The 111,516-nt window shown below is 62.3% G+C and carries 111 protein-coding genes, 3 tRNA genes and 1 other RNA gene (1 of these 115 cut by a window edge); 65 read left to right on the top strand and 50 right to left on the bottom strand.

The annotated features are described in order from the left end of the window. Positions 1-628: 628 nt before the first annotated feature. Both B9A12_RS00530 and B9A12_RS00535 read left to right on the top strand, forming a co-directional pair. Positions 629-1,894: an L-lactate MFS transporter gene (locus tag B9A12_RS00530; RefSeq protein ID WP_084055594.1), complete on the top strand. Its 1,266-nt coding sequence runs from the start codon at positions 629-631 to the stop codon at positions 1,892-1,894. Between the two features lie 116 nt (positions 1,895-2,010). Beyond that, positions 2,011-3,339, top strand: a complete 1,329-nt coding sequence (locus B9A12_RS00535; protein ID WP_139796420.1) for a serine/threonine-protein kinase — start codon at positions 2,011-2,013, stop codon at positions 3,337-3,339. A 15-nt stretch (positions 3,340-3,354) separates the two neighbouring features. Here B9A12_RS00535 and B9A12_RS00540 read toward each other — a convergent pair whose 3' ends face one another. Genes B9A12_RS00540 through B9A12_RS00550 form a run of 3 tightly spaced genes read right to left on the bottom strand, consistent with a single transcriptional unit; the run spans position 3,355 to position 7,472 of the window. Continuing rightward, on the bottom strand, positions 3,355-3,939 hold the full coding sequence (locus tag B9A12_RS00540) for a GNAT family N-acetyltransferase (RefSeq protein WP_084055596.1): 585 nt from the start codon (positions 3,937-3,939) through the stop codon (positions 3,355-3,357). A 58-nt stretch (positions 3,940-3,997) separates the two neighbouring features. Next, positions 3,998-4,747: a metallophosphoesterase family protein gene (locus B9A12_RS00545; RefSeq protein WP_084055597.1), complete on the bottom strand. Its 750-nt coding sequence runs from the start codon at positions 4,745-4,747 to the stop codon at positions 3,998-4,000. 10 nt (positions 4,748-4,757) lie between these two features. Beyond that, positions 4,758-7,472, bottom strand: coding sequence for a DEAD/DEAH box helicase (locus tag B9A12_RS00550; RefSeq protein ID WP_170920240.1), 2,715 nt, complete (start codon positions 7,470-7,472; stop codon positions 4,758-4,760). Positions 7,473-7,637: 165 nt separating this feature from the next. Between B9A12_RS00550 and B9A12_RS00555 the strand changes: the two genes are divergently transcribed. Then, the gene (locus B9A12_RS00555; protein ID WP_170920241.1) at positions 7,638-8,090 is read left to right on the top strand and encodes an acyl-CoA thioesterase; all 453 of its coding nucleotides are present in this window, start codon (positions 7,638-7,640) and stop codon (positions 8,088-8,090) included. 110 nt (positions 8,091-8,200) lie between these two features. Here B9A12_RS00555 and B9A12_RS00560 read toward each other — a convergent pair whose 3' ends face one another. After that, on the bottom strand, positions 8,201-8,950 hold the full coding sequence (locus B9A12_RS00560) for a hypothetical protein (RefSeq protein WP_084055600.1): 750 nt from the start codon (positions 8,948-8,950) through the stop codon (positions 8,201-8,203). Between the two features lie 223 nt (positions 8,951-9,173). Between B9A12_RS00560 and B9A12_RS00565 the strand changes: the two genes are divergently transcribed. The 4 genes from B9A12_RS00565 (at position 9,174) to B9A12_RS16830 (ending at position 13,621) form a co-directional block, all read left to right on the top strand. Then, complete coding sequence (locus tag B9A12_RS00565) at positions 9,174-10,667, top strand: DEAD/DEAH box helicase (protein ID WP_212636775.1); 1,494 nt, start codon at positions 9,174-9,176, stop codon at positions 10,665-10,667. A 381-nt stretch (positions 10,668-11,048) separates the two neighbouring features. Continuing rightward, positions 11,049-12,017: a carbohydrate kinase family protein gene (locus B9A12_RS00570; protein WP_084055601.1), complete on the top strand. Its 969-nt coding sequence runs from the start codon at positions 11,049-11,051 to the stop codon at positions 12,015-12,017. Positions 12,018-12,705: 688 nt separating this feature from the next. Next, on the top strand, positions 12,706-13,161 hold the full coding sequence (locus B9A12_RS00575) for an RpnC/YadD family protein (RefSeq protein ID WP_084055602.1): 456 nt from the start codon (positions 12,706-12,708) through the stop codon (positions 13,159-13,161). A gap of 145 nt (positions 13,162-13,306) precedes the next feature. Continuing rightward, positions 13,307-13,621: a hypothetical protein gene (locus tag B9A12_RS16830; RefSeq protein ID WP_170920242.1), complete on the top strand. Its 315-nt coding sequence runs from the start codon at positions 13,307-13,309 to the stop codon at positions 13,619-13,621. A 734-nt stretch (positions 13,622-14,355) separates the two neighbouring features. On the opposite strand, the gene uvrB is transcribed toward B9A12_RS16830, so the two are convergent. Then, positions 14,356-16,359 carry an excinuclease ABC subunit UvrB gene (gene uvrB / locus B9A12_RS00585; protein ID WP_084055603.1) on the bottom strand — a complete coding sequence of 668 codons (2,004 nt, stop codon included), beginning with the start codon at positions 16,357-16,359 and terminating at the stop codon, positions 14,356-14,358. A gap of 353 nt (positions 16,360-16,712) precedes the next feature. Here uvrB and B9A12_RS00590 point away from each other — a divergent pair, with 353 nt between their 5' ends. The 9 genes from B9A12_RS00590 to B9A12_RS00630 all read left to right on the top strand — a co-directional run bounded on the left by B9A12_RS00590 (position 16,713) and on the right by B9A12_RS00630 (position 22,767). After that, positions 16,713-17,222 (top strand): type 1 glutamine amidotransferase domain-containing protein, encoded by a 510-nt coding sequence (locus B9A12_RS00590; protein ID WP_084055604.1) that lies wholly within the window; start codon positions 16,713-16,715, stop codon positions 17,220-17,222. A 238-nt stretch (positions 17,223-17,460) separates the two neighbouring features. Next, a complete protein-coding gene (locus tag B9A12_RS00595; RefSeq protein ID WP_084055605.1) occupies positions 17,461-18,297 on the top strand; it encodes a 4Fe-4S dicluster domain-containing protein in 837 nt (278 codons plus the stop codon). A gap of 234 nt (positions 18,298-18,531) precedes the next feature. Next, positions 18,532-18,864: a hypothetical protein gene (locus B9A12_RS00600; RefSeq protein ID WP_084055606.1), complete on the top strand. Its 333-nt coding sequence runs from the start codon at positions 18,532-18,534 to the stop codon at positions 18,862-18,864. Positions 18,865-19,245: 381 nt separating this feature from the next. Next, the gene (locus tag B9A12_RS00605; RefSeq protein WP_084055607.1) at positions 19,246-19,707 is read left to right on the top strand and encodes a MucR family transcriptional regulator; all 462 of its coding nucleotides are present in this window, start codon (positions 19,246-19,248) and stop codon (positions 19,705-19,707) included. 32 nt (positions 19,708-19,739) lie between these two features. Then, positions 19,740-20,375: an endonuclease III gene (gene nth, locus B9A12_RS00610; protein WP_084055608.1), complete on the top strand. Its 636-nt coding sequence runs from the start codon at positions 19,740-19,742 to the stop codon at positions 20,373-20,375. Between the two features lie 156 nt (positions 20,376-20,531). Then, a complete protein-coding gene (locus B9A12_RS00615) occupies positions 20,532-20,948 on the top strand; it encodes a (deoxy)nucleoside triphosphate pyrophosphohydrolase (RefSeq protein WP_084055609.1) in 417 nt (138 codons plus the stop codon). 77 nt (positions 20,949-21,025) lie between these two features. Then, positions 21,026-21,454, top strand: a complete 429-nt coding sequence (locus B9A12_RS00620) for a cytochrome c3 family protein (protein ID WP_170920243.1) — start codon at positions 21,026-21,028, stop codon at positions 21,452-21,454. 89 nt (positions 21,455-21,543) lie between these two features. Then, positions 21,544-21,978 (top strand): hypothetical protein, encoded by a 435-nt coding sequence (locus B9A12_RS00625; RefSeq protein ID WP_084055611.1) that lies wholly within the window; start codon positions 21,544-21,546, stop codon positions 21,976-21,978. 123 nt (positions 21,979-22,101) lie between these two features. Further along, positions 22,102-22,767 (top strand): lysophospholipid acyltransferase family protein, encoded by a 666-nt coding sequence (locus B9A12_RS00630; protein ID WP_084055612.1) that lies wholly within the window; start codon positions 22,102-22,104, stop codon positions 22,765-22,767. A gap of 14 nt (positions 22,768-22,781) precedes the next feature. Here B9A12_RS00630 and B9A12_RS00635 read toward each other — a convergent pair whose 3' ends face one another. Then, the gene (locus B9A12_RS00635; protein WP_084055613.1) at positions 22,782-23,075 is read right to left on the bottom strand and encodes a hypothetical protein; all 294 of its coding nucleotides are present in this window, start codon (positions 23,073-23,075) and stop codon (positions 22,782-22,784) included. A 324-nt stretch (positions 23,076-23,399) separates the two neighbouring features. On the opposite strand from B9A12_RS00635, the gene B9A12_RS00640 reads away from it, so the two are divergent. Genes B9A12_RS00640 through B9A12_RS00650 form a run of 3 tightly spaced genes read left to right on the top strand, consistent with a single transcriptional unit; the run spans position 23,400 to position 24,959 of the window. Continuing rightward, complete coding sequence (locus tag B9A12_RS00640) at positions 23,400-23,981, top strand: YkgJ family cysteine cluster protein (RefSeq protein WP_170920244.1); 582 nt, start codon at positions 23,400-23,402, stop codon at positions 23,979-23,981. 2 nt (positions 23,982-23,983) lie between these two features. Then, positions 23,984-24,205 (top strand): hypothetical protein, encoded by a 222-nt coding sequence (locus B9A12_RS00645; protein WP_084055615.1) that lies wholly within the window; start codon positions 23,984-23,986, stop codon positions 24,203-24,205. A 37-nt stretch (positions 24,206-24,242) separates the two neighbouring features. Next, positions 24,243-24,959 (top strand): hypothetical protein, encoded by a 717-nt coding sequence (locus B9A12_RS00650; RefSeq protein ID WP_084055616.1) that lies wholly within the window; start codon positions 24,243-24,245, stop codon positions 24,957-24,959. Positions 24,960-25,072: 113 nt separating this feature from the next. Here B9A12_RS00650 and B9A12_RS00655 read toward each other — a convergent pair whose 3' ends face one another. Both B9A12_RS00655 and B9A12_RS00660 read right to left on the bottom strand, forming a co-directional pair. Then, on the bottom strand, positions 25,073-25,933 hold the full coding sequence (locus B9A12_RS00655) for an HDOD domain-containing protein (protein ID WP_084055617.1): 861 nt from the start codon (positions 25,931-25,933) through the stop codon (positions 25,073-25,075). 285 nt (positions 25,934-26,218) lie between these two features. After that, entirely contained in the window at positions 26,219-26,698 is a 480-nt protein-coding gene (locus tag B9A12_RS00660) for a hypothetical protein (protein ID WP_084055618.1), read from the bottom strand. Positions 26,699-26,882: 184 nt separating this feature from the next. Between B9A12_RS00660 and B9A12_RS00665 the strand changes: the two genes are divergently transcribed. Further along, entirely contained in the window at positions 26,883-27,245 is a 363-nt protein-coding gene (locus B9A12_RS00665; protein WP_084055619.1) for a DVU0772 family protein, read from the top strand. A 635-nt stretch (positions 27,246-27,880) separates the two neighbouring features. Here the strand turns inward: B9A12_RS00665 and B9A12_RS16835 are convergent. Continuing rightward, positions 27,881-28,324, bottom strand: a complete 444-nt coding sequence (locus B9A12_RS16835; protein ID WP_170920245.1) for a hypothetical protein — start codon at positions 28,322-28,324, stop codon at positions 27,881-27,883. Between the two features lie 176 nt (positions 28,325-28,500). Here B9A12_RS16835 and B9A12_RS00675 point away from each other — a divergent pair, with 176 nt between their 5' ends. The 3 genes from B9A12_RS00675 (at position 28,501) to B9A12_RS00685 (ending at position 34,197) form a co-directional block, all read left to right on the top strand. Then, positions 28,501-29,316 carry a CheR family methyltransferase gene (locus B9A12_RS00675; RefSeq protein WP_084055621.1) on the top strand — a complete coding sequence of 272 codons (816 nt, stop codon included), beginning with the start codon at positions 28,501-28,503 and terminating at the stop codon, positions 29,314-29,316. A 176-nt stretch (positions 29,317-29,492) separates the two neighbouring features. Beyond that, entirely contained in the window at positions 29,493-33,173 is a 3,681-nt protein-coding gene (locus tag B9A12_RS00680) for a response regulator (RefSeq protein WP_084055622.1), read from the top strand. A 118-nt stretch (positions 33,174-33,291) separates the two neighbouring features. Continuing rightward, positions 33,292-34,197 carry a DUF1269 domain-containing protein gene (locus B9A12_RS00685; RefSeq protein WP_170920246.1) on the top strand — a complete coding sequence of 302 codons (906 nt, stop codon included), beginning with the start codon at positions 33,292-33,294 and terminating at the stop codon, positions 34,195-34,197. Between the two features lie 96 nt (positions 34,198-34,293). Here B9A12_RS00685 and B9A12_RS16840 read toward each other — a convergent pair whose 3' ends face one another. Next, positions 34,294-34,470: a hypothetical protein gene (locus B9A12_RS16840; protein WP_170920225.1), complete on the bottom strand. Its 177-nt coding sequence runs from the start codon at positions 34,468-34,470 to the stop codon at positions 34,294-34,296. A gap of 143 nt (positions 34,471-34,613) precedes the next feature. On the opposite strand from B9A12_RS16840, the gene B9A12_RS00690 reads away from it, so the two are divergent. Together B9A12_RS00690 and B9A12_RS00695 are read left to right on the top strand one after the other, a co-directional pair. Then, a complete protein-coding gene (locus tag B9A12_RS00690; RefSeq protein ID WP_084055624.1) occupies positions 34,614-35,807 on the top strand; it encodes an ArsA family ATPase in 1,194 nt (397 codons plus the stop codon). Next, complete coding sequence (locus B9A12_RS00695; RefSeq protein ID WP_084055625.1) at positions 35,797-36,051, top strand: hypothetical protein; 255 nt, start codon at positions 35,797-35,799, stop codon at positions 36,049-36,051. Before B9A12_RS00690 ends, B9A12_RS00695 begins: the two co-directional genes overlap by 11 nt. A gap of 215 nt (positions 36,052-36,266) precedes the next feature. Here B9A12_RS00695 and B9A12_RS00700 read toward each other — a convergent pair whose 3' ends face one another. The 5 genes from B9A12_RS00700 to B9A12_RS00720 all read right to left on the bottom strand — a co-directional run bounded on the left by B9A12_RS00700 (position 36,267) and on the right by B9A12_RS00720 (position 41,821). Continuing rightward, positions 36,267-37,148, bottom strand: a complete 882-nt coding sequence (locus B9A12_RS00700) for an ABC transporter permease (RefSeq protein ID WP_084055626.1) — start codon at positions 37,146-37,148, stop codon at positions 36,267-36,269. Beyond that, positions 37,141-38,106, bottom strand: coding sequence for an ABC transporter permease (locus tag B9A12_RS00705; protein ID WP_084055627.1), 966 nt, complete (start codon positions 38,104-38,106; stop codon positions 37,141-37,143). Before B9A12_RS00705 ends, B9A12_RS00700 begins: the two co-directional genes overlap by 8 nt. A 104-nt stretch (positions 38,107-38,210) precedes the next feature. Next, entirely contained in the window at positions 38,211-39,743 is a 1,533-nt protein-coding gene (locus B9A12_RS00710; RefSeq protein ID WP_084055628.1) for an ABC transporter substrate-binding protein, read from the bottom strand. A gap of 107 nt (positions 39,744-39,850) precedes the next feature. Beyond that, positions 39,851-40,816 carry an ABC transporter ATP-binding protein gene (locus tag B9A12_RS00715; protein WP_084055629.1) on the bottom strand — a complete coding sequence of 322 codons (966 nt, stop codon included), beginning with the start codon at positions 40,814-40,816 and terminating at the stop codon, positions 39,851-39,853. A 15-nt stretch (positions 40,817-40,831) separates the two neighbouring features. Then, positions 40,832-41,821, bottom strand: a complete 990-nt coding sequence (locus B9A12_RS00720; RefSeq protein ID WP_084055630.1) for an ABC transporter ATP-binding protein — start codon at positions 41,819-41,821, stop codon at positions 40,832-40,834. A gap of 269 nt (positions 41,822-42,090) precedes the next feature. Between B9A12_RS00720 and B9A12_RS00725 the strand changes: the two genes are divergently transcribed. Both B9A12_RS00725 and B9A12_RS00730 read left to right on the top strand, forming a co-directional pair. Then, entirely contained in the window at positions 42,091-43,077 is a 987-nt protein-coding gene (locus tag B9A12_RS00725) for an HDOD domain-containing protein (protein WP_084055631.1), read from the top strand. Beyond that, positions 43,067-43,798 carry an HPP family protein gene (locus B9A12_RS00730; protein ID WP_084055632.1) on the top strand — a complete coding sequence of 244 codons (732 nt, stop codon included), beginning with the start codon at positions 43,067-43,069 and terminating at the stop codon, positions 43,796-43,798. Before B9A12_RS00725 ends, B9A12_RS00730 begins: the two co-directional genes overlap by 11 nt. Positions 43,799-44,240: 442 nt before the next feature. Here B9A12_RS00730 and B9A12_RS00735 read toward each other — a convergent pair. The 5 genes from B9A12_RS00735 to hisB all read right to left on the bottom strand — a co-directional run bounded on the left by B9A12_RS00735 (position 44,241) and on the right by hisB (position 47,256). Continuing rightward, positions 44,241-44,317, bottom strand: a tRNA-Met gene (locus B9A12_RS00735). A 71-nt stretch (positions 44,318-44,388) separates the two neighbouring features. Next, the gene (locus B9A12_RS00740) at positions 44,389-45,597 is read right to left on the bottom strand and encodes a DEAD/DEAH box helicase (protein WP_212636776.1); all 1,209 of its coding nucleotides are present in this window, start codon (positions 45,595-45,597) and stop codon (positions 44,389-44,391) included. A 203-nt stretch (positions 45,598-45,800) separates the two neighbouring features. Then, complete coding sequence (locus B9A12_RS00745; protein WP_084055633.1) at positions 45,801-46,001, bottom strand: cold-shock protein; 201 nt, start codon at positions 45,999-46,001, stop codon at positions 45,801-45,803. 204 nt (positions 46,002-46,205) lie between these two features. Next, on the bottom strand, positions 46,206-46,406 hold the full coding sequence (locus B9A12_RS00750; RefSeq protein ID WP_084055634.1) for a cold-shock protein: 201 nt from the start codon (positions 46,404-46,406) through the stop codon (positions 46,206-46,208). A gap of 253 nt (positions 46,407-46,659) precedes the next feature. Next, positions 46,660-47,256, bottom strand: a complete 597-nt coding sequence (hisB, locus tag B9A12_RS00755) for an imidazoleglycerol-phosphate dehydratase HisB (protein WP_084055635.1) — start codon at positions 47,254-47,256, stop codon at positions 46,660-46,662. 488 nt (positions 47,257-47,744) lie between these two features. On the opposite strand from hisB, the gene B9A12_RS00760 reads away from it, so the two are divergent. The 4 genes from B9A12_RS00760 (at position 47,745) to B9A12_RS00775 (ending at position 52,010) form a co-directional block, all read left to right on the top strand. Next, the gene (locus B9A12_RS00760) at positions 47,745-48,791 is read left to right on the top strand and encodes an LOG family protein (RefSeq protein ID WP_084055636.1); all 1,047 of its coding nucleotides are present in this window, start codon (positions 47,745-47,747) and stop codon (positions 48,789-48,791) included. A 291-nt stretch (positions 48,792-49,082) separates the two neighbouring features. Continuing rightward, positions 49,083-50,000 carry a sulfite exporter TauE/SafE family protein gene (locus B9A12_RS00765; protein ID WP_084055637.1) on the top strand — a complete coding sequence of 306 codons (918 nt, stop codon included), beginning with the start codon at positions 49,083-49,085 and terminating at the stop codon, positions 49,998-50,000. A 325-nt stretch (positions 50,001-50,325) separates the two neighbouring features. After that, the gene (locus tag B9A12_RS00770; protein WP_084055638.1) at positions 50,326-50,781 is read left to right on the top strand and encodes a universal stress protein; all 456 of its coding nucleotides are present in this window, start codon (positions 50,326-50,328) and stop codon (positions 50,779-50,781) included. A gap of 272 nt (positions 50,782-51,053) precedes the next feature. Then, a complete protein-coding gene (locus tag B9A12_RS00775; protein ID WP_084055639.1) occupies positions 51,054-52,010 on the top strand; it encodes a universal stress protein in 957 nt (318 codons plus the stop codon). Between the two features lie 52 nt (positions 52,011-52,062). Here the strand turns inward: B9A12_RS00775 and B9A12_RS00780 are convergent, their stop codons facing one another. After that, positions 52,063-54,654 (bottom strand): hybrid sensor histidine kinase/response regulator, encoded by a 2,592-nt coding sequence (locus B9A12_RS00780; RefSeq protein ID WP_084055640.1) that lies wholly within the window; start codon positions 54,652-54,654, stop codon positions 52,063-52,065. Positions 54,655-54,843: 189 nt separating this feature from the next. Between B9A12_RS00780 and B9A12_RS00785 the strand changes: the two genes are divergently transcribed. Next, entirely contained in the window at positions 54,844-56,136 is a 1,293-nt protein-coding gene (locus B9A12_RS00785) for a CBS domain-containing protein (RefSeq protein ID WP_139796422.1), read from the top strand. A gap of 535 nt (positions 56,137-56,671) precedes the next feature. Here B9A12_RS00785 and B9A12_RS00790 read toward each other — a convergent pair. Further along, complete coding sequence (locus B9A12_RS00790; RefSeq protein ID WP_084055642.1) at positions 56,672-57,127, bottom strand: bifunctional nuclease family protein; 456 nt, start codon at positions 57,125-57,127, stop codon at positions 56,672-56,674. A gap of 392 nt (positions 57,128-57,519) precedes the next feature. Between B9A12_RS00790 and B9A12_RS00795 the strand changes: the two genes are divergently transcribed. Both B9A12_RS00795 and B9A12_RS00800 read left to right on the top strand, forming a co-directional pair. Then, positions 57,520-57,903: a NifB/NifX family molybdenum-iron cluster-binding protein gene (locus B9A12_RS00795; protein WP_084055643.1), complete on the top strand. Its 384-nt coding sequence runs from the start codon at positions 57,520-57,522 to the stop codon at positions 57,901-57,903. 139 nt (positions 57,904-58,042) lie between these two features. Further along, positions 58,043-58,291, top strand: coding sequence for an FmdB family zinc ribbon protein (locus B9A12_RS00800; protein ID WP_084055644.1), 249 nt, complete (start codon positions 58,043-58,045; stop codon positions 58,289-58,291). Positions 58,292-58,314: 23 nt separating this feature from the next. On the opposite strand, the gene cysS is transcribed toward B9A12_RS00800, so the two are convergent. From cysS to B9A12_RS00855, 11 genes are all read right to left on the bottom strand, one after another. Next, complete coding sequence (cysS, locus tag B9A12_RS00805; RefSeq protein ID WP_084055645.1) at positions 58,315-59,796, bottom strand: cysteine--tRNA ligase; 1,482 nt, start codon at positions 59,794-59,796, stop codon at positions 58,315-58,317. A 97-nt stretch (positions 59,797-59,893) separates the two neighbouring features. Next, positions 59,894-60,421, bottom strand: a complete 528-nt coding sequence (gene ispF / locus B9A12_RS00810; protein ID WP_084055646.1) for a 2-C-methyl-D-erythritol 2,4-cyclodiphosphate synthase — start codon at positions 60,419-60,421, stop codon at positions 59,894-59,896. Further along, positions 60,418-61,167, bottom strand: a complete 750-nt coding sequence (gene ispD / locus B9A12_RS00815; RefSeq protein ID WP_170920247.1) for a 2-C-methyl-D-erythritol 4-phosphate cytidylyltransferase — start codon at positions 61,165-61,167, stop codon at positions 60,418-60,420. The genes ispF and ispD overlap by 4 nt, the downstream gene beginning before the upstream one ends. A 122-nt stretch (positions 61,168-61,289) precedes the next feature. After that, an RNA gene (rnpB, locus tag B9A12_RS00820) (RNase P RNA component class A) lies at positions 61,290-61,672 on the bottom strand. A 287-nt stretch (positions 61,673-61,959) separates the two neighbouring features. After that, the gene (locus B9A12_RS00825; RefSeq protein ID WP_084055648.1) at positions 61,960-62,370 is read right to left on the bottom strand and encodes a cobalamin B12-binding domain-containing protein; all 411 of its coding nucleotides are present in this window, start codon (positions 62,368-62,370) and stop codon (positions 61,960-61,962) included. Between the two features lie 259 nt (positions 62,371-62,629). Next, the gene (locus B9A12_RS00830) at positions 62,630-62,842 is read right to left on the bottom strand and encodes a dodecin family protein (protein ID WP_084055649.1); all 213 of its coding nucleotides are present in this window, start codon (positions 62,840-62,842) and stop codon (positions 62,630-62,632) included. Positions 62,843-63,027: 185 nt separating this feature from the next. After that, a complete protein-coding gene (gene ruvB, locus B9A12_RS00835; RefSeq protein ID WP_084055650.1) occupies positions 63,028-64,047 on the bottom strand; it encodes a Holliday junction branch migration DNA helicase RuvB in 1,020 nt (339 codons plus the stop codon). Between the two features lie 109 nt (positions 64,048-64,156). Then, entirely contained in the window at positions 64,157-64,765 is a 609-nt protein-coding gene (gene ruvA, locus B9A12_RS00840) for a Holliday junction branch migration protein RuvA (protein ID WP_084055651.1), read from the bottom strand. Continuing rightward, positions 64,762-65,262 carry a crossover junction endodeoxyribonuclease RuvC gene (ruvC, locus tag B9A12_RS00845; protein WP_084055958.1) on the bottom strand — a complete coding sequence of 167 codons (501 nt, stop codon included), beginning with the start codon at positions 65,260-65,262 and terminating at the stop codon, positions 64,762-64,764. Before ruvC ends, ruvA begins: the two co-directional genes overlap by 4 nt. 74 nt (positions 65,263-65,336) lie before the next feature. Continuing rightward, positions 65,337-66,086: a YebC/PmpR family DNA-binding transcriptional regulator gene (locus B9A12_RS00850; RefSeq protein ID WP_084055652.1), complete on the bottom strand. Its 750-nt coding sequence runs from the start codon at positions 66,084-66,086 to the stop codon at positions 65,337-65,339. 20 nt (positions 66,087-66,106) lie between these two features. Continuing rightward, positions 66,107-66,697: an RlmE family RNA methyltransferase gene (locus tag B9A12_RS00855; protein WP_084055653.1), complete on the bottom strand. Its 591-nt coding sequence runs from the start codon at positions 66,695-66,697 to the stop codon at positions 66,107-66,109. Between the two features lie 180 nt (positions 66,698-66,877). Here B9A12_RS00855 and B9A12_RS00860 point away from each other — a divergent pair, with 180 nt between their 5' ends. Beyond that, positions 66,878-67,684, top strand: a complete 807-nt coding sequence (locus B9A12_RS00860; protein ID WP_084055654.1) for an inositol monophosphatase family protein — start codon at positions 66,878-66,880, stop codon at positions 67,682-67,684. Positions 67,685-68,122: 438 nt separating this feature from the next. Here B9A12_RS00860 and B9A12_RS00865 read toward each other — a convergent pair whose 3' ends face one another. Beyond that, positions 68,123-69,616, bottom strand: coding sequence for an MDR family MFS transporter (locus tag B9A12_RS00865; RefSeq protein ID WP_084055655.1), 1,494 nt, complete (start codon positions 69,614-69,616; stop codon positions 68,123-68,125). An 80-nt stretch (positions 69,617-69,696) separates the two neighbouring features. Further along, positions 69,697-69,784 (bottom strand) — tRNA-Leu (locus B9A12_RS00870). A gap of 315 nt (positions 69,785-70,099) precedes the next feature. Between B9A12_RS00870 and B9A12_RS00875 the strand changes: the two genes are divergently transcribed. The 3 genes from B9A12_RS00875 to B9A12_RS00890 all read left to right on the top strand — a co-directional run bounded on the left by B9A12_RS00875 (position 70,100) and on the right by B9A12_RS00890 (position 72,020). After that, positions 70,100-70,175, top strand: a tRNA-Ala gene (locus B9A12_RS00875). Between the two features lie 579 nt (positions 70,176-70,754). Next, positions 70,755-71,366 (top strand): DUF3786 domain-containing protein, encoded by a 612-nt coding sequence (locus tag B9A12_RS00885; protein WP_139796423.1) that lies wholly within the window; start codon positions 70,755-70,757, stop codon positions 71,364-71,366. 105 nt (positions 71,367-71,471) lie between these two features. Next, positions 71,472-72,020, top strand: a complete 549-nt coding sequence (locus tag B9A12_RS00890) for a peptidoglycan L,D-endopeptidase MepK (RefSeq protein ID WP_084055658.1) — start codon at positions 71,472-71,474, stop codon at positions 72,018-72,020. Here B9A12_RS00890 and B9A12_RS00895 read toward each other — a convergent pair. Continuing rightward, the gene (locus B9A12_RS00895; RefSeq protein ID WP_170920248.1) at positions 71,983-73,713 is read right to left on the bottom strand and encodes a L,D-transpeptidase family protein; all 1,731 of its coding nucleotides are present in this window, start codon (positions 73,711-73,713) and stop codon (positions 71,983-71,985) included. The two genes, B9A12_RS00890 and B9A12_RS00895, sit on opposite strands and share 38 nt — an antisense overlap. A gap of 343 nt (positions 73,714-74,056) precedes the next feature. On the opposite strand from B9A12_RS00895, the gene B9A12_RS00900 reads away from it, so the two are divergent. The 7 genes from B9A12_RS00900 to atpF all read left to right on the top strand — a co-directional run bounded on the left by B9A12_RS00900 (position 74,057) and on the right by atpF (position 77,505). Further along, a complete protein-coding gene (locus B9A12_RS00900; protein WP_084055660.1) occupies positions 74,057-74,281 on the top strand; it encodes an AtpZ/AtpI family protein in 225 nt (74 codons plus the stop codon). An 11-nt stretch (positions 74,282-74,292) separates the two neighbouring features. Further along, the gene (locus B9A12_RS00905) at positions 74,293-74,703 is read left to right on the top strand and encodes an ATP synthase subunit I (protein WP_084055661.1); all 411 of its coding nucleotides are present in this window, start codon (positions 74,293-74,295) and stop codon (positions 74,701-74,703) included. Between the two features lie 61 nt (positions 74,704-74,764). Continuing rightward, entirely contained in the window at positions 74,765-75,439 is a 675-nt protein-coding gene (atpB, locus tag B9A12_RS00910; RefSeq protein WP_084055662.1) for a F0F1 ATP synthase subunit A, read from the top strand. Continuing rightward, a complete protein-coding gene (gene atpE, locus B9A12_RS00915; protein WP_084055663.1) occupies positions 75,439-76,173 on the top strand; it encodes an ATP synthase F0 subunit C in 735 nt (244 codons plus the stop codon). Before atpB ends, atpE (B9A12_RS00915) begins: the two co-directional genes overlap by 1 nt. 22 nt (positions 76,174-76,195) lie before the next feature. After that, on the top strand, positions 76,196-76,447 hold the full coding sequence (atpE, locus tag B9A12_RS00920) for an ATP synthase F0 subunit C (RefSeq protein WP_084055664.1): 252 nt from the start codon (positions 76,196-76,198) through the stop codon (positions 76,445-76,447). A gap of 26 nt (positions 76,448-76,473) precedes the next feature. Continuing rightward, a complete protein-coding gene (locus tag B9A12_RS00925) occupies positions 76,474-76,899 on the top strand; it encodes a F0F1 ATP synthase subunit B (protein WP_084055665.1) in 426 nt (141 codons plus the stop codon). 18 nt (positions 76,900-76,917) lie between these two features. After that, positions 76,918-77,505 carry a F0F1 ATP synthase subunit B gene (gene atpF / locus B9A12_RS00930; RefSeq protein ID WP_084055666.1) on the top strand — a complete coding sequence of 196 codons (588 nt, stop codon included), beginning with the start codon at positions 76,918-76,920 and terminating at the stop codon, positions 77,503-77,505. A gap of 169 nt (positions 77,506-77,674) precedes the next feature. On the opposite strand, the gene B9A12_RS00935 is transcribed toward atpF, so the two are convergent. Beyond that, a complete protein-coding gene (locus B9A12_RS00935; RefSeq protein ID WP_170920249.1) occupies positions 77,675-78,613 on the bottom strand; it encodes a patatin-like phospholipase family protein in 939 nt (312 codons plus the stop codon). 197 nt (positions 78,614-78,810) lie between these two features. On the opposite strand from B9A12_RS00935, the gene B9A12_RS00940 reads away from it, so the two are divergent. Together B9A12_RS00940 and B9A12_RS00945 are read left to right on the top strand one after the other, a co-directional pair. Beyond that, the gene (locus B9A12_RS00940) at positions 78,811-79,596 is read left to right on the top strand and encodes an AMP nucleosidase (protein WP_084055668.1); all 786 of its coding nucleotides are present in this window, start codon (positions 78,811-78,813) and stop codon (positions 79,594-79,596) included. Between the two features lie 17 nt (positions 79,597-79,613). Next, positions 79,614-80,276: an alpha/beta hydrolase gene (locus B9A12_RS00945; RefSeq protein ID WP_084055669.1), complete on the top strand. Its 663-nt coding sequence runs from the start codon at positions 79,614-79,616 to the stop codon at positions 80,274-80,276. A 153-nt stretch (positions 80,277-80,429) separates the two neighbouring features. Here the strand turns inward: B9A12_RS00945 and B9A12_RS00950 are convergent, their stop codons facing one another. Further along, positions 80,430-81,254 (bottom strand): alpha/beta fold hydrolase, encoded by an 825-nt coding sequence (locus B9A12_RS00950; RefSeq protein ID WP_084055670.1) that lies wholly within the window; start codon positions 81,252-81,254, stop codon positions 80,430-80,432. Between the two features lie 412 nt (positions 81,255-81,666). On the opposite strand from B9A12_RS00950, the gene B9A12_RS00955 reads away from it, so the two are divergent. The 6 genes from B9A12_RS00955 to B9A12_RS00980 all read left to right on the top strand — a co-directional run bounded on the left by B9A12_RS00955 (position 81,667) and on the right by B9A12_RS00980 (position 85,135). Continuing rightward, the gene (locus B9A12_RS00955) at positions 81,667-81,966 is read left to right on the top strand and encodes a hypothetical protein (RefSeq protein WP_084055671.1); all 300 of its coding nucleotides are present in this window, start codon (positions 81,667-81,669) and stop codon (positions 81,964-81,966) included. Beyond that, positions 81,951-82,196 (top strand): DUF2283 domain-containing protein, encoded by a 246-nt coding sequence (locus B9A12_RS00960; protein WP_084055672.1) that lies wholly within the window; start codon positions 81,951-81,953, stop codon positions 82,194-82,196. The genes B9A12_RS00955 and B9A12_RS00960 overlap by 16 nt, the downstream gene beginning before the upstream one ends. Positions 82,197-82,821: 625 nt before the next feature. Next, entirely contained in the window at positions 82,822-83,205 is a 384-nt protein-coding gene (locus B9A12_RS00965; RefSeq protein WP_170920250.1) for an Lcl C-terminal domain-containing protein, read from the top strand. Between the two features lie 39 nt (positions 83,206-83,244). After that, a complete protein-coding gene (locus B9A12_RS00970) occupies positions 83,245-83,802 on the top strand; it encodes a tRNA (cytidine(34)-2'-O)-methyltransferase (protein ID WP_084055674.1) in 558 nt (185 codons plus the stop codon). A 360-nt stretch (positions 83,803-84,162) separates the two neighbouring features. Beyond that, a complete protein-coding gene (locus B9A12_RS00975) occupies positions 84,163-84,663 on the top strand; it encodes a hypothetical protein (protein WP_084055675.1) in 501 nt (166 codons plus the stop codon). After that, complete coding sequence (locus B9A12_RS00980) at positions 84,647-85,135, top strand: adenylyltransferase/cytidyltransferase family protein (protein ID WP_084055676.1); 489 nt, start codon at positions 84,647-84,649, stop codon at positions 85,133-85,135. Before B9A12_RS00975 ends, B9A12_RS00980 begins: the two co-directional genes overlap by 17 nt. Positions 85,136-85,156: 21 nt before the next feature. Here the strand turns inward: B9A12_RS00980 and B9A12_RS00985 are convergent, their stop codons facing one another. The 8 genes from B9A12_RS00985 to ilvD form a co-directional block, all read right to left on the bottom strand. Next, entirely contained in the window at positions 85,157-85,720 is a 564-nt protein-coding gene (locus B9A12_RS00985; protein ID WP_084055959.1) for a shikimate kinase, read from the bottom strand. Positions 85,721-85,866: 146 nt separating this feature from the next. Next, positions 85,867-86,583: a hypothetical protein gene (locus B9A12_RS00990; protein WP_084055677.1), complete on the bottom strand. Its 717-nt coding sequence runs from the start codon at positions 86,581-86,583 to the stop codon at positions 85,867-85,869. Further along, complete coding sequence (locus tag B9A12_RS00995; RefSeq protein ID WP_139796424.1) at positions 86,583-87,017, bottom strand: hypothetical protein; 435 nt, start codon at positions 87,015-87,017, stop codon at positions 86,583-86,585. The genes B9A12_RS00990 and B9A12_RS00995 overlap by 1 nt, the downstream gene beginning before the upstream one ends. A 113-nt stretch (positions 87,018-87,130) precedes the next feature. Next, positions 87,131-87,607, bottom strand: coding sequence for a universal stress protein (locus B9A12_RS01000; protein WP_084055679.1), 477 nt, complete (start codon positions 87,605-87,607; stop codon positions 87,131-87,133). Positions 87,608-87,632: 25 nt separating this feature from the next. Continuing rightward, on the bottom strand, positions 87,633-88,289 hold the full coding sequence (locus B9A12_RS01005) for an endonuclease III domain-containing protein (protein WP_084055680.1): 657 nt from the start codon (positions 88,287-88,289) through the stop codon (positions 87,633-87,635). Beyond that, complete coding sequence (gene amrS / locus B9A12_RS01010) at positions 88,289-89,302, bottom strand: AmmeMemoRadiSam system radical SAM enzyme (protein ID WP_084055681.1); 1,014 nt, start codon at positions 89,300-89,302, stop codon at positions 88,289-88,291. Before amrS ends, B9A12_RS01005 begins: the two co-directional genes overlap by 1 nt. A gap of 16 nt (positions 89,303-89,318) precedes the next feature. Continuing rightward, entirely contained in the window at positions 89,319-90,134 is an 816-nt protein-coding gene (locus B9A12_RS01015) for a class I SAM-dependent methyltransferase (RefSeq protein WP_084055682.1), read from the bottom strand. Positions 90,135-90,234: 100 nt separating this feature from the next. After that, complete coding sequence (ilvD, locus tag B9A12_RS01020) at positions 90,235-91,893, bottom strand: dihydroxy-acid dehydratase (RefSeq protein WP_084055683.1); 1,659 nt, start codon at positions 91,891-91,893, stop codon at positions 90,235-90,237. A gap of 448 nt (positions 91,894-92,341) precedes the next feature. Between ilvD and B9A12_RS01025 the strand changes: the two genes are divergently transcribed. The 5 genes from B9A12_RS01025 (at position 92,342) to B9A12_RS01045 (ending at position 100,084) form a co-directional block, all read left to right on the top strand. Further along, positions 92,342-92,782 carry a MerR family transcriptional regulator gene (locus B9A12_RS01025; protein ID WP_212636778.1) on the top strand — a complete coding sequence of 147 codons (441 nt, stop codon included), beginning with the start codon at positions 92,342-92,344 and terminating at the stop codon, positions 92,780-92,782. Further along, positions 92,779-93,750 (top strand): radical SAM protein, encoded by a 972-nt coding sequence (locus B9A12_RS01030; RefSeq protein ID WP_170920251.1) that lies wholly within the window; start codon positions 92,779-92,781, stop codon positions 93,748-93,750. The genes B9A12_RS01025 and B9A12_RS01030 overlap by 4 nt, the downstream gene beginning before the upstream one ends. A gap of 306 nt (positions 93,751-94,056) precedes the next feature. After that, positions 94,057-97,155, top strand: coding sequence for an acyl-CoA dehydratase activase (locus tag B9A12_RS01035; protein WP_084055685.1), 3,099 nt, complete (start codon positions 94,057-94,059; stop codon positions 97,153-97,155). Positions 97,156-97,220: 65 nt separating this feature from the next. After that, a complete protein-coding gene (locus tag B9A12_RS01040) occupies positions 97,221-98,576 on the top strand; it encodes a CoA activase (RefSeq protein WP_084055686.1) in 1,356 nt (451 codons plus the stop codon). Beyond that, positions 98,573-100,084: an Rne/Rng family ribonuclease gene (locus B9A12_RS01045; RefSeq protein ID WP_084055687.1), complete on the top strand. Its 1,512-nt coding sequence runs from the start codon at positions 98,573-98,575 to the stop codon at positions 100,082-100,084. Before B9A12_RS01040 ends, B9A12_RS01045 begins: the two co-directional genes overlap by 4 nt. A 91-nt stretch (positions 100,085-100,175) precedes the next feature. Here the strand turns inward: B9A12_RS01045 and B9A12_RS01050 are convergent, their stop codons facing one another. Continuing rightward, positions 100,176-100,829: an LOG family protein gene (locus B9A12_RS01050; protein WP_084055688.1), complete on the bottom strand. Its 654-nt coding sequence runs from the start codon at positions 100,827-100,829 to the stop codon at positions 100,176-100,178. Positions 100,830-101,320: 491 nt separating this feature from the next. On the opposite strand from B9A12_RS01050, the gene B9A12_RS01055 reads away from it, so the two are divergent. The 6 genes from B9A12_RS01055 to B9A12_RS01080 all read left to right on the top strand — a co-directional run bounded on the left by B9A12_RS01055 (position 101,321) and on the right by B9A12_RS01080 (position 106,199). After that, the gene (locus B9A12_RS01055; protein WP_084055689.1) at positions 101,321-101,590 is read left to right on the top strand and encodes a hypothetical protein; all 270 of its coding nucleotides are present in this window, start codon (positions 101,321-101,323) and stop codon (positions 101,588-101,590) included. An 89-nt stretch (positions 101,591-101,679) separates the two neighbouring features. Next, on the top strand, positions 101,680-102,852 hold the full coding sequence (locus B9A12_RS01060) for a class I SAM-dependent rRNA methyltransferase (RefSeq protein ID WP_084055690.1): 1,173 nt from the start codon (positions 101,680-101,682) through the stop codon (positions 102,850-102,852). A gap of 170 nt (positions 102,853-103,022) precedes the next feature. Next, the gene (locus B9A12_RS01065; protein WP_084055691.1) at positions 103,023-103,706 is read left to right on the top strand and encodes an MlaC/ttg2D family ABC transporter substrate-binding protein; all 684 of its coding nucleotides are present in this window, start codon (positions 103,023-103,025) and stop codon (positions 103,704-103,706) included. Continuing rightward, positions 103,663-104,343, top strand: coding sequence for a RadC family protein (gene radC, locus B9A12_RS01070; protein WP_084055692.1), 681 nt, complete (start codon positions 103,663-103,665; stop codon positions 104,341-104,343). Before B9A12_RS01065 ends, radC begins: the two co-directional genes overlap by 44 nt. After that, positions 104,343-105,377: an NAD(P)H-quinone oxidoreductase gene (locus B9A12_RS01075; protein ID WP_212636779.1), complete on the top strand. Its 1,035-nt coding sequence runs from the start codon at positions 104,343-104,345 to the stop codon at positions 105,375-105,377. The genes radC and B9A12_RS01075 overlap by 1 nt, the downstream gene beginning before the upstream one ends. A gap of 18 nt (positions 105,378-105,395) precedes the next feature. Continuing rightward, positions 105,396-106,199, top strand: coding sequence for an ABC transporter ATP-binding protein (locus B9A12_RS01080; protein WP_084055693.1), 804 nt, complete (start codon positions 105,396-105,398; stop codon positions 106,197-106,199). A 14-nt stretch (positions 106,200-106,213) separates the two neighbouring features. On the opposite strand, the gene B9A12_RS01085 is transcribed toward B9A12_RS01080, so the two are convergent. The 3 genes from B9A12_RS01085 to B9A12_RS01095 are packed head-to-tail and all read right to left on the bottom strand — an operon-like array spanning position 106,214 to position 109,397. Next, a complete protein-coding gene (locus B9A12_RS01085) occupies positions 106,214-107,458 on the bottom strand; it encodes an acyl-CoA dehydrogenase family protein (RefSeq protein ID WP_084055694.1) in 1,245 nt (414 codons plus the stop codon). A 23-nt stretch (positions 107,459-107,481) separates the two neighbouring features. Further along, the gene (locus B9A12_RS01090; RefSeq protein ID WP_084055695.1) at positions 107,482-108,984 is read right to left on the bottom strand and encodes a class I adenylate-forming enzyme family protein; all 1,503 of its coding nucleotides are present in this window, start codon (positions 108,982-108,984) and stop codon (positions 107,482-107,484) included. Further along, positions 108,981-109,397, bottom strand: a complete 417-nt coding sequence (locus B9A12_RS01095) for a MerR family transcriptional regulator (RefSeq protein ID WP_084055696.1) — start codon at positions 109,395-109,397, stop codon at positions 108,981-108,983. Before B9A12_RS01095 ends, B9A12_RS01090 begins: the two co-directional genes overlap by 4 nt. Positions 109,398-110,136: 739 nt before the next feature. Between B9A12_RS01095 and B9A12_RS01100 the strand changes: the two genes are divergently transcribed. Further along, a protein-coding gene (locus B9A12_RS01100; protein ID WP_084055697.1) for a class I adenylate-forming enzyme family protein crosses the window boundary here: on the top strand, positions 110,137-111,516 show its 5' portion. It continues 159 nt past the right edge of the window; only the first 1,380 of its 1,539 coding nucleotides appear in the window; its start codon is at positions 110,137-110,139; the stop codon falls past the right edge of the window.

The raw sequence follows: 111,516 nt of genomic DNA on the forward strand, positions 1-111,516 counted from the left end.
CCTTTTGTGGCTTTCTGACCAGTTCAAATCCTACCCGCCCCGGCTGGTAGCCCCAGGCTTCGGTCCGCACAACAAGGGGGCAGCCTGAGCCTTCTCGGACAAGCTCCCAGGCGCAGAGCGGGCGCCGCCACGGCCATTGTGCATTATGTAACAATCTAAAAACAATTGGAAATCCCCCTTGACACCCTTCTGGACTCTGGCGTATATGCAAAGAAAGAGGTTTGAAAGGCCATAAGGACAAGGAAAGGAGGTGTGGCAAAACCGAGGAAAGGAGGTGAGAAGAAAACGCGCTTTTCTTGGCAGATCTCCAACGGATGTGCCTCGGGTTCCCTATCGGTGGCTTTCGCGTGCGATGAAGCAACTCGGCTACCGCAGCCTTTCGCGGGCTTCCAATGGCTTTGTCTCATCCTGAGCAGTTTCACGGCAGCACTTCCCCTCAGTATCACTTTCTTCCCAGTGCGACCGACATTGTGGGCGTCGCCCAGCCATCATCAACGGCTAACCAGATTCATAGCAATTTTTTAAGTACCCAGATCTAAGCTCCCATTGGCATCGAAGGCGTTCCATTGGAAGTGAGAATCCTCCAAAGGAACGCTCAATCAGGGCTCTAGAAGTGGGAGGATCGGTTATGGCAAGCGCACAACAAGCAGTGGACCAGGTTCCGGGCAAGGCTTGGCGCGTGGTCTTTGCGGGAACGGCCATCAACCTGTGCCTGGGCTGCCTCTACGCCTGGAGCGTGTGGGTCAAATACCTTACGGACAAGGAATACATGTTGAGCCAGGGCTGGACCCCGCTGACGGCGGAACAGGCGTCCAACCCGGCGTCCCTGTGTATCCTGGTTTTTGCCTTGCTCATGATTCCCGGCGGCCGCATCCAGGATAAGTACGGTCCCAAGTTGGCGGCTTCCATCGGCGGCATCGCCATCGGCTTGGGCCTTCTCTTGGCCGGCGCCATGAAGAGCTATTCGGGCATCTTGCTGGGCTTTGGCATCGGTGGCGGTATCGGCATGGGCATCGGCTACGCCGCGCCCACCCCGGCGGCCCTCAAGTGGTTCGGCCCCCACAAGCGCGGTCTCGTTGCCGGTTTGGTGGTGAGCGGCTACGGCCTGGCGGCCTTCTACGTAGCACCGCTGGCCAAGTGGCTGATCACCAGCTACAGCATGAGCGCATCCTTTTACGTGTTGGGGGTGGCCTATCTCATCGTGATCCTTGCGGCCGCCCAGTTGTTGGCCTGGCCGGAACCGGGCTATGTGCCGCCCCAACCGCCGGCCACCGCAGCCAGCGCGGCGCAGGCCGCGACTCAGACCCGGGCGGACTGGACCGCAGGAGAAATGCTGAAGACCTGGCAGTTCTACGCCCTGGTGCTCATGTTCTGCATCAACACCCAGGCGGGCCTTCTGCTCATCGGTCACGCCGCCAAGATGATCAAGGGCATCATGGCGGCGGGTTATCTGCTGGTGTCCTGGGGGGCCATCTTCAATTCCGTGGGACGTATCGGAACGGGTATCATCTCCGATAAGATCGGCCGCACCAACGGCCTGATCGTCAACTACATCGCCGCGGCGGTGATCATGTTCCTGCTGCCGTACCTGCTGACCATGAAGAACATCCCGCTCCTGTTCCTGGCCTGCGCCATCGGTTTCTGGTGCTACGGCGGCGGCCTGTCACTCTTCCCCAGCTTCACGGCCGACTTCTACGGCCCCAAGAACCTGGGCTTCAACTACGGTCTGGTCTTTCTCGGCTGGGGTTTTGGCGCCTTCATGCCCAAGCTGGCGGGGCGCATCTACGACAAGTACCAATCCTATGACTACGCCTTCTATATTGCGGGAATTCTGCTCATTGTGGGTATCGTGCTCGCCCTGGTGACCAAGCGGCCTCGTTACTCCATGGACTAGGAGGCCTCGGCATCGGTGATCGAAGCATGAGGCGATGAATGGAAGGAGCGGGAAGTCCATCTTCTCGCTCCTTTTCTGTTCGGCAACCACCATGGCCGTTAGGGAAAAGGACGATCATGGCCCTGAGGTCCGGCACCGTGCTGCTCATCGGCTGCGATCCCCAGGAAAGTCGCCTCCTCAAGGATCTGGTTCTGAAGGAAGAGGGCGATCTGGGCGTGGTGCAGGTGGACACGGTGGCCCAGGCCCTGGAGGCGGCGATCCAGGACCTCCGCCTGGTGGTCTTGAAGGTGGGTGACCAGGAAGGCCGCCCGGAACTATTGGTTCGACGCCTTCGAAACCATTGGGGGCCGGGGCCTCCGTTGCTGGTGCTCCTTCCCCGAGGCAGGCTCCGAAGGGTTCGCGACATCCTTCGCGCCGGAGCCGACGACTATTGGATCCCCCCTCTGGTCGGGGCTCCCTTTGCCTCACGTCTTCACCTGCTACTGGACTGGCAGGAATCGGAAAGCACCACACGGCGCACCACGACCTGGCAAGACCAACCCCAGTGGTTGCGCGCGTTGCGCCGCAGTTTATACCGATTCACCGATTCCCTCTTTCGCCGCCGCGCCACGCCGCCGGAGGCGGCGGAGGCCGCCCGTTACCTGGGTAGGTGGGAAAAAGTGCGCCGATTGGGTTTTGGGAGCTTCGGGGAGGTCTGGCTCGTTCAAGAAAAGGACGGGACCCGGGCGGCCGTGGCCAAGGTCCCCCACGAAGAAAAGATGAACCGCAAGTTTCTCATGGAAGCGGCCATCCTGCGGCGGTTGGCCGGGCATCCCAACGCGGTGGCCATTCTGGAGGTGATCAAGGCGGGGGGCAAGGTGGTGTTGATCCAGGAATACGTTTCCGGACGCACCCTGCAGGAGCTTCTGGACGCCGGTCTGGAGCCCCGGGCCAAGGAGCGCCTGTTTCTGCAGTTGCTGGATGTGATGGCCTACGCCCACCGCCGCCAGGTGATGCACCGGGACATCAAGCCGGAAAATATCTTGGTGACCCCGTCGGGCACCTTGAAGCTCCTGGATTTCGGAACCGCCAAGGACGTGACCCGCCGCTCCATCAGCAGCACGGTGATCGGATCCCGCCCCTACATGGCCCCGGAACAGATCCTGGGTCGGAGCCGCCAGGCCAGTGACGTGTGGGCTCTGGGCGTGGTGCTCTACGCCCTGGCCACCGAATACCTGCCCTTCTATTCCGACAACGAAAAGGAACTCATGGACCTGATCCTGGAATCCCCGCCGGAGCCGCCCCGGGAGCTGGAGCCGGATCTGCCGCTGGAACTGGAAGGCATCATCCTACGCTGTCTGGAAAAGGATTGGCAGAAGCGTTATGCCAATGCAGAAGCGTTGCGCCGGTCACTTAGGGAGGCGTTTCCCCACTTCGGTTCGGGCCGTGTCCTGCCTGGATCGTGAACCCCAGCGGCCTGCCTATTGTGGGCCCGCCTCCGACGGCTCGTGCGACCACCGGGGGTCGTAGTGGGCGCTCACGTCGCAGACCATGATGAGGATGTCCACATTGCGCTGGTGGATGTCCTTGACCAGGCCCTCGATCACGGCCTTGCAGCCGAAACCCGCATTCCGAAAGGCCCGGACAGCCCCCACCGAATCCAGGGGGATTTCGGCCCAGAGTTTTTCCAGGCCGATTTCCGATGCCAACTCCACCATTTCATTGAGCATCAGGGTGGCCAGTCCCCGATTTTGGTACTTGGGGGAGACCACCGTGCGCACCTCTCCGATGTGTCGTTTCCATCCGTGGGGGATGCGATGCAGGGTCACGTCCGCGACCACTTCCTCGCCGACCCAGGCCAGCAGGGGGATCACCCGGTTGTAGTCCAGTTCCTGCACCCATTGGTGCACCACCTGCGGATCGCGCACATTGTGTCGGATGTAGAGGAGCAGTTCATCGGGCATGCCCTGGAAGAAGGTGAACAGAGCCGCTTCGTCGTCCATGGTCATGGGGCGGAGGGTCACCCGCGTCCCGTCCTTGAGCTGCGCTTCTTTGCTTCCGAACATGGGCGCTCCTTTCTTCTTCCGACAGGTTGTCCGGGAATGGACCACAGCCCTCACCTTCTCAGATTCCGTCCTCCAGACGCAGGGCCAGATATTCGGGCAGTCCGGCGCGGCGGATCTTTTCCTGAGCCGCCCTCACATCGTAGTCCACTGCATGGAAGGTCACCAGCAGGCGCTCCGTATCGAAGATCAGAAAGTGGGCTCGGCGATCTTTCTGGCGGGGTTGGCCCACGCTGCCGGGATTGATGAGGAACATGAATTTCGGATCCAATCGGATCTCCCCGGAGGGGAGGTCCCATGCCGTCACCTTGCCCCGCTGATCTCGCGCCCACAACTTCTGCACATGGGTGTGCCCGTGGAAGCAGATGCGGACCTGGGGAAATTGTTTCCGGAGCAGGTTGAACGTCCGCTTGGCCTGGAACACGGTGAGGATGTAGGAGTGGGGTGTTTCCGGGGTGCCGTGGCACAGCAGAACGGCATCATCCAGGACCCGGTAGAGGGGCAAGGCATAGAGGTGGGCCATGTGGGCGGAATGGAGGCGCGTGAGGGTGTAGAGGAGGGCTTCGTGGGCCAGAACGTTGAAGGACTGGGCGATCTGCGGATCCACGGCGGCCAGATCGTGGTTCCCCTGGACGCCCACGGTGTTATGGTCCCGCAGCAGGTCCATGCATTGGTCGGGGTCCGCGTTGTAGCCCACCAGGTCACCCAGGTGCCAGATGACGTCCACGCCTTCCTGACCCGCCGCTTTCAAAACCGCCGCCAGGGCTTCCATGTTCCCGTGGATATCGGAAAGGACGGCCACTCGCGCCACGACCCACTCCCTATGTCACCAGGACGGGTTCTCGCAGAATCCCGTCGATGGCCTCCCGCGCCGAGTCGGCCAGTTCCGGGTGGCTTTCCGCCAGGGATTCCACCTGCCGCAGGTGGTCCGCTGTGCGGAGCATCACCATGGCCAGGTCCCCTTCGTCGATTCCCGTGAGCCCTTTGACCATCACCCAAGGTTCCCCCTTGACCCAGTGGTAGACGGCCACCACCGTCCAAAAGGGGAGGGCGGGGGTTTCGAATCCTTCCTGATTCAGCTTTTCCCGCAGGCGGTGAAGGGTTTGCATCAGGGCGAAGTAGGGAGTGGCCAGGTCCGGGTATTTCCAGATGAGGGCCGACAATTGCGACTCTCCCGGCCGCTCCCGGTCCATGACGAACGGGGCGATGAGGGCGGCCAGAAGCGCCGGATCCTTTGCGGGGAAGATGTTGTGGCGGATGCCTTCCGAGATGAGCAGCGGCTGGTCGAGACGAAGCTTGGAAGCCCACAGGCCGTCTGCCGTCAGGTGGCCTTCTTCGGTCACGTAGCCTTCCTCGCGCAGGATGCGGAAATGGTGCTGGAAAGAACGCCACAGGGCTTCCTGGACCGACTGAATCTCCACTCGGTGCGCAAAGTAGCGTTGTACCAGTCGGGCGAAGGGATGCTTGGACGCCTTGTGGCAGGGGCCGAAGAGTTCGCAGCCCGTGCAGGGAAGCTGTGCCTTGAGCATGGCGGTCTCGGCCAGGGTCCGAGTGGCCGATTGAAGCGCCTCGGGCCTTTCCACCCCCGCGTCCTCGTGGAAAAGCGAACGATAGCCCTCCTGTTCGCACTGTTGCACCAGTGCCTGCCATCCCTGCTTGTCGTGACGATCCGGCAGGCGACCGATCTTGCGGCCGATGTCCCGAATCTGACGGGTGCGGACTCGGTGGGTGCGCACGGCGCCCCGGTGCCACTGCAGGGGAGGTTGCAGTCGGACGGCCTCCACGTCCGGAGCGTCTTTTCCCGCCGGCTCCACCACCATGTAAAGGGTGCCCCGGCGGTTGAGGAAGAGGCGTCCGGGAGTGAGCAGGCCCTGGGTGGACCACGCCAGGGCCTGTTTCCTCGCCTGTTTCTTTGCCTTCCTTTGCGCTTCGTGCAAACGCATGAAGCGGGGGCGCACTTCGGCCAGAAGATCCATGGAACCGCAGGCCATGTGGGGTTCCCAGCGACTCACCTCCCGTTGGAAGGTCTGGACCAGGTCCCGAACGTGTTCTTCGCGGCTCAGGTTCTGGTACGTGGCCAGGCTGCGGGCGAACAGGGTTCGAATCTCCTCCGGTTCATGGGACAAAAGCAGGTTCAGAACCATGGAAAAATTGACCCGAATCTGGCTCTGGATGGCGTCGGGAGGCGAACGGAGCAGGTCGTGGATCAGCTCGGCCTTCTGGTACCGACCGGGAACGACCAGCACAAATCCGATCTCGTCCATCCCGCGGCGCCCGGCTCGGCCCGTCATCTGGAGCAGATCCGTGGCCGAAAGATCCACGAATTCGCGGCCGTTGAACCGATCGCTCTGAGGGATCACCACCGTTCGGGCCGGGAAATTGACCCCGGCGGCCACCGTGGACGTGGAGAAGATGGCCTCCAGGTAGCCTTCCTGCATGAGTCTTTCCATGAGCAGCTTCCAGTGGGGCAGCTGCCCGGCATGATGGGCCCCCACCCGGCTCTTTTTCAGGATGGACAGGTGTTTGTGGGATTTGAGAAAGGGCCATTGATCCAACAGTTCCTGCAGACGGCGGTGGAAGTCCGCCGATTTTTTGAGCGCTGATCGAGGCACTGGCGGGCACAGGGAGATGGCCCGTTCACAGTCTGCCCGCGACTTGAGAAAGAAGATGGCCGGCAGCAAGTCCGCCTGGCGCAGCGCTTCCAGGATGTGGGCCACGTCCGGAAAATCCCTGCGGGCGAACTGCCGGGGGTCCAAGTCCCGGATGGGGCGAAAAAGCCCCCCCCTTCCCCCCAGCGGTGTCAGGTCGCCGTGGGGGAAAAGAAAGAGCGGATACAGGGGCACGGGCCTTTCCGTGGCGGACACCCACAGGCACGGAGATTGGCGCAGCCACAGGAGCCAGTCGCACAGTTGCTGAGCGTTTCGGATGGTGGCCGACAGGAGGAGCAAACGGATCCGGGCGGGCAGATAGATGAGGACCTCCTCCCAGACCACTCCCCGATCCGGGTCGCCCAGGTAGTGGGCTTCGTCCATCACCACCAGATCCACGGCCAGATCCTGGCCTCGGTGCATGGCGTCGTAGAGCTGGTTTCTCAGGATTTCCGTGGTGCCCACGATGATCGGGGCGTTGGGGTTTTCTTTCCGGTCGCCCGTTAAGATGCCCACGTTTTCCGGCCCGAAGATGGCGGAAAATTCTTCCAGCTTGGCGTTGGAAAGGGCCTTGAGCGGCGAGGCGTACCAGCTGCGGCCTCCTTGACGAAACACGTTGCGGATCGCCTCGATGGCGATATGGGTCTTGCCCGCACCGGTGGGGGCGGTCACCAGCACGTCGTGCTCGCGCACCTTCTCGATGGCCTCCACCTGGAAGGGATCGGGCACGAAGGGACGGCGTTCCGGCACCCCGATGCGCTCCAGAACCTTGCGCACCCTGGGGTGGACCTTGAGGCGGAAGGAATCCCGGGTCGTGTGCTTCCGGGAGGGGGCTTTCTTTTGATGTCCCTTGTGACGGCGGCATAAGCCACGCGTGGTTGTCTTCAAATGAGCTTTGACTCCTTGGCTATTCAATGGCTTCATGGGGGATCATGCAACTCGTTGTATGGCTAACATGGGAGAACGGCGACTTCAAGCGGCAAGGATCCAGGCCGGGGTTCCATGCGGTCCGGATGGCGGAGAAGGCCGGGCCGTCAAGATGTGGAGGTGGGCATGGAGGAAATGAGGGTGCAGGGCCCCTGGTTCCATCATTGGATGCGGGTTCCCCTCTACGAGGTGGACCTGGGCCAGGGCGTGTATCACGGGAACTACTTCCATCTCTTTGAACGGGGCCGGGAGGCGTTCTTCAGAAAATTGGGCTTCCCCTACCGGCGGCTCATGGACCAAGGGATGCACCTGACGGTGGCGGAACTTCAATGCCACTATCTCAAATCGCTGCATTATGACGAACGGATTCGGGTGGGGGTGGCCATCGTGCGCCTGGGCCGCCGCAGCCTTTCCTTGGCCCACACGATCCAGCGGATCCGAGAAGACGGGATTCGGGAAACAACCACCCGGGCGGTGCTGCACCTGGTGTGCGTGGGGGCGTCCGGCCCCCTGCCCCTTCCGCAAGCCTTCGCGGACGCCCTGAGGCGGTGGATGCAATCGGGACTTATCGGCGGGTGAGGAGGGGGCCCCATGGTCCCGACATCCGTTTCCTATCCTCATTACCGGGTGCCCGTCCCGGCCTTGCGGGCGGAGGGACGTGCCGGGGTGTGGGGCGGCCTTCCCCATGGTCAGAGGGAGGAGGAAGCCAGCTCATAGCGGCGGACTTTGGGATCGGGTCGGAGGGTGGCCACCACCATGAAGAGCTTGTTTTGCACTCCGAGCTTTGCCGCCAGCTTCTTCGGGATTTCCAGTTCCTGGACCTGGCAGGGCTGCTTTCGAAGGAGCCGGTCGTTGCCGTCATAGAGCAGCACATGGAACCGGCGGTTTTTGAGATCCGCCGCCCCGCTGAGCAGGTATTGGACCACCAGGACCGCCCCGTCGCCCTTGAGCCGCATCCATTCGGCGAAGTCGCCCTGGGGGTGCATCGTGGTCCGGTACAGGCGCACCGAACCGGGCCGGGCCTTGGGACGCTCCATTCCGCCCAAGAGGCCGGCGGCTTCTTCAGGAGACAGGTCCTCCAGGTCGGCCTGGGGCATGGCTTCACGGACCAACCGGATCAGGGCTTCCTCTTCCTTGGGTCCCGCATTGAGATAGACGTCGGCCTTGGCTTGTGTCTCGTCCATGGAGACCTCTCGGGTTGCCACCACCTCTTCGATCCGGGCGATCTGCGCCTTGGGGATGCCTGCCACGCCGCCCGGGATCTCGAAGAAGACGGTGGTCCCCTTTTCCCAGCAGTAGGGGACCTCCACCCGGTTTCCGTCCCTGAGGGTGATGCGGAAGGTGGCCGCCTGCGCATACCCGGTGGCGAGCAGGCCGAGCATCAGGATCACGCATGCCGCGCTCACACCAAGCCTTGCCTTTCGTCCCAGCCCTTTCATGGATCGTGCCTCCTTTTCGTGCCCCTTGCGCCTCCGCGCGGCCCCCGGCAAAGAATGCCGGCGCCGGGCGGGCACATTTGCCGTTGCAGCCTTATTTTGCTATAGACAGTTTCGTTGACGAAGACGAACCCGAGTGTGCCAAATTTTGGATGAAAAGGCCAACCGCAATGTGGGACCGGCCATGTGATACCATCTTTTCACCTTTATGGAGGAGCAAAAACGAGTGCTGAAGCGAATCATCCACTTTTTCCGTAATCTCTTTCAGGCCCCGTCCCGGGACGCCTCCGAAACTCCCCCCGGCGCTGTCGTCGAGCCACCCAAAGCTGCCGTTGAGCCACCCAAAGCCGCTCCCGAAGATCCACCGCCTCTGCTCCAAGCGCGCAAGGCTCGAAGTGACGTGGGCCAGGGCCTGCCCTTCGCCGAACTGAACCTGGCACCGGAGGTTTTGAGGGGCTTGCATGAGGCGGGCTATGTCCGCTGCACCCCCATCCAGGAAAAGTCGCTTCCCATCGCCCTGGAGGGCAAAGACCTGGCGGCCCAAGCCCAGACCGGAAGCGGCAAGACGGCTGTTTTCCTGGTGACCATCTTTCAAAAGCTTGGCCGGCAGGAGAATCTGGCGGATACGAGCCATGCCCTGATCCTGGCACCCACCCGGGAGCTGGCCTTGCAGATTCAGGCGGATGCCGAGCTGCTGGGCCGATACCTACCCCTGCGCACCGTGGCCATCTACGGCGGGGTGGGCTACAACGCCCAGGTGGAGGCGCTCAAACAGGGCGCTCACATCGTGATCGCCACCCCCGGCCGACTCATTGATCTGATGAAGCAGGGGATCTTTCGTCCCCACGACGTGTCCATGCTTGTGATCGACGAGGCCGATCGCATGCTGGACATGGGCTTCGTCAAGGACCTGCGCTACATCATGCGCAAGCTCCCTCCCTATAGTCGTCGGCAGACCCTGCTTTTTTCTGCAACACTTTCTTTGCGCGTGCTGGAACTGACCTACCAGTATATGAACGTGCCGGAGGAGGTGGTCGTCAACCCGGAACAGCTGGTGGTGGAAACGGTGCACCAGGAATTGTACCATGTGGGACGGCCCGAAAAGTTTTCCCTGCTGTTGGGACTGCTGGGAAGAGAGAAGCCGGAGCGCGCCCTGATCTTTTGCAATACCAAGGCGCAGACCAGCTGGGTGGCCGACCGCCTGGGTGGAAACGGCTACCAGGCCCGGGCCATCACGGGGGATCTGCCCCAGGCTCGCCGCATCAAGCTCCTGGAGAGGTTCAAGGCCGGCCAGATTCAGATCCTGGTGGCCACCGATGTGGCGTCCCGGGGCCTGCACGTGGAGGACGTGACCCACGTGTTCAACTACGACGTGCCCCAGGATCCCGAGGAATTCGTCCACCGCATCGGACGCACGGCGCGGGCCGGCAAGGAAGGGCGGGCCATCACGCTGTGCTGCGAAGACGACGTGTACGCCCTGGAAAATGTGGAGAAGCTCCTGGGGAACAAGATTCCCGTCGTTTGGGCGGACGACGACCTGTTTGTGGCTGACAAAGCCAAGAAAAGACGGACGAGACGGCCGCCGCGGAAAAAGAGGTCCGGCTCCGGGCCCAAGGACACCAAGGCCAAGCAAGAGACCACCCCCGAAGCCAAGCGCAGGCGACGACGGCCTCGCAAGAAAAGGAAGCCCAAAGGAAAGAATGCTACCCATTCCAGCTAGAAGCTTGTGCGAAAACGCTGGGAATGCATGCCTTGCTCGTAGCGCAGGCCTTTGGGGTTGCGGAAGAGCCTTCCGTCGTGGCGTGGGCTATCGGTTCCTGTATGTCCCCGCAGGCCTGCCTGAACGCTCAAGGGTCGGTCCCTCCCACAAAGCACCATGCCATAGTCCGGCGAAAATGGGGTTTCTGCTCCCCCTGGTGCGCCCAGGGGCGGCTTGGGCGGGGGCGGCGGAAATCACATTGCATGGCGTTCGCCTGCAAAGGGCTGTGGGAGGCTTCTCGGACGACCTTCCGGACGGGGAAGGGATCCGGCGTTGGGAGCTGGGAGCGGGCCGGCGATCTTTCATGTGGTAACGGTTTGTAAACAAGAGGAAGGAGACGACATGAACATCTTTATCTCCGGGTCCCTGGCCTACGATCGCATCATGGACTTTCCAGGGCACTTTGCCGATCACATTCTGCCCAACAAGATCCACATGCTCAACGTGTGTTTCAATATCAACGGGCTGGTGGAAAAGTTCGGGGGAACCGCCGGGAACATCGCCTACACCCTGGCGCTCCTGGGCGAAAAGCCGGCCATCGTGGCCGCGGCCGGAGACGACTTCGACCGCTATGAACGGTGGCTGGACACCAACGGCCTGCCTCGAACGTGGATCAAGAGAATCCCGGATGTGCTCACCGCGGGCGCCTACATCACCACCGACCTGAATGACAACCAGATCACGGCGTTCAATCCGGGGGCCATGGCCTTCGAGGCGGATCTTCCCACCCTGGACGATGGGGCGCTGCCCGCCCTGGTGCACATCGGTCCGGGCAACAAAAACGACATGCAAGGCCTGGCCGAGCGCTGCCGTCGGGCCCAGGTGCCCTTTGTGTTCGACCCGGGCCAGAGCCTCAATATCTGGACAGGCGAGGAAATCGCCCGGGCGGTCCAGGGGGCGCTCTGTTTCATTTCCAACGAATACGAACTGAGCCATTTCTTGAAGATGACCGGGTGGCGCCGAGAAGATCTGGAACGGCGGGTTTCCATGGTGGTGGTCACGCGGGGACCGGAAGGCAGCGTGTTGCGCCTGGAAGGCCAGGAGACCCTTGTGCCGGCGGCGGTCCCACGCCAGGTGGTGGATCCCACGGGGGCGGGCGACGCGTACCGGGGAGGCTTCCTGAAAGGATTGGCGGCCGGAAAGGATCCGCTGGTGTGCTGCCAGCTGGGCAGCGTGGCGGCATCTTTCGCCGTGGAATGCCACGGGACCCAGGAGCATGTCTTCAGTGCACAGGACTTTGGCGCACGCTACCAGGCCCATTTCGGCCCGCTGGAAGGGGATCTCCTTTCACGGCGCCAAACGAAGGACTGAAGGCCACGGCGGGGCGGCCTGCGAGATGTCCGATGAGTCAACGTTATCAACTGAACGAGGACATGGACATGGGGGGTGGCCGCTTGACGCACGTTTCGGCTAAAAACCACCCGAGAGGAGCGCGAAATCCGCAATGCACTCATTCTCAGGCCCGTCAGGGCATCCGCGGGCCGTCTCATGCGGGATGGGGCCCTGCGGAGCGCGCCTCTCGGCGCTTCTGCAGAAGAGAACCCACGAGATCTTCCATTTGGCAGCGCGTGCGTTCCCAAACGCTCGTCTGAGGTTCCAGAGCAGCCCGTATGCGCATCAGTTCCCCGCCTTTGTGCGGATCTTCCTTCCATGTCGCGCGGAGCCCTGTGCTTGGGTTAACGGGATCGGCTGCAGGTGGCCGGGGCATCCCCGGGGAGCGGGCGGCCGCGTCAGCACCGGTAGAGCCACGAAAAGGAGACAAATTCCCAGTCCTTTGAGCCCTGGTCTTGAGGCACACAGAAAACCGTGGAAGGCACTTCCCCTCTTCCCACGTCAAACGGCAAGCGACGGCCCAGGTATCAAGTGGGGGCAATGGTGAGCCTCCTGGGGCGTGGGGAGGCCATCCGCCCATTCACCGACCCCGGGGAGGCTCGTCTTCCACCCACCTCCAGAGTATGCTAATCTTCCTGCATCCGAAAACAGACCCCAGGGGAGAGCCATGGGAAGCTATGATGCTGCGGTGAAGGTCATCTTGGGCCACTGCCGGCAGGCCGCCCTGGAATATTTCCTGGGCCTCCAGGTGGAGGGATCCGAGATCCTTGAATTGCCCCAGGAAACTGCCACTTTTAGGCGGAGCGATTTTCCCATCAGGGTCCGGACTTCCGATGGCCGGGTATTCGTGGTGCTCCTGGAGGTGCAGAGCCGTTGGGAGCGTGACCTTCCCCTGAGGCTTCTGGAATACGACGCACGCTATCGGCTCAAGACGGGGTTATCGGTACTTCCCGCCGTCTTGCTCCTCACTCCCAGCAGGGCCGTGGTGGAGAGGTTCGAAGATGGGGGGCTTCGGTATGCGTTTCGGGTCATTTCCCTTGCGGCCATGGATGCCAGGGAGGTCTTGGACAAAGGCGATCCCTGTCTTTTCCCTTTTGTGGCTCTCATGAAGGGGGGGAGTTGAGGTATTTGATGAGGCTGAGCGGTCCCTTACAGATGCGCTGCCGGCCGGACCTGAAAGGGCGGATCTCCTAACCTGCATGGCCTTGTTGTCGGGGTTGGTGTCAAAGGAGTTGCCTCAAAGGCTTTTGAGCAGGAGGAAGGATATCATGATGGAGTCAGTGGCCTACGAGATGATCAAAAAAGAAGGCTATGAGGAAGGGCTGCAACGGGGTATGCAGCAGGGCATGCAGCAGGGCATGCAACAGGGCATGCAGCAGGGCATGCAGCAGGGCTTACAGCAGGGCATGCTGGCGGACGCCCGGGAGATGGTGCTGGAGGCACTGGATGAGCGTTTCGGGCTGATCCCCCGGGATCTGGAAGAGCGGATCATGGCCATCGATTCGCGAAGGCAGATCAAGGGATTACTGCGGCACGCCCTGCGGGCTCAATCGCTCGATGAGTTCCGCAAGGCCCTCAGCTGACCGTGAACCCGGGCCTCCCCCTCATGGTGAGGCGCCGACGCCGCAACCCCTTTCGAGACGGGGCCGGTGACGCGTCAAAACCGTGCCATCCCGCGCGCCGACCCGAAAGCCAGTCATGGGCAGGCCCTGTGCAATGACCGGCTCCGCTCTTAGGGGCCCACCGGTGAGCTTCCATGCCCCGTCGAGCCGAGTACCGCTCCCTCCGCTTTTGGGCATCCTTGAAGTCGTTGACAGCCTGTGTGGTAAGGAGCACCCATTCCATGGGAGTGGAATCGCTTCCAAGCAGGACGTCCTTCTGCTGGAAGTACAAAGCATCCGCGGGACCATACGGTCCTTGGAATCCTTGCTGTGGCGGCTCTTGGTACGCTCAATCTCAGTGGACCCAATTGAGACAAATCGCACTCAGTGTTGGGAACACGGATCACTGCGAGAGGATTCCTCCACCCTTGAAGGCCACGGGGCTTTTCCCTTTCGGCTAGCCCAACGAACCCACGCCAATCCCGTTTCGCCAAAGACGTTGCGGCGACTCATATCTGGGAGCCGATCCTTTGGGGGACAGCAAGGGGGCCACTGGCGCACAGGCCGGGAAAGCTCATGGCACCAGATCCCGGATTTTCCGTTCCGTCTCGGGCAAACCCTCAGGCCGACTGCCGGCCGGGACTTTTCGGTGGGCCTGGAACGGATAGATCTTTTGACGGCTGACCCATGAAGCCCGCCTGGGGACGGCAGCAGGCCTACTGGGTGAGGAGCTGGCGTTGGCGCAGCTCCTTGATCTGGTCCCGCAGGGCCGCCGCCTTTTCGAATTCCAGGGCCGCCGCCGCTTCTTTCATGTGCTTTTCCAAAGCCGCGATGCGCTCGTCCAGGGAATCTCCACCGCTTTGAAAGAGAGCCCGCGCCTCTTCCGCCAGCTCGTCGGAGACAAAGGCCTCTTCCCTCGGACGATATTCCGCCAGGATGTCCGGGATCTCCTTTTGGATCGTGTGGGGGGTGATGCCGTGGGCCTCGTTGTAGGCGAGCTGGATGGAGCGGCGCCGCTCCGTCTCTTCCACCGCCCGCCGGATGGACTCGGTCATGTGATTGGCATAGAGAAGGACTGTTCCCGCCACATTTCGGGCCGCTCGTCCCGCCGTCTGGATGAGCGATCGCTCCGAGCGCAGAAAGCCTTCGTTGTCCGCGTCCAGGATGGCCACCAGCGAGACTTCCGGGATGTCCAGCCCCTCCCGCAGCAGGTTGATGCCCACCAGCACATCGTATTCCCCCAATCGCAGGTCCCGCACCAACTCGATCCGTTCCAGGGTGTCGATGTCCGAATGCATGTAGCGGACGCGGATGTGGAGTTCGGCCAGGTATTCGGTGAGGTCTTCCGCCATGCGTTTGGTGAGGGTGGTCACCAGGACCCTTTGGCCCGCCGCCACCCGTTTGCGGATCTCTGCGATCAGATCGTCCACCTGGTGATCGGCCGGGCGGACTTCCACCTTAGGATCCACCAGGCCTGTGGGGCGGATGATCTGTTCCACCACGTGGGGACCGGAGCGCTCCAGTTCATGGGGCCCCGGTGTGGCGGAGACGTAGATCACCTGATGGACCTTGGCTTCAAATTCCTCGAACGACAGGGGGCGGTTGTCCAGGGCGGACGGCAGGCGGAAGCCGTAGCGCACCAGGGTTTCTTTGCGGGAGCGGTCCCCCCGGTACATGCCCCTGATCTGGGGGACGGTGATGTGGCTCTCGTCGATGAAGAGCAGGAAATCGTCGGGGAAGTATTCGAGCAGTGTGGGGGGCGGTTCGCCGGGGCGCCGGCCCGTCAGGTGCCGGGAATAGTTTTCGATACCCGGGCAGTAGCCCAGCTCCTTGAGCATTTCCAGATCGAGTCGGGTGCGCTCTTCCAGACGCTGGGCCTCCACCAGTTTGCCGGCCGCCCGCAGTTCGTCCAGCCGCACGGACAGCTCTTCCTGGATGGACTTGATGGCCCGTTCCAGGGTGGCTCGGTCCGTCACGTAGTGGCTTCCGGGATAGACGGCCACTTCGTTTAGGGTTCGAAAAGTGCGACCGGTGAGGGGGTCGAATTCCTTGATCACATCCACCTCGTCGCCGAAGAATTCGATCCGCACGGCCCGATCTTCTTCGTGGGCCGGAAAGACTTCCACCACGTCCCCGCGCACCCGGAAGGTGCCGCGGTGGAAATCCACGTCGTTGCGTTCGTAGTGGATCTCCACCAGCTTGCGGAGAACGGCGTCCCGATCCGCTTCCATTCCCGTTTTGAGCCACAAGAGCATGTCCCGGTAGGTTTCCGGTGCTCCCAGACCGTAGATGCACGAAACGCTGGCCACGATGATCACGTCCCGTCGCTCCAGCAGGGCCCGAGTGGCGGAATGGCGCATCTTGTCGATGGTTTCGTTGATGGAGGCATCCTTGGCGATGTAGGTGTCGGTCTGAGGCAGGTAGGCTTCCGGTTGATAGTAGTCGTAGTAGGAGACAAAATACTCTACGGCGTTTTCCGGGAAAAAGGCTTTGAATTCCCCGTAGAGTTGAGCGGCCAGGGTCTTATTGGGGGCGATCACCAGCGTGGGACGTTCCATCTGCTGGATCACATGGGCCATGGTGAAGGTCTTGCCCGATCCCGTGACGCCCAGCAGGGTTTGTTCCCGCACTCCACCGTGGACGTTTCGGACCAGGGTCTGGATGGCCTGGGGCTGGTCCCCCGTGGGATCCCAGTCCGCCTTCAACCGAAAGATGCTCATGGAAAATGGACTCCTTGCTGTGGTGGTCGAGCCATAAGTAAGGGTCGGATCCGCGGGGTGTCAAGCTTCGGTTGACCCGGGGCGCAGGCCGATCTTCCAATGGAAGGCAGGGTCGCCTGGAAGGTCGACCGCTCCCCCCGCGTTCTCTTTTTCAAGGCCCACAGGACGGCGCTCCGCGGGACTTTTCCCGCAGAAACCTTCCCAGCGGCTCGGATCACCGGAAGGAATCACCCGGGGAATGCCCTGGGGGCGGCCTTGGTCCTGGGCGCGGGAATGGTTAGATTTGGTTTCATGGAGAAGAATGTCCCGTTGAATGGCTTGGAGAGGGCACGACCAATAAGGGAGGAAAATCGATGGGGGACAAGAAGGCGTTGGTTTTGGTGGAGGATCTGTATCAGGAACTGGAGGTCTGGTATCCCCTGCTGCGACTGCGGGAGGCGGGCGTTCAGGCGGCCACCGTGGCTCCGGAAAAGGGCAAAACCTACAAGAGCAAACTGGGCTATCCCGTGACAGCGGATCTGGCGGCCCACCAGGTGTCCGCCGCCGACTGGGACGCGGTGATCATCCCCGGCGGTTATTCCCCGGATCTCATGCGCCGACACGCCCCCATGGTCCGGTTGGTTCGCGATGCCTACGAGGCGGGCAAGGTGGTGGCTGCCATCTGCCACGGAGGATGGATGCTGGCCTCGGCCGATATCCTCAAGGGCAAGAAGGCCACCTGCTTTTTTGCCATCCGTGACGACCTGGTGCACGCCGGGGCCCAATACCTGGACCAGGAAGTGGTGGTGGACGGAAACCTCATCACTTCGCGCACTCCCGATGACCTGCCGGCTTTCATGAAGGCCGTGCTGGAAAGGATCTAGCCGGGGGCGGGGCGCCCCGCGGACAGCCGGTGCCTGAAGAACAGGTCGCCCACGGCCGCGCGCCCCTCCCGTACCCATCCGTCGGAACGGGTTCGCAACCCGGCCCGACGCGGCGGCCCGTATGTGATGCGTGGCACGAGGTCACTTGTCACATGTGCGCGTGGGGGGGGTAGGCTACATCAAAGCGTGTATCCTCTCTGGCCCATGGAAGAGGCGTCTCCAGAGCAAAGGAGTGGCCATGAAAACCGTCGTCGTTCCGTCCGCCGCCGATCGAAAGTCCATCAATCAGGCAATCCGCGCCGAAATCAACCTGTGCTACACGTGCGGGTCCTGTGCCAGCGAATGCCCCATCAACAGGGCCACCAACCGACTGCACCCCCGTGTGTTGGTGTGGATGGCGAATCTGGGGCTGATCGAGGAGCTGGTGGAGCTGCCGGAGATCTGGTTCTGCCTGGCCTGCCGCCGGTGTTCCAACGCCTGCCCCATGACGGTCAAGCCCGCCATGCTCATCGCCCACCTGCGTTGGGAGGCGGTGCGCCGGGGTGTGGTGTCCCCCCAGGTGGCTTTGCAGTGGCGGGAGCTGCAGGCCCGGCTCCATGAGGAACGCCACCATGTCTTGGCCCGACTCGCCTCCGGCGAAACATCCACCGGGCAGGATGTGGGGGGGGAAGGGAGCATGGTCTCGGACCGCGGGCTTGGGGAGTCGGCCTCCTTTTTCGACGGCTATCCGACCCACCTCACATCCTGCTTTGCCTGCGGCGAATGCAGCAGTGCCTGTCCCGTGTGCCACGACCGGAAGATCTTCGATCCGCTCTTTCTTTTCCGATCCGCCCTGCTGGGAGATCCCTCCTCCCTTCTCCAATCCCCGGCCTTGTGGTTGTGTGTTCAATGCCAGAGCTGCACCGAAGCGTGCAGCCAGGGGGTTCGAGGGCACCTGGTCATCCGGAGGTTGCGCCAGCTTGCGGAGGGACAGGGGTGGATTTCCACCGGGTTGCTGGAACAATGGCGCCAGGAGGACCGGCGCCTTCTGCTCGCCCACGTGGAGTGTGTGGAGGATCTCCTCCAACGGCGATGAAACCCTAGGTTTTCGGGAAGGGTTCTGGACGTGGAAAGGGGTGCGCGGGAGGTCCGTCGTGGTTAATTTAACCAAGAAGAAACGCCGAGAGGTGTGGCGTGAGGGGGCAAAGGGCCAGGAGGTCCATCCAACACATTCCGTCATGCAGGCCCCACGATTCACCGCACCTGACGGGCCGTTGCATCAAAAGGGCGGGACGAGATCCCGCCGAAGGTTCCCACAGGGAGGTGCCCCATGACCAACGAAAAGAAACAAGACGATCTGCTCCCCGGTCTCGGTTGCGCCCCGCCGCTGGACAGTGAGGGAAACCCCTATGGCTGTGCGGAGCGAAAGACCGTCTTCACGGTGAAAGAAGAAAAAGTGCTGCAAAGGATCCTGGCCGTCAAGGAAGAGGCCCGCCAGGTGAAATCCCGGCTGAAGGAATTGTCTTCCCATGAACCGGGCGACCAGGCGCTGCGAACCCAACTGGAAACGAGGCTCCAGGAGCTGAAGGCGTTGCGGGAGGAATTGGAAGCGGAACGCGAAGCAACCTTCCGGGAGCGGATGGAGCTGCTCGGGCATAGGTAGAGGGACGCTGGGAGGCCTTTTCGGTCCTTGGATGGAAGTCCTTTTCCACCGCGGCTTTCCCTCCATGGAAAATCCATAAGGGTGCGCAAGGGATGGGGTCCCCGCTTCGGCGGGGATTTTTTGTTTGGATTTCCGGTGGGCCGATGTCTATCTTTCGCCGCGATCTTGTCCCGTCTGCTTTGAACCTCCCACCGCCAATACCTAAAGCCTCCGGGTTAGGTCGATGCTTTTCCCTTCCCCAAATACCTGCCCAACTACCAGCGCCCTGTTCAAAAGAGTCTGATTGACGTTAAAAATGTCTTGGAGTTCATAGGCATTTGAGGTTATACGTATGGAAAAGGTGTCTTGACAACTTGTGATGAAACCTCGGAGGGAAAGCTTATGGCGAAGAAGATTTTGGAGATGTGCGTACAAATCGTTACGGCCCAGGCCTCCGCTGCCGTTATGTCGACGGAAGAGATTGAAGAGGCCCTGAAGAAAACCTTCCAGACCCTGCAGGAACTTCAGACCAGGGAGGAATCCCAGGAGGCCCCGGTTTCGGAATGGCCGTCCGATGAGGCAAAGGAGCCGGCGGCTCGCGCGGCCATGGATCCGAAGAGTTCCATCGGGGAGAACAGTGTGGTCTGCCTGGAATGCGGGGCCGAATTCCGTCAGATAACCGCCAACCATCTGCGCAGTCACGGCCTCACGCCCCGGGAATACAAGAAGAAATGGGGTTTTCGTTTGAAGGATTCCCTGGCGGCCAAGGTGCTGACCAGGTCCCGGAGCGCAGCGGCCAAGAAGCGGGGGATTCCGGACAAGCTCAGGGAATATCACGAAGCCCGGCGCAAACAGAAAAAATAGTCGTCGGTAAACAACCAAGAATCGGGAAGGTCATGAGGGATTCGGCAGCCGCGGACAAGCGGGTGGAGGCTTTGAGGCGACTCTACCCGGAGGCTTCCCTGGAGCTGGTCTTTGACAATCCTTTTCAGCTCCTCATCTCCGTGATCCTCTCCGCCCAGTGCACGGACGCGCGGGTCAACCAGGTGACCCGCGTTCTCTTTTCCCGGTGCCCCACGCCCCAGGATATCCTGGCGCTGTCCCAGGAGGAACTGGAGGAGATGGTCCGCCCGACGGGATTCTTTCGAAACAAGGCCAAGGCGGTGCGGGCCTGCTGCCAGGAACTGGTGGACCGTTACGGCGGTCGGGTTCCTGGCACGCTGGAGGAGTTTGTCCGGCTGCCCGGAGTGGGGCGCAAGACGGCGGCCATGGTGCTGGGCAACGCTCTGGGCGTCCACGAGGGGATCGCGGTGGATACCCACGTCAAGAGGGTTTCCCAGCGACTGGGGCTGTCGTCGGCCAAGACGCCGGAAAAGATCGAAGCGGACCTTATGCAGCTTCTGCCCAGAGAGGATTGGACCTGGTTCAGCAACGCCCTCATCCTACATGGCAGAAGAGTTTGTAAGGCCCGAAAGCCGGACTGCCAGGCCTGTGGGTTGGCGCCGTGGTGTCCCTACCCGGACCAGGCGTGAGGCCGCGGCCATCGAGCCTTCTGTCGGCGCAGGGGCGGGTTCCCCACCCGTCCCACCAAGGCTCCAAAAAAGCCACAGGGCACAGTGGAATTTCAACTGGTTAGAAGCCTCCCGAAAGGCTGAAAGGCCATTGTCGGACAAGCTCCTGGGACGTCCATGGAAGACAGAGATCGAGCCAAGCAGGTGACCGCCGCCATCCTCTTGCGAGGGCGGGAGGTTTTCATCGCTCAGCGGCCCCCGGGGGATCGCCTGGCGTTTCGTTGGGAATTTCCCGGAGGGACCGTGGAAGAGGGAGAGACGCCGGAGGCGTGCCTGAAACGGGAGATGGAAGAAGAGTTCGGCATCCAGGTTCAGGTGCTTTCCTTCTTCGCCAGAAGTCTGTATCGCTACGACCATGGGCTGATTGATCTTCAAGCCTACCGGGTCCGCTGGACGGGAGGGCGCCTGCAGCCGCGGGTGCACGCAGCCGTGGCTTGGGTACCCATATCCCGGTTGGACCGCTACGATCTGGCGCCCGCCGACCGACCCTTTGTGCAGAAGCTTCGTTGTGAGCTTGACACCAAGAGAAAATAATCACTAGAATGCGCCTCCAGGATGGGGTCGGCTCGATAAATGCCCAAAGGGGCAAATCCAGCGAGGGAGAAACCGAAATGCGAGGCAAATGCGTTCTGTGTCTGGTGGCGGTGGTGGTGTTGGCCTGCGGCGTCCAATGGGTGAGGGCCCAGGAAGATGAGTTCGATATCCAATCCAGTATCTACGAACACCGCATGCCCTTGGTGCATTTCAACCATCTGGCCCACATGGACGACTACGGCTACGACTGCACCGAATGCCACCATGTCTACCAGGGCGGAGAGAACGTCTGGTCCGATCCGGACAGCGACCCCGTCACCTGCGAGGAATGCCACAACGAGCCCACCACCAAGAACGAAAAGCGCCTGCCTCTGCCCAAGCAGAAACTGAACCTGAAGCTCGCCTTTCACAACAATTGCATCGGATGTCACCGAAGCTACAACCATGAAAACAACGCGCAGGCGGCTCCCATCACCTGCCAGGGCTGTCATACCGAAAAGCCGTGATCCCATCGGTTTGAGATGAGGTGCCTTCTTACCCGGGCCGCCCCCGCGTGATATGGTGAAACAAAAACCATGACAACGGGGGGCGGCCCATGTGTTTGCACCAGAAAAGAACCTGTGCGTGCGGCCGGGAAGAGGCCTTTCTCTTTCACCGGGACAACGTGCTTCCGGAAGAGGTTCTGTTGGCCCTCTACTGTCCGGTCTGTGCCCGGGAGGTGGATTTCGACGCCTCCACCATGATCCGGGACGCCGGCTGGATCCTGGAGTACGACATGGAGGCGGCGCGCTTCTATCTGGCCCGGCGCACGAGCATGGCCCGGGTGAGCCCGGAGGTGATCTTCGATGGGGACTACTGCAGTTGGTACGGACTGACCCCAAGGGATCTGGAGGAGAGTGCGCGCCTGAATCGGGAATTGGAGCCGCTCAGGAAAAGGGACCTGAGAAGGTACATCGAGGAGATGCGCCTTCGGCGAAGCCGCCGCGTGGAGGAATTGAAAGCCCACGGTTGGAGGAAGGCTCTGCGATGAGCGGTTCCCGCGCGGAATATCTCTCGGGCACACGGGCTCTGGCGTCACGGCGCAGATTCAAGTTGGCCTCACATCCTGCCGATTATAAAGGGGAGACGACGAATCCCCCGGGAGGTGTGGGCCATGAGACGAGTCAATCCCTATCAAGTAGCCGCGTGGAAACTCATGCGGTATCCGTTTCGATTCTTTTTGGATCCCCAGGTGCACGGGGAGCCACACATCGCACGGGCTTTGGACATGCTCCGTGATAAGAAAACGGGGTTGGTGATCGCGGCCAACCACATCAGCGCCCTGGACCCCTTCTTCATCTGTGCGGTCATGCCTTTCCCTCTTCTGAAAGAGATGGGAGAGATCACCTTTCTGGCCAAGAAGCAGCTCTTTGACAGGCCTTTCAAGCGATGGGCCATGGAAAGGCTGGGGGCCGTGGACGTGAGGCAGCGCAGCACCCTGAAGCGGACCATCGGGCAGCTGCGGCGCGGGGACGTGGTCTTTCTCTTTCCCGAAGGCAGGGTCTCCCCCGACGGAACCATGGGCGAGGACCAGGGGGCGTTGCGCTTTTTCGCCAAGTTCACCTCGTTTGTGGTCCTGCCCGTGCTGATCCAAGGAATCTATGGGGGATTCCGAAAGGAATGGAAACCGGTCTTGGCCGGCCGTCGGCGTTTTCAGGTGCGTTTCGGCGAGCCCGTGTGTATTGAACGGGGCCGCCACGAATCCCTGGACGCCATGGCGATGATCCGCCGATTGGAGCCTTGCGCACCCGTGCGCGACGTGCTTTGTCGCGCCGCCTGAGAGGGCCGTTCCCGCTAGGGTCGGCCGAAGGGCCGGCCGTGGATGGGCGGCGGAAGCGAGCTCTCTCGGCCTCCCTGTCGCTGGATCGTCAGTTCCTCCTTGTCCGGCCCGATCCAATCGATCAGCTTGTCGGCACCGTAAGCAAGGCCTGCCAGCACCAGGAGCACCAGCAAGATCCGCTTGACCCAAATATCGAATCGAATCTTTTCTTTCAAACGGACCAGCCAAGGGTGGCGCAGCAGCTTGAGCCCAACCAGGAGAATCGCCAGCGGCAGGACCACCCGGACCAGGAGCAGTTTCGTAAACACCCTTCCGTCCTTTCCTTTCCACGAGTCACTGAGCTGAGGCCCGGGTGCTTCCGGGATCCCGCCAACCCTGAACGGGATCCATGATGGGTTCCACGGGCCGCGGTTGGAGCGCCCCAGGCCTTTCCTCTTGCCATGTGCCGGCCTGTGAGGCCGGAATGATTGTTTATATCATGGCGGGGTGCCGTGAAAAGGTCTTGCCCTGGGCCTTCAAAGCTTGGATAAACGAAAGGAGGCCGCCGTCCTCGTCTGAACGGGAAGATCAGGCGGTTCTATTCTTTTCCCTTTCCACTCAAGACAGCGAGCAGCCAAAAAGAGGAGGTATGGGTGCGCCTGGACGACAAACTGAAGAAGCTGGAACGGATCTACCAAGAATTCGAGACGAAGGCGGCCGATTACGTGCGCCGGGCGGTCTGTGGGCCGGGATGTGCCGAATGCTGCACCAACGTGGGAGAAATCGCCGTCACCACCCTGGAGGCCTATCGGATCTGGCTTTTTCTTCAGGGGCTTTCGGTCTTTCAGAGGCAGGCCATGGCCAAAAAGATCGAGGCCAACAGGGAAGAGAAGCGGCGAACCCTCCTGCTCCCGTGTCCCTTTTTGGATCCACACCGGATGTGTTCCATTTACGACGTGCGCCCTTTCAGTTGCCGGCGCCTCTATTCGGTGGAGCCATGCGCAAGGCGGGGGCCCGTGGTGCACAAGAATCTGTGGCAGTTGGCGGAAGAGACCACCCTGGCCATCCAGAAGCTGGACGAAACGGGCTATGCCGGCCATTTGAGCGCCGTTCTGGCCCTGCTGGACGATCCTTGCTTCCGGGACGACTACCTGAACGGTCGCTTCCGTCCGGATCTCCTGATGGAGCGATTGAGACTGGATGACCTCATGATCAATCGGGCGGTGGGGAGGTAGGCATGCCGTATCAGGCCATTGTCTACTGGCGCAGCGAGCCCCAAGGGCATGGGGGCTGGCGCTGGCGGGTGTTTTCCCGGCCCGGGGATCCCGTGGCGGAGGGAACGGCGTCGTCCGTGGAGGAAGGACGCCGATCGATCCATGCCGCGCTGCGGTCCCTGGGGGTGGACCCGGATCGGGTGTTCATTGAAATCTGGGACGAAGGGGTGTGGGACAAGTGCTGAACGGAAGATCCTTCGACCACCGGGCGACGCCGAGACCATGAGTTTCTACTGTGCTTTGAGCCTATCCCGATGCCTGGTGCTGGCGGCGGACAACAAGCGGCGCATCCTGGAATTTGGAGGCCGGACCGGATCGGGGACCGCCGTGCAACCGGTGACCCTTTCGGACGCGAAAAAGATCCATGCCGTGGCCGGGGGATGGTGGATGACCGGCGTGGGTCTGGCGGACTTTCACCGGGGCGTGCGTCGCGAGATGGCGGGCCTGGCCGACAAATGGGCTCCGGGGAAAGACGCCGTCCGAGCCCTTCTGGCGCACCTGGAAGACGGCCGCCGCGTGGCCGATCGGTGGGAAAGGCTTGCGGGGGATCCGGGGATGGATCGGCCCGCGGAGGTGGAAGCGGCCTTTCGCCCTGCCAACCAGGAAGTGGTTCTGGCCCGGTTTGATGCGCAACAAGGCGCCTGCCTGGTCCGCTTCTGTGGCCGGGAAGGGTTTCGAACCCGGGTGTACCAGGGGCCGGGTCCCATCCTTTTCGCCGGCGACCAGGAGAAGGGCGAAGACAGCGGAGAGGTAAGCAGGTACTTGGCGGGACTCTTGGGGAGACTGGGGGATCTTTCCGCCGAAGCCGTGGCGGATGCTTCGTGGGAGCGGATCCCGCCCCTTTTCCGCTGGCTGTCCGCACGCCGGCCCGACCACGTGGGTGCCACGGGGGATCTGGTGGTTCTTTGGGAAAAAGGTTCTCGCTGGTTGCTCTTCTAGCGGACGCTGGAACGGATTCGGTGGCCAGCCCGAAAGCCCGCCAGGCGTTCCATCGGGCGCCCCCTGCCTCATTCCCCGTCCCGGGCCATGGCGCAGAGCTCTCCCCTCCCGGATCAGGCGGTCAGAAAGCTTCGGGCGTCTTCCATGGCCTCAATGACCTTGACCAGATAGGAATCCAACATGGCCGGTGTGATGCCAAGTGTTTGGATCACCTCGTCGGAGTCCGGGTAGAGAAAATCTCCGGCGCTGGCACCGATACAGATGCTGTTCACCAGCCGGTTGGCCACATAGACGATGGCGGCCATGTCCTTGTGGCGTTTGGCCTGGAGCGGGTTGTGGTGGTAGCGGATGCCTGTCTGCACCTCGGACGGAAAATTCCACCGATAGGCCACGATGGCCCCCAAGTCCTGGTGGTTGATGCCGATCACCTCCTCTTCCGCTTCCAGAAAGGAAACCTTTCGTTCCTGAACCAAGAGGAAGATGGAATCAAAGTAGTCGGGCACCTGCCGATCCAGCAGTGTCTTGCCGATGTCGTGGAGCAGCCCGGCCGTGTAAATGGAAAGGACGCGGTGCCGTCCCAGGCCTTCGGCGATGATTTCCGAAGCCAGCGCCACGGCCACGGAATGGGCCCAGAGCTCCCCTTCCCGGAGGTCGTAGGCCCGGGCGCTGCCCTTGAAGTAGTGGGCGGAGCAGGCCATGAGCAGGATCTGAACCAACTGGCGCTGGCCCAGCACGATGATGGCGTCCCGCAGGGACCGGATCTTGTACCGGCGGGCGTAGTAAGGGGAGCGGGCGATGGCCAACAGTCGGGCGGTGATGGCCTGATCATAGCGGATCACGGCCTCGATCTGGCCGATGGGTGCCATTTGACGCAGGAGGGGGATGACGCGTGTGACCACCTTGGGAAAAGGCGGAAGGGTGTCCACGGCCTTCAACAAATCATCCAAAGCGGGTTTGGTGATCAAAACAGTCATGGCTGCTGATAATCCCTCGTCACACCGCTGCGTGACCGCGGAGGAGAAAAGCCGTCATGGTTTCTTTCCCATTGGCAGCGCCTTTCCTCCAAGCTTTTTGCACCGGACACAGCCTCTCTGGGCGCCTGTCCGAAAACGGGCTTCCGGACGTGAGACCCGGCGTGTCGGCCCTGCCAGCGCAGGGCCTGTTCTGGCTCAGGCTGGCGGCACCCGTTGCCGCGGGAGCCCCAAAACCTTTCGATCGCCCCCAAAGGGATCCGCCTGGGGCCGTTTGGGGGCGGCCGCCTATAAAGGCGGCAGCAGATTGAAATCCTTGCCGTGCTGGGTTTCTTCCAGGGCCTCCAAGTCTTCGATGATCTGCTGAACCTCCTTGGGGGAATCCGACAGGTCTCTGGCCTTTTTCAAGAGCTGCAGGGCCGCCTGCAGGTAGATGCCCACTTTGGTCCGCCGTACGTCATGTTCGGTGCCGATCCAAATGGTATAAGACCGATCGTCGTGCTCCACGGTGAAGCTGCCCACGCCTTTGGCGAAGCGTCCCAGGGCCTGAAGCACCGCCACCACCTTCTTGTGGGTCTGGGACTCGAGCACCCCTTCCATGTCGATGCGGAACTTGCCGGTGGGTTCTTCGAATTCCACCACCTGCAGGGAATCGGACTCGTCCAGAGACTGGGCTGTCTGGCGGAGAAAGCGCAGCAAAGGGCCCAGTTCCTTGCCTCGAGACGGGTCCAGCAGAACGGATCCATAATACGATGCGAAGACTTCCATCTATCTATACACTCCCCCCATCTATTCGGTCGGCCGGTCCAAAAACTTGAGAAAAGAGTGAGGCTCCTGGCCCATTGCGCTCCCCAGGCCCCTGCTTATCTTAAAGCTATTCTTGCAATTGTCTAAACTTTTTGGCCCAACGCCCCCCAAGAAGATGGGCGAGGCCGGGGAGAGGAACGGAGCCATGCTGAATCTGGAGCAACTCAAGCAAAGGCGGGATCTGGTGGACAACATCGACTGGGACATGACCCCCGAGAAGGCGGTGGAGACCTATCTGGAGTGGGGGACGGGCTGGTCCCGCAAGGGGGATGCGGCCACCGTGGTGGGACAGGAATCCCTGTACTTCGTCATCTACGACTGGGAAGAACCGCCGCAGGTGACCCTGGTACGACGCGATTCCCAGGGCATGGACGAACTGGCCAAGGTGCCGGTGCCGGCGGAGCTGGTGCGACAAGCCGTCGAAGACGCCGGAAGAAAGCCGGGGGTGGGAGTCTACGCCATCACGGACCCCATCCGGGCATGGCTCCAGGAACGCCTGGGGGCTTGATGCACGCCGCATCGGTTCGGATTCCATGCCCTGCCGAGCAAACAGTGGAACGGAGGGGATCTCTTTGGCTGGAAGCACCGAGAGGGGCCATGCGCATGGCCGGATCCCGGGGAACAATTGTCGGAGGCCCAGATGGACCAAGAGGAAGCGTGCCCCTTGGTCCGGAATGGTCCCAGGTTCCAACGCGCCAAAGAGAGGCCGTCCGAGAACGCCCCGGTTGCCCCATTCTTGTGCGGACGGAAGGTTGGGACTGCGGGGCGGGCCTTTAAGCAGTAGGGGCGGGTCCCGAACCCGCCCCTAAAAAGAACATCACCTGGCCCAGTTGAAGTGCGTTTGTCAGAAAGGCCCAAAAAGGCCATGGTCGAATAGGTTCCCCAAAAGGAAAAGGCCAAGCGGTGGGGCTGTACCGCTCGGCCTTCTCGAGGAGGAAAGAGTTGGTTTCTCTTGCCCCCTATGCATAAGCAATCGGTGTGCCAGGAAAGGAAAAAATGTGTGAACGCCCCATCCCTCTGCCTTTCCTTCCCTTCCCCCTCGCCATTCCAACCGCACCCACTCGCCCAATCACGACATGAAGGGCAGATACGCGCCATAATCGCGCCATAAACCCGCCATAACGCGACATCTTCCCCGACCGTTCACGAGAGGTGCCGAAAGAGGCGGCGCCACCAGGGTCGTTTCAATAATTCCAGCTCCGTTTCCAGACGGGCGATCCGGGCTTCCTTTTCCATGAGCAGGGTGTCCTTTTCGGTGAGTTCGGCCCGGTAGCGTTCCAGCAGGGCCACCTGGGCCCGAAGGCGGCCCAGCTCTTCGTGCAACTGGGCCCCGGTTTGGGAGGACGCAGGGGGCGCCTGGGCCTCCAGCGGGGGCGGAGCCGGCTTGGCCTCCTGGGCTTCTTCTTCCTTGGCGTCCTCAGGGTGGCGGGCCTGTTCCACGAGGGCGCGAACTTCCTCGGCCGGGATGAAGACGCGCCGTCCCCGGCGGATCTCCTCCAGCTTTCCGGTCTCGGCCAGGTAGGCTTCCAGGACCTCGCAGGACACGCCCAAGGCTTTTGCCGCCGCTTTGACCGTCATTCGAGCCATGGTTCTCCTGCCGTTTCCAAGAGGGTCAGCTGGTTTGGTCCGCTGAGGGCCGGTAGGGCCCACGCGGGACCTTTGAACTTTCTTTTACCATCAAGGCCAACTATAACAAAACAAATAGGATACGGAACGATGGCCGGCCCTCTCCTTGGGGTGGGCCGGGCCCTGCGGGGAAGAGGATGAACCCACATTGTGTCAGACTCCTGACGCTGCTTCGGGAACGGCGCGGCGTGGATTTCAGCGCGTACCGGCCGGCGGCCTTTGAGCGGCGCTGTCGCAGCCGGGCGGATGCGCTGGGGCTTTCTTCCCTGAGCGACTATGCGGCGTATGTGGAGGCCCATTGTCAAGAGGTGGACGCCCTGCTGGATGCGCTCACCGTCAAGGTGACCTCCTTTTTCCGCGACCCGTGGGTCTTTGAACTTCTGGCCCACCGGATCCTGCCCGGGGTGATCGCCGAAAAGGGGCGGCGCGAAGAACGCCTGTTTCGCGCCTGGTCGGCGGGATGCGCCACCGGGGAGGAGGCCTATTCCATTGCCATGACGGTCATGGAGCAGGGGGCTGGAGAGGTGCTCGTGTTGGGCACGGATCTGGACGCCAAGGCCCTGGAGGTGGCCCGGCGGGGGTATTATGGGGAATCGAGCTTGAGCAACGTGCGCCTTGGATTTCTCCGGGCCTATTTCCAGGCGGAAGGGGACGGCTATCGGGTGACGGAACGGGTGCGGCGGCGCGTGACCTTCGCCGTGGACGATCTGCGCGGCGGCAAGCGGCGGGTGCCGAGTGAGGCCGTCTTTGCGGGGTTCGATCTGGTGTCCTGCCGAAACGTTCTCATCTATTACGAAAAGGAAGCCCAGGAGGCGATCGTGTCCCGGCTGCACCAGGCCATCGGGCCCGGAGGTCTTTTGGTGTTGGGGGAGGTGGAAAGGCTTCCCGCGGCCTTCTCCCGGGACTTCCTTCCGTTGATCTCATGGTGCCCTATCTACCGGAGGAACCATTGAAAACGGGTCCCCCAATGGCCTTCCGGCTGCTTGGGGATTTTTAATAGATTGAAATTCCGCTGTGCCTTGGGGGGGCGGGTTTTGAACCCGCCCCTGGCGAGCCGTTCCGTGACGGGTCCTGGCATCGCACAGCGGACGGCTCACCTCAACCTGTCGTTCCAACCCGGGGAGATCCCATGAAAGCGCTCTTTCACTTCCGCAGCATGAAGCTTCGACTGGCCTTTTGGCTGGCCTTGATGGGCGGTGTGTCCCTCTTGGTCCTTGGGGCCGTCTGGTTCCAGCTTTACCAAGCCCAATATCGAGTCCAGGAGGAAGGACGGCTCGTGGACCGCCATGTGCGCTCTCTGGCCGCCCTGGACCGGTGGACGGAAGACCTGACGTCCACGCTTTCGGTCCTGGCCGAAACTCCCCTCTATGGCGATCCCCACCGGGCCCGTGCCGCGGAGGATCTTCTTTCCGTGATGGCCCGGACCCTTCCCTCCGTGGGCCATCTTTTTCTCGTGGATGCGCAGAGCGGTCGGGTGTGGGCCTCTTCCGATCCCAAGCGCCTGGGGCGGGATCTTTCCGGGGATCCCTGTGTTGCCCGCACCTTGCAATCCGGCACCCCGGTCATCGCTGTGGTGCATGGGGATCGGCCCGGCGACGCCTTGCACGTGGAGGCTTGCGTTTCCGCGCGCAGTTCGGAAGTGGGACGGCCCGGAGCGGTGTTGATGGCAACCCTTTCCACCCGGGCCTTTGCCTGGATGAAGCCCCACCATGTCCCGGAAGGTCAAGGGGCTACCTATCTGCGCATGGGAGACCGGTTTTACCGCATGGAGGACGGACGTTGGGAACGACCGCCGGTGGGCTTGGATGAAAGCGCGGTGGGCGGTGGGGCTCGCCTGAAACGGCTCCGGGATGCGGCGGGGCGGGCCTTCTACGGGGTGGCTTCGCCTGTCGCCGGGACCGACTGGAGCCTTTGGACCCTCGTCGATGCGGCTGCCATCGACGGTCCCGTGGCGTCCCTTCGGGCCCGCATGGTGGCGTCCACCGTGCTCGGGGCCTTGTTGCTGCTGGGCGCCGGCTTTGTTCTGGCCCGCCGGATCGCGCACCCGCTGGAGGCCATGGCCCGGGTCTCCCGACGGGTCCAGGAGGGCGATCTGGGGGCGCGATGTGAAGTCAACCGGCCGGACGAACTGGGCGTTCTGGCCCTTTCTTACAACCATGTGCTGGATTCCCTCGGCAACCGGCTGGAAAGGCAAAGGCAGGTGGCCGCCCTGCACGAAACCATGGTGGCGGCGGTGGATCTGGACGCCTTCGTCCATTCGGTTTTGGGGCGGCTCATGGAGATGACCGAGGCCCAGGCGGGGGCGTGCCACGTCCTGGATTCCCGGACGGAGCGCTTCGAGCCTCAAGCGTGGCAAGGCCTGGATAAGGAACGGCTGGCCTCTTTCGATGCGGCTTCCGCCGACGGGGAGCTGGGCCGGGCCGTGGCGACTCAATCGGTGGTGCATGTGACGGACGTCTCTCCCGACACCCGTTTCATCTACAAGGCCGTGGCGGGAGGCGTGGTTCCCAGGGAATGGCTGAGCGTGCCGGTATCGGACAACGGCCGGGTTCGGCTTGTCTTCTCCCTGATCCGCCTGGCTCCCTTTCGTCGGGAATCCCTGGAGCTTGTGGAAGAAGTCCGGCACGCCCTGGATACGGCCTGCGCCCGGGTGGTGGCGGTGCAGGAGATCCAGGACCTCACGGACCTCCTTTCGGAGCGCAACCAGGAACTGGAAAGCCAGAAAGAAGAACTGCAGAACCAATCGGAAGAGCTGGCCGAGCAGGCCGAGGAACTCCGGCTGCAGGCCGAAGAACTGCGGGAACAGAACGTGGAGTTGGAATTGCAGCAGCGCCGACTCCAGGAAGCCAACCGCCTGAAGGACGAATTTCTTTCCAACATGAGCCATGAGCTGCGAACGCCTCTCAATTCCATTCTGGCCCTGTCCCGTGTTCTGGACAACCGGCTGGGGGCCGATCTGTCGGAAGAGCACCGACGATTCCTGCATATCATCGAACGAAACGGCCGGGTCTTGCTGGGTCTCATCAACGACATCCTCGATCTGTCCAAGGTGGAGTCGGGAAACATGGACGTCTTTCCGGAGGCGGTGTCTGTGCCGGCCTTGGTGGAAACCGTGGTGGAAAATATCCGGCCCCTGGCGGACAAGAAGGGACTGGAGGTGAAGGTGAGCCTGGCTACCGAGCTGCCCACCGTGGAGACGGACGCCAAGAGGCTCTACCAGATTCTCCAGAACCTGGTGGGAAACGCCGTCAAGTTCACCGAGTCGGGCCATGTGGAAATCTCAGCGCGCCCGGACGGTGATCAGGTGGTGCTGGCGGTCCGGGACACGGGAATCGGCATCGCGGCCGAAGATCTTCCGCACATATTCGACAAATTCCGCCAGGCGGATGGGACCACCTCCCGCAGATTCGAAGGAACGGGCCTGGGCTTGGCCATTGCCAAGCGGCTTTCGGAGCTTCTCGGGGGGGATCTCGGGGCGGAAAGCCGGCCGGGCCAGGGATCGGTCTTCACGCTGCGACTGCCCGTGTCGTGGCAGGGAACAGGGCAGGTCATGGCCCCGGCCTCCTTGCAGCGCGTTTCCGAGGAGTCGGGCCCGGAGGTCGTGGTGGTCGAAGACGACGAGCAGGTGCGGGGCAACCTGGCAGGGTGGCTGAAAGAGGCGGGTTATTCCGTGCGGGGATTCGCTTCGGCCCAGGAGGCCCTGGAGGCCTGCCGGCGGAAGGCGCCGGCGGCCATCGTCATGGACGTGATCCTGCCCGGAATGGATGGATATGAAGCGCTGCGGCGCATGAGAAAGCAGCCGGAACTGAAGGATGTGGCGATCCTGATCATGTCTGCGGCGCGTGACGGGGGGACCGCCAAGCTGCTAGGCGCCGACGGATTCGTGGGAAAACCCTTGAAGCGGGAACGTTTGCTGAGTTGCCTGCGGAGCGTGCTGCAAGGCCGCGGCAAGGATTTCGATCCCGCGGCGAAACGCCTGCTGGTGGTGGAAGACAACGAGACGGCCGTGTTGCATCTGTGTTCCATTCTGGAGAGTGCGGGCTATCGGCCGGATGTGGCCCGTACGTGTGCAGAGGCCCTGGATTATGTGGACCGGGTCCGCCCGGATGGGATCATTCTGGACCTCATGATGCCCGATGTGAGCGGCCTGGATCTGCTGGAGCGGATCCGCCAGCGCAGCGATCTGCAAGAGGTGCCCGTGCTGGTCCTGACCGCCAAGGAACTTACCGCCCAGGATTGGGAGCGGCTCGAGAGCAACCACATCTTCCAATTGATCCCAAAGGGGGATGTGGATGGCACGGAACTTCTGGAAAAGATCCGAACCATGCTTTCGGGGCCGGAGAAGAAGGTGGAGGGGGCCGCTGCCCAAGGGGCGGTCAACCGCCAAACGGCCCGGGACCGTTCTTCCCGGCCCAGGATCCTGGTGGTGGAGGACAATCCGGACAATCGCGTCCTGTTCCACGCCATCTTGGATGAGCACTACGAGGTGCGGGACGCGGAAAACGGTCGCGAGGGCTTGCGGCTCATCGGCCAATGGCGTCCGGACCTGGTCTTGCTGGACATGTCCCTTCCGGAGATGAGCGGCTATGAGGTGGCCCGGCGGGTGAAAGCGGATCCCAACGTCCGGACCATCCCGCTCATCGCCGTTACGGCCCATGCCATGCCGGCGGATCGAAGGAAGAGCCGGGAGGCGGGTTGTGACGATCACCTGTCCAAGCCCTTCCAGGTGGAGGAACTGTTGGCGCTCGTGGGCCGATGGCTGCGTTCCGGAGCCCGGCCTGAAGGAGAAACGCCCGACCGGAACTTGTGAGTGCAGCGTCCATGCCGTTAACGGAAGGCGGCATCCAGGGTATCATTTGAAAGAGGACCTGGGCGAGGCAGGAAGCAATGGACAATGGGGATTGAAAAGGGATCAACGGAGACGGAAAATGACGGACCTGGCCAAACGTTTTCATGAGGAATTGGGCATTCGGATTTCCGCCTGCTACGAGGCGCTGCTCCAACACCACAACAGCCATCTTTCTTCCGATCCCCTCACCGAACCCGGTTGGATCCCGGGCCTGGGGAACGCCGATTTCGCCATCGGAACCACCCAGACCTTCCGGTCCCTTTTCCCGGACTTTCCCCACCACTGGATTGTGGTCGGCTACGGGGGAAAGAAGCTCATGGAAAAGATCGGGGAAGAGATCGACGTCTACATAGCCCTGGACGTCAACGACGACAGCGTCCATCGGGTGGATTCGCTGGGCAAACAGAGTCCGGAGGCGCCGCACTTCCGGCAATGGCTGGCCCATCAGCTCGCACGAGCCCTGTGGGAACGCACCCACAGAACCCATCTTTTCGTGCTTGGGGCCCGATCAGAAAAGGCGATCCAGGATGTGCGGGAACGATTGGTGGCCCTGCATCGGCAAAAGGCCCTGGAACTGGAATCTTTGGTGGTGCTCCGGCGGGGGGATTCGGGAGAGCTGAAAATAGAACACGTGCAGCATGTCGGCATCCGCGAGGCGGCCGCCGGAGGGGTGGCCGGATTCCTGTTGGGGGCGCTCTTTCTCCACCCGCTTTTGGGGGCTGCCATCGGCACCGTGGCGGGGGCCGCGGTGGGCGAAGAGGCGTTTCCCCTGAGCCACGTGGGCCTGGAGGACGATTTCATCAGGGAGCTGGCCTGCACGGTGCTTCCCGGCACCTGGGCGCTGTTGGTGGTGGCCCAGCATCTCAAGGTGGATCTTCTGGGAAGGGATCTGAAGCAGGTGGGGGTGACGGTGCTGACCACGTCTTTGAGCCGCCGGGGAGAAGAGCGGCTCCGCCAGGTCCTGGAGGGCGAAGGCGACGGGTGAGGTCTCCCACGACGGTCCATTGGGAGAAAGCGGCGGGGAAGGGGGCTCGCCCCTGCGAGGCGGAGCCCTTCCTTATTCCCGGGGCTGTACCAGGGATCAACCTCCCGCGAAAGGCTGGGGGGAGGAGGCGTCGTCGACGCAATTTTTGAGCTCTTCTGGATCGGCGTTCTTGGCATCTTTCAGGGCGTTGGCAGGGCAGATGAATTCGTTCCCGGCGCGGTCCTTGACCCAGACGAACTGCTGACGGCTTTTGGGTTCATTCACATCGCTCATGATGCTTCTCCTGTTTGAAGGGTTGGCAATAAGGACTTTCTTGGAACAGCTGAACTGAGAAAAAGGCAACGACCCGCCCGCCAGGGGACAATGCTCAGAAAAGACCAGTCAAATACCAGGTCTCAAGGGGTATGGACGGAGCGATGCGCATTCTTCTCTTTGCCGGCAAAGGCGGTGTGGGCAAGACCAGTGTGGCCGCGGGAACCGGGATCCTTCTGGCGGAAAGGGGGCTCAAGACCCTGGTCATGTCCCTGGATCCCGCCCACAGCCTGAGCGATGCCTTCGATCTGGACAAGCGCCTCATGGACGTGAATCGGGGCCGGCCGGTGGCCGTGGCCGATCGGCTATGGATCCAGGAACTGGACGTGCATGAGGAGATCGAAAAGCATTGGGGGGAGGTGCATCAATATCTGAGTCTGTTGCTCAACGTTTCCGGGCTGGACCAGGTGCTGGCGGAAGAATTGGCCATCCTGCCCGGCATGGAGGAGGTGAGCGCGCTTCTCCACGTGAACCGCTATGCCCGGGACCGGGCCTACGACGTTCTAATCCTGGACTGTGCCCCCACGGCGGAATCCATCCGCTTTGTGAGCGTCCCCAAGGCCCTGGAATGGTACATGGAAAAGATCTTCCGCATGGAACGGACCCTTTTCCGCGTGGCGCGCCCGATGGTCCGGCGCGTCTCGGACGTTCCCCTTCCCGAAGACGCCTACTTTGAATCCATCCAACGGCTCTTCCATCGGCTGCGCGGTGTGGACACCCTCCTGAGCGATTCCCGGACCACCTCCGTTCGGCTGGTGACCAATCTGGAAAAGATGGTCATCCGGGAGACCCAGAGAAGCTTCATGTTCTTTTCTCTGCACCAGTTGAACATCGACGCCATCATGGTCAATCGAGTGCTCCACCAGGAATCCGACGATCCCTTTGTCAAGTCCTGGGTCGAGCAGCAGCGATCCAACCTGCAATTGGTGACCGCAGCCTTTCAACCCCTTCCCGTGTTGCAGGCGCCCTACTACGAGCGGGAAACGCTGGGCTACGAGCGCCTGAAAGCGCTCGCCCGGGCCATCTACGGCGACACCCCGCCTCACCACGCCCTCTATCGGCACCAGCCCGTGAGCTACGCCTACGAAGACGGGCGCCCCAGGGTGCACATCCATTTTCCCTTTGTCAGTCGCCACGAGATCCAGCTCACCAAGGTGGGCGACGAACTGATCATCCGCATGGGAGCCTTCAAGAAAAAACTGGTGCTGCCCCGCGCCTTCGCCAGGCTCGAGCCGGAGAAGGCGCGGCTGGAGGAGGACACCTTGACCATCACTTTCGGAGGGGATCATGGGCCCTGATGAAGAGCAAAAGAAAGGATCGGAGCATTCCGAAAGCCCTCGGTGCCACTGCCCCATGTGCCGCATGATGGATGCCCTGGGCGGGGCCAAGCACCGTGGCGGTCCCTTTTGGGACCATTGGACCAATGCGCGCATCGAGGTGCTGCGGGCCATGCGCAGCCTGATCGACGAGCGCATCGATCACCTGGAAAAGAAGAAATCGGGCGGGAAGGAAAAGAAGGCCACCAAGATCCAGGTGGAATAGACGGGAAGCCGGTTCGAAAAAGGCTTTCCGGATCAAGCGACCGAACGAATTGCCATGACCTGTGTGGCCGCCGGGCTTCCGGCCCGTGGAAAGAAGCCATCGCCATCCCGTGAGGCGGAATCGGATGGCCCCACGACGCCCGGACACTGGCCCGAAGGCCTTGCAGGGCTGCGGGGGGACAAATGCCTTCCTTCCCAGCCTTTTCACACGGCCTCTCAGCGCCCGATCTTGGGGTTGAGCTCCTCCCGCAGCCAGTCGGCGAACAGGTTGATGCCCACCACCAGCAGGATGAGGGCGGCGCCGGGGAAGACCACCATCCACCACATGCCGGCGTAGATGTAGTTCTTGCCGATGGAGATCATCATGCCCAGGCTGGGCTCAGTCAGCGGCACGCCCACCCCCAGAAAGCTCAGGGTGGCTTCCAACATGATGACCACGGCCAGGTCCACGGCCACCACCACCAGGATGGGCGGGATGGCGTTGGGCAGGACGTGGCGTGCCAGCAGCCGAAAATCCCGGGCTCCCGTGGCCTTGGCGGCCATCACATAGGCTTCTTCTTTGACCTCCAGCACGCTGCCGCGCATGGTGCGCGCGTAGCGCACCCAGTCGGCGATGGAGATGGCGGCGATCACCGTGCCCAGGCCGGTCTTTTTGAAGACGCCCAGCAAGAGGATGGCCAGGAGCGTGGTGGAAAAGGAAAAGACCGTGTCCGCCAGGCGCATGGCCAGCGCATCGATCCAACCGCCGTAGTAGCCGGCCACAAGGCCCATGAGCACACCGAAGGTGCCGGCGATGAGCACCACGCTGAAGCCCACGATGAGCGACGTGCGACAGCCGTAGATGATGGTGCTCAAGATGTCCCGGCCCTGGTCGTCGGTGCCCAGCACGAACGGGGCCTGCCCTCCCTCCATCCAGATGGGCGGCTTGAGGAAGTGTTCCAGGCTGACCTGCTCCAGATCATAGGGATTTTGCGGGGTGATCCAGGGGGCGCCCAAGGCCGCCACGATAAACAGAAGCAGGATCACGCTGCCGGCCACGGCGGGCGGATCGTGCAGAAAACTGTGCAACATCTTGGATCGGGTGCGCGGTTTAGTCATAGCGTATCTTGGGATTCAAGACGGCATAAAGGATATCCACCACCATGTTGATGGTGATGATGAGAAACGCCGCCAGCATGATGTAGGTGACGATCACCGGCTGGTCCGTCTCATAGATGGACTGGAGCAGCAGGTTGCCCATGCCGGGCCACTGGAAGATGGTCTCAGTGACGATGGAAAAGGCGATGAGCTCTCCGAACTGAAGGCCCGCCATGGTGACCACGGGGATCAGCACATTGCGCAGGGCGTGCTTGACGATCACCTTGCCCGGCGGCAGCCCCTTGGCCCAGGCGGTCTTGATGTATTCTTCCGCCAGCACCTCGCGCATGCCGGCTCGGGTGAGCCGCAGCAGCACCGCCAGCTGATACATGGCCAGGGTGGTGGCGGGAAGCACCAGATGTCGGAGGCCGTCGGCGGTGAGCAAGCCGGTGCGCCAGAAGCCGATCTGCACCGTTTCTCCGCGGCCGAAGGGCGGCAGAATGCCGATGTAGACGGCGAAGATCATGATGAGCAGCACGCCGGTGAGGAAGGTGGGCACCGAGATGCCGCCGAGAGATCCGGCCATGATGAGGCGACTGGGCCAGGAGGAGGGGTTGAGGCTCACGGCGACCCCCAGGCCGATGCCCAGGGTCAGGGCAATGAGCATGGCCGCGCAGGCCAGCTCGAAGGTGGCCGGAAAGCGTTCCAGGATGAGCCCCAGGGCCGGCACCCGGCTCACGTAGGACTTGCCGAAGTTGCCGTGCAGCGCGTTCCAGATGAAGCGCCCGTACTGCACGTAGGTGGGTTGATCCAGGCCGAAGGCGCGCCGCACCTCTTGGATCTCCTGCTGGGTTGCGTACTTTCCGGCCATGGTCAGGACCGGATCGCCCAGGTAGCGAAAGATGATGAAACAGATCATGGAGACGGCCAGCAAAACGACCACGCCTTGAACCAAGCGTCTGAGGATGTAAGTGGTCATAGATCGCTTTCACGGTTTCGGGTGTGGTGTGCCGGTGCCCCGGGCGGGGCGGCGCGGCCGCCCTACCGCGGGGGCTTTCGGGGATCCACCGGCTGAAAAAAGCCCTACTTCACACCGATTTCCTTGTACACTATCCAACGGTCCGGACGAGGCTGGAAGACGATGCCTTTGCCCTTTTGCATGGCGTACAGGTCTTCCTGGTAATGGAGTGGGATCCAGACGATCTTTTCTTCCATGGCGTACCGGTTGAGCTCTTCCAGGGCCTTCTTGCGCTGAGCCGGGTCCACCATATCGGCGGTGGCCTCGAGCATCTGGTCCAGCTTGGGATCGCTGTAGGAGGCGCCGTTCAGGCCGCCGAAGCCCGCGGCGTCATCGCGGGTGTGAGCCAGCTTGAAGTAGGTGCGGCCCATGTCGAAGGTCCCGTCGAACCAGCCGATCAGGTAGAACTGGAGCTTCCCTTCGGCCACCTCCGGGAAGAAGATGGATTTGGGTTTCACGTCCAGTTTGACCTTGATCCCCACCTTGGCCAGGTACTTGGCCACCGCCTCGGCGATCTTTTCGTCCTGGACGTACCGGTCGTTGGGACCGGTCAAGGTGATTTCAAAGCCGTTCTCGTAGCCTGCTTCTTTGAGCAGCTTCTTGGCGCCTTCCGGATCGTAGGGCAGGCGCTGGATGGCGGCGTTGTAGCCGATGGTGGGAGGATCGGGGATCTGGGCCGCCGGGGTGGCGTGGCCGCGCATCACCTTCTGGATGATCTCATCCTCGTTGATGGCCATGTACATGGCCTTACGCACGCGAATGTCGGACCAGGGATCCCCCGGCTTGTTGCCCAGAGCCAGGAAGATGGACCGGCGGGCCGGGCGGCTGATGACTTGCAGCTTGGGGTTGGCCTGGATCTTGTCGAAGAGCTCCACCGGGACGCCGGTCATGATGTCCGCCTGGCCGGAGACCAGCGCGGCGAAACGGGTGGAAGCCTCCGTGATGGGACGCACCTCCACCTTCTTGATGGCGGGGGCCCCTTCCCAGTAGTTTTCGTTGGCCTCCATGCGTACGTAAGAGCCCTTGACCCATTCCACCAGCTTGTAGGCGCCGGTGCCGATGGGATGGATCATGACGTCGCCCGGGTCGCGCTTCTCGGTGGATTCTTTGTCCATGATGAAGATCTGGTGCAGGTTGTTGGCGAACCAGGGGATGGGCTTCTTGGTTTTGATCTCCACGGTGTAGTCATCGAGGATGCGGATGGAATCGATGGACTTGCCCGTGTTCAAAAATTCGGACACTTCCGGGTTTTTCAGCCGTTCGAAGGTGAACTTCACGTCTTGAGCGGTGAAGGGGTTGCCGTTGTGAAAGGTGACCCCCTTGCGCAGGTAGAACCGCCAGGTCAAGAGATCCGGATGCTCCCACCGCTCCGCCAGGGCCGGCATCAACTTGCCGTCCGGGCCCTTGCGCTGCAAGAGGCCGTCGAAGAAATTGGCCATGAAGGACAGGCCGGCATCGGAGTCGTCTCCGTGCGGGTTCATCATGCGCGGCGGCGTGTCCACCGCCGCCACCAGCGAGGTTTCCGCCGCGGCCGGCGCCGCCGCCAGAAGCCCCAGCGTCATGAGGCCGACCAAAAGCATCGCCATCTTGCTCTTCATCGCTGCTCCCCCTTTCTTTCGTTGAAAGTTGACCCTATGTGTCTTGCCGCGATCGGCCCCCCATGGCCCCGACCGCGGCCTCACCCCCCGCAGGGATCATCAGGTGCTCAGCTGTGGAGAAAACACCGGACCTGATGATCGCCGGCCAAAGTCTTGAGTGGCGGGCGCTCCTTGTCGCAGATGTCCAGGCGCTTGGGGCAGCGCGGATGAAAATGGCAGCCCGCCGGTGGATGGATGGGACTGGGCACATCGCCCTGGAGCAGGATCCTGTGGCGGGTGGCCTTGGGATTCGGAACGGGCACGGCGGAAAGCAGCGCTTCCGTGTAGGGGTGCTTGGGGTCGTTGTAGATCTGTTCGTAGGTGCCCATTTCCACGATCTTTCCCAGGTACATGACCGCCACCCGGTCGCAAATGTATTCCACCACGGCCAGATCGTGGGCGATCAGGATGTAGGAAAGCCCGAATTCGCGCTGCAGGTCCAGAAGCAGATTGATGATCTGGGCCTGGATCGACACGTCCAGGGCGGACACCGGCTCATCTCCGATGACGATCTTGGGGTCCAGGGCCAGGGCGCGGGCGATGCCGATGCGTTGCCGTTGACCGCCGGAGAATTCGTGGGGATAGCGGCGGCCGTGTTCGGGGGACAGCCCCACCTTTTCCAGCAGAAAAGCGATGCGTTCGCTGCGCTCGCGTCCCCGGTAGAGCCCGAAGGTGTCCAGGGGATCCGCCAGGATCTGGTTCACGGTCATGCGCGGGTTGAGCGACGAATAGGGGTCCTGGAAGACGATCTGCATCTCGCGGCGCAACCGGCGCAGCTCCTGGGCCTTCAGCCGGGTGATGTCCTGGCCGTTGTAGAGGATGCGCCCCGACGTGGTGGGGATCAGCCGAAGCACGCCCAGCCCGGTGGTCGTCTTGCCGCAGCCGCTTTCGCCCACAAGCCCGAGGGTTTCTCCTTGGCGCAGGGTGAAAGAAACGTCGTCCACCGCGTAAACATAACCCACCGTGCGGCCCAAGACGCCCCTTTTGATGGGAAAGTGAACCTTCAAGCCATCGACCTGGAGCAATGTCTTCACAGCGTTCCTCGACGGTCAGGACCCGTACAGATGGCAGCGCACCAGACGGTTCGATCCAAGATCCAGCAGTTCCGGTTCGCGTTCACGGCAAACCGCCGTGGCATGGGAACAGCGGGGCTCGAACCGGCAGCCGGGCGGCAGTTCCAGCAGTCCCGGCACCATGCCGGGGATCTCTTCCAGGTGCCGGCGTCCCTGCCGGGAGCGTTCTCCCAGCTTGGGGATGGATCGGAGCAGTCCCCGGGTGTAGGGGTGTTTGGGGTCTTCAAAGAGCGCCAGGGTGGGGGCCTGCTCCACCACCTTGCCCGCATACATCACCACCACCCGCTGGGCGACCTCGGCGATGACGCCCAGATCGTGGGTGATCATCATGACCGCGGTCTGGAAGTCTTCTTTGAGTTGGAGCATGAGGTCCAGGATCTGGGCCTGCACGGTCACATCCAGGGCCGTGGTGGGCTCGTCGGCGATGAGGATCTCCGGGTCGCAGGCCAGGGCCATGGCGATCATGGCGCGCTGGCGCATGCCGCCCGAAAGCTGATGGGGATATTCGCCCGCGCGCTTATGCGGGGCGGGAATCTGCACCTTTTCCAGCATGGCCACGGCCTGCTGCCAGGCCTCGCGGCGCTTCATGCCGCGATGGAGCTCAAACATCTCGGCGATCTGGTCCCCGATGGTGTAGACGGGATTGAGGGAGGTCATGGGTTCCTGGAAGATCATGGCGATGCGGTCCCCTCGAATCCGCCGCATGGCCGCCGGATCCAGGGTGGTCAGGTCCATGCCGTCGAACCAGATGTGCCCGCCCACGATCTTTCCGGGCGGCTCGGGGATGAGGCGCATGATGGATTGGGCGGTCACGCTTTTGCCGCAGCCGCTCTCTCCCACGACCCCCAGCACTTCCCCGCGGTCCAGATGAAAGGAGACGTCGTCCACGGCGCGCGCCACCCCCTCGAAGGTGGCAAAATGGGTCTTGAGATGCTGAATGTCCAAAAGGTGCGCGCTGTGCTGCATGGTCTTTCCCAGTGCGGGTTGGGATGCGTAAGTAAAATTTATACCATCCATGGGCCCCAATCACAAGGCGCGACCACCCGCGGGAGCCTTTGCGGCGGGAGGGAGGCCTGGGCGTGCGGGGGGAATCCTGGGGGCGGAGGAATTGTTGCCCGTTCCGTTCAAGTTTTCATCTTTCTTTTCCGATAGTTCCTTGTGAAGGGTCCGGCGCTTTCGCCCGCCCACCTGGAGGCGCCCCGGTTCGGTGGAACGGGGAGGCCGCCCGAAATGGCATGCAGCAAGAGACGAGGGAGACCATGGGCCTTTTTGCGAAATTGCGGCGTCATGCGGCGGTGGCCACGGGAAACTTCGCCGCCATGTTCCAAAAGGTGGAGATCCCGCCGCTTCCGGCGGCCGTGTCCCGGTTGGTGGCGGAGGCCAACAAGCCCGAACCCGACTTCGACGTGCTGGCGGAGCTCATCTCTTCCACCACGGGCCTTGCGGCCAAGGTCATCCAGACGGTCAATTCACCGCTCTACGGCCTGCAAAGACCCGTGACCAACGTTCGCCAGGCGGTCACCTTCCTGGGAATCCGAAACATCCGGAGCCTGGCCCTGGCCTATGCCACCATGTCGGCGCTGCCCTCCCCCCGGGATTCGCTCTTCGACGAAGAGGCCTTCTGGGCCGACTCGCTTCTGCACGCCCTCTTGGCCCGAGCCCTGTGTGCCAAGCGTTTCCAGGGCAGCGCGGAGGACGCCTTCACGGCGGGCCTGCTGGCCCACGTGGCCCTGCCGGTGCTGCTCACCGTCTGGGGGGACTACTATCGGCCCATCGTGAGCCGATGGGGGGAGGCCTCCGTGCGGCTTTCGGCCCTGGAACGGGGCCATTTCGGCTGGGACCACGCCCAGGCGGGGGCCTGGATCGTGCAATACTGGGAATTTCCCGAGGAACTGGTCTGCTATATCGGGGCCCACAACCTGGATCTGGACGATCTGGAGCGCTACGAGCTCCAGGAGACGGTGGCTCTTCCCCTGGCGGTGGCGGCCTTGGCGCCGAGCCTTCTCAAGACGGATCCGGAAAGGATTCGGGCCTTTCGGGAGTCCGCATGCCGGCGCCTCGGCCTGGATCCTGCCACCCTGGCCGCCCGACTGGAAGAGGTGAAGGATTCGTTTCATGCCCTCATGGGCCTTTTCGGGTTGCAGGTCCGGGGCGCGGAGCCCTACTTCCAGGCCCTGGAGACGGCGCAGGAGGCGGTGGAGGAGGTGGGGCATGCGTGCTAGAAACTTCCGTGTGGCGCCCGCCGGTCCTCAATCGGGACGACTGTTCCGGTTGGTGGCCTTTTTCGCTCGGTTCCAGCTTCGCATGGTGTTGCGCACCACGGCCCACATGGGCCTGGTGCTGGGCCTCTTCGTGGGATCTGCGGCCGTGACCTCCCTGGTCATCCTCACCCTGGGCGCCTACGCGGTGCGTCTGCCGTTTCTCTTCCCTCCCTTGGGGCCGTCGGCCTTCGTCCTGTTCCACACCCCCATGTCCGACCGGGCCTGTCCCCGCAACGTCCTGCTCTCCCACAGCCTGTCCGTGCTCTGCGGCGTGGGGATCCTGCGGGCCGTGGAATGGACCGGCCTCGGTTCCGTGTCGGCCTCCCCGGAAGCCTTTCGCACCATGTGGTTGGCTTCCGTGGTGCTGTCCCTGGGGGCCTCCGTGGCGGTGATGCTCGCTCTGGACTGCGTGCACCCGCCGGCAGCGGCTTCGGCCCTGATCGCCGCCATGGGCTACGTGTCGAACCCTGCGCAAATCATCGGCTTCATCTGTGCGGTGGTGTTGCTCACGGCCAACGCGGTCTTCTTCAACCGGGTGCTGGGAGGACTTCCCTATCCGCTGTGGCGGGCGGATCCCCGACTGGTGCGAAGCTACGGGGTGCTGGCCGGCATCCCCTCCGCCGGCACCGGCTACTGGCAGGAACTGGCCGCCACCATGATCACGGAACGGCGCGGGTCCTGACAGGCTGCGGTGCCTGCTGCCGCCGCAAGAGCCCCAGGCCCGGTCCTGCTTGTGGAGACGGCCGGCACAGTCTCTGGCCCATCCGGCTCAGTATTCAATGGGTACCACATCGCCCGAACTCGGGCGCAAAAGCCCGAGTCTCAATCCCTACCAACCACTATCTTTGTGCTATACCGAAAGGCGACGCGGCAATTCTCTGCCCGGAGCTGCTGAGGAGTGCCCGCCTCAGGCCCATTTTTCTTTTCTTGGCAGACTTTGGTCTCAATCTTTTTAGTGGAGCAGGCCCAACATGCTTTCCGAGGCGAGTGCCTCGGGGAAAAGGAGTACGATCGGGATCGGCGGCGACAGCTTCACCATCTTACCTATAGTCTTTGGGATGCGACGAATTTTCAAATCCCAAACAAAAAAGGACGCGAGCCTTTGGGCTGCGTCCTTTGCTTTCTGGTAGCGGGGGGAGGATTTGAACCTCCGACCTTCGGGTTATGAGCCCGACGAGCTACCTAACTGCTCCACCCCGCGCCAACGAGCACTGTTTATTAGCCCATCAGGTCGGGGAAGTCAAGGGGCAAGGATGGGCTTTTTGCGTCTTCTCAGTTCCAGGCGCGGGCGGTTCGCCCGGACGGCCGCCTGGTGCGGCGGGCGGGTCGGAAGTGCCCGGCGGCGGGCTTCTGATGCCGAGGCGGGCAGTAGTCTTCCAGGATACAGTAACTCAGGTGTTTGCCCAGGGTCCGCTTGAGGGCCGATTCCATGAAGCGGTCTTCGGCGCAGACGAAGGTGTAGGCCTCGCCGGTTTCGCAGACGCGGCCCGTGCGGCCCACCCGGTGAATATAGGCATCCACCGTGTCCGGAACGTCGAAGTTGATCACGTGAGACACCTTGCTCACGTCGATTCCCCGGGCGGCCACGTCGGTGGCCACCAGAACCCGGTAGCGGCCGCGGTGGAAGCCGTCCAGGGCGCGCTGGCGCTTGCCCTGGGTCATGTCCCCATTGAGGGCCACGGCCCGATGGCCGGCGTTGGCCAACTGCTTGGCCAGTGAGGTGGACCGGTGCTTGGTGCGCGTGAAGACGATCACACGGCCCCGGTCCAGACGGCCCAGGATGTCCTTGAGGAGGGCGCCTTTGCGGGAAGGGCCCACGGGGTAGAAGGTGTGGGTGATCGATTCCACGGGAGCCGTGGCGCCCACCTGGATCGTCCGGGGCTCGCGCATGATCGTCTTGCCCAGGGTCCGCATGGCCGACGGCATGGTGGCGGAAAAGAGCAGGGTCTGGCGCTGCACGGGAAGATGTTCCACGATCTTTCGGATGTCGGGCAGGAACCCCATGTCGAACATGCGGTCCGCTTCATCCAGCACCAGGACCTCCACGGAGCGCAGGTCCACGGTGCCCCGGTCCACATGATCCAGCAGACGGCCGGGACAGCAGACGGCGATGTCCACCCCGCGCCGGAGCGCCGCGATCTGGGGTTGGATCCCCACGCCTCCGTACAGGCTGATGACCCGAAGCCGCGTGTTTCGGCCCAGCTGTTCCAGGATGGTGCGGGTCTGTTCCGCCAGCTCCCGGGTGGGAGCCAGGATGAGGCCCCGCAGGGTGCCGCGGGGCCCCTTGAGGAGCTTCTGCAATAGGGGCAGGCCGAAGGCCGCCGTCTTTCCCGTGCCGGTCTGGGCCAGGCCGATGAGATCGCGACCTTGCAAGGCGTCCGGAAGGGCCTGGGCCTGAATGGGGGTGGGCGTGACAAAGCCCAATCGCTCAAGGTTCTTTTGAAAAACGGAATTCAGCTGGAAGTCCTTAAAATGACTCAATAGTAATCCTTTATAAAGGTTGAATTCGCGGTTGATCCCGCGGGGTGCGTCCTGGAGGCCCGAAGGAGGGCGGAGGGCGGAAGAATCCACCAAGTGGGCAGGTTCTTCTTGGGCGGGATGCGGATGCGCGCGTCCGGAGGGGATCGCGCAAAAAAACGCCCCCCGCGGGAAGCGGGGGGCGCCGTGGCGATCCGAAAGGCGTCTTACAGAACGGTCACGTTGGCGGCCGCCGGACCCTTGGGGCTTTGCTGGATGTCAAAGCTGACCCGGTCGCCTTCGTTGAGAGAGCGGAAGCCGTCGGCGTTGATAGCGGAATGGTGGACGAAGACGTCCGGACCATTGTCCTGCTCGATAAAGCCGAAACCCTTTTGATCGTTAAACCACTTCACAGTACCATTGTTCATAGCGACATTCTCCTGTCGTTTTGGATTTTCTCAAGTGTTTCAACTACTGGAGGATGTCACTTCGACGATCGAACTGGTCCTGCAGTGGAAACGGTGCCGGTTTTCTTGAAACGGCGTAACTTGAGATGTTGAAAAGCTAATGGCCTTGAGGCCCCATGGCAAGAGGGCGAGGAATGTTTTGTCCCGCGCCCCCGTCCCAGGGTCCTACAGGACGGTCACGTTGGCGGCCGCCGGACCCTTGGGGCTTTGCTGGATGTCAAAGCTGACCAGGTCGCCTTCGTTGAGAGATCGGAAGCCGTCGGCGTTGATAGCGGAATGGTGGACGAAGACGTCCGGACCATTATCCTGCTCGATAAAACCGAAACCCTTTTGATCGTTAAACCACTTCACAGTACCATTGTTCATAGCGACATTCTCCTGTCGTTTTGGATTTTCTCAAGTGTTTCAACTACTGGAGGATGTCACTTCGACGATCGAACTGGTCCTGCAGTGGAAACGGTGCCGGTTTTCTTGAAACGGGCCTGCTTGAGGTGACGCAAAGCTAACGGCATTCCGGCCCGATAGCAAGGGGAAAATGCGTTTTCGCCCAAAAAAGTTTTCCGGCACCCGGCTGAATCTTGAGTAACCATCCGCTATCACGTCTAAAATGGTGGAACCGTCACAGTATCCCCTTGGAACTGGGAACTCCCGTGCGTCTGGGATCCACCGAAGTGGCCTGGTCCAGCGCCCGCCCGCAAGCCTTGAACACCGCTTCCAGCATGTGGTGGGTGTTGTCCCCATAGGGCACATGGAGGTGCAACGTGGCGCCCGCGTGCACGCAGAAGGCCCGGAAGAATTCGGGCAGCAGCTCCGTTTCGAAGGCCCCCACCCGTTCCACCAGGGCGGGGGTCTGGAGGACCAAATAGGGGCGGTTGGGCAGATCCACCACCGCCTGGGCCAGGGCTTCGTCCATGGGAACGGACGCCTGGCCGTAGCGTCGGATCCCGGCCCGATCCCCCAGCGCCCGGCTGAAGGCCTGCCCCAGGCAGATGCCCACATCCTCCACGGTGTGATGGCCGTCCACGTCCAGATCCCCCTGGGCTCGGATGGTGAGATCGAAAAAGCCGTGGACGGCGAACAGGGTGAGCATGTGGTCGAAAAAGGCGATGCCGGTGTTCACCTCCGCCGATCCGCTCCCGTCCAGGTCCAACTGCACGGCGATGGCCGTCTCCTTCGTCTTCCGCTCGATAAAGGCGCTTCGCTTTCCTTCGCTCATTCCGTCTCCTTTTCATGACCGTCGCGCAGGGCCTGCTCCATCCATGGGGCGATCCAGCGGGTGGATCCCGCGCGGGAGCGGAACACCCCGATCCATTGCCTGAAGATTCTCCATCTCCAGGGTTCTCCAGGCTCACCTTGGCCCCACTTGCATTTCCCGTATCCTACAGTAAATTGGACGGGAACGCATCCCGGAAGCACAGCGGCCGTGGGCTCGGTCGGCTCCACCCGAAACGCTCATTCCGGTGCGCCCAACCGGCGACGGATCCAGATCGGCGCCCGCGCAGGGTGGGGAAGGGTTGGCCGAGCACGTGGAAACCGCGCTTCGGACCTCACGCCCGGTGCCTCCATCTCATTTTCACATCAACCCATGGCACGTAACCTTTCCACGGGGTATACGGAAAGCCGGTGCCCGGATCCGGTCCAATGAGCCGTTGCCCAGAACGGCATTGCCAAGCGGCATGCCACGCAGATGGAGGTGACAAGTCAATGAATCGGGAACCACTTCGGTTGTCTTTCACAGAGCCCAACCCGGGTGTGGACGAAAAGATCCGAGACCTGATGGAGGCCGTGGGGGGCATCCATGAGTCCACCTGGGTGCGCCAGATCATCCTGGCGGCCCTGAAGGCCGGACAGGAGAGCGCTTCGGCCCTGGACCTCAAGGTCATGAACACCACCTTGAAGGAGATGCGCTTTACGGCCAAGGTCTTCGGCCCCTACCGCGGGGTTCGGAAGGTGACGGTGTTCGGTTCGGCCCGAACCACTCCCGAGGAGCCGGCGTACCAGATGGCCGCCGCCTTCGGCCGCCTTCTGGCCCAGGCCGGATTCATGGTGATCACCGGCGGCGGCCCCGGCATCATGCAGGCGGTCAACGAAGGGGCCGGGCCCGAGCATTCCTTCGGCGTCACCATTCGTCTCCCCTTTGAGCAGTCCCCCAATCCCGTCCTGGCAAACAGCCCGCGGGTGATCCACTACAAATACTTCTTCAACCGGAAGGTGGCCTTCTTGAAGGAAGCGGACGCGGTGGCGCTCTTTCCGGGAGGCTTTGGAACCCTGGACGAGGCCATGGAGGCCCTGACCCTGCTGCAGACGGGCAAACGCAATCCCATGCCCCTGGTGCTCATCGATCCGCCCGAGGGCGACTACTGGCTCCGGTGGATGCACTTTCTCAAGGAAAACCTGCTGGAACGAAGCCTCATCAGCGACTCCGACTTCCATCTCTTCCACCGGGTGACGTCGCCCGAGGCGGCCGTGGCCTATATCCGGGACTTTTATCGGCGTTACCACAGCCTGCGGTATGTGGGGAACGTTCTGGTGGTGCGCCTGACGGATCCGGTGCCCGCCTCGGCCGTGGATCAATGGAACCGGGAGTTTTCCCACATCCTCGTGCCCGGCGGGTCCATCCGGGCTGGGAAGGCACTGGAAGAGGAGGCGGATGAGCCCGAGGTGATGCACTTGCCGCGGCTCTTGGTGGATTTCAATCGCAGGGATTTCGGTCGGCTTCGTCAGCTCATCGACGCCGTCAACGGCGCCTGAGGCGAGAAGGGGGGCGGGTTCCGAACCCGCCCCTGTGGAGGCGATCGGAAAGTGCTATGGGAGCCACCAGGTGCCGTGGTATTTCAACGCGTTGGAAATCACCCCAAACACCGAAAGGCCATGATCGGACAGGTCCCCGGGGGCGGATGGAGGATGGCTGGCTTGACCGCGCGAGGCCCCTGTGCCAAAGTGCTGATCCAAAAACCAAAAGGGAATGCACCGGAAGGTCCCATGGTGGCTCACATTCTCTCTTGATGCCAGGATCTCTCCTCCGCCGGGAAAGGACGTTCCATGGAAGCGTTGGACTGGCTCAGATGGCATTTCACGGTCTCAGGAGTGGAGACCTACTGGTTTCTCCCCCCTCTGGTCATGCTCTGCATCTCTTCGCTCACGTCCCTGGGCGGCGTGTCGGGGGCCTTTATACTCCTGCCGTTCCAGATGAGTGTGCTCGGTTACACGGCGCCGGGGGTGAGTGCCACCAACTTCGTCTATAACATCGTCTCCATCCCCGTGGGGGTGCTGCGCCATATCCGATCGGGCAGGCTTTGCTGGCCCCTTTTCTGGCTCCTCATGGGAAGCACCCTGCCGGGCGTCTTCCTGGGCTACTACATCCGTCTTGTCTATCTGCCCCAGCCGGGACGGTTCAAAATCTTTGTGGGGGTGGTCCTGGCCTACTTGGGCCTGCGGACTCTATGGAGCGCCTGCCAGGAAGCCAGAGACGGAAACACCGCGCCCAAGGCCCCGCCGTCCGGGCGGATCACCGGTGGGACGATCTCCCTCACACGCGGAACCGTTGTCTTTGGAGAACAGACCTACAGTTACCCCACGGTCCCCCTGGCCGTCATCTCCCTGGCCGTGGGGGTGATCGGGGGGGCTTACGGCATCGGGGGCGGAGCGCTCATGGCTCCTTTCATCATATCGGTACTCAATCTTCCCCCGTATGTGGTTTCGGGCGCCACCCTCTTTTCCACCTGGTGCACCTCCGTGGTGGCGGCCCTTTTCTATGCCTTCGGCCCCACCTTCGGCACCCAGGGGAGCACATCGCCCGACTGGCTTCTGGGGAGCCTTTTCGGCGCGGGGGGACTGTTGGGTATCTACCTGGGAGCGCGGCTCCAACAATTTGTGCCCGCCCTGGTCATCAAGATCATCTTGGCCGCTGCGGTGATTTTTGTGGCGTTCCGCTATCTGTACCCTCTTGTGAGCGGTTGACAATAGGCGGTGTGCCGGCCGGAAGCCATGGCGCCGTGCGGAGTTCCTGCCGGTCTCTTCTCCGCCTCAACCCGGCGGCTCCATCCGGACGCTGGGAAATTCACCTCTACTTGGCCGCAGACGGTAGGCTATAATTAAAAAAGATATCCTCCCATGGGATCGATCCCGTTCCGGAGAGGCGGGATCGCTATGGTTCAGGGCCGTCAATGGGCGGAACCGCCGGCGCTCTTGCCGGGGGAGTCATCACCGGCCGTGCGCCACGGACTGTGGATCACAGAGAGCGACTTTATCAACGGCTTTGAAAGATGAGAGAGGAGGATCAGCCATGTTCAAGAAAATCCTTTTTCCAGTGGATTTATCGGATGTATCTCCCCAAGTCGTTCCCGTGGTGCGAGAGATGGCCTCCCGGTTTGACGCCCAGGTGCACGTGCTCTTTGTGGCCCGGGTCTTCGAACATCTGGGAAGCCTTTATGTCCCCCGTCCCTCCATCAGAAAGTTTGAATCGGAAATCCTGGAGGGAGCCGAAAAAAAGCTGGACGAGTTTGTGACGGAAGAGCTTGAGGGGGTGGACGTGGTGTCCCGAGTGGTTTCGGGGGACCCGGCGGAAGAGATCCTGCGATACGCAGACGGTTCCCAGGTGGATCTCATCATCATGGGAACCCACGGCCGCAAGGGGCTGGAACGGGTCATCTTCGGCAGCGTGGCGGAACGGGTGGTCAAGGGGGCGTCCATCCCGGTGCTGACCGTTAATCCCTACAAAGAGGCGAACAGCGAGGCGTGATCGGCGTTTCATCTTTCTGGGCTCCGGCAGGTTTCCCAGAGGCTCTCCAGGTGCTTTCTTTCCCCGTTCCCTTTCCTTCCCAGTGGGATGCCTGCGATCGCCCATGGCAGCCGTGGTCCCCCTGAATCGTGCTCCCTGGATGCGGACTCTGCACGCGTCTCTTGCCGAGGATCGCGGATGACGGGTTCCGGCTTTTTTCCCACTTGGCTCCAAACCGGGATTGGAAGGGGCCTGTGAGGACGAGGAATGTGCTTTGCCAAGGAGGGGCGGGGATGGAAAAGAAGCGGATTTTGGCAGCGGTGGACGGGTCCCCATGGTCCCACCTGGTGGTTCAGTATGTGATCCGGATGGTGGATCCCGGGATGCTGGAGATCGTTTTGTTTCACGTGAGTTCTCCGATTCCGGAAAGTTTCTGGGATCTGGAGAAAAGCCCGGCGTTCCGGGGCCGCCTGGCCCCGGTGGCCGCTTGGGAAGCGGCGCAGAAACAGGCGGTGGAGGACTTCATGGAGGCGGCCACCGCGTCCCTGAGGCAGGCGGGGGTGCCGGATGAATCCGTGCGGGTCGTGGTCCGGCGCCGGGAGGTGGGCATTTCCCGGGACCTGGCCTTGGAGGCCCATCAGGGCTATGACGCGGTGGTGGTGGGACGGCGCGGCGTGAGCGACGTCAAGGACCTGATTCTGGGAAGTGTGGCCACCAAGCTGCTGGGCCGGGTGGTGGAGGTGCCCCTCTGGATCGTGGGGGAGGCCGGGAGCCCCGACGGCGTTGTGGTGGCCTTGGACGCCTCCGACGCGGCCCTGCAAGCCGTCAATTTCACGGCTTCTCTCGTGGGGCCGAAACCGCGCCGGGTACTGCTGGTTCACGTCCTGCGCGGGATGGGCCCGGAGTCCCGAGAGATTCTAAAATCTTTCTCTCCCGAGGCACAAAGGGATTGGCGGAAGCAAACGGAAGCGGAGATGGAACGCGCGGTGGCCCGAATGGATGCCGTCTTCGAGAGGGCCTCCACGATCCTGGAAGCGGAAGGGCTGCCCCGGCATCTGATCGAGACCAAAGTGATCACGGGTGCCACCAGCCGGGCGGTTGCCATCGTGCAAGCAGCCCGGCTCGGCGGCTATGAAACCGTGGTGGTGGGTCGGCGCGGTCTGAGCCGCGTGGAGGAATTTTTCATGGGCCGGGTGAGCAACAAGGTGGTCCAGCTGGCCAGGGACCGCACCGTGTGGGTGGTGAGTTGAGACCCGTTGGAACCGGCCCACCCAGGGCCTCGGCCGCCACCGGGATGGGTACTCACCCGGTGCGTTCGGAAAGCACCCTTTGCAGTTCCCGGGCCAGGTCTTCCAGGCGGTAGGGCTTGGCCACCACGCCGTAGAAACCGAATTCGTGGGGCCGGGCCATGATGGGGTCGCTGGAATAGCCGCTGGAGACGAGGGCGCGCACATCGGGGTCCAATTCCCGGAGCTTTTGCAAGGTGCGCCGACCGCCCATGCCGCCGGGAATGGTCAGATCCAGGATGACGGCGTCGTAGGGGTAGCCCGAAGCCAGGGCCTTTCGGTAAAGATCCACTGCTTCCTGGCCGTGACACGACGTGTCGCAGGTGAATCCCAGATGTTCCAACATCTGCGAGAGCACATCCCGCACCACGGGGTCGTCGTCCATGACGAGGATCCGGCCGGAACCGGCGGGAACAGAGGGTGACGAAGGGCCCGGATCCTCGTGCTCCCGGGCTTCCGCCACCGGAAGATAGACCGTGAAGGTTGTTCCCTGTCCCACAGCGGACTGAACCGCCAGGTGTCCCCCGTGTTTTTTCACGATGGAATAGGCGGTGGCCAACCCGAGGCCGCTTCCCTGGGGCTTGGTGGAGAAATAGGGATCGAAGATGGATTCCAGCTGCTCTTGGGGAATCCCACAGCCCGTGTCCCTGACCGAAAGGCACACGTAGCGGCCCGGAGCAAGGGGCAGGGGACCCGGTCGCTTGATCTCTTGGTTGCTCAGACAGAGGCGCACCACGCCCCCTTCATCCATGGCTTGGTGGGCGTTCAAAACCAGGTTTTGCACCACCTGTGCCATCTGGCCCGCGTCGAATTCCGTCATCCAAAGGTTCTCGTCCGCTGAGAATTCGCATTCCGTGGCCGTTCCGCGCAGGGTGAAGACGGCGGATTCCCGGATCACGTCCGAAAGACTGCCTGTGGTTTTCACCGGGCTGCCGCCTTTGGAAAAGGTGAGCAGTTGACGGGTGAGATCCTGGGCCCGAAGGCAGCCCCGTTCCAGCTCTTCCAAACGGCTCTCGATGGGAGCTCCCACGGCCGATGCCTGTCTGATCAAGGACACATAGCCCAGGATGCCGGTGAGGATGTTGTTGAAATCATGAGCGATGCCGCCGGCCAATACGCCGAGGGACTCCAGCTTCTGGGCCTTCATGCGCTCGGATTCCGCCGCTTTGCGCTCCGAGATATCGCGCATTGAGCTCCAGATGGAATCCGGACGCCCCTGCTCGTCCTGGTGGAGGTAAAGACGTACCTCCACGTCCAAAAGGGTTCCGTCCTTTCGGCGAAGCTGCTTTTCGAAAAGATCGGAAAACCCCCGTTCCAGGACCTGCTCCCGGAGGGTGCGCTCCATCACGTCGCGCCAGCGCTCGGGCGTCAGGTCCCGGCAGGAAAGGCCCACCACCTCTTCCGGGCGGTCGTAGCCCAGCATCCTGGCAAAGGGAGTGTTGCATTGGAGGATCTTCTGCTGGAAATCCAACCGGGCGTAGCCGTCCAGGCTCCTTTCATAGAGTTCCCGGTAGTGCCGCTCCGAAGTTTTCAGACGCGCTTCGGCGCGCTTGCGTTCCCGTAGTTCTTCCAAGAGCCTGCGGTTGGCTTCGGTTAGTTCCTGCGTCTGCTGTCGGACCCGCTGCTCCAAGGCATGGCGGGCTTCGAAGATTTCCTTATCCAGGTGATGGCGGGCGATCATGGCCCCCAGCATGTCTGCGGCGATCTGGAGGGCTTCGATTTCCGCTCGGTCCCAAGCCCGCTCCCGAACGCAGTCGTCGAAGCCGATGAACCCCCACCAATCGTTGTGGACGAAGATGGGCGTCACGACCAGGGAGAGGATCCCCTGGGCCTGGAGGATGGGCTGTTCCGAGGGCGGAAAATCGCAGATCCGCCCGAAGACCGGTTCCCCCTTTTCCATGAGCTGTACCCACCGCGAGAAGCCTCCCGCGTGCCAGGGAAAATTCTGGAGATCCGGGTTGTGGATCTGCGGCTCAATGCCCGGCGCGGCCCACTCGTACCGCTGGCTGGTGAGAAATCTTCCTTCCTCGTCCAGGTGGTTCTGAAAGATGTAGACGCGGCTGACGGCGGTGGCTTCCCCCAACTTCCGCAAAATGGATTCCATGGAGACGCTCGAAAGGGAGCTGCGCAGAAAGTGTTGGGCCGCGAAGGCCACGGCCTCCAGGATCGCATCCCTTTTCAGGAGGGCTTCTTCCGCAGCCTTTCGTTCCGTAATATCAAACAGGACGCCATGAAAGCTGGAGGATCCGTCCGGTTCCCGGGACACCGAGGCCTCGTCCCAAAACCATCGACTCCGCCCGTCGGTGCCCACCAACCGGTATTCGCACCGAATGGGGCGCCCTTCCCGGCGGGCCCGGTGCCGGATCTCTAGAACCCGGTCCAGATCGTCCGGATGGATGCATTCTTCCAGGAAATCTCCGCCGGCGGACGATTCCGCCAAGCGGCAGGACAGGAAGGAATCCGCCTGGGGGCTGACGTAGAAAACTTGCCGGGCGCCTTCCAGGCGTTCCTGGTAGACGATGGCGGGGATCTTTTCCACCAGATTCTTGTAGGACGCTGCATTGAGGGTGTGGGCGTGGTGAGCGGGAACCGGCTTTCGGGTATGCATGGGCAGGGGACCTCCCAACTGGATCTCCGGGGGTGTGTGGCTTCCATTCCCACCTATTGGCTGGGATAGAAAATGTCAAACTATATTTAACGGGATAGGGTTGTCATGTGAAAAATTTCAAGATAAGAGCCCCTTGTGCCGAAAAGGAGAGTGTGGACCTTAAGGCGGACACCGAAAGCGGGAGTGCCCATGGAGATCATCACGACGCACAAAAACGTGGATTTCGACGCCCTGGCCTCGGTGGTGGCGGCCCAGAAACTCTATCCCCAGGCCCGCATCGTCCTTCCCCGATCCGTCAACGCCAACGTGAAAGCCTTTCTTTCCATCCACAAAGATCTCTTCCAAGTCCTGTCGCCTCTGGAGGTTCCCCTGGACGCCGTCAAACGGCTCATCGTGGTGGACGCCAAGCGCTGGGACCGCTTGGACTGCCTGGATTCCCTGCGCCAACGCCGGGACCTGGAGATCCACGTGTGGGATCACCATCCGGGGGAGACGGATCTGGAGGCCCAGGAATTTCGCTGGAACGACACGGGAGCGGCGGTGACCCTGCTGGTGGAGGAACTGGAGCAAGGGGGCGTGGACCTGGATCCGGTGCAGGCCACGCTCTTTTTGGCCGGCATCCATGAGGACACGGGACACCTGACCTTCCCGTGTACCCGGGCACGGGATGCCCGTGCAGCGGCTTTCCTGCTGGAAAAGAAGGCCGACCTCCACGTGATCCAAACGGCCCTACGACCCGGCTATGGGCCCCAGCATCGGGCCATCCTCACCCGCCTGCTGGAAACGGTGGTCCGCGACAAGATCTCCGGGTACACGGTGGCCTTCGCCCGGGCGGACGTGAAGGGCTATGTGCCGGACCTGGCGGCCGTGGTCACCATGCTCCGGGATGTGCTCAACTGCGACGCCGTTTTCGCTCTTTTCTGGGACGAACGGCGCAACCAGACCATCGTTATCGGTCGCAGCGATGCGGACACCCTGGACCTGGCCCAGGTGCTCCGGACCATGGGAGGCGGGGGGCGCCCCGAGGCCGCTTCCGCTGTGGTCAAGGCCGCCAAGCCCGCCGGGGTGGAGACGTGGCTTCGAGAGATTCTCAACCAGAACGGCAACGGTTATGTGAAGATCTTCGATCTCATGTCCTTTCCCGTCTTCACGGTGGCCCCCGAGGAGATCGCAGAAGACGTGCACGAGAAACTCCGCCGGCGGGGTCACACCGGAGCACCCGTGGTGGAAGGTGAACGCCTGGTGGGGATCATCTCCGTGCGGGATCTGGTCAAACTCACCCGCCCCAGTCAGCTCAAGGCTCCCGTGAAGGCCTACATGCGAAGGAGCGTGCGCACCATCGGCCCCCAATGCACCGTGACGGAAGCGCTGCGAATCATGGTCAAACACGACATCGGCCGCCTTCCGGTCCTGGAAGACGGCCGATTGGTGGGCATTGTCACCCGGTCCGACCTGATGCTCTACTACTACCAGCTGATCTAGGAGCTTGTGCCGCAATGGCCTTTCGGCCTTTTGTGGCTTTCTGACCAGTTGGAATTCCAAGGGTCGTGGTGCTTTTTGAATTCTCAGACACTCCTGTAGGAGGCTGTCTGACAATGGCCCCTTGGCCTTTCTGACAAATGCAATGCAACGGTGCTATGTGAGGTTTCTGAGCTTTGTAGGGGCGGGTTCGGAACCCGCCCCTATCTGTGGCATGGCAAGGCCGGCGGCACAAGCCCGCTTGAAAGTCTAAACCTTCCGGCCACACAAGAAGAGAGCAACTGGAGCGTTCTCGGACAAACCCCTGGTGCTGAAACGCCAGGCTGGCAGCGCGGCCGTGACCAGGCGTGTCCTGTGGGCCTGAAAACCAACAGCCTGTGCGCTTGGCGGGGCGGCCCGGGGGGGCGTCCCTTGAAAAGCCGTGCGCGGCGGGGTTTCCTTTCCAGAAGCTCGTTGCCGGAAAAGCTCCCGGGGGATCGGAAATCAGCGGATCGCCCCTGTGCACGCCGGCATCCAGGGCGGATGGGGGGCGGGCCCTTCAGAACTTCACGGTCTTGATAATCGATTCGTACTCTTGGACCTCCTCCGGAGAGAGTTCGCGCCGGAGGAGTTTTTTGTGGACGAGAATGGGACACTTCTCGTGCAAGGCCAAAGCCACGGCATCGCTGGGGCGGCTGTCGAAAACCATCTCCTCCCCATCGATCTCCGTTACGATCCGCGCATAGTAGGTGTTTTCCTTCATGGTATGGATCTCCACCCGATGGAAGTGCACCCCCGCCCTTTCCAGAATGGTCAGGTAGGTGTCGTGTGTCAGCGGGCGCCTGGGCTCCACAAGACCCTTTTCCTTGGCGATGGCCGTGATCTCGCTGTCCCCCACGAACATCAGGAAGTAGTAGTCGGCGTTTTCCGATTCCTTCAGGATGACCATGTTGCCCTCTTGCCGATCGGTCTTGATGTAGACTTCGTTGGCCACGATGAAATCGCTGTTTTCCATCCGATCACCTCCTCATGGGGTTCCCGCCCTTGGCGGGTTCTCATTCTTCCTGTCTTGGGATTATAAGGACAAGAGCCATCCCTGGTAAATCGTAAATCGCCGACGGCAAGGCGGAAGACTCGGCAATTGCTCCCAACTTTTTTCAGGGGTAGGGCTCCGAGAGACCGCCGAAAGGGATGCGGGCGGCGCCTTTCGGCCGGAACATGCCCTCCCCAAGGACACTTCACGCCCACCTGAAACGTTCCATCAGGGATCGAGGGCGTGTGCGGTCCTTATCGGAGAAGGGGCCATTGACATGACTGGTAAGTGGTTCTAAATGCAGAAAGCGAAAAAGGTCTGTCAGTGGAACATCCGGATATCAAGTGAAGTGCATCTTGAGGTGATGAATCAGCATGCGCATCTGTTTTCCCGTAGCCAAAGGGCAGGGGTGGGAGAGCCCCGTATATGGTCACTTCGGATCGGCGCCGGCCTTTATGATCGTGGACACGGAAAGCGGGCAATTGGAAGAGGTGGAAAACGCGGACTTGCATCACGCCCACGGCATGTGCCAGCCGCTGAAGGCCCTGGGAGGTCGTCCGGTGGACGGTGTGGCGGTGGGAGGCATCGGGATGGGTGCCCTCATGAAGCTTCAGGCCCAGGGGATCACGGTTTATCGCGCGGTGGAAGGGACCGTGAAGGACAACCTGGAGATGCTCCGCGACGGGAAGCTGCCGGTTTTCTCGGCGGATTGGACCTGTGCCGGTCACGGGCACGCCGGGGGATGTTCCCATCACTGACCCCGAACGGCTCGTGGAAGGCTTCTTTTCTTTTGCGGGCGCCCCGAGGAAATGGGGCCCCGTTGTTTCCGGCAGACATTGGAATAACGTTTACGGCAAGGCCCGACCTGCGGGCCGGATCGGTTTTAAGGGGGAGATCATGCCAATCTACGAATATGTGTGCGATCGGTGCGGTGGGGTTTCGGAACACCTGGTCTTGGGGGATTCCGAGGTGCCGGCCTGTTCCCATTGCGGGAGCACGGCCCTTCGTAAGCTCTTGTCGGCTCCGTCGGCTGCTTCCGGGGTTCGCCCATCCGATCGGGTCGCAGGCCCCGGGGATACGGGATGTTGCGGTTCCAGTCCCGACGTCCAGGGCTGCGTTCCCGGATCTTGCTGCGGGAAGGCCTGATCCTTCAAGGGGCCTTCGAAAATTCAGTGGACCCGCCAGCGGGTACCTTCCGGCGTGTCTTCCAGTTGCACCCCCATGGCGGTGAGCTGGTCCCGGATCCGGTCCGCTTCTGCGAAGTCCTTGGCCTTGCGGGCCTGATCGCGTTTTGCGATCAGATCGTGCACCTGAGCTTCCGAAAGCCCCTTTTCCCGGATCTTGATCTGGCGGATCTGGCGCGAGAAGGCTTCCGGTGTGCGGGTGATGAGGCCCAAGACCTTTGCGTGCTCTTGGATGGTCTCGGCCGCCTGGCGGGCCAGGAAGGCAGCGGGGCCTTTGAGTTTCTTGCGGCCGAAGGAATCCAGAAAGCGCTGGAGGGCGCGCTGCACCTCGAACAGGTGTCCGATGGCCTGGGCCGTGTTGAAGTCGTTGTCCATGGCGTCCCGAAAGTGATCGGGGAGGTTCCGGGACTTTTCGAACAGGTCTTTGTCCTGCGCCATGAGCGCCTTTTCGTGGGGCGGATCGCCGCCCGTGTCGGGCGCCCGTCTGTCCGCGTCCTCCAACGTGGCGTAGAGACGCACCAAGGCCCGTTCGGTTTCGGCCAGGGCTTCGTCGGAAAAGTCCACAGGGCTTCGGTAGTGCTTGCTGATGACGAAGAGCCGCAGCGTCTCGGGGTGGACCGACTTCAGGATGTCCCGGATGGTGAAGAAGTTGCCCAGGGACTTGGACATCTTCTCGTTGTTGATGTTCACAAAGCCGTTGTGGACCCAGTAACGCACGAAGGGCACACCGAAGGCGGCTTCGCTCTGGGCGATTTCATTTTCGTGGTGGGGAAAGATGAGATCCTTGCCCCCGCCGTGCACGTCGAAGGTGGGGCCGAGAAACCGGTTGCCCATGGCCGAACATTCGATGTGCCACCCCGGGCGGCCCGGTCCCCAGGGGCTGTCCCAGGCCGGCTCGCCGGGCTTACTTCCCTTCCACAGCACAAAATCCAGAGGATTCTTCTTGTTCGGGTCCACCTCCACCCGCGCTCCGGCCATCATGTCTTCCAGGCTGCGGCCGGACAGCTTGCCGTATTCGGGGAATTTTTCCACGGAGAAGTAGACGTCCGATCCCGCCTGATAGGCGATGCCCTTTTCTTCCAGGCGGCGGATGATGTGGATCATCTGGTCGATGTTGTCCGTGGCCAGGGGCTCCAGGTCGGGTCGGAGGACGTCCAGGGCGTCCATGTCTTCATGGAAGGCTGCGATGTATCGGTCGGCGATGGTGCGATAATCCGTTCCTTCCTCATTGGCCCGCTTGATGATCTTGTCGTCGATGTCCGTGAAGTTGCGCACGTAGGTCACCTGGTAGCCCCGGTATTTCAGGTAGCGGTAGATCACGTCGAAGACGATGGCCGAACGGGCGTGGCCCACGTGGCACAGGTCGTAGACGGTGACGCCGCACACGTAGAGGCGCACCTTGCCGGGTTCCAGGGGCTGGAAGGATTCCCTTTTCTTGGTGAGCGTGTTGTAGACGGTCAGGGTCATGAAGCCGCTCCTTCATTTGCAAGTTTCCGTTGGCCGTAAACCGTGAAACGTATAGCGGGTGCAGGGATGCCTTGGCATGTCCCCCATCCTTTCCCCATCACCCATGGCAGGGTTCATGCACTGCTGTCCCGGCGCCCCGTGAGGACCGTTCAGGCGTCCGTTCAATGAGCACCACGGCATAGGCGGCGATGCCTTCCTTTCGGCCCACGAATCCAAGCCCTTCGGTGGTGGTGGCCTTGACGTTCACCGCCCCGGTGTCCAGGCCCATGGCGGCGGCGATCCGGGCGCACATCCGGGGGATGTGCGGGGCGAGCTTGGGCCGTTGGGCCACCACCACGCAGTCCGCGTTCACGGGACGATACCCGGCGCGGCGGACGAGCCGCGTGGATTCTTCCAGCAGCACCAGGCTGGAGATCCCGCGGTATCGGTCATCGGAATCGGGAAAATGGCGGCCGATGTCGCCCAGGGCCGCCGCACCCAGCAGGGCGTCGCAGACGGCGTGCACCAGGACGTCCGCGTCCGAATGGCCCAGAAGTCCACAGGAGTGGGGGACTTGGACGCCGCCCAGGACGAGGGGCCGTCCTTCGGTGAATCGGTGGACGTCGTAGCCCATTCCCACTCTCACGGGTTCCTGCCCTCCGCGTCTTCCATGGTTTTTGGCTCACGGATTACGTCTGAATGACCGGGTGGTGGTCCGCCCCGGGCGATTTCCTTCCAATACGCCGCGGCCCAGTGGAGATCTTCCGGGCAGGTGATCTTCACGTTGGTCCGTTCGCCTTCCACCACGGCCACGGAAACTCCACAGCGTTCCACCAGGGCCGCATCGTCCGTGGCCGAAAGGCCCTCTTGGAGCGTCCGGTCATAGGCTGCGGTCAGCACGTCCCGGCGAAAGACCTGCGGGGTCTGGACCAGCCAGACGCGGCGTCGGTTTAGGGTCGTTTCCACCAGGCCGTCGCGAACCAGCTTCACCGTGTCCACGGCGGGGCAGGCGCAAATGGCGGCCCCCGTCTTTTGGGCGCCCGCCAGGGTGCGTCGAAACAACTGGGGTGAGGCAAAGGGCCGCACTCCGTCGTGGATGCAGACCCACCGGCACCGGGAAGGCAGGGCGTCCAGGCCGTTGCGCACACTGTCCTGGCGTTCGCGGCCTCCCGCCACCACCCGCACGGGGCAAGGCGGGTTCACCGTCTCCACCAGGTCTTGGGCCCAAGCCACAAACGCCTGGGGTGCCACCACCACCGCGCCGCTCAAAAAGTCCAGCCGGTGCAGGATGTCCAGGGTCCGAGCGAGAAGGGGCTTTCCTTCCAGGTCGTGGAATTGCTTGGGGTGAGGCAATCCCATGCGCACGCCGCTTCCCGCGGCGGCTACGATCATCCACACCTGATCTGCTGGGCAATTGGTCGCGTCCGTGGTCCTGTGCTCCATCGGGATCCCCAGAAGGCTCTGTCCCGCCGGCGCGTTTGTCGCGCTAGCACCGTGGGTCGTCAAAAAAAGGGGATTGGAGGAGCGCGTAAGCCGGGTTCTGTTCCCGCCGCAGTGGGCGGGCCCCGATCATTCCTCTAGGCCCGACGTTGCCGTCGGGCTCCAGCAGCCGACCCGGGAGCCTCGGGCGGGCCACCCTCCAGCGCTCCCCTACTTGGCCTTGCTCCGGGTGGGGTTTACCAAGCTCCCGGTGTCACCACCGGGACTGGTGAGCTCTTACCTCACCGTTTCACCCTTACCGAGTCCTCCCCGGGGGAGAAGGCTCGGCGGTCTGTTTTCTGTGGCACTTTCCTGCTCGTCACCGAGACTGGGTGTTACCCAGCACCCTGCCCTGTGGAGCCCGGACTTTCCTCCCGTTGCACCCTGGGATGCAACCGGCGATCGGGTACGCTCCTCCAAATCCCCTGGAAAATTAGCAATAATTGGCGGGGAGTGCAAGGGACGGCAGTCGGTTCTTGGCAGGCCAATTCCAGGAGCGTGTCCGAGAACGCCTTGAGTGCTCCCTTGTTGGACGGACGGGAGCTTGGGGCACCCAGCCGGGGCCGTGCTGCCGGCCTGGCCATGCCGCAGTAGGGGCGGGTTTTGAACCCGCCCCACCAAGGCTGTCTGAGAATTCAAAAAGCACCACGCGGCCGGTGGATTTTCAACGGGTCAGAAAAGCCACAAAAGGGCGAGAGGCCATTGTCAGAAAGCCTCCTGGTCCGCGCGTCGGATGTTTCGGCGGGCCCAGTCGATGAGTTCCTCGTAGGTGGTTCCTTTGGGGAAAAAGGTCACCAGGCCCAGCTGTTTGAGCTGGTCCACGGCCGCCTCGTCAAAATATCCGCCGGCGGTCACCGCCACGGAATGGGCACCGTTTTCCTTGAGCAGGGCAAACAGCGTTCGGAAATCTTCCACCGACGCTCCGGGAAGGGTGGTGACGCCGATGTGGTCCACCGATTCCTGGAGGGCCGCGTTGACGATGGCCCGTGGGTCCTCGGATTCGGTGTAGATCACCTCGAAACCCGCCTCACTGAAGGCGCCCGCCAGTCGCATCAGGGCCTCTTGATGACCTTCTCCGAACTTGGCCATGAGGATTCGCACTTTCCGCTCACTCATATCTTCCCCCTTGGCTCTGTGGTGGTCCAACCAGGAAACCGGCCGGCAAGCGGCCGATCGCCTGTTGCCATCGATACGTTATCCCATCGGAATCGTGGATTCCATTGGCTTCATCTGGTGTCGGACGCCCGCACGGCGCATGGAAGCGCCGGCTGGGCCCCGCCCGGGCGGATCGTCGGTGGTCCCGAGTCCGAGGCGGGTGGGGAACGGCGGCACGGCGTGGGAGCGCTGGGTTTAGAGTCCTTCACGGACCTTGGTGTCAACTGCCCTGATACTTGAAGGAAATGGCGACCCGAGCCCGATAGGCGACCACCTTGCCTTCCTCCAGCTTCATGTCCAGCTTGGTGATTTCGGCCACCCTCAAATCCCGAAGCGATTTGGACGCTGTTTCCACAGCGTTTTTGGCCGCTTCTTCCCAGGACACGGTGCTGGTTCCCACCAGTTCGATGATCTTGTAGACGCTTTCCGCCATGGGTGCCCCCTTTCCGACCTGCCTGCCGTGCAGGTCCGCTCCATCCGCCGCGCGTGCCGCCCCTGGCCCGATCCGTCCCCCGGTTCCCTCCGCTGGCCCTTTTCTGCGGGAACCCGGCGACCGATCATGGTTAACGTACATATAACCGGGCCAGGACCGGAAACGTAGCCCAAACCCGGATCTCCTCAGAAAAGGCGCAGTTGCTGGGTGGAGCGATAGGGGCGCCCCAGGTGCTGGAAGGCCAACCGGGTGGCCACACGTCCCCGTGGAGTCTTTTTCAGAAAGCCCATTTGGATGAGGTACGGTTCGTAGACTTCTTCCAAGGTGTCCTTTTCTTCGGACACGGCCGCCGCCAGGGTTTCGATGCCCACCGGGCCGCCGTCGTACTTTTCGATGATGGTGGACAGGATCCGCCGGTCCATGCGATCGAATCCTTGTTCGTCCACGTCGAGCAACTTGAGGGCCGCGTCGGCCACGTCCCGGGTGATGACCCCTTCGGCCCGGACTTCCGCATAGTCGCGCACGCGGCGGAGCAGTCGGTTGGCGATCCGCGGGGTTCCCCGGGATCTCTTGGCGATTTCCTGGGCGCCGTGATCGTCGATGGCAATGTTCAGGATCCGGGCGGCTCGAACCACGATCTCTTTCAGGTCCTCCACCGGGTAGAATTCCAGGCGCAGGACCACGCCGAAGCGGTCCCGCAGGGGCGGAGACAGGAGGCCGGCTCGGGTGGTGGCCCCCACCAGGGTGAAGGGGGGAAGATCCAGCTTGATGGTGCGCGCTGAAGGGCCCTGGCCGATGATGATGTCCAGTTGGAAGTCTTCCATGGCCGGGTAAAGGATCTCTTCCACCACGTGGTTGAGCCGATGAATCTCATCGATGAAGAGAACCGAACGGGGTTCCAGGTTGGTGAGAATGGCCGCCAGGTCGCCGGGCCGTTCGATCACGGGCCCGGAGGTGGCCCGAAAGGGCACGCCCATCTCGTGGCTGATGATGGCCGCCAGGGATGTCTTTCCCAAGCCCGGGTGGCCGTGGAGCAGCACGTGATCCAAGGGTTCCGCGCGCTGGAGGGCGGCTTCCACGAAGATCTTCAGGTTTTCTTTGAGCTCATGCTGGCCCAGGTATTCGTCCAGGGATCGAGGCCGGAGGCTGTTGTCGAGCCCCAGATCTTCTTCCCGGGGGTGCGGTTCCACCAGTCGGTCCGTCATGTTGAAAGGATTCCCCCTTTGCCGTCACATGGCGCGTTGGGTGTGTGGGAGCTGGGGAAGGTGCCCTCACCAGACCTCTTCTCCCATCCCCCTTCTTGCGCCGGGTCCGTCAGCCCAGGCTCCGAAACGCTTCCCGCAAAAGGACCTCCAGCGACGGGGTTCCTTCCCGGTCGGCCAGGGCCTTTCGGGCCTCTTTCAGGGCCTTGGCGGCTTCCGTGGGCCGATATCCCAAATTGACCAGGGCCGAAAGGGCGTCGGCGTAGCCGTCGTCTCCAGGTGGAGATGGGGCGGGAGGCGCCTCCCGTTCGGGGACCTGCAGTTTCAGGCGGTCCTTCAGTTCGAGCAGGATGCGTTCCGCCGTCTTCTTGCCGATGCCCGGGATCTTTTGCAGGCGCTGGCGCTCCTGGAACTGCACCACGCGGCGCAGTTCGTCCGGCTGGATACCGGAAAGAATGGTCAGGGCCAGCCTGGGCCCCACGCCGGAGATGGCGATAAGAACCGTGAACATCTCCTTTTCTTCGGCGGTATGGAAGCCGAAAAGCTGCAGGGCGTCCTCCCGAACATGGGTGTGCACGTGAAGCGAGGCGGCCGCTCCCGTTTCCGGCAGGTGGTAAAAGGTGCTCAACGGGACCTGCACGCGGTAGCCCACACCGTGCACATCCACGATCACATGGTCCGGTGCCTTGTGGCGAAGGATCCCTTCCAGATGGGCGATCATCGCTGCTCCCCAACCTGCCGGCAAAGCGGCGACGTGCGCGAGTGCAGGTGACAGACGGCCACCGCCAGGGCGTCGGCGGCGTGGGAACTGAGCCGGCCCGTCACACGCAACAGGGTGCGCACCATCTGTTTCACCTGTTCCTTGTCCGCCTTTCCGAAACCGGCCACCGCCTGTTTGATCTGCAGAGCGCTGTATTCGAAGACCGGCAGGCCCGCCTGGACGCCGGCCACCACCGCCGCGCCGCGCGCCTGGCCCAGGATGAGGGCGCTTTTGGCGTTACGGGACATGAAGACGTCTTCCACGGCGCACTCATGGGGTGCCGTCTGTCGAATGAGGGCATCGATCCTGGCGAAGATGACCCCGAGCCGTTCGGGAAAGGGAAGGGAGCCCGGAACGGCAATGGTGCCGCTGGTCACGTGCACCAGTCGGTTTCCGTGGCCGTCCACCACGCCGTAGCCGGTGTGGCGGGATCCCGGGTCGATGCCCAGCACTCGAATCACAGACGGGGTTCCTTTGGTGGTTTCCATGTGGATTGCTACCCAGGCCGGCCACGGTTTTTCGCAGCCGCCGTTTACGCCACGGAATTGAGAATTTCGTCCGGAATGTCGAAGTTGGCGTAGGCATGCTGGACGTCGTCGTTGTCTTCCAGCATGTCTATGAGTCGAAGAAGCTGCTGGGCCGTCTTTTCGTCTTCGATCCGCACGGTGGTCTGGGGCACCATGGTCACTTCCGCCATCTCGTAGGCCAGGCCCTGTTCGTCGAAGGCCGCCTTCACCTTTTCGAAGTCGCCCACGGTGGTGACCACCTCGAATTGATCGTCCTGGTCCCGAATGTCCTCGGCGCCCGCCTCCAGTGCCACCTCCATGACCTCTTCTTCGCTCACCTTGTCCTTGCTGAAGACGATCAGGCCATGCTTGTCGAACATCCAGGCCACGCAACCGGCTTCGCCCAGGCTGCCTCCGTTTTTCGTAAAAATGTGACGCACTTCACTGGCCGCCCGGTTGCGGTTGTCCGTCATGGCCTCCACCAGGATGGCCACCCCGCCCGGGCCGTAACCTTCGTAGATGACCTCTTCGTAAGCCACCCCTTCCAGCTCGCCCGTGCCCTTCTTGATGGCCCGCTCGATGTTTTCCTTGGGCATGTTTTCGGCCTTGGCGGCGGCGATGGCCGCGCGCAGCCGCGGGTTGGCTTCCGGATCCCCGCCGCCCATGCGGGCCGCCACGGTGACTTCCTTGATGAGCTTGGTGAAGATCTTGCCCCGCTTGGCGTCCTGGGCGGCCTTCTTGTGACGAATGGTGCTCCACTTGGAATGCCCTGACATCTGTCGTTCCCCCCTTATGTTCACATCGCCTTGTATTTCATGGCGAGAATGTAGATTTCTTTGCTCTGCTTTCGGGATGCGTCCGGTTTGACCACCTTGACCCGTTGGAACCGGCGTTTGGTCTCCGCCACCAGGGCGTGAAAATCGCTCCCCTGGAAGATCTTGGAGCAGAAGTGCCCTCCGGGCCGGAGCAGCCGGCAGGCCAAGTCCAAGGCCCGTTCATAGAGCAATTCGGAACGGGCCGCATCGGCCACCTTGATTCCCGAGGTCTTGGGGGCCATGTCGCTCAGGACCACGTCAAACGGCGCGTAGTCCCGCAACATCGCCTCCGTGTCTTCCTCGAAGATGTCCCTTTGGAAGGTGATCACGTGGGAAGGAAAAGGGTGGGCAATGGGTTGAAGATCAACGCCCACCACCACTCCTTTTGGACCGACCACCCGCTCGGTGAACTGGATCCACGAACCGGGGGCCGCCCCCAGGTCCAAAACCCGCTGCCCGGGCTTGAGGATCCGGTGCTTCTTCTGGATCTGTTCCAGCTTGTAGATGGCGCGAGCAAGATAGCGTTCCTTCTTGGCTCGGTGAAAGTAGTGGTCCCGGTATGGATGTGACATGGATTAACCGCCCAAAAATTGTCTTATTTTTCGAAGCTTCTCTCTTATCACAAAGACGGGGGCGTTGCAATCGGCGAGGAACCGCTGTGCGCGCTTTTGACACGGGGCGGCCGTCGCTTTATGGTGTTCCATAGAAGGGTGGCGTATCCCCAAGGTGTTCCCCCAAGACGGAGGTGTCTCATGACGCAAAAGGGTGCCGGTATCGAGGAACTGAGGGATTTCGCCGTGTCGGCCATTCGCCGGGCGGGTGAGGAGGCTTTGAAGTGGTACGGCAAGGGTCGGAGCGACACCAAGTTCGATGAGGATCTGGTCACGGAAGCGGAACTGCACCTCATCGAAACCTTCCACAAGGCGCTTCAGGAAAGGTTTCCGGGCCACGAGGTTTTCGGGGACGCCCCGCCGCGCAAAGACTATGTGCACGGCCAGGAAGGATTCCTGTGGGTGTACGACGCGCTGGACGGGGTGGCCAATTTCCAGGCGGGCGTTCCCCTTTGGGGCATGTCCTTGGCCCTGTTGGAAAACTTCTGGCCGGTCCTGGGGCTCTTTTATCTGCCCGCCACCGGGGACCTCTTTTACGCCGAACCGGACACCGGTGCCACCCTCAACGGAAACCCCATCCGGATCGCCTATTCGGGCGATATGAACAACGAAAGCCTGCTCTTCACCTATTCCCGGTTCCACAACCACTACCGGTCCAACTTCCCCGGCAAGATCCGCAACCTGGGGTGTACGGCGGCCCATATCTGCTATGTGGCCATGGGGCGAGCGGAAGGGGCCCTGCTCAACAGCGTGTCCTATCAGGATCTGGCCGCCGCGCAGGTGATTCTCAAGGCGGCGGGAGGAGCCATCGAGAAGGTGGAACAGCCGGGAACCTTCTACCTGAATGAGCATTTCGAAAGCCGGCGCATCGAGGTGCCGCTGCTGGCCGCCCCTCGGGGGGCCCATGAAGGCCTTCGGGCCTACCTGAGCCGCACCTCCGCGGTTTGACGGATTCCGCACTCGTCGGATCAATCGCCGCCCCCGCGGCGGCTCTTCTCAGTGTTTGGGTCCTCGTCCGTGGTGAGTGGTGGGGATCACACCCATCACCCATCACTCAGCACGCCATGCCGTTGAGTGCTGCCTGAACTGAACGATCCAATGCGTGAACGATGGGGCGCGTTGCCTTCGGCGAACCGGGAATTTGGCTCTGAATCTTTTGCACGTTTCGGTGAAACGGAGGCTATCGGGGGTTCTTTTCGGTAGGAGCGCCGAGAGGCGCGATCCGAAGGGCCGGCGGAGGATGACCTGCGGTCGTCCTAAGGGGCACGGAGGGAGCGTGCCTCGCGGCTTTCGCCGCTCCTACCGGGGGATTGGGACGAAGCGTGGGGCCTGAGCTCGTCCCATTTCCATGTGGTCGTTCCATGAGCGGTATCGACTCATCCCAGATCACGGCCGCTTCTTGAGAACGTGGCTCAGCACCACGGACAGGGCCGCTGCTGCCAGGCAGACCCCAAAGACCTCTTGCAGACCACCGGCGATCACGGTCTGGAGCTTGAATCGCAAGGGTTCGGCCAATCTTTCCTGCATCTCCGGCTTCAGGAGCTCGCGAAGGGCGCTGAGGTTTCTTAGGTTTTCCGGGCCGGGCAGTCCTTCCAGTTTCTGGAGGGATCGGGAGATGGCGTGGGTGAGCAGGCTTCCGGTGGCTCCGATGCCGATGGTGCCTCCCAGGGTCCGGGAAAACTGGTGGGACGAGGTGGCCACGCCCAGGTCCCGGGGGTCCAGGCTGTCTTGGACGATGAGCAGGGTGGAGATGGAAACAAAGCCCATCCCCAGCCCGGCGAGCAAAAGCACGGCGGAGCAGAGGCCCACCGGCGTGCGGGGGCCCAGAAACAGGGAGGCGGCGCAGGCGGCGGCCATGGACCAGGAACCGGCCAGGGAGGCGCTTTTCTTGGCGATAGCCTGTGACATTTGACCGTAGAACCAGGCCCCGGCGGACCAGCCCAGGCTGAGCGGAATCATGGCCAGGCCCAACCGGGACGGGCTCTGGAACAAGACGCCTTGGAAGAAGAGGGGAAAGAAGGCCGAAAGGGAAAAGACAGAGAAGCTGCAAGCGAAGGCGGTGGCGTTTCCCAGGGTGAAGCCCGGGGATGTGAACGAGCTCAGGGGCAGGATGGGTTCGGAGGCCCGCTTTTCCGCGTGGAAAAAGGCGAATCCAAAGACCAGGGTACACACCCCCAGGCCCACAATGGGAAGGGAGGTCCAGCCGTAGGTGTCGCCCGCCAGCAGAAAGACGGCCAGCAGGCTCAGGATGGACGCCGAAAGCGTGAACGCTCCCAGATAATCCACGTCCGGTCGGCGGTCCCCCCGGGTCCTTTCCTGCATGTGGAGGAGTACCCCCGCCAGGGCGGCCAGGCCCAGGGGCAGGTTGATGAAGAAGATCCAGCGCCAGGAGAAGAATTCCACGATGGCGCCCCCCAGGGCGGGGCCCAGGAGGCTGGATACGCCCCAGACGAAACTCACCAGGCCCATCATCTTGCCGCGCCGTTCCGGGGCGGAGATATCCGAAATCACGTAGTAACACAGGGCGAAGTTGGCGCCCGCTCCCACTCCCTGGACGGCTCGGGCGGCGATGAGCTGCGCCATGGATCCCGCCAGACCGGCGGTCAAAGAACCGGCCAGGAAGATGAGGATGGCCAAGGTGAACAGGCGCCGTGGGCTGAAAAGGTCGCAGAGCTTTCCGAAAATGGGCAGGGCCACGGCCCGCGTGAGCAGGTAGGCGGAAAAGACCCAGCTGTAGAGGGACAGGCCTCCCAATTCGGCCACCATGGTGGGCATGGCGGCCCCCACGATCAGGGCGTCCAGCGCCCCGAGAAAGAGCGCCGTCAGGGTGGAGGCGATGATCCAGATATGGGATGTGGGGAGGCGCGATGCGGTGGTCATGGGGCCCCTTCGGGCGGCGGTCGGGCGTGGCCGGCATAAAAGAAAGGGGCCGGCGATACCGCCCGCCCCTCGATGTTTCCTGGTGCCGGAGGGGAGAATCGAACTCCCACGGGCGCAAGGCCCACTGGATTTTGAGTCCAGCGCGTCTACCAGTTTCACCACTCCGGCGAAAGCGGCCGAATTATAGGAGGCGGCTCTCTCACGTGTCAAGCAAAAGGTCCGTCGGTCATGGGGGGGCTGCTCCAGCGTGAAGGCCTTCGGCAGCTGCGGTCCGTGGTAGGCCAGCGAGGGCCTAGACAAGGAAAGAACATGCTCGGAGGCCACGTGTCCCACCATGGCCGGCCGCTTTTCCTGCTCCCCCAAGGTCAGCCAGGGGAAGGGGACCGCACTCGCTCGCGGGGAACGCTCGGCCCTGTGGACGAACCCAGGGAAAAGTGTTGACACGGTTCGGGAGCCCTGCTATAGAAACGCTCACTTGCGGCTGGGGCTGTAGCTCAGTTGGGAGAGCGCTTGAATGGCATTCAAGAGGTCAGGGGTTCGACTCCCCTCAGCTCCACCAGCGAAGGTAAAGACGGCCGGTGAAACATTCACCGGCCGTTTTCTTTTGGGCGCTTCACGCGCTGTGTCGGTTCCCCCTTGCCCCATCGCCACCGTTACCCATCCGTTCTTCCAGGTGTTTCAAGCTGTTGCGCGCCCGTGCTGCCGGCCTGGCCAGGCCGCCGTAGGGACGGGTTCCCAACCCGCCCCTACAAAGCTCAAAAAACATCACCTGGCACAGTGGAATGGCATTTGTCAGAAAGGCCAAGAGGCCATTGTCAGAGAGCGTCGGCAGCCTCTTTTTCGACCGCCGCTCCGGGGAAGCTGGGGAAGACGGGGCGTTGGGCTTCATGGGAAATTTTTTGTTCTTGCTCGCCGCGAAAGAGAAGAACCCAGCCTTTGGCTGGATGGCGGACTTGTGCTTGCGCAGCAGCACCAGGTTGCGGCATGCTCGGACTCAATGCGGGGGAGCGCGCCGTGACCGCTCATCTCTTGATGCAAATCCGCGGGATGGAGAGGGCCGGTGCGGCCCTTCCCCTTGGGGGCTACCCGAATTGCGAAGGAACTTCTCAGCCGAAGGAACCAGGAGGAAGGACGGACCATGGAAGCGGGCTATGAAGGCATTGTCAAGGGATACCTGGAAAAGGCGTGGGCTCGGGGGGCCGAGGAATTGCTGGAGGCGCTTCCGGCCCAGCGAAGCGCCGAGGGTGGGTTGCATCTTCGGGCTTTTGGGGCGGAGTGCACCGTGCACCCGGACCGCATCGTCCTGGGAGGTCGTCCCGAGGCGGGGGTGAAGGGCGTGCTCACAGCCATCTACTGTGCCTTCGTCCCCACGGGTCGCGCTCCCCTGGAGCCGCTGGTGGCCTTCAAGGAAATCCCCAACAGCGGTCCTTACCAGGCGGCCTTTGCGGCCAAGGCGGAAAACCTTCTGGTGCCCCATGTGGCCAAGATCCATGAAGAGCGGGCATCCATCATGGAAATGTTTTCCGGACACCTGAACCCCCAGGCCCCCGCCGGCGATTTTTCCTTCACCCTCTATCCACTTCCCAAGATCCCCCTTTACTACATCTTCCACTTGCCCGACGAAGAATTCCCGGCGGCGGTCACATGCCTTTTCGGGGGCGCGGCCCACAGCTTCATGCCCCTGGACGCCTTGGCGGACGTGGCCGAATACACGGGGCGGACCGTCCTGGAGCGGCTTCGGGCGGCCTAAGTGATTGACATGGAAAGATGTTCTTGTTAGGGGAGCGTGGGTAAAGGGGCAGGTTCCTAGTGGATCTCGAAAAAAAGACGGAGCGGGAAGGGACGAGGACCTCCGATGACAAGACGCCAATTCTTTCAAAACATCCTGGCGGGGGGATGCGCCACCGCCGCCATTCTTTTGGGGTGCGACCCGGCCCAGGCGGCCCCGTTTCGGGGGGCGTGCTGCGGTCGGCTCAGCTTTTACAATCTTCATACCCGGGAATCCCTTTCGGTGCGGTACATGGGGGCCGGCGGACGACTGGATCCCCGGGCATTGCGCCGTCTGGACCATCTCTTCCGATGCCACTACACGGGTGAGGTTCGGCGCATCGACCGTCGGCTCTACATGCTCCTGGACGCCCTGCGGAGCCGGCTGGGCCTGGAAGAGAAACCCTACCTGCTCGTTTCAGGGTATCGATCCCCTGTCTACAACGCCCTGCTTCGCAAGCAAGGCCATGGCGTGGCCAAAAAGAGCTACCACCTGCGGGGCATGGCCGCCGATATCCGCATGGAAGGCGTGCCACTGGCCGTCCTTCGAAAGACGGCGGCGGGATTCCGGGCGGGCGGCATCGGTTCCTACCCTGATTTCATCCACCTGGATGTGGGGCCGGTCCGCTATTGGTAGGCGACGGCACCCATCCCAGGGCCTCCATCAATACCCGATCCCGATCGTAGATGTCCTTGCGAAAGTGGACCGTACCCTGCTCGTCCACCCAAGCGGTGAGATAGACGAGATGCACCCTGCACGGGCGGGCAAGGGGCACCACGTGCCTCTGTCCCGTGGCGATCAACTCCTGGATGCGCCGGCGCGTCCAGGACGGGTCGTCTTGGAGCACAAAAAGGGCCAGATCCAAGGGCTTTTCCACGCGGATGCACCCGTGGCTCAGCGCCCGATGGGGTCTTTGGAAAAGGTGCCGGTTCGGCGTGTCGTGCAGATAGACGTTGAAGCGGTTGGGAAACATGAACTTGATGCGGCCCAAAGCGTTCCAGGGGCCGGGCTTCTGGCGCAGTCGGCCGGGAAAGGTGGCCGGGCTGACCCGGGACCAGTCGATGGTGGCCGGATCCACCACGGGGCTGTCCTGGCTCCATCCCGTTACCAGCTCAAAGTGGTTTCGTTGCAGGTAGTCGGGATCCTTTCTGATTTTTGGCAATAACTCCTTGGTGGCGATACTTCGGGGCACGTTCCAATAGGGGTTGATTTCCAAATAGCGCATGTCCCGGCTGAAGACGGGGGTCTTGGTGGCGGTTTCCCCCACGATGACCCGCATGGTGAGAGCCGGTCGGCCCTTTTCGTAGGCGGTGAGGGAAAAATCCGCCGTGTTCACCAAGATGGAACGGTCTCCCCAACGGCGGGGCAACCACCGCCAGCGTTCCAGGTTGATGAGCATCTGGTGCAGGCGCTCCTCGGCGCTTACGTTGAGCGCTTCCAGGGTGCGCCGTCCCACCAGAGCGTCCGTTTCCAGGCCGTGGCGGGCTTGGAATCGGCGAACGGCCGCTGCCAGGTCGAGGTCGAAAAGGGCGGGATCAGGCGAGCTGGGATCGGGCAGGTCGCCGCTTGCCGCCAGTCGGCGGCGCAGAGCCACGACCCGCGGGTCCCGGTCGCCGGGATGCAGGGTGGGTCCGGGCGGCACGCGGGACCAGAGGTGGGCCCGCTGCCGGCGGGCGGCGGCCAGTAGCCGCCAGTAGTCTTGATGGGGCGGGGCAAAGTGGCGCACCGTTCGGGCCACGTCGCCGTGGACCATGAGATCGTTCAAACCCTGGATGATGTCTGCCTTGTGGCGGGCCGAAAGCCACTGGGGATAGAGCCGTTCCGGATTCACCCGGCCCGTGGCCAGGTGGGAACATAAGATCATGAAAGCGTCGGAGAGCACCACATCCAGGCTTGCCAGCAGGCGCGGGCTCAGGGGGCGTTGGCGCCTGGAGGCCTCCTCCACGGATTCCAGCAGGGCGCGGATGCAGGACAGGTGGTAGTCTTCCGGGTTGAGACCGTGGTCCCGGGAATCGGCAAGGACCTGCACCATGGGCGCCACCAGGGGGCCCGCACCGGCTGGGCGGACCCAGGCGGGTTGGTGGTTGCGATGGGCGTAGAAGTGGATGAGATCCCGATTGGCGTGGATCTTCTGGCATGCCACAAAGAGGGTTCGGGGCGGCGCGCCGTCGCCCAGCAGGGACCGGATGGCGTCCGAAATCGTCAGGGCTCCGGCGGGTTCCGTGGCAAAACCCAGGAGAAGCAAGAGGATCCAAGGGACGAACAGGAAGACGGGCGTGGGGAGGCGCCATGCGGCGCGTGGGGAACGGCTGCGGATAAAGGGGATCATGGGCACCTCTTCGAACCATCCCCAGGCCGCGGGTGCCGGGGATCGGGGTTGACGTGGATCTCCTTTCGAGCTTTCAATGGAACGCGGCTTAATGTGCCACGATGTGAAGGAGGCTCGCAAAGGTTTTTCCTTCCGGCTCCGGATGGGCGAGCGGCGCCGGGAATATGTGCCTGTGTTCACAAAGTTCCGGGCCCTTCCGGGCGAATTGCCTTCCGTGGAGCGAAGATTCATAGAGAATCCAAAGGGCTGGACGGGAAGTGTGCAACAACAAAAAAATTGTTTCACAATCTATGGCGCCTGTGCTAGAAAGGATGCGCCCTATGGATGGCGAGATGGAACGTTCATGAAGGACTTCAAGAAGAACCGGGATTTGGTGGAGTATCTGGCCCTGGTCAGCCAGCTGGGCCTGACCATGGCCGGGAGTATCCTGTTCTGTTTCGTCATCGGCTACTTCCTGGACAAGTGGCTCCACACCCGGGGGGTTTTTCTGGTGGTCTTCATCGTGCTGGGTGTGGTGGGAGGCGCGGTGACCGTTTACCGACAGATCACCCAGCTGCCCAAGAAGTGAGAGGGGACCCGTTGGAGACGGCCGATCTTTCAGATTACCACAGATACCGGCGGCGTCTGACACGAGGCGCCTTCACGGCGGCCGTCATGGCGGGGCTCTTGCTCCACGTGGCCGGCTACAGTGCCGTAGCCAAGGGGCTGGTGCTGGGATCCCTTTTCAGCGTTCTCAATTTTGCCTTGATGGCCCAGATGCTGCCACGCCAGATGGGCCTGGGAGGAAGGAGGGCGCGGGCCACCGCGTGGGCTTTGGGGTCGTTGACGGTACGGCTCGCCCTGATGGCGATCCCCTTGGTGGTGGCCTCCAAATCCGATCGGTTCAATTTCTGGGCGGCGGCTGCCGGGCTTTTTGTGGTTCCGGTTGCCATCTTCATGGAGAGTGTGGTTTGGCAGCGTCTCAGCCGATACCGGGTGCAAACCCGCTGAGTCTTTCGCTGCAGGGATCCATGGACTTTGGGATAGACGGCTGGGGACTTTGAGGTAAGCGATGGAAGATCTGACCAAAGTATGGACGTGGACGCTGGATGTGGCGGGGTTTCATTTAGTGTTCAATGCGACCACCATCGTGATGACTCTCATCATCATGGGGCTTCTCATCGCCTTCGGATGGCTCGCGACCCGGCGGACCGGCTTGATTCCCAATCCCTTTCAGATTGTGGCCGAGCTCTTTGTGGACTCCTTCTGGAACTTGACCAAAGACGCCCTCGACGAGGACATGGCCAAGACCTATTTCCCCATGATCTGCTCCCTTTTCATGTTCCTTCTCCTCTGTAACTGGATCGGGATCGTGCCGCACATGGAGGAGCCCACCAAGGACCTCAATACCCCGCTGGGCCTGGGGATCATGGGCTTTTTCATCGCCCACTATGCCGGGATCAAAACGAAGGGGTTCGGCGCCTACATCAAGGAGTACTTTGAGCCGATCTTTTTCATGATGCCCCTCAACGTCATCGGCGAGCTGGCCAAGGTGATCTCCATCTCCTTCCGTCTCTACGGCAACATCATGGGGGGATCGATCATCATCTTGGTCGTCAGCCACTTGGTATACGGACTGATCATTCCTCCGTTTCTGTACGGCTTCTTTGGCGTGTTTGTCGGGACGGTGCAGGCGTTTGTCTTCACGATGTTAACCTTGGTTTACATCTCGGTTCAGGTAAAGTGATGATGACGTGGGAACAGGCGGATTGGATTAGGGCGGCTGCGATGCTTGGGGCGGGGTTTTCCGTTGGGTTTGCGGCGATTGGTGCGGCGATTGGAGAGGGCTACGCCGCCGGCCGGGCCAACGAGGTCCTTTCCTACAGGCCCCGGCTTGCGGGGGAGATTTTGAAGACCATGCTGGTGGGGCAGGCGGTGGCCGAAACGGCCGGGATCTTCGGCCTGGTGATCGCCATGCTCTTGCTTTTTGGCCCCAGTTCGGGCAAGCCGCTGCTCACGGCTTGGGCGTACCTGGGGGCGGGCTTGTCCATGGGTTTGTCTGCCATTGGATGCGGGGTGGGCTCCGGCCTGCCGGCTGGGGGAGCCTGTATGGGAATCGGACGCCAGCCCGCCGTTGCCGGGCCCATCACGACCCTGATGCTCATTGGGGCGGGTGTGTCCCAGTCCACGGCGATCTACGGCTTTCTCATTGCGCTCCTTCTGCTCTTCAAGCAGTTGCCTGAGGCCATGACCTTTCCGGGGCTGTGTGGTCTCTTGGGTGCCGGTCTTGCCATGGGCTTCGGGGCCATCGGTCCGGGCATCGGCGAGGGGATCGCCGCGGAAAACGCCGTATACCAAATCGCGCGCAACCCGGAAAACACGGCCCTCATGACGCGCACGATGTTGGTGGGGCAGGCCGTGGCGGAGTCCACGGGCATTTACTCCTTGGTGGTGGCTTTGTTGCTGATCTTCTTAAAATGATTGACTGGGAGGTTGGAGAGACATGGAAATTTCAGGCGCTGATTTCATTCGAGGACTGGCTTTGTTGGGGGCAGGTCTTGCCATGGGGCTGGGTGCCATCGGCCCGGGCGTGGGGGAAGGCTTCGCTGCGGGCAAGGCCTGTGAGGCCATTGGACGTCGCCCGGAAGAAGCCGGTTTGCTGACCCGGACCATGCTGGTGGGGCAGGCGGTTTCCGAGTCCACCGGCATCTACTCGCTGGTGGTGGCGCTCCTGCTCATGTTTGTGGTGAAATAAGCGGAACGCGGAAAGAAAAGACTGCCATGATTAGCCTGAATGCCACGATCTTTGTTCAGGTCGCCTTCTTTCTTGTCCTGGTCTTTGTTCTCAACCGCTTGATGATCCAGCCCATCCATCGGGTGATCTTGCAGCGGGACGAGGCCATTCGGGAACGCGAGCTGGGATTGGATGCGGCGAGCGAAGAGCTGCGTAAGATGGCACAAGCCTATGAGTCGCGGCTCCGGGCGGCCGAGGCGGACGCCCAGGCGGCCAGGAAGGCCCTCCGGGAAAGGGCCAGCCGGGAAGCACACGAGGCCTTTGCCACGGCCCAGGAGGAGGTGGCGGAGCTTCGCCGAAAGGCGCGGGAGCAGGCTCTCCAGGAGCTGGAGAAGGCTCGCAAAGATCTGAAAAAGCAGGCGGAGGCTCTCTCTTTCGAGATCACGACCAAGGTCGTTGGCCGAAGGGTCTAAGAGGTCTGGAGTCGGACGATGTGGAAATTGACCATGGGTGCCTTGGCCGCTCTGGGAGCGGTCGTCATGGCGGCCGATCCTGCGGCCGCGTCCTCGACCGTGTTCGGGATCGAGCGGGCCACGTGGGATTTGGCCTGGAGATGGATCAACTTCGGTATCTTTGTGTTCTTGCTGGTCAAGTACCTCAAGGATCCGTTGGTCAGCTTCCTGAAGGAACGCCGTGAGGAGATCGCCCAGGTCTTTGAACGGCTGGAGGAAAAGGAAGAGGCCCTCAAGCGCCAGCAGGAGGAGCAGGAAAGGCTGCTGGCCCAGCTGGACGAGAAGATCGAAAGCATCCGGGCCCACTACCACCAGATCGGCCAGGAGGAAAAGGAGAAGATCCTGGCTCAGGCCGAACGGACCCGCAAGCAGATCCTGGAAGATGCCAAGGCCGCCGCCCAGCGCGATTTTGAGGAGGCCAAGAAACGCTTCCGGGCGGAGGTGGTGGACATGGCGGTCGCTTTGGCGGAACAACGTCTGAAAAAGAAGATCACCAAAAAGGACCAGACAAAGCTTCTGCAGGCCTACCTGGGCCAACTGAAGAAGGTGGAGCCAAAGGCCAGCTGAAGCGCGCGCCTACCTTCCTTTATCCAACGCCACTCAAACCCTCTGGACGCCCCCAGGGGGTTTTGTTTTTTGGGGACTTTGGCGGTGTCCAAGGCCTTGCCCGCCCACGTGGGCGTCGGGGGAGCCAGGGCCCGTCAGATCCGTTCTCGTCGTCCCCATCTCTCACAAATCAGAGAAACACCAGGCTCGGGGCGGTGTCCGGGTAGGGGCGCCGATTGAATCGCACCAAGGGATTGAAGGCCTGGAGGCGCCGGGTGCGGGCCATCTTGGGGGCGGCTTCCCGCCAGGCGCGCCGTCCTTCGTCCACCACGTCATGAAAGAGGTGGAAATCGGACCAGCGGATGTGGGCGACCGCGGGCCGGACCACGACATCAGCGTCCGAGAGCCGGAGCTTGTTGAGGGCGATCCGTGAGGCCTCGCTGCTCCGAAGGGCGTATTCCAGGGCCGAATCGGGAAGGGGCTGGATATCGGAAACGTCCGAGGAGGTCTCCACGGCCACGACGAAACGTGCTCCCAGATGTCGGGCCGGTCGGCACGGGACGTTATCGATCCAGCCGCCGTCCACCAGAAGGCGGCCTCGATAGCGCACGGGCGGGCCCATGCCGGGTATGGAGGCGCTGGCACCCAAGGCGCGGAGCAGGGGGCCCTTGGTAAAGACCACTTCGTCTCCCGTCAGGATATCCAAGGCCACGGCCCCGAAGGGCACCGGAAGATCCTCGATGCGCACATCCGGCACCAGATCCGAAAGGAGTCTCCAGTAGTCGTCTTCCGGCACCAGGCTGGGCTGGGTGACAAGCCGGGTGTAAAAGTAGCCCTTTCGAATCTGCTGGCCGAAGCGCTCGAAGAGGGAGTGGGTGGAGGTGGCTTTGGATTCGTCCACTGCAAAGGAAAGGGTGCTGTGGAAGCGCTCGCTTTCCACGAACGTGTGGATCTTCTGATACACGGCTTCAGCCGATCCGTAATGGGCGTAGAGGGCACCGATGATGGCCCCCATGCTGGTGCCCACCAATACGTGGACCGGGAGTTTCATTTCGTCCAGTGCCTGCAAGGCACCCAGGTGGGCCAGCGCCCGGGCGGCCCCGCCGCTCAGAACCAGTCCTGTCTTCATGGACTCCGCTCCCTTCCGCGGGAGATTCCCAACGGGATGGGTATGGCGTTTCATTTGCGACTGTCGTATGCTGAAACGTCAAAGGATCTTAAAGGTCAGGGTATCATAGCACAAAGTCCAAAGGGGCTGAAGCCGGGACCGGAGGGGGCCGTTCCGGCGGGGCCGGGCACACCCCATGCTTCGGGAGGTGGTCACCGATGCGGTTGAAGGAACACGAATACGTGCGGCAGACCTTGGAGCGCTACACCGGCCTGAGTCTGGATCGTTTCTGCGAGCATGTGATCATCACCAACTTCCGGCGCTACACCCAGTGTTTTCGGGAAAAGACGGGTGGGGAGTTCAGCGAAGGGAACTTCCGGGTTGTGACGGTTCCGGACAGGAACTGCACGCTCATCGACTTCGGCATCGGATCCCCCCAGGCCGCCCTGGTCATCCATTGCCTGGCCTACCTGGATCAGCTCAAATCGGTGATCATGCTGGGCATGTGCGGCGGGATCGACGACACCCTGGAAGTGGGTGATTTCGTGGTTCCGTCGGCGGCCATCCGAGGGGAAGGCACCAGCCGTCATTACCTGCCGAGAGAATTTCCCGCCATTCCCGCCTCTTCGGTCAATCTCTTTTGCATTGGAGCCGTCAAGCGGGCGCAGATGGTGCCCAAGTGCGGGATTGTCTACACCACGGACCGCCGCCTGTGGGAGTTCGACGAAGCCTTTGTGGACTATCTCCGAAACCAGCGGATTCTGGCCATCGACATGGAACTGGCCACGCTCTTTTCCGTCTCCTACCGCTTTGAGGTGCCCATCGGCTCCATCATGCTGGTCTCCGACATGCCGTTGCAGCGCCGGGGTATCAAGAGCAAGGAACTCCACCAGAAGGTCTACGATGACTTCATGGATACCCACATCGATCTGGGTCTGGAAGCGGTGAAGGCCCTGGATGCCCATTGGGACGCGGTGGAGCGAAAGCTCACCAGTGAATGGTAAAAAGACAGGGAAACCGGATGGAAAGGGTCATGATCGAGGCGGGAACCCACCGCCTGGAAGCCGTTTTGAACCTTCGAGACGGGGCGGAAGCGGTCGTGCTGTGCCATCCTCACCCCCTCTATGGAGGTGCCATGGACACGCCCTTGCTCCTGGCCCTGGAGCGGCTCTACGGGGAGATGGGTTGGGGAACGGTCCGGTTCAACTTCCGCGGGGTGGGCCGGAGCACAGGGGCCTACGGGGGCGGGGACGGCGAGGCGGAAGATGTGCTGGCGGTCTGCCGCTACCTGGCCCAACGGGGTTGTGTGCAGGTGCATCTGGCGGGCTATTCCTTCGGCGCATGGGTGGCCTTGAAGGCCTGTGCAGCGGGACTGGACCCGGCCGCTCTGGTGCTCGTCTCTCCCGCCGTCACCTTTCTCGACTTCCGCTCCCTGTCCCTTCCGGATCGTCCCAGCCTGGTGATTGTGGGCGATCAGGACACGTTTGCTGTTGTGGACCAGGTGCGGTCCTGGCATGAGCGGAGTCGGCCCCGAAACGCCGTCTGTCGGCTGGAAGTGGTCCCGGGATGCGATCACTTCTACTGGGGCAAGGAAGGCGAGGTCACCTCCAGGGTGCGGGCGTTCCTGGAGTCCTGGCGCGTGGCGCCGCACCACTGGGCAGCCTCCCGCGGAGAGCAAATCTGACATTGGGTGGAGGAACCTCCCCCTGGGGCCGTCGGCGCCGATGGGGTTCGGGAATCCGACGGTGCGTCCGCCCTTCCTAAGCGGGAGGTCCCTGCCTGCTTCCCATTGCCCTCTCCCCGCTTCTGTGGAAAGAACGGCGAGAAACGGGGGAGGTTATTCTTCTGTCTTTCCAACCGGACGTCCCGAAAAGAAATCGTCCAGCAGCCGGTTCAGCTCGTCCCGGCACTCCGCATGGAGCGCATGGCCCGCACCTTCCAGCTCCACAAGAAGGGCTTCGGGGATGCGGTGCGCCAAGATGCGAGCATTTTCCGGGGGAACCAGGACATCTTCCGTGCCTGTGACGACCAGGGTGGGGATGGAAAGCGATCCCAGACGGTCGCAACAGTCGAAGGTCTGGATCGCGGCCAACTGAGCCTGAAAGGCTTCCGAAGGCTGAAGCGGCACGCTCAACTGGGCGGTCTTGTAGGCCTCCACCACATCCGGCTTTTCTTCGAGGGCCCGGCGGCTGAAGAAAAACGGCAGGTTCTTCTCGATGATCTCTTCCTGGCTCAGGCCGGCGTTGTCCGTGAACCGGGCGATGACCTCCGGGGTGGGGGCGATGCGGGCCGTGCCGCCGCAGTGGGTGCAGCCCAGGGCCAGGGCCTGGAAACGCTGGGGGGCCAGAAGCGCTGTTTCCTGGGCGATCATACCGCCCATGGAGAGCCCGGCCAGAAAGCATCGGTCGATGCCCAGGTGGTCCAGCAGGGCGAGGGTGTCCGAAGCAAAATCGCCCATGGTGTAGGGGCCGGGCGGCATGGCAGAGCGGCCGGCGCCGCGGTTGTCGAAGACGATGGTGGTGTATCGGCGGCTAAAATAGGGAACCTGGCCGTACCAGGACCAGGTCCCTCCGCCCAATCCGCTCACCAAAAGAAGCGGCGGGCCGTTTCCGTGCACCTCGTAATAGATCTTCCCAGACTCCGTTCCACAAAACGCCATCATATCCCCTCCTTTCTCGTCCACCTTCTATAAGAGCCTCCCGCCTCCGGGGTCAAGCGAATAGGGCGGCGCACGGAATTGGAATTCTCTTCTGTATCTGTTAACTGCATAGGGGAGAGGAGCAAAACGAGACGGCAAAAGCATGACGCAGTGCCCAGAGGCAATGCGCTCTAAAGTCCTGCCTGGCAAGCTCCCGATAACGGGAAAGGCGGCCTATTTGGGAATAAAAACAACCCATTACGCGCTGAACCAAGACGCGAGGACAACGCCCGGGCTCTTTGAGCATAGTGCGGTACTCGCGCATCGTTTCAGCAGAGATGCTCCTTTTTCGCCACGCACCAGGTACCTCGTGTATAATGACAATTGGGCTTCAGATCAGCCGGTGGCTAGGTGAAGGAAAGGTGACAGGCGCATTATGGACACGGTTATATCTGTTGATGGAGTTCCCATAAGGCTGACTGAAGAACGATGGTTCCATATAGTGGAAAACCTCGACGACATGGCCGGCCATTACGATGACGTCCTGGAAACCGTTGCCGATCCCGATCTGGTGTTGCCCGGGTATCGAGGCTCGCTGATTGCCGTCCGCAACTATGGTAGGAAGCGATATCTGTTTGCCATCTATCGTCAGGTGAGCTGTGATGACGGATTTGTTATCACAGCTTATTTCGATAGTAAAATCAATAGAAAGAGGGCCATATGGAAAAAAACATAGCTTCTCGGACTGTAGAATCGGTAACGTCAGCCGTTCCTTTGTTGCTCAAGTTTCCAGAACGACGATTCTGGGTGGATTATGACGTGGAGGCAGATGTTCTGTACATCAGTTTTCGTCGTCCCCAACAAGCAACAGACACGGAAATGACCGAAGAAGGCATCTTGTTGCGGTACAAGGGTGATGATCTGGTGGGGATAACGATTCTGGATGCATCAACACGTTCTCAATAGCGCGACCGCGTTTCGTTGTTCAAGGGAGCGGGCTTTCCCGCCCCACGGGCTCCTTCCGGTACCCTCATGCCTACCCCTGTTTCCCGATTCTGAATTGATCTCATCCGATTCCTTCTTCTGCCTGGTCTTTACCAATTTAGAAGGGTTAGGTGTCTCAATGACAGGGGCACAGAGGGGAGATCCCAGGCGCTGCTCCATTGGGCAGCGCGTGCGATCCCAAGTGGCCCTCGTCTGAGGTTCCACTTCCATCCCAATGACGCATCGTTTCATGCCATGCCCAAAATCAAGCTCGAATTGTGCGCAGGGTGCTCTGCCAAGTTGACGACAGGGACCCGATCACGCTGCACACTCATGGATCTTGTGGATTGTGAGAAGCGCCATGACGGGCGATCATATCGTGTGCATACATCTCTAACAGGTTGTTATCTCATGGGAGATCAGTTGCCGTTTGGTGAGGTCTTCAACTTGTGGTATGAAGCCCCCATGCTGTGCCGATGGGCTCGTCTTGATGCAAGGGGTCGTAAACCTGAAGCAATGAGGTGTTGAGACAGTGGAGATGCAGCCCTTTTCCCCGCCCAATCCATCATATCCCGCAACGGCTCTTCCCATTCGGAAGGAGGGGACCATGAGCGCTCGATTTACGGTGCGAAAGGACATTCTGGTGCTGGACAAGGAAACGGGTTTGATGTGGCAGCGGGGCGCCTCGTCGGATCGGATGATGTGGCCGGAGGGGTTTGCCTACGTGGAGCGGCTCAACCAGGAGGCGTGGGGAGGCTTTGACGACTGGCGATACCCCACTCAGGAAGAGCTGGCCACCTTGCTCACGGCGGAAGAAAGTCGGGAAACGGGCCTTTATATCGACCCGGTCTTTGGGGATCAGCGCTGCTGCTGGAGTTCCACCGAAGCGGAGCACCATCGGGCGGTCTATGCCGATTTTTATTACGGCGATCTTTACGTGGTGGAACAAAAGTATGCCAACTACTTTGTTCGGGCCGTTCGAAACGCATAGGCGCCCAAGGTGACGGGGGAGTCAGTGCAACGGGTTGCCATGACATCTTCTGTGGAAGTGGCGCTGGTGGAGCCGGAGATCCCGCCCAATACGGGAAACGTGGCCCGCACGTGTGCGGCGACTCGCACGCCCCTGCACCTGGTGGAGCCCCTGGGGTTTCGCCTCACCGACCGGCATCTGAAACGGGCGGGCCTGGACTACTGGCCTCATGTGCAGGTGCGGGTGCATCCCGATCTGGACACCTTCCTTAGAGCCGTGGAGCACCGGCGCCTCGTCTTCTTCTCCAAGAAGGGGGCGTGCCCTTACTATGATTTTGACTTTCTGCCGGGGGACATCCTGGTGTTCGGGCCGGAAACGCGGGGACTTCCGGAGGAGCTGTTGGAAAGCGCCTGGGACCGGGTTGTGTCCATTCCCATGGACTGCGAGCATGTGCGCAGTCTCAATCTGGCCACCACAGTGGGTGTGGGGCTCTTCGAAGCCCGCCGTCAATTGAGCCGGCCAACGGTGGCCGCCCGGACCACGTCCCTTCCCGTCGGGCCCTTGCAGGACGGGGCCCCATGGACCACGCGGATGTGCGGGGAGAGTAGGATCCCGTGAAATCTGGAGCGACAAGGACATCGAACGTGCAAAGGGTTCCCATGGAAAGCATGAGCAAGGAAGGCCTGCAGCACAAGATTTTGGAGCTGTGCCCCGAGGTCCAGGAGATGGGCCTCTATTATGTGGTCATGGGCAAAGGGAACCGTTACTGAGTGGTCTTTTTTGAGAGCAGGGACTGCTCGAAGAAAGATCCTCCTTTGAGTTCTTTCGTGGTCCGAGATTCTGGCGTCCGTAAGGGCGGCCAGTGGGAGCGGGATTTGCGCTGCGCCGTGCGCCAAGCGGAAAGAAAGCTGGCCGGCACGAAGAAGAGGGCCCGGTCCAAGGGCACGGGTTATCAACGGATACCTGGAGCGAGTGCGAGTGGCGGAAATAGAGTGGAAAGGCATCATCTGGAAAGCTGCCTATGGTGAACTGTCCATCAGGGAACTGTTGACCATCCTCAAGGGCCACGGCCCCATGGAGATCCTGAAGTTCCGGAAGCCGGGGGCCTTCTGGGGTGAAATGAGCGTCTCCCTGGCCTCCGACGGAACCAAGGAGATCACCCTCTATCATCTGGAGGTGGAGGGGGCCCGGCGCCGGGGGCAGGGGCGGGAAGCGCTCCGATGCCTCAAGTCCATCTTCAAGGGGGACGTGTTCGTGGAGGATCCGGGAAAGATTATCCGGGTGGCCAACGCGGACGATGTGAGCCTTCCCTTCTGGGTGAAGATGTATGCCGAGGGCGTGATCGACGCACTGGAAAGCGAGCGGCTGCAGATCCCCAGGGATTACCCCCGCGAAAAGGCCCTCCAGTTGCTCCGCGATTTGGAGCGCGAAAGCCCCGACGCCGATCCGGCCGGCACGTCCCATGAAAGCTCGAAATAAGATACGTTCCATGGAGCAGGCGGAGGTGCTGTGCGGCGAGCTCCGGCGCAAGGGCCGGCGCCTCGTTTTCACCAACGGCTGTTTCGATCTCCTCCACGTGGGTCACCTCCGCTACCTGGAGGCCGCCGCAGCCCTGGGGGATTTTCTGGTGGTGGGGGTCAATTCGGACCGATCGGTTCAGGCCATCAAGGGCTCCCAGCGGCCCATCGTCCCCGAATGGGCCCGATCGGAAATGGTGGCCGGCCTGCACTGCGTGGACTGTGTGGTGGTCTTTGACACGCCGGATCCGCTCTTGCTGATCCAGCGCCTCACGCCCCATGTGCTGGTCAAGGGAGCCGACTGGCCCGAGGACCGGATCGTGGGCGCCGACTGGGTGCGAAGCCACGGCGGCCGGGTGGAGCGGATTCCCTTGGTGGAAGGGTTTTCCAGCACCTTTCTGATCGAAAAGATCCTTGGTCTCACGGCCCCTTAGCCGGATTGGCCAATCCCGGCATCAATCCCGCCCTCGTTCATCTTTCCACGCCTGCCAGGCCCGGACGATCGCGGCGGCTCCCGCTTTGTGGTCCAGTCCGTCCAAGAGAACGCGCACGTCGGCGTGGCGCTCATAGAGGGGCCTTCGTTCGTCGTAGAGGTCCTGCAGGGTTTGTCCCGGCGCGCGCACCACGCCCCGCTCGTCCAGGTCGCCCAGCCTCTTTTCCAGAAGGGGGCACGAAAGATCGAGCCACAAGACCCCCCCGTGGGCCTTGAGATGGGCCATGGCCCGGTCACTGTAGATCACGCTGCCGCCGGTGGCGATGACGGTGCCCGTCACGGCAAGGGAGCAGACGGCTTCTTCTTCCACCTGCTTGAATCGGGCGAGTCCCACCCGGGCGATGATTTCATGAAGTCTCTTTCCGTGTTCGGCTTGGATCTGGAGGTCCGTGTCGAGAAAGGGGGTGCTGAGGGCCTTGGCCACAAGAACGCCCAGGGTGCTCTTTCCCACCCCCGGCATCCCGATCAGAACCAGGTTCCGGTCGGTCTGGGACAATCGTGCGCCGGCGATTCGTTTTCGATCCATCAAGTCCTCTCGCCTTCTCTTTTGGACTTCCACCGGTCTCCATCCACAGGCTCACAGGGTCCCGGCACAACAACGCACTGGGTGGGTGATGCGGAACGAACGCGGTTTCTGCCAGCCCCTTCCCCGCACGCCTCCGTCCCGGTTCTTCACTCTGCACCCGCCCCGGGTGGCGGATCCACTCGGAATCCCTGTTCGCGCAAACGTTGGCAAAAGCCGGGCAACTGCTCCCGCTGTTCTGTCAGGACCTGCCGAAATTGGTCCCTGGCCGTTTGGCCGTCCTTGTGGCGGCAGAATCGGCGGATGATCCGTTCGCTCCTTTCCCGCAGCCCCTGAACGTTCTTTTGGTGGAGTCGGCGCAGCTCCTCCTGGCGTTTGGGCTCTATCTGCCCTTCCTGGACGATCACTTCCAGGTGGGCGCGCAAGGGCTCGTCGTACCACTGGGAGAGAAGACGGTGCGTCTTTTCCAACAATCCCTTTTCCAGCTCGCTCCAGAAAGCCTCCAGGGATTCCAGGTCGTCGTCGGTCCCGTGGGATCGGGCGGCCTGCTGGACGAAAAAGATGAAATCGATTTCCAGGTATTCCAGCAAGATCTTTTGAAGATCCTCCGCCAGGGCGTCGAAACACTTGGCCAGGTAGCGACGGCGGTAGCCCTGGCTGAACACAACCCCGTGGTTTCGTTCGAACTTGGGAAGGAAGGCGATCTTTCGGTCGCAAAAGCGCTGGACGTAGGCCACCATGTCCTGAAAGTAGGCCTCCACGGTCTTACCCTTTTTGGGAGGCTTGGGCAGGTGCTCCAGTTCGTACTCCAGCTCCAGCTTGAGCTGGCTGCCCAGACGCCGGTCTCTCAAAAAGGAAAGAACCATCAAAGATCCTCCAGGATCGGCCGGTACGGCCCCACCGCCTCCAACAGGGCCAGTCGGTGCCGGCGGATGCGGAGGTAGAGTTCCACCACCCGCCTCTGGACCCGCCCGGGCTCTTCAGAAAGCCTTTGAGCCTGCGGCTCACACAGAAACCAGACACACACGTAAGGGCGCTGGATGCGGGCAAGGGCGCATCCTCCGGGCCCCAGGTAACGGCACGGCTCTCCCGTCCGGGTCCGGGTCTGGCCCGGGGGCGGGGCCTGTTCCAGGGCCAAAAGATAGAGCATGTCCGCCAGGTTGTAAAAAATGCCTCCGGCGGTGCAACAGGGGTCCCGGCAATCGGGGCATGTGTCGGCACATAGGGCTTCCATCCACGGGTCCAGCTCTTCCACGGCCCGGCGGATGGATCGGGCATGTGCCCGGAGCTCTGCTTGCACCTCCCGGGGTAGGATCCTTTCAGCCCCGGCAAAAAAATTCCGCCACCGTCCGTCGGAAAGGGGGTGGCGGAAGGAACTGGATTCTTCTTCCATCATGGCTCGGCGAAGGCGGGCTACTCCACGAAGTCGTGTTCGATGGCGCGAACCACCAGGACGGGGCACGGAGCCCGGAGAACCACGGTGTTGGCCACGCTGCCCAGAAGGACGCTGGCCAGAGCCGACCTTCCATGGGTTCCCACCACGATGAGATCCATGCCGTGTTCCCTGGCGTATTGGATCACTTCTTCGGAGGGGCGTCCTTTCCGGATCTCGAAATTCAGTTCCGTCAGGCCTTCCCGCCAGTCCTGGGGGACCATCTGCTGTAGTTCCGCTTCGCGTTCGGTCACCATCTTGCGCATGACCTCCACGAAGTCCCCCTTGTAGCCCTTGACGCTCAATTCGTGGACGGCGTCGATGATCCGCTGGTTGATCACGTGCAGCAGGGTCAGGGAAGCCTTCCTGTCTTTGGCCAGTTCCACCCCGTACTTGACGGCCTTCTGGGAATATTCGGAAAAATCCACCGGCACCAGAATCTTTTCCACTCGAATCATATCTCGCTCCTGCTGAAAGCTGGACTCACTCTTCCCTCAAGGGTTCAAGCGGGCACCCCGGGCAGGACGGCTTGCGTCCGCAGTGTTCGTGTCCCACCCGAACCACCAGTGCATGGAATTCCTTAAAAAGATACACATCGGGTTCCAGGGCGTCCATAAAATAGTTGCGCAATTCTTCGTAGCTCACCTCTTCGGGCACCCAACCGTGACGGGAAAAGACCCGGTGCGTGTAGGTGTCCACCACGAAGGAAGGCTGATGGGCGGCGTAGAGCACGATGCTGTCGGCGGTTTCCGGCCCGATGCCGTTGAGGGACAAGAGCTCCCGGCGCAGTCCTTCCATGTCCTGGGTCAGGAAGGCCTCCAGGTCCCCCTGCCAGCGCTGCGCCACGTGCCGGCAAAAGGTGCGCAGGCGCCTGGTCTTCTGGTTGTAGTATCCGGACGGGCGGACGCACTGGCGCACCTGGTCCTCATCCGCCTGGAGCAGCGCCTGCAATTGCAGTAGGCCCGCCGCCTTTAGATTGTCCATGGCCCGTCTCACGTTCTTCCAGGCCGTGTTCTGAGTCAGGATGGCCCCCACGATGACCTCGAAAGGGGTGTCCGCGGGCCACCAGCCCTGCGGGCCGTAGGCCTGGCGAAGAGTGGTGTAGATCTGGTGCAGCAGCCGGCTTCGGGCAGAGGACATCACGGCAGGCCCACCCCTTCGATCTTGCGGCCGCAGGCCGTGCAGTGCCCTCGGCGGAGCCCCACGTTGTGCATGGCAAAACCGAACCGGCGAAGGACGGTGACCCCGCAGCCGGGACACAAGGTGTTTTCTCCTTCATCTCCAGGGATGTTTCCCGTGTAGACGTAATGCAGCCCGGCTTCCCGTCCGGTCCGGCGGGCCGCCTGCAGGGTCTGAACGGGGGTGGATCGCCGGTCGGTGAGCTTGTAGGTGGGATGGAACCGGGTGACGTGCCAGGGGGTTTCCGGGCCCAAGGACGCCACGAAAGCGGCCAGTTCCTTCAGTTCTTCCGGATCGTCGTTCAGCCCGGGAATGATGAGCGTGGTCACTTCCACCCAGACCCCCAGGCGTTTGAGGGTTCGGAGAGTCTCCAAAACGGGCTCCAGGCGGGCACCGCATTGATCCCGATAGAAGCGGTCCCGGAAAGACTTGAGATCCACATTGGCGGCGTCCAATACCGGCGCCAGTGCTTCCAGGGCCTCGGGGGACATGAAGCCGTTGGTGACGAAGACGTTGGTCAAGCCGGCGGCCCGGGCCCGGGAGGCCACCTCCAGGGCGTATTCCATGAAAACGGTCGGTTCCGTGTAGGTGTAGCTGATGCTGGCGCAGCCGGCCTTGAGGGCTTCTTCCACCACCCTGTCGGGCGAGGCTTTGCTACCCAACACCGCACCATGTTCCCGGGGGAGCTGGGAAATGTCCGCGTTCTGGCAAAAGAGGCAGCGGAAGTTGCAGCCCGCGGTGGCGATGGAATAGCTTCTGGAACCCGGTTGGAAGTGGAAGAGCGGCTTCTTTTCGATGGGGTCCACGTTGGCCGCAACGAGGCGGCCGTAGACCAGGGAATAGAGCGTTCCGCCTTCATTCCGGCGAACCCCGCAAATCCCTGCCTTCCCTTCCTTGATCACGCACCGGTGGCAACACAGGGCGCAGCGGACCGCCTCGTCTTCCAGTCTCTCGTAGAAGCGAGCTTCCTTCATGGGCGTCAGTCCTCCGTCACAGCGCGTTCCACCCGGCGCCCTGCCCCATGGTCGGCGGAGGGCTGGGCTTGCGCCAGCAGGAGATCTGGGCATGGGGGCGTCCGGGGTTCATGACCTTGTCCATGAGCGGTTCCTGGAGCGGCCGGGTCAAGGGGCGCAGGTCGATGCGCATGGCGATGAAGTGACCGAACGGATGCACCTGGAGCCAGGGAGCGCTTTCGAGAAAGGCGGTGTGGGCAAGGGTGCTCAGGGGCAAGAGGAAACAGGTGCGCCACACACAGGGAGGGGGACCGTGGAGGATGGAGCCCGCCATCCTTCGGAGCTGGGGTACGGAGTAGAAGGAGGCCTTCCGAAAAAGCGAGGGTTTCCACAAAAATTCCAGGCGCCGGTAAAGGCCGCTCAGGGACCACTTGTTCAAAACCCCCAGCAGCACGTGCTTTCTGGCCACCCGGCACGCCTCCGCCAGGGCCGCCTGGGGCTTGTCCACGAATTCCAGGGTGGTGATCAGGGCCACTGTGTCGAATTCATTGTCGCTGAAGGGTAAATCTTCTGCAAACCCGTGTCGGACGGAGATCCTGTCCGGCAGGCGGCGCTGCGCCTCCAGGACCAGCTCCCAGGACGGCTCCAGACCCGTGACCGCGTGGCCCCGTTGGCTGAACCACCGGAGAAAGAAGCCCGTGCCGCAGCCCACCTCCAGGACGCGCTGGGGGCCCACCGGGGCCCAGACGCGCTCCAGCAGCAGGCGTTCCAGCCGAAGCGCCGTCCGGCCCGGTTCACTCTGGGCCCAACGTTCCATCCTCAAGGCGTCTTCCAGGCGAAAGACGTATCCCACGGGCCTATCCTCTAAGTGAAAGGATTGGGAGGGATGTCCCCCCGGCTCTCTTTGGAAAAGGGGCGCGTCATCCAGTCCGCTGCCCGCCGCGCCTCACCCATCACTCCAAGACGGCGCCTTGGGCTCCGCTGGTGACCATCCGAGCGTAACGGGCCAGATAGCCATGGCGAATCCTGGGCTCTTTGGGCTGCCACCGGGCGCGACGCGCCTCCAGGGTGGCCTCGTCCACCTTGAGTTCCAGCTTCTTGCCGGGGATGTCGATCACGATCTCGTCGCCCTCTTCCACAAGGGCAATGGGGCCCCCGGCGGCCGCTTCCGGGCTGATGTGCCCGATGGCCGCGCCCTGGGTTCCGCCGCTGAAGCGGCCGTCGGTGATGAGCGCCACGTCCTTGTCCAGGCCCCGGCCCACGATGGCCGCCGTGGGGGTGAGCATCTCCTGCATGCCCGGACCGCCCTTGGGCCCTTCGTAGCGGATGACCACCACGTCGCCCGGGCGGATCTGACCGATCAGGATGGCGGAGGCCGCCTCGTTTTCGCTTTCAAAGACCCGTGCCCTTCCGGTGCGTTGCATCATCTCATGGGCCACGGCGCTCTGCTTGACCACCGCGCCCTGCGGAGCCAGGTTGCCGTACAGGATGGCGATGCCCCCCTCCTGATGGTAGGGCTTGTCCAGGGGCCGGATCACGTCGTGGTCCACGGCCTTCACCCGTTCCAGGTTGGCTCCCACTGTCTGTCCGGTCACGGTTTGGGCGTCCAGGTGGATGAGACCGCCCTTGGCCAGCTCCCTCATGACGGCCTGGATGCCGCCCGCGGCGTTGAGATCTTCCAGAAAGTGCGGGCCGCCGGGTCGCAGGCTGCACAGATGGGGCGTCTTGGCACTCATGCTGTTGAAAAGATCCAGATCCAGGGTGATGCCGGCCTCGTGGGCGATGGCCGGCACATGGAGCACCGTGTTGGTGGAACAGCCCAGGGCCATGTCCACGGCAATGGCGTTTTCGAACGATGCCTGGGTGACCAGATCTTTGGGGAGCTTGTTCGCGGCGATCAGGTCCATGATCTTCATGCCCGCCGTCTTGGCCAGGCGAAATCGGGCGGCCGAAACCGCCGGGATGGTCCCGTTGCCGGGAAGAGCCAACCCCAGAGCCTCGCTCAGGCAGTTCATGGAGTTGGCCGTGAACATGCCCGCGCAGGATCCGCAGCCGGGACAGGCGCAGTCCTCCAGCTCTTCCAATTCCTCCGTGGAAAGGGTTCCCGCCTTGTGGGCACCCACGCCCTCAAAGACGGAGATGAGATCCACAGGGCGACGGCCCACCCGGCCCGCCAGCATGGGCCCTCCGCTCACCAAAAGGGTGGGGATGTTGAGGCGGAAGGCGGCCATGAGCATGCCGGGGATGATCTTGTCGCAGTTGGGAATGAGCACCAGGGCGTCGAAGGGATGGGCCGTGGCCATCACTTCCACGCTATCGGCGATCAATTCCCGGCTGGCCAGGCTGTAGCGCATTCCGGCGTGATTCATGGCGATGCCGTCGCACACGCCGATGGTGGAAAACTCCACGGGCGTTCCGCCCGCCATGCGCACCCCGGCTTTGACGGCTTGGGCGATCTTGTCCAAGTGGATGTGGCCGGGGATGATTTCGTTGAAGGAGTTGACAATGCCCACAATCGGGCGCTCCAGTTCTTCTCGGGTGTAGCCCATGGCCTTGAACAAGGAGCGATGGGGCGCCTTTTCCGGTCCTTTCTTCATGAGATCACTTCGCATGGTAGCCTCTCTCTTTATGGTCGGCAGACAGATAACGGCCAAAGGAGCTTGTCCGATCAGGGCCCTGCGGCTCAACACTACGGGAAGTTTCCCTTCCCACCGTGGCCGCGGGGCGTTGACCCGCAAAAAGGGCCATCGTCACCACCATTCCATGGAGTGCCCGGCAATGGCCCATGGGATGTCCCGGGATCCTTCCCCGCAGCCGTTCTCCCCCCACCCGATGGCGGCCCGCTGGGACCTGGGTGGAAAAGAAAAAGAGTCGCAATGTTCACCACTTGCCCCGTCCCCGTGAGGGTACTGTAACCCTTCCGGTGTTGGCAAGGGAAAAGGAACGGTCACTGAAGTGGGAACGCCAAGGATTCCTTCCTTGACAATGCGATTGCCAATTCTATATCAACAAACACGTCATGTGACTTTGTTGTGCACCAATACGAAGGAGGTGGGCGTCATGGATATTGAAAGCGGCAAGGCGCTTTATCCCATCGGCATCGTTGCCGAATTGCTCAACATCCATCCCCGAACCCTGCGGATCTATGAGCAGGAAGGCCTGATCAAGCCTGCGCGCCGGGGGGGCAAGCGTTACTATTCCAACAACGATCTCCAATGGCTCAAGTGTCTGCGGCGTCTACTCACCGAAGACGGCTTGAACATTGCGGGCGTGAAGAAGCTGCTCACGGTGGCCCCCTGCTGGGAGATTCGAGGCTGCGATCAAGAGGTTCGAAAGAGCTGTCCGGCCATCCTCAACTTCCCGGTCCCTTGCTGGGATCTGGTGCCGAGGGCGTGTCAGGAAAAGGGCCGGGTCTGCGCCGAGTGCGAGGTCTACATCCAGAGGAAGAACCACGTGATGATGCAGAAGTGTTCTGCCGAAAAGGAAGGGGGCCCGATGTGAGCCGCCGTGAGGTGAAACATGCAGGTTTTCTGTTCGGCCCCGTGCCTTCCCGGCGCCTGGGCCGGTCCTTGGGCATCGATGTCATCCCCGCCAAAACCTGTTCCCTCGACTGCATCTATTGCGAATCGGGCTCCACCACCCACCTGACCCTGCGAAGGCGCGCCTTTTTTGCGCCCGATCCGGTGATGGCCGAGCTGGAGGCGTTTTTGCGCCGACATGGCGCGGCGGTGGATGTTCTCACCTTTTCGGCTGCCGGCGAGCCCACCCTGTACCAACCCCTGGGAGAGCTGGCGGGGGCGATCAAGCGTCGTTTTCCAGAGTTTCCCCTGGTGATGCTCACCAACGGAACGCTTTTGTGGGATCCCGCCGTGCGCCGGGATCTGCTGCCATTCGACCGGGTGATCCCGTCCTTGGATGCCGCTGACGAAGAAACCTTTGCACGACTCAATCGCCCCCATCCCCGCCTGGAATTTCAACGTGTGCTGGAGGGGCTTCGAGCGTTCCGAAGGGATTATGGGGGCCAATACCACCTGGAGATCGTACTGGCGCGCGGTGTGAACGACAGCCCCGAGCACCTGCATCGCCTGGCGCGTCTGGTGGAAGGGATCGGGCCGGACCGAGTGGAATTGAATACGGTGGTGCGGCCCCCTGCCGACCCGGTTGTTCAGGGGCTTGAGCCCCATGAGATGGAGCGGGCGGCCGTCCTGTTTCCCGCCGGATGCACGGAAGTGATCGGATCCTTCCGCTCCCGCCAAACGGAGTCGTCCTGCGATGACCTGCCCGATCGGATCGTGGCCTTGGTAAGGCGCCGCCCGTGCACCCCGGAGGAGACAGCCGATGTGCTGGGCGCTCCGGTCGAGCGGGTTTTGCAAGCCGTGGTGGATCTGGAAAGGGAAGGCCGTCTGGTGCGGCGTCGGTTCCACGGAGGGGAGTTTCTGTGTGGGGAGACCGGCACCCGTGATCCATAATGCGAGACCCCAAAAAACCGGCTCCTCTCGCGGGTGCGGCTCGGACTGCCCAGGGGCTGTTTTTTCCGGCGGGGATCGCCCCGGGGCGGGAACGGACCCTGCCCTGTTTCCTTCCACGCCCGGCGGGGACCGATCGTGGAGAGGCTTCAATTGATTCTCTGTTTCATCTGCCCTTATACTTAAGACCGGTAGATCATCCCGTAGATCATCCGGTACCTTTCCAATCGTTGAATGGGGTGGTGATCAAGCGTGGGGAACCCTGCAGACGGGTGGCGGTGAACCTGTGGTCGCGTTCAGGAGGATGCCGTGAGGACCTTGGATGTGGGCGTGGATGTGGGTTCGGTCAGCATCAACTGCGTGGTGGTGGAAGACGGTGACAGGGTTGTCTGGGAGGCTCCCTATCGGAGGCATTTCGGCCTGGTGATCCCGGAGACCCGGGGCCTTCTCCAGTCCGTCCTGGATCGATTCGGCGGCGAGGCCGTCCGGTCGGTGAGTTTCACGGGGGTCCATGGAGAGCGCCTGGCCCGGCTCCTTTCGGCTCCCTACGAAGTGGAGACGGTGGCACAAGTCCTGGGGGCGGTGCACGTGGTGCCGGGCGTTCGCACCATCATCAGCATCGGAGGCCAGGACGCCTGCCTGTTCCAGTTGGACTACGACGGAGACCAGTGGTACCTGGAAGCCTTCAACATGAACGGCCCGTGCGCGTCCGGCACCGGTTCCTTCATCGACCAGCAAGGCGAGCGGTTGGCCACGTCCTTGTACGGTCCCCGCTTCGAGATGAGCCAGGAAAAGATCCAGAAGACCCTGGACGACTTCATCCGGCTGGGGCTGCAATACACCAATCCGGCTCCCGTGGCCTGCCGGTGCACGGTCTTCACCAAATCGGACATGATCCACCTGCAGAACAAAGGCGAGCCCCTTCCCAACATCATCGCCGGACTGCACTTCGGCAACGCCGCCAATTATGTGAGCACCATTGTGGCCAATCGTCAGGTGCGCGAGCCCATCGTCTTCATCGGCGGCATGGCGTCCAACCGTCTGCAGGTGGAAGCCTTCCGCAGGTATTATCCATCGCTCCAGGTGCCGCCGCACCATACGTGCCTGGGGGCGCTGGGGGCGGCCCTTCAGGCCCACCGAGCCGGCCTTTCCAACCGGGTGGAACTGGATCTTCTGGCTGAGGGCTCGGCCGGGGAGGCCCTGGAGTCCTTCCCGCGGGCTCCCCGGCTGGAGCTGCACCACACCCGTTTCGATCCCCAAAACGATCTGGAGCCCTGGGGGCGGGTGGAAAAGAACCCGCTGCCCGTCTTTTTGGGGGTGGACATCGGATCCACCACCACCAAATACGCCCTGATCGACGGCGACGGGGTGATCCGCCACAAGTGCTATGTGCAGACCCAGGGAAAGCCCATCCAGGTCACCCGAAGGCTTTTGCAGACCCTGCTGGGTGAGGTGGGCTCCCGCGTGCGGATCCTGGCCGTGGCCACCACTGGTTCCGGCCGAAACGTGGTGGGGGATTTTCTGGATGCGGATCTGGTCATGGATGAGATCACAGCCCATGCTCGGGGGGCGGTGGCCGTGGATCCTCTGGTGGACACCATCTTTGAGATCGGCGGGCAGGATTCCAAGTACATCCGGATCGACAACACCCATCCCCTGGATTTCGACATGAACAAGGTGTGTGCCGCCGGAACGGGCAGCTTTCTCCACGAGCTGGCCAACAAGATGAAGATCAATATCGTGGGGGAGTTTCAGGAGATTGCTCTGTCGGCGCAAAATCCCGTGCACCTGGCGGAACGGTGCACGGTCTTCATGGAATCGGACCTGTTCGGCTACTACCAGAAAGGGGCGCGGCGGGATGATTTGATCGCGGGTCTGTGCTACGCCGTGGTGCACAACTACCTGAACCGGGTGGTGGGAAAGCGGCGCATCGGTCAGCGCATCATGTTCCTGGGCGGCCCGTCGCTCAATAAGGCCGTGGTGGCCGCCTTCGAAAGGGTCCTGAATCGACCCCTCATCGTTCCCCGGCACCGGGAGGTGATGGGGGCTTACGGAGCGGCCTTGGCGGTGAAGGAGGCCTTGGAGCGGGGGGAGGTGTCTCCGAAGGAAAGGGATCTGGAGAGGCTGGCGCAGGCCCAAGTGAGTTTCGTGGAATCCGTCTGCCGGGCGGACCGCGCATGCCACAACGAGTGCAAGCTCAAGATCTACGATTTTGCGGGCCGAAAGAGTGTCTGGGGAGGGGACTGCGGCCGATATGAGGTGAGTCATCACCGGGGTCCCAAGGCGGAAAACGCCTTTGAGATCCGCCGCCGGCTCTTTGGGGAGGCCCTGGATGCCTGGGCGGTGCGAGCCGACGAGATGGAAAGGTCGTCCGATTCCCAGGAGGCCGCTTGGAAATCCCCAAGCGCTCGGAACGCCTCCCGCCCCACGGTGGGCGTCCCCCTGGGGCTCCACGCCCTGGAGTGGGGGCCCTTCTGGGTGCGACTCTTGGCCGGACTGGGATTGCGCGTGGTGGTGAGTCCCCCCACGGACACCCGCATGGTTCGGGCGGGCCTGGAATCCATGACGGCAGAGACCTGCTTTCCCGTCAAGGTCTTCCACGGCCATGTACGTTTCCTTGCCCACAAATGCCATTACCTCTTTCTTCCCAATGTGATCGACATGCCGGGGCCCCGGCCGGACGAGGCGGGCATGTTCTGTCCGCTGGTGGAAAGTTCCCAGTATATGGTGCGGGCGGCTCTTGGACTCGACGACGGCCACATCATCCGCCCGACCTTGTATCTGCGGGAGGGGCCGGATGCCCTGGCGCCCGCCGTGCACCGGAGCCTGCCGGCCTCCTTGGGATGCAGCCCGGAGCAGGTGGCCCGGGCGGTGCGCCAGGCTTGGGACTACCAAAAAACCTTCCGGGAACGACTCCTGGAGGCGGGCCGGGACTATCTGGAGCGGATTCCCCACGGGGAGCCCGTTTGGATCATCACGGGGCGACCCTACAACTTGCACGATTCACGGCTCAATCTGCAGTTGGGCCGCCACCTGGCCCGACTGGGCATCTGGGCCATGCCGGCGGACATGATCGCCGTGGATGACGAAGACTTGAGCGATTTTCCCCGCATGTACTGGGGACTGGGAGCCAGAATCCTGCGAACCGCCAAGAAGATCGCCCGCACGCCGACCTGGTTCGGCGTGCACATGACCAACTTCAGCTGCGGCGCCGATTCGTTTCTGGAGCATTTCTACAAGCATGTTCTGACCCACAAGCCGGCGCTCATCCTGGAACTGGACGAACACAGCGCCGTGGCCGGGATGCTCACCCGCGTGGAGGCCTACCGCAACGTGGTGAAAAACGTGTGCCGCGAGACCCTGGAGATGGGCGTTCCCGAGGCCTTCGGGCAATGGATCAGCAATTGACAGCCGCCGTGCCGGGATAGGGGAAGTAGGCGATCACCATCACGGATCATCTCCGGTGGAGGACCATGGACGCCAAGAAGACGGATACCGCTCGACTTCGACTGGTGCAGCGCTTGGACGTGACGGGCCGGGTGTTGTTACTGCCTCGCATGACCCCCTTCGGGACCCGGTTTCTGGCCGCCAGCTTTCGGGCCTTCGGGGTTCCCGCCGTGGTCATGGAAACCTACAAGGGGCTTTCCCTGGGAAAGGAATACACGTCGGGAAAGGAATGCTTTCCCTGCCAGGTGACCCTGGGAGACATCCTGTATTTTCTCCAGGGGGAAAAGGAGCGGCTGGGTTCCCGGTTCGATCCCCGCCGCTACGTCTATTTTTTGCCGGAATCGGACGGTCCGTGCCGGTTCGGGATGTACAACAAGCTGCAGCGCCTCGTTCTGGACACCTTTCCCGAGTACCGCGACATTGCCATCACCTACCTTTCCACCCAGGACGCTTACTCCGTGGCGGGACTCCTTCCGGCTCACAAAGCCCGCTACTTCCGGCGGGTGGCCTACGTGGCGGCGGTCATCGCCGACGTCTTCGACCGCATTGTGTGGCGGGTGCGCCCTTACGAGCGTACGGCCGGGATGACCGACGCCTTCATGGAAGAGGCTGCCTGGGATATGGAGGCCCTCCTGGAGCGCGTGGGGGAGGCCCGGGATTTCCAGGCGCTGCTGGACCGGGTGGAGGAAGTGGCCCGCAGGGCCGCCGGTTTCGTGGATCCGGGGATTGCCCGCAAACCCCGGATCGGCATCGTGGGGGAGATCTATCTTCGGACCCATCCCGAATCGAACCAGGACATCGTCCGGCAGATCGAACGGCATGGGGGCGAGGTGGTGGACGCGTCCATCGCCGAATGGATCAATTTCGTGAGCCACGAACGGTTGCGCAAGATGAAGCGTCAGGCCGCGCTGGCCTTTCGCCGCAAGGACGGCAGATCGCTCAAGGAGGCCGTGCGGGCCGCCGGATTGCAAAAGGTGGAAATCGCCTACCAGGCCTGGCGTCTCAAGCAGGTCTACGACCGGGTGCTCCGCCACCTGGACATTCAACCCGATCACTCCATCCGGGAAATCGAGAAATTTCTGGACGGCGGAAGGCATTTTTCCTTTGAAATCGGAACGGAAGCCGCCTTAAGTATTGGCGGGGCGTTGGCCCACGTTCACGAAGGGTTTCACGGCATCGTCAACGTCTTTCCCTTCACGTGCATGCCCAGCACCATCTGTTCGGCGATCCTCAAACCGATCCTGGCCCAAAAGCGCGTGCCCTACCTGGACGCGCCCTACGACGGGACGGTCCAGCCGAACCGGGAAGTGGCCCTTCGAACCTTCGTCTATCAGGCGCGCCAATATCGAGATCGCCAACAGAACGGGAACCGAGAAGTATGACACCACAGCATCTACTCATCAACGCCGTCCATCCGGAAGAGTTTCGCGTGGCCCTGGTGGAGGGGCAGTCTTTGGAAGGCTTTTTCATCGAGACGGCCACGCGCGGCAAGGTGGTGGGCAACATCTACAAAGGCATCGTGGTCAACGTGCAGCCCTCCCTGCAGGCCGCCTTCGTGGACTACGGAGCGGACCGCAACGGCTTTCTGCCCATCTCTGAAATCCATCCCGATTATTATGCCACCGAGGTGGAAGGGCATCCCAGGATCCAGGATGTGCTCAAGACCGGCCAGGAGGTGCTGGTCCAGGTCACCAAGGAGGAGATCGGGACCAAGGGGGCGGCCCTCACCACCTACGTGTCCATTGCAGGCCGCTACGTGGTGATCGCTCCGGGTCAGAGCCAGCGGGGCGTGTCCCGAAAGATCGAGGATGAAACCCAGCGCGAGCGGCTTCGCGAAATCGCCCAGGAGCTGGAACTTCCTCCAGAGATGGGCATCATCCTGCGCACGGTGGCGGAAGGCCGCACCAAACGCGAGATTCAAAAGGACCTTCGCTACCTGATGCGCATCTGGGATGAAATCCTCAAAAGGGTCCAGGAATCCCAGGCGCCCTGCCTCATCTACCGGGAGCGGGATCTGGCCATCCGGGTGGTGCGCGACTACTTCACCCCGAGCATCAAGACCATCTGGGTGGACGACATGGAGATTTTCAAGCGGGTGAAGGAATTTTTGCGGATCATCAGCCCGCGCCACCAGCGCGTGGTCAAATTCTACAAGGGCGACGCACCGCTCTTCAACAAGTACAACCTGGAGGACCAGATCGACCAGCTCTTCCAGAAACGGGTGCCGCTCAAGTCCGGTGGCTACCTGATCATCGACCCCACCGAGGCCCTGGTGGCCATTGATGTCAATTCGGGCAGGGCCACCCGGGATTCGGCCCTGGAAGAGAGCAGCTACCGGGTGAACCTGGAGGCGGCCCAGGAGATTCCCAGGCAACTGCGCCTGCGCGACCTGGGTGGGCTCATCGTGGTGGACTTCATCGACATGCGAAGCCGCCAGCACATCCGCAACGTGGAAAGAAGGCTTCGAGACGAAACCAAAAAGGACAGGGCCAAGATCAAGGTGGGACGCATCTCCCAGTTCGGCCTGCTGGAGATATCGCGCCAGCACCTGGGGCTCAACATCCAGTTGGGTTCCTACAGAGACTGCCCCTATTGCGAAGGAACGGGGATGGTGCGCTCCACGGAAGCCTCCGCCGTCTGGTACCTTCGCAAGATCTGGAACGGGCTGCTCAAGGACGAGGTGGTGGCCGTGCGGGGCCGCTTTTCCACGGACGTGGCCCACTATCTGCTCAACCGCAAACGCAATGACCTGGTCTATCTGGAGGACCATTTCGGAAAGGAAATCACCATCCAGGCCTCTTCCCAACTGGCTCCCCACGAAGGGCACCTGGAATTCATCACCGTGGAGACCCCGGAAAAAGACGAAAAGAGCGAAACCGCAGGGGCCTGAGCCGCCTCGGGGATTTTTCGCGTCGTCGGCCGTTTTCGTGAAGGCAGGGGCCCGGCGCCTCATGGGAGGCAGCCCGCGGCCAACGCTGGCCTCAGACAATCACGAATTTCTTGATGAGGTGCACCACCTCGTCCGGCTCATCCACCACCGTGACCAGATCCGGGTCGTCGGGGGAGATGAGGTGCCGGGCCAGGAGCGTGTCCTGGATCCATTGGAGCAGTCCATTCCAGTAGTCGCTTCCCACCAGGATCACGGGAAAGGGCTTGATGCGCTTGGTCTGCATGAGAGTGAGGGACTCGAAGATCTCGTCCAGGGTGCCGAATCCCCCGGGCATGCCCACGTAGGCCTGGGCGTACTTGACGAACATCACCTTGCGCACGAAGAAGTACTTGAACTTCACCTGCACATCGGCGTAGGGATTGCCCTCCTGTTCCATGGGAAGTTCGATGTTCAACCCCACGGACCGGGCACCTCCTTCCCGGGCTCCCTTGTTGCCGGCTTCCATGATGCCGGGCCCTCCGCCGGTGATGATGTTGTAGCCTTCCTGGGCCAGCTTTCGGGCGATTTCCACGGCCCTTTCGTAGTCGGGATCTCCGGGACGCACCCGGGCCGAACCGAACATGCTCACCGCCGGGTAGATGTCCGCCAATAAATCAAACCCGTCCACAAATTCCGCCATGATCTTGAACAGTCGCCAGGAATCCTGAACCGTCATTGCGTCTATGAGGTATTGGCGTTCATTCATGTGCTCTTCTCCCATGATGTGATGGATGATACCAATGGGGCCGCGGAAGGCTAGCCTATCACAGTGGGAGCCCGGGCCCCAAGGGCCGTGCAATCCGCCCCCGGAAGAGGGGCTTGGAGCTTGTCCGAAAATGGCCTTTCAGCCTTTTCGGGAGATTCCCAGTTGGGTGACATTCCACTGTGCCCTGTGGCTCTTTTTTTTTGCTTTGGTGGGGCGGGTTCGGAACCCGCCTCTATCTGCGGCCTAGCCAGGTCGGCAGCGCAAGCCCGCCTGGTAGTCCCAATCTCCCGTCTGCACAAGAAAGGAGCAGTCCGGGCGTTCTCAGACAGGCTCCTCGATCGTCTTCCCTCCCCTTGCACTGTTTCTCTCTGCTCATCGGAAAGATGCTGGAAAGATGTTGAAGGGTGATGGAAAATTCGTTATCAAGCCCATGCGCCACGTGGTGCATACCAAGCGACTTTTCTCCAGACGGAAACGGAGGCCCATCGTTTATGGAAATGAAAGAATTCATCAGAACCGCCCTCAGGAAGGTGAGCCGGAAGTTGGAAGCGGGCACCCTGGACCGGAACGAAGAGGGCTATTCCTTTGAGGAAGAGAAGCTGTTGGACTGGATTTGGATTGAACTCAAGGAAGAGGCGCCGGATAAGGATGCCGTCATCCAGATGGAGCTGGACGACTTGTACGAGATTATCGAAAGCGATGCCAAGCTCTACGACGAGTACCAGATTCTTCTGGAGTCCCTGAAGCCGGCGGAAGAGTAGCGGGACAATCCGGAATCCCATGAACAGGGAGCGCTCCACGGGGGGCGCTTTTTTTGTTGGGGCGTGGTGGTCCCCGGAAAGAGTGGAAGATGGACCAAGTGCAACTGAAGCCGGGCGCGGAGCGAAGGGTGCTCCAAGGGCACCGCTGGATCTTCAGCAACGAAGTGGACGGCTCCCTCAAGGCGTACCGGCCGGGCCAATGGGTGGACGTGGTCTCCTCCAAGGGCGTGCCGTTGGGTTCGGGCTACATCAACCCCCACTCCCTCATCGCCGTGCGCCTGGCGGGGCCCACCGGGCTGAGACCGGATCGGGCGTGGCTGGAGGAACGTCTCCGCCGGGCCCTGGACTACCGGGAACGCGCCTATCCCGGTGAGAAGACCTATCGGCTGGTTTACGGCGAATCGGACGGGCTTCCCGGGCTGATCGTGGACCGCTATGAGCAGGTGCTGGTCACCCAGGTCACCACGGCGGGCATGGCCGCCCTGGAGCCCATGGTGCACCAGGTGCTGGTGGATTTCTTCCAGCCCCGCGCCCTGGTGGTTCGAAACGACACCCGCGCGCGCCTCCTGGAAGGCCTTTCGTTGGAAAAACGAGTGAGCCACGGGGTTGTGGCGGAACCCGTCCAGGTGCCGCTCCACGGGCTCAGCCTGACCGTGGATCCTCTGAACGGCCAAAAGACCGGACTCTTCCTGGATCAGCGGGACAACCGGGAAGCACTTCGCCGGTGGGTGAAAGACGCGGAGGTGCTCGATCTCTTCTGCTATCAGGGGACCTGGAGCCTGGTGGCCGCGGCGTCCGGGGCCCAAAGGGTGGTGGGGGTGGACCAGTCCAAGGAAGCCGTGGAGCGGGCGGCCCGGGATGCGGCCGCCAATGGCCTGGACGATCGGTGCCGGTTCCACGCCTCGGAGGTGCTGGACTTTCTCAAACGGGCCGGCCGAAACGCCTTCGATGTGGTGGTCCTGGATCCCCCGGCCTTCGCCAAGACCAAGGGTGCTGTCAAGAACGCCCTTCGAGGCTATACCGACATCAATCGGCGGGCCCTGCTGGCGCTGCGGCCGGGGGGTGTCCTGGTGAGCTGTTCCTGTTCGTACCACGTTTCCCAATCGGCCTTCCAGCAGATGCTGGTCCGAGCCGCCCAGGCGGCGGGAAGGATGGTGCGGGTGCTGGAAGTCCGAGGCCAGGCCCTGGATCATCCCGTTCTGGCCGCCATGCCGGAAACCCGCTACCTGAAGTGCTTCTTCCTGCAGGTCCTGGAAAGATGACCGCGCGACCGACTTCGGACGCCGGCTTTACAAGAGAGCGGGAAATGGATTAACTAGGAAGGCAAGGAACTGCCACGCTTTACCATTAGCCCACGGCGGCTTTCAACGGGCATGATGGAAAGGTTCCTGCACCGCATCGAACCGCCAAGGCTTAGCTGAAGGAGTTGTCCATGACACGCTGGTTCCTGAAACGACTTGTGCACGTCGTCCCCGTTTTTTCTCTCGTCGTCCTGTCCTTTTTCTTTACGGGTCCGGTGGGCGCCCAAGATCCGGGTCCCACGGACGTCATCAAGAGCGGCACCGAGCGGGCCCTGGCGATCCTCAACGTCTGCCGGGACGAAGAGCCCGACCAGGTGCGCCGGCAACGGCGGGAACAGATCAAACAGATCGCCTATGACTATGTGGACTTTGAAGAGATGGGCCGGCGCGCCCTGGGCCGCCACTGGAAAAAGCTCACACCGGCACAGCAAGACGAGTTTCTTCGACTGTTCAAAGACCTGCTCTACTTCACCTACATCGGTCGGGTGGACACCTACACCTGCGGCCAGACCCAGACCATCGCCTATGACGAAGAGAGGATCCTGGGCCGCTACGCCCTGGTGAAGACCCGCGTGTCCTACCAGGACAAGATGGTTCCCGTGGAATACCGCATGATCCGAAAAGACAAGGGCTGGATGGTCTACGACGTGGTGATCGAAGGGGTGAGCTATGTGAACAACTACCGCAAGCAGTTCGATTCCATCCTGGTGAACAAGTCGGTGGACGATCTGTTCGCCCTGCTCAAGGAAAAGGTCGCCGAGTTGGAAAAGAATGACAGCCTTGGGGCCGGAAGGACATCGAAAGAGGCTTCGTGAGCGGTTCCTTCGAAGCGGACTGGAGGGGTTCCATGACCACGAGGTTCTGGAACTTCTGCTCACCTTCGCCATCCCCCGCCGGGACGTGAAACCCGTGGCCCGGGCCCTCCTGGAGCGGTTTCAGTCGCTGTCCGCCGTTTTGGACGCCTCGGCGCAGGAACTGACCCGCGTGAACGGCGTGGGCCCCCACGCGGCCCTGCTCCTCACCCTGCTTCCCCGCGTTCTGGAAAGATACCATCGGGATCGGTGGCGATCCGTCACCACACTGAGTTCCACCCGGGAGGCCGTGCGCTATCTCCAGGGGCACCTGGAGGCGGAGCGCAAGGAGGTCTTCTGCATCCTGGCTCTCAACAGTCAGAACGGCCTGATCGCTGTGGAGCGGATCCAGGAGGGAACCGTCAATCGCACCGCTGTCTTCCCCCGCCTGGTGGTGGAGGCGGCCCTGAGGCACCGGGCCACGGCCGTGATCCTGGCCCACAACCATCCCAGCGGGGAACCGGAGCCGTCCGTGGCCGACCGGCAGCTCACCCGCAAGCTGCGCCGCCTTTTGGGGGATCTGGACATCGCCGTTCACGATCACATCATCCTGGCGGGCCCCCGCCACTATTCCTTTGCCGAAAGAGGAGAGATGGACTGATGGAAGCGACCATGCCGGCCGTGGTGGTGCGCGAAACGGAAGGCAAGGGCGGCTGGAACGCCCTGGAGCTCGCCCGGGTGCCCCGTCCCGTGGTGCCATCGGGGGAGGTGCTGGTACAGGTGGAAGCCTGCTCCGTCAACCGGGCGGATCTGCTGCAGCGCCGCGGTCTCTATCCTCCTCCCCCGGGCGCTCCGGACATCCCGGGCCTGGACCTGGCGGGCTACGTGGTGGAAGGGGGGCCGACGCAGGTTTCCTGGCAGCAGGGCGATCGGGTCTTCGGCGTGGTGGCCGGTGGCGGTTATGGGCGATACTGCGCCGTGCCCGCGGAACACCTTCTTCCCATCCCGGACAACCTTTCCTTTGTGGAAGCCGCGGCCGCCGCGGAAGTCTTCGTGGTGGCCCATCTCAACCTCTTCCTGGAAGCGGGGCTGGGTCCCGGAGAGAGGCTGCTCCTGCACGGGGGCGGAAGCGGCGTGGGAACGGCCGCCATCCAGCTGGCCAAGGCCCGAGGCGCTCAAGTGGCCGTCACCTGCGGCGAAGCTTGGAAAATCAAACGATGCCGAACATTGGGGGCGGACCTGGCGGTCTGTTACAGGGATGAGGATTTCTGGGACGCACTCCGCCGGTGGTCCGGAAACCGGGGTGTGGACGTGGTTCTGGACTGGATCGGCGCCCCCTACCTGGAAAGGCACCTGGATCTTCTGGCTCTCCGGGGGCGCCTGGTCTTCATCGGGCTCATGGGCGGCCACCAGGCCCACTTTTCCCTGGCCCCCCTGCTCACCAAGCGGCTCCGCCTGGTGGGGTCGGTGCTTCGTAGCCGGTCCCGGGAAGAAAAGGCGAAGATTCTGTCCGACTTCCAGCACCACGTGCTGCCTCTGCTGGCTCGGGGGGACGTGAAGCCCGTGGTGGACCGGATCTTTCCCATCGCCGAGGCGGAAGCGGCCCATCGGTACTTGAAGGATGGAAAGCATTTCGGCAAGATCGTCCTGTGCTGGAAGGACGACGGCGGGCGCCATGGCGCCGATCTGGTTTGAAAGGACAAGGGGATTCAGGTGGGGCGAGAAAACGGTCGGGGATGGATTGCGCTGGAAGAGGTGGATCTTGTGCGATCGGGAAAGGAGATCCTGCGGGGGATCTCCTGGCGCGTGAACCCGGGCCAGCACTGGGCCGTGGTGGGGGCCAACGGGTCGGGAAAGACCACGCTCCTCCTTTTGCTCGCAGGATACCTGTGGCCCACCCGGGGTGCGGTCACGGTGCTGGGCAAAAGGTTCGGGCAAGTGGACCTGAGGGAACTGAGGAAGCGCATCGGCTGGGTGGGATCCTTCCTGCAGGAACAGATCCCTCCCGGTCAGCGCCCCTTGGATCTGATCGTGGGCGGCAAATTCGCCTCCATCGGCGTTTTCCACACGCCGTCGGCGGCGGACTATGAAAAGGCGCGGGGACTGGCCCAGCGACTGGGATGCGCTCACGTGATGGAACGCCCCTACGGGGTGCTGAGCCAGGGGGAAAAGCAGCGGGTTCTCATCGCTCGGGCGCTCATGTGCGATCCCCGCCTTCTCATCCTGGACGAGCCCTGTTCCGGACTGGACCTGGTGGCTCGAGAGGATCTGCTGGCTTCCTTGAACGATCTGGGCGGATCCCAGGGAGGGCCCACGCTGGTGCTGGTCACCCATCATCTGGAGGAGATCATGCCCGTCTTTTCCCACGTTCTGCTTCTCAAAGACGGCCGTGGCCTGGCCCAGGGGCCCAAGGACCGGGTGCTCACGGCCCAAAACCTAGAAGCGGCCTTCCGCATCGCCATGGACGTGCAGCGGCGGGACGGGCGCTTCTGGGCCCACCCCCGCCTCAACTGCTGATCCCGCCGGAAGGCCTACTCGTAGACCTTTTCTTCCACGTCGTCGGCGCCCGGGGCGTCCATCTCCGCGTCCCGGGTGAGGCGTGCTTCCTTCATCTTCCAGTATTCCTTGTACCACTCGTTGGCGATGATCATCGACATGATCTCGTTGGTGCCGGTCCAGATGGAGGCCAGCCGAAGATCCCGGTAGATGCGTTCCACGGGGAAGATGGTGGTGTAGCCGATCCCGCCCATGACCTGCATGGCGTTGTGGGCCACCTTCTGACACGATTCGGTGACGAATTTTTTCGTCTCCGAGATCATGCGCCGGACGGTGGAAGCCGGTGCACCTTGGTCCACCGCCCGGGCGGTCACATGGACCATGGCCCGAGAGGCGTCCAGGAGCATGGCCGCTTCGGCCACCTGGAAGCTCACCCCCTGGAATTCGTTGATGGGCTGGCCGAAGGCCTTCCGGCGCGTGGAATAGCCCGTGGCCACCTCCAGGGCGGGTCGGGCGGCTCCTATGGTCATGGCGGCCGTTCCCAGGCGCTCGGGGATCATCATGGTCTTGAAGACCTCCACGCCGCCGTTCACCGTCCCCAGCACGTTTTCCTTGGGCACCTTCACGTCCCGAAAGACCAGGCGGCTGGTGCCCCCGCCGCGGCAGCCCATGAGGCCGTAGAGGTAGGAGGTTTCCACCCCCGGACCCCGGTCCACGATGAAGCAGGTGATCCCCCGGTGGGGTTCGGCCTGCGGGTCCGTGCGGGCATAAACCAGGAAGAAATCGGCGCCTTCCCCGCCCACGATGAAGCGCTTCTGGCCGTTGAGGACGAAGTGGTCGCCCCGGTCCACCGCCGTGGTGGTGGCGCCGAAAAAGTCCGATCCGCCCCGCGGTTCGGTGAGGCATTCGGCGGCGAAGATCTGGCCTTTGAGCAGCGGCACCACGTAGCGCTCCTTCTGGGCATCGGTGCCGTGGAGCACAATGGCGTCACAGACCAGTTCCGCCCCCACCCCGAAGGTGCAGGCGAAGATGTAGCCCAGGGTTCCCACTTCCTCCATGGCCACGCAGGTGCTCACCCAGTCCATCTCCCGGCCGCCCCATTTTTTGGGATAGCGGCAGCCCAGGAGGTTCCGGCGCCCGGCTTCCTGCAAAAACTCCTTGGGAAAGCGGATCTTGTCCGCGTCCATGTCCAGGATCATCTGACGCGGCACGGACTTGACGAAATCACGCACCTCGTCGCGCCACCGGCGCGTCCTTTCATCCAACAAGTGATCGAACATGACCGTCTCTCCTTTTATCGGCCTCAGAACATTTCCCGAAGCCTGAACTTCATCACCTTGCCGGTGGGGGTGTGGGGCAGGGCGTCCACGAAATGGTAGATGCGGGGGATCTTGTACTTGGCCAGCCGATCTTGGAGAAACCGGTTGAGCGCTTCCGCGCTGGGTTCCGTTCCCGGGGCCGGCACAACCACGGCCGTCACCGTTTCGCCCCAGTGGGGATGGGGGGTGCCGATCACGGCCACCTGGGCCACGTGCGGGTGTTCGGCCAGAACGTCCTCCACTTCCTTGGAATAGACGTTCTCGCCCCCGGTCACGATCATGTCTTTCAGCCGATCGACGATGGTGAGGTATCCGTCCTCGTCGATACGGGCCATGTCCCCGGTGCGGTACCAACCGTCGTGAAAGGCTTGGCGGGTGGCTTCGGGATCGTTGAGATAGCCCTGCATCATGGAGTCGGCCTTGAGCCAGATCTCACCCGTTTCGCCCGGACCGGCTTCCTCGGTCTCCGACTTCATGACCCGAAGGTCCGCACCGGGAAGTGCCTTGTTCCCGATGGATCCCGCCTTGGCCGCATGGGCCTGAGGCGGCAGCACCGTGCCGGTGGGGCCCGCCTCCGTCATGCCGTAGACCTGGTAGAACCGATCGCTCTTGTAGTGGGCCTGGAGCATGCGGACCGTGTCCGGGGCGATGGGGCCGCCGCCGTAGATCCAGGCCCGCATGGACGAAAGGTCGAAGTCGTCGAAGGTGGGGACCATCTGGAGCGGCATGAGATAGGAGATGGGGGCACCGAAGTAGACGGTGCACCGCTCGTCCTGGATGGCCTGGAGGAAGTGGAGCGGGTGGTACTCACGAAGAAGCACCGTGGTGGCCCCCACGTAGGAAGCGCCAAGGAACCAGTTGTTGAGAGGCGAAGAGTGCCAGATGGGCATGGCCATGAGGAGCCGGTCTTCTTCGTCCATCTTCACGGCAAGGGCCCCGGTGATGGCCGCCATGACCACGCTCCGGTGGGTGAGGACGCAGCCCTTGGGTTTTCCCGTGGTGCCGCTGGTGTAGAGGATCTCGGCCGTGGCGTCGTCGGAGATGGCCACGGCCTGGAACGCGGGGGCGGTCTCCAGGAGATCGGCCAGGAGAGGGCGGCCCGGGGCCGGGCTGTCCAGGGCGATCTGGGGGATGGAAAGGGTCAGGGCGTCGATGCTTTGGACCAGGGATCCGTCGAAAAAGAAGATCTTGGCCCCGCTGTGTTTTAGAATGTAGTCCACTTCCGGTGCGGCCAGCTTGTGGTTGACGGGCACCACGGCCGCCCCGGTCTTCTGGGCACCGAAAAAGACCGTGATGAAATCGGGCGTGTTGGGGCTCATGATGGCCACCACGTCCCCGGCTTGGATGCCGTGGGATTGCAAAATACCCGCCGCCCGTTCGGCCCGATCCTTCAGATCAAGAAACGACACACCGCGGCCCCGGGTGCGGATCGCGTCCTTGGATCCGAACTTGCGTGCGTTTCGGTCCACCATTTCCACCAGGTTCATGGCTTCTCCTCCCGTTGGAGTTCTTCCAGGCGCCTTTCCAGCTTCTTCTGCACGGCCAGAAGATCCTGTTCCAGGAGGACGAGATCCCGCATGCGTTCCCGGATCTCCTGGAGCTTTCTTCGGCCGTAGTCCAGGCTCTTTTGGATCTGGGACACTTCGTCCAAATCGGTATGGGCCATGCCGATCATCTCGGCGATCTCGTCCAGGCTGAACCCGAAGCGCTTGCCCCGAAGGATGAGTTTCAGCCGCGCGCGGTCCTTGGGCGTGTAGATGCGCTGATTGCCCGGGGTGCGCCGGGGGCTGATGAGGCCCTTTTCTTCGTAGAAGCGGATGGCCCGGGGGCTGATGTCCAACTGCGCGGCCAGCTGGGAGATGCTGAAGGTCTGTTGGGTGTTTTTTTTGGGTGACGTCATGGGATCCTCCCACCATTACGTTTACGTAAACGTAAAGTGGGGCGCCCTGTCAAGTCCTTTTCGCCGGATGGGAAGCCCGCGTCATCTGTGGGGGCGGTCTGAGAGCTGAAAAAAACACCACAAAGCACCGTGGCATTGTAACCGGTTGAACATCCCCCCAAAGACCGAAAGGACGTTGTGGGACAACCTTTTTTGGGCTTGTGCCCAGGCCTTTACCGAACACGTGGTCCCGGCCGTTTTCCGATGGACTTTTCACGCCTTTTTCCTTGACGAGCGGGAACGTTTTGGGGCATCTAACTGAACGAGCGCCCAGTTAGATCGGCCGGGACCCCCTTCCTCTCCGCACGTCCTCAAAGCTCCGTGCGCTCTTGCCCATCCTTCCGCCAGGTCCCGATAAGCAGAACCCGGCCGCCATGCCCGGTTGGAAGATGCCTTAAGGCCAATGCCGGCTCGCCGTGCAGGTTCCTTCCTGCCCGCATGGCTTGGCGCTCGCACCGGTACCCCGAAGGGCGGCTCGGCAGCCGGCTCAACGAGAGATACAGGGTGTCTTTGCCGCCGCAAAGCTTCCGCCCCGCGGGAAAGGCCCATCGGCATCCCATGAAGTGGCGGACACCAGCCCATGGCCCGTGCCACGTTCGGGGGCTCTCCCCTCTGGCAGTCCTGCGCCACGGGAAATGCGTTCATCTCCCGCGTTTTCAGACAAGCTCCAAGGAGATAGTACTTATAGGAGGAGGATTTCATGGTGGACAGTATCGGCGATGTCTTGACGCTCACCGCAGGAAAGTTTCCCCACAAGACGGCGGTCATCAACTATGGCGGTCCGTCCTTCACCTTCTCCCAACTGAACGAACGCGCCAACCGGCTGGCCCATGCCCTGAAGCGCCTTGGGGTGCAAAGGGGCGACCGGGTGGCCTACCTCTTTCCCAACACCAGCACCTTCTTGGAAATCCATTTCGCTGTGGCCAAGATGGGCGCCGTGGGGGTGCCGTTGAACGTTCGGCTCGTGGGCCGGGAACTCCAATACCAGATCCACCAGGCGGACGCCGTGTGCGTTCTCTTTCATGAAGCCTTCCACCACACGGTGCTGGGCATCCGGAACGATCTGCCCCAGGTGCGGTTCTTCATCGGCCAGGGCCCGGAAGGAGACGGTGTTCTGTCCTACGAATCGGTCCTGCAGGCAGGCGATCCCCGGGAACCCCACGAGCCCGCGCTCCTCTACGATCAGAACGTGGTCCTTTACACGGCCGGAACCACCGGCGTTCCCAAAGGGGCGGTTCTCAGCCACAAGAATTCCCTTTTCAACGCCATGACCATGATCATGGACTATGGCATGCGCCACGACGACGTGCTCCAGGTGGTGCCGCCCCTTTACCACAGCGCCTCCCTGAACGGCTTCGCCGTCACGGGGGTGCTGCTGGGGGCCACCCAGGTGCTCCACGCCGCCGTGGACCCGGCACAGATCTTCCAAAGCATTCAGGACCACCAGGTGACTTTCACCTGGGGGCCGGCGACCCTCTGGCGCATGCTCTTGGCCTATCCCCACCGGGGCCGCTACGATACCTCCAGCGTGCGCAGGGTGATCAACGGCGCCATGTACATGCCGGCCCCCATGCGCCGGGCCGTCCTGGAGATGTTTCCCAACGCCCGCATGGGCGATACCTACGGCATGACCGAAGCCTCTCCGTGCACCACCATCCTTCGGCCCGAAGACGTGCTTCGAAAACCCGCCTCCGTGGGCGTTCCGCTCACCATCTGCGATGTGAAGATCTTCGACGACCAAGGCCGGGAGCTTCCCCCCGGCCAGGTGGGAGAAATCGTCACCCGCGGAAACGTCATGATGGGCTACGACAAGAACCCGGCGGCCACCGCCGAAGCCCTCCTCAACGGCTGGTACCATACGGGCGATCTGGGCAGGAAGGACGAAGAAGGATTCATCTACCTGGTGGACCGGAAAAAGGACATGATCGTCACCGGGGGCGAAAACGTCTATTCACGGGAGGTGGAGGAGGTGATCGCGTCCCACCCGGCGGTCTTCGAAACCGCCGTGATCGGCCTTCCCGACGAACAGTGGGGGGAACGGGTGACGGCCGTGGTGGTGCTCCGGCCGGGGGCCGCCGTA

The organism is Desulfacinum hydrothermale DSM 13146 (assembly GCF_900176285.1).
GTDB classification, from domain to species: domain Bacteria; phylum Desulfobacterota; class Syntrophobacteria; order Syntrophobacterales; family DSM-9756; genus Desulfacinum; species Desulfacinum hydrothermale.

Bases quoted from the DNA above. Each gene is read 5' to 3' on its own strand.
- B9A12_RS00530 (WP_084055594.1), top strand. From the start codon at position 629: ATGGCAAGCGCACAACAAGCAGTGGACCAGGTTCCGGGCAAGGCTTGG.
- B9A12_RS00535 (WP_139796420.1), top strand. From the start codon at position 2,011: ATGGCCCTGAGGTCCGGCACCGTGCTGCTCATCGGCTGCGATCCCCAG.
- B9A12_RS00540 (WP_084055596.1), bottom strand. From the start codon at position 3,939: ATGTTCGGAAGCAAAGAAGCGCAGCTCAAGGACGGGACGCGGGTGACC.
- B9A12_RS00555 (WP_170920241.1), top strand. From the start codon at position 7,638: ATGGAGGAAATGAGGGTGCAGGGCCCCTGGTTCCATCATTGGATGCGG.
- B9A12_RS00560 (WP_084055600.1), bottom strand. From the start codon at position 8,950: ATGAAAGGGCTGGGACGAAAGGCAAGGCTTGGTGTGAGCGCGGCATGC.
- B9A12_RS00570 (WP_084055601.1), top strand. From the start codon at position 11,049: ATGAACATCTTTATCTCCGGGTCCCTGGCCTACGATCGCATCATGGAC.
- B9A12_RS00575 (WP_084055602.1), top strand. From the start codon at position 12,706: ATGGGAAGCTATGATGCTGCGGTGAAGGTCATCTTGGGCCACTGCCGG.
- B9A12_RS16830 (WP_170920242.1), top strand. From the start codon at position 13,307: ATGATGGAGTCAGTGGCCTACGAGATGATCAAAAAAGAAGGCTATGAG.
- uvrB (WP_084055603.1), bottom strand. From the start codon at position 16,359: ATGAGCATCTTTCGGTTGAAGGCGGACTGGGATCCCACGGGGGACCAG.
- B9A12_RS00590 (WP_084055604.1), top strand. From the start codon at position 16,713: ATGGGGGACAAGAAGGCGTTGGTTTTGGTGGAGGATCTGTATCAGGAA.
- B9A12_RS00595 (WP_084055605.1), top strand. From the start codon at position 17,461: ATGAAAACCGTCGTCGTTCCGTCCGCCGCCGATCGAAAGTCCATCAAT.
- B9A12_RS00600 (WP_084055606.1), top strand. From the start codon at position 18,532: ATGACCAACGAAAAGAAACAAGACGATCTGCTCCCCGGTCTCGGTTGC.
- B9A12_RS00605 (WP_084055607.1), top strand. From the start codon at position 19,246: ATGGCGAAGAAGATTTTGGAGATGTGCGTACAAATCGTTACGGCCCAG.
- nth (WP_084055608.1), top strand. From the start codon at position 19,740: ATGAGGGATTCGGCAGCCGCGGACAAGCGGGTGGAGGCTTTGAGGCGA.
- B9A12_RS00615 (WP_084055609.1), top strand. From the start codon at position 20,532: ATGGAAGACAGAGATCGAGCCAAGCAGGTGACCGCCGCCATCCTCTTG.
- B9A12_RS00620 (WP_170920243.1), top strand. From the start codon at position 21,026: ATGCGAGGCAAATGCGTTCTGTGTCTGGTGGCGGTGGTGGTGTTGGCC.
- B9A12_RS00625 (WP_084055611.1), top strand. From the start codon at position 21,544: ATGTGTTTGCACCAGAAAAGAACCTGTGCGTGCGGCCGGGAAGAGGCC.
- B9A12_RS00630 (WP_084055612.1), top strand. From the start codon at position 22,102: ATGAGACGAGTCAATCCCTATCAAGTAGCCGCGTGGAAACTCATGCGG.
- B9A12_RS00645 (WP_084055615.1), top strand. From the start codon at position 23,984: ATGCCGTATCAGGCCATTGTCTACTGGCGCAGCGAGCCCCAAGGGCAT.
- B9A12_RS00650 (WP_084055616.1), top strand. From the start codon at position 24,243: ATGAGTTTCTACTGTGCTTTGAGCCTATCCCGATGCCTGGTGCTGGCG.
- B9A12_RS00655 (WP_084055617.1), bottom strand. From the start codon at position 25,933: ATGACTGTTTTGATCACCAAACCCGCTTTGGATGATTTGTTGAAGGCC.
- B9A12_RS00660 (WP_084055618.1), bottom strand. From the start codon at position 26,698: ATGGAAGTCTTCGCATCGTATTATGGATCCGTTCTGCTGGACCCGTCT.
- B9A12_RS00665 (WP_084055619.1), top strand. From the start codon at position 26,883: ATGCTGAATCTGGAGCAACTCAAGCAAAGGCGGGATCTGGTGGACAAC.
- B9A12_RS16835 (WP_170920245.1), bottom strand. From the start codon at position 28,324: ATGGCTCGAATGACGGTCAAAGCGGCGGCAAAAGCCTTGGGCGTGTCC.
- B9A12_RS00675 (WP_084055621.1), top strand. From the start codon at position 28,501: ATGAACCCACATTGTGTCAGACTCCTGACGCTGCTTCGGGAACGGCGC.
- B9A12_RS00680 (WP_084055622.1), top strand. From the start codon at position 29,493: ATGAAAGCGCTCTTTCACTTCCGCAGCATGAAGCTTCGACTGGCCTTT.
- B9A12_RS00685 (WP_170920246.1), top strand. From the start codon at position 33,292: ATGACGGACCTGGCCAAACGTTTTCATGAGGAATTGGGCATTCGGATT.
- B9A12_RS16840 (WP_170920225.1), bottom strand. From the start codon at position 34,470: ATGAGCGATGTGAATGAACCCAAAAGCCGTCAGCAGTTCGTCTGGGTC.
- B9A12_RS00690 (WP_084055624.1), top strand. From the start codon at position 34,614: ATGCGCATTCTTCTCTTTGCCGGCAAAGGCGGTGTGGGCAAGACCAGT.
- B9A12_RS00695 (WP_084055625.1), top strand. From the start codon at position 35,797: ATGGGCCCTGATGAAGAGCAAAAGAAAGGATCGGAGCATTCCGAAAGC.
- B9A12_RS00700 (WP_084055626.1), bottom strand. From the start codon at position 37,148: ATGACTAAACCGCGCACCCGATCCAAGATGTTGCACAGTTTTCTGCAC.
- B9A12_RS00705 (WP_084055627.1), bottom strand. From the start codon at position 38,106: ATGACCACTTACATCCTCAGACGCTTGGTTCAAGGCGTGGTCGTTTTG.
- B9A12_RS00710 (WP_084055628.1), bottom strand. From the start codon at position 39,743: ATGAAGAGCAAGATGGCGATGCTTTTGGTCGGCCTCATGACGCTGGGG.
- B9A12_RS00720 (WP_084055630.1), bottom strand. From the start codon at position 41,821: ATGCAGCACAGCGCGCACCTTTTGGACATTCAGCATCTCAAGACCCAT.
- B9A12_RS00725 (WP_084055631.1), top strand. From the start codon at position 42,091: ATGCAGCAAGAGACGAGGGAGACCATGGGCCTTTTTGCGAAATTGCGG.
- B9A12_RS00730 (WP_084055632.1), top strand. From the start codon at position 43,067: ATGCGTGCTAGAAACTTCCGTGTGGCGCCCGCCGGTCCTCAATCGGGA.
- B9A12_RS00745 (WP_084055633.1), bottom strand. From the start codon at position 46,001: ATGAACAATGGTACTGTGAAGTGGTTTAACGATCAAAAGGGTTTCGGC.
- B9A12_RS00750 (WP_084055634.1), bottom strand. From the start codon at position 46,406: ATGAACAATGGTACTGTGAAGTGGTTTAACGATCAAAAGGGTTTCGGT.
- hisB (WP_084055635.1), bottom strand. From the start codon at position 47,256: ATGAGCGAAGGAAAGCGAAGCGCCTTTATCGAGCGGAAGACGAAGGAG.
- B9A12_RS00760 (WP_084055636.1), top strand. From the start codon at position 47,745: ATGAATCGGGAACCACTTCGGTTGTCTTTCACAGAGCCCAACCCGGGT.
- B9A12_RS00765 (WP_084055637.1), top strand. From the start codon at position 49,083: ATGGAAGCGTTGGACTGGCTCAGATGGCATTTCACGGTCTCAGGAGTG.
- B9A12_RS00770 (WP_084055638.1), top strand. From the start codon at position 50,326: ATGTTCAAGAAAATCCTTTTTCCAGTGGATTTATCGGATGTATCTCCC.
- B9A12_RS00775 (WP_084055639.1), top strand. From the start codon at position 51,054: ATGGAAAAGAAGCGGATTTTGGCAGCGGTGGACGGGTCCCCATGGTCC.
- B9A12_RS00780 (WP_084055640.1), bottom strand. From the start codon at position 54,654: ATGCATACCCGAAAGCCGGTTCCCGCTCACCACGCCCACACCCTCAAT.
- B9A12_RS00785 (WP_139796422.1), top strand. From the start codon at position 54,844: ATGGAGATCATCACGACGCACAAAAACGTGGATTTCGACGCCCTGGCC.
- B9A12_RS00790 (WP_084055642.1), bottom strand. From the start codon at position 57,127: ATGGAAAACAGCGATTTCATCGTGGCCAACGAAGTCTACATCAAGACC.
- B9A12_RS00795 (WP_084055643.1), top strand. From the start codon at position 57,520: ATGCGCATCTGTTTTCCCGTAGCCAAAGGGCAGGGGTGGGAGAGCCCC.
- B9A12_RS00800 (WP_084055644.1), top strand. From the start codon at position 58,043: ATGCCAATCTACGAATATGTGTGCGATCGGTGCGGTGGGGTTTCGGAA.
- cysS (WP_084055645.1), bottom strand. From the start codon at position 59,796: ATGACCCTGACCGTCTACAACACGCTCACCAAGAAAAGGGAATCCTTC.
- ispD (WP_170920247.1), bottom strand. From the start codon at position 61,167: ATGATCGTAGCCGCCGCGGGAAGCGGCGTGCGCATGGGATTGCCTCAC.
- B9A12_RS00825 (WP_084055648.1), bottom strand. From the start codon at position 62,370: ATGAGTGAGCGGAAAGTGCGAATCCTCATGGCCAAGTTCGGAGAAGGT.
- B9A12_RS00830 (WP_084055649.1), bottom strand. From the start codon at position 62,842: ATGGCGGAAAGCGTCTACAAGATCATCGAACTGGTGGGAACCAGCACC.
- ruvB (WP_084055650.1), bottom strand. From the start codon at position 64,047: ATGACGGACCGACTGGTGGAACCGCACCCCCGGGAAGAAGATCTGGGG.
- ruvA (WP_084055651.1), bottom strand. From the start codon at position 64,765: ATGATCGCCCATCTGGAAGGGATCCTTCGCCACAAGGCACCGGACCAT.
- B9A12_RS00850 (WP_084055652.1), bottom strand. From the start codon at position 66,086: ATGTCAGGGCATTCCAAGTGGAGCACCATTCGTCACAAGAAGGCCGCC.
- B9A12_RS00855 (WP_084055653.1), bottom strand. From the start codon at position 66,697: ATGTCACATCCATACCGGGACCACTACTTTCACCGAGCCAAGAAGGAA.
- B9A12_RS00860 (WP_084055654.1), top strand. From the start codon at position 66,878: ATGACGCAAAAGGGTGCCGGTATCGAGGAACTGAGGGATTTCGCCGTG.
- B9A12_RS00865 (WP_084055655.1), bottom strand. From the start codon at position 69,616: ATGACCACCGCATCGCGCCTCCCCACATCCCATATCTGGATCATCGCC.
- B9A12_RS00885 (WP_139796423.1), top strand. From the start codon at position 70,755: ATGGAAGCGGGCTATGAAGGCATTGTCAAGGGATACCTGGAAAAGGCG.
- B9A12_RS00890 (WP_084055658.1), top strand. From the start codon at position 71,472: ATGACAAGACGCCAATTCTTTCAAAACATCCTGGCGGGGGGATGCGCC.
- B9A12_RS00895 (WP_170920248.1), bottom strand. From the start codon at position 73,713: ATGATCCCCTTTATCCGCAGCCGTTCCCCACGCGCCGCATGGCGCCTC.
- B9A12_RS00900 (WP_084055660.1), top strand. From the start codon at position 74,057: ATGAAGGACTTCAAGAAGAACCGGGATTTGGTGGAGTATCTGGCCCTG.
- atpB (WP_084055662.1), top strand. From the start codon at position 74,765: ATGGAAGATCTGACCAAAGTATGGACGTGGACGCTGGATGTGGCGGGG.
- atpE (WP_084055663.1), top strand. From the start codon at position 75,439: ATGATGACGTGGGAACAGGCGGATTGGATTAGGGCGGCTGCGATGCTT.
- atpE (WP_084055664.1), top strand. From the start codon at position 76,196: ATGGAAATTTCAGGCGCTGATTTCATTCGAGGACTGGCTTTGTTGGGG.
- B9A12_RS00925 (WP_084055665.1), top strand. From the start codon at position 76,474: ATGATTAGCCTGAATGCCACGATCTTTGTTCAGGTCGCCTTCTTTCTT.
- atpF (WP_084055666.1), top strand. From the start codon at position 76,918: ATGTGGAAATTGACCATGGGTGCCTTGGCCGCTCTGGGAGCGGTCGTC.
- B9A12_RS00935 (WP_170920249.1), bottom strand. From the start codon at position 78,613: ATGAAGACAGGACTGGTTCTGAGCGGCGGGGCCGCCCGGGCGCTGGCC.
- B9A12_RS00940 (WP_084055668.1), top strand. From the start codon at position 78,811: ATGCGGTTGAAGGAACACGAATACGTGCGGCAGACCTTGGAGCGCTAC.
- B9A12_RS00945 (WP_084055669.1), top strand. From the start codon at position 79,614: ATGGAAAGGGTCATGATCGAGGCGGGAACCCACCGCCTGGAAGCCGTT.
- B9A12_RS00950 (WP_084055670.1), bottom strand. From the start codon at position 81,254: ATGATGGCGTTTTGTGGAACGGAGTCTGGGAAGATCTATTACGAGGTG.
- B9A12_RS00955 (WP_084055671.1), top strand. From the start codon at position 81,667: ATGGACACGGTTATATCTGTTGATGGAGTTCCCATAAGGCTGACTGAA.
- B9A12_RS00960 (WP_084055672.1), top strand. From the start codon at position 81,951: ATGGAAAAAAACATAGCTTCTCGGACTGTAGAATCGGTAACGTCAGCC.
- B9A12_RS00965 (WP_170920250.1), top strand. From the start codon at position 82,822: ATGAGCGCTCGATTTACGGTGCGAAAGGACATTCTGGTGCTGGACAAG.
- B9A12_RS00970 (WP_084055674.1), top strand. From the start codon at position 83,245: ATGACATCTTCTGTGGAAGTGGCGCTGGTGGAGCCGGAGATCCCGCCC.
- B9A12_RS00980 (WP_084055676.1), top strand. From the start codon at position 84,647: ATGAAAGCTCGAAATAAGATACGTTCCATGGAGCAGGCGGAGGTGCTG.
- B9A12_RS00985 (WP_084055959.1), bottom strand. From the start codon at position 85,720: ATGGATCGAAAACGAATCGCCGGCGCACGATTGTCCCAGACCGACCGG.
- B9A12_RS00990 (WP_084055677.1), bottom strand. From the start codon at position 86,583: ATGGTTCTTTCCTTTTTGAGAGACCGGCGTCTGGGCAGCCAGCTCAAG.
- B9A12_RS01000 (WP_084055679.1), bottom strand. From the start codon at position 87,607: ATGATTCGAGTGGAAAAGATTCTGGTGCCGGTGGATTTTTCCGAATAT.
- B9A12_RS01005 (WP_084055680.1), bottom strand. From the start codon at position 88,289: ATGTCCTCTGCCCGAAGCCGGCTGCTGCACCAGATCTACACCACTCTT.
- amrS (WP_084055681.1), bottom strand. From the start codon at position 89,302: ATGAAGGAAGCTCGCTTCTACGAGAGACTGGAAGACGAGGCGGTCCGC.
- ilvD (WP_084055683.1), bottom strand. From the start codon at position 91,893: ATGCGAAGTGATCTCATGAAGAAAGGACCGGAAAAGGCGCCCCATCGC.
- B9A12_RS01025 (WP_212636778.1), top strand. From the start codon at position 92,342: ATGGATATTGAAAGCGGCAAGGCGCTTTATCCCATCGGCATCGTTGCC.
- B9A12_RS01040 (WP_084055686.1), top strand. From the start codon at position 97,221: ATGGACGCCAAGAAGACGGATACCGCTCGACTTCGACTGGTGCAGCGC.
- B9A12_RS01045 (WP_084055687.1), top strand. From the start codon at position 98,573: ATGACACCACAGCATCTACTCATCAACGCCGTCCATCCGGAAGAGTTT.
- B9A12_RS01050 (WP_084055688.1), bottom strand. From the start codon at position 100,829: ATGAATGAACGCCAATACCTCATAGACGCAATGACGGTTCAGGATTCC.
- B9A12_RS01055 (WP_084055689.1), top strand. From the start codon at position 101,321: ATGGAAATGAAAGAATTCATCAGAACCGCCCTCAGGAAGGTGAGCCGG.
- B9A12_RS01060 (WP_084055690.1), top strand. From the start codon at position 101,680: ATGGACCAAGTGCAACTGAAGCCGGGCGCGGAGCGAAGGGTGCTCCAA.
- B9A12_RS01065 (WP_084055691.1), top strand. From the start codon at position 103,023: ATGACACGCTGGTTCCTGAAACGACTTGTGCACGTCGTCCCCGTTTTT.
- radC (WP_084055692.1), top strand. From the start codon at position 103,663: ATGACAGCCTTGGGGCCGGAAGGACATCGAAAGAGGCTTCGTGAGCGG.
- B9A12_RS01075 (WP_212636779.1), top strand. From the start codon at position 104,343: ATGGAAGCGACCATGCCGGCCGTGGTGGTGCGCGAAACGGAAGGCAAG.
- B9A12_RS01085 (WP_084055694.1), bottom strand. From the start codon at position 107,458: ATGTTCGATCACTTGTTGGATGAAAGGACGCGCCGGTGGCGCGACGAG.
- B9A12_RS01090 (WP_084055695.1), bottom strand. From the start codon at position 108,984: ATGAACCTGGTGGAAATGGTGGACCGAAACGCACGCAAGTTCGGATCC.
- B9A12_RS01095 (WP_084055696.1), bottom strand. From the start codon at position 109,397: ATGACGTCACCCAAAAAAAACACCCAACAGACCTTCAGCATCTCCCAG.